Below are 102,381 nucleotides of genomic sequence, written 5' to 3'. Positions count from 1 at the left end.
GTAACGATTTTTCTGCCCTTGTTGCAAGAGACCAAAGCCCGTTAAAAGCAAAATAAACTTGCCAAATGGGCGGTTATTTTTATTGACACAAATCTTGCGCGAAAACCGTCAATTCATCGAAAAATTGAACACAATCAATTGCCGAATCGCAAATAGATGATCTTGTATGCGAAACCCTGTCGCTAACTGCTGTTGATCTGCTGCGCACGCCACCCCCCCAGATCACGGCATGACTCGAATATTAAGTCTCAAAAACCGGCAAAAAAAGCCCGCCCCCTTAGTTTGCGGGGCGGGCTTTTGAATCATGTAATGCGAATCGCTGGTTCGGCGATTGGCAGATTACGCTGCGAGGGCTTTGACGCGCGCCGCAAGGCGTGAAATTTTGCGTGAAACGGTGTTTTTATGAAGAATGCCGCGTGACACGCCGCGCTGCATTTCCGGCTGCGCCTGGCGAAGTGCTTCACGTGCCACACCCGCATCGCCTTCAGCGATTGCCGTTTCGACTTTTTTCACAAAAGTGCGGATCCGGCTCATACGAGCGCCATTGATTAAGGCGCGGTTGGCGTTGCGGATGATCCGCTTTTTAGAAGACTTGTGGTTTGCCATCAGGTTTCAACGTCCCTGTCATTCGATAAATACTTAACTGAGGCAGGTGTATAGGCTTTTTTTGCCATCATCGTCAAGCGCTTTTGACAACTTGCCGTGATGTGACTTTTTAACGCCAGCCCTAGCTTTAGCGCCCGATACAGTCTTTGGCAGTGCCTAGCGCGGTTGCAACATCAGCCGCCAAAGCGCGCCGCGTGCCGTTTGCACCTCGCCAATCACCAGCTTTTCCGCGTCGCGAACCCAATTTCCAGCACCACCCGTCCAGCCGAGCTGGGCCAAGGTCTGACCATAAAATGCCATGATCTCATCTTGATCTGCCGATGTTGACGCAAAAATCATAACGATGCGGCCATTCGGCGAATCAAACGCAAAGCCTAATTCAGGCTCGATTTTCCAGCCCTGCATGATCGGCACATCGCCTGCCCAACGATGCTGCTGCGTTTCGGCTCTGGCAGGCTGGCCAATCAGAAACTGGCCACCAATCAGCGTCAGCATCATCAAAGCAATAACGAAACCGCGGGTTAACGCTGATGCTTTTTTATGACTGAACAGATTCATGTGAATTTACCGCTGTTGTTTGGTTGCGTGCTAGCTATAAACCTAGCGGTGAAACCTAGCCTTGGCAACGAGAACAGTAAAAACTGGATCGGCCAGACTGGATCAGGGTTTTAATCGGTGTGGCACAAACTGGGCAAGGCTTACCGGCGCGGCCATAAACGGCAAGACGCTGGACGAAATAACCAATCTCACCGCCGGGTTGAACGTGATCGCGAAGCGATGTGCCACCGTCTTCAATCGCGGCTCGCAGAACCGTCACAATCGAATTGGCAAGCCGCGCGGCACGTTGACCGCGAATTGCGCCCGCCTTGCGCCGCGGTGAAATTCGCGCATAGAACAAAGCCTCACTCGCATAGATATTGCCAATCCCGGCCACCAGCTGCTGGTTTAACAGCGCGTTCTTGACCGAGCCGGTTCGGCCTTTGAAAACGGCTTGAAGATGCGCGCCAGAAAATTCATTACCAAGCGGTTCTGGCCCCATGCCAGCCAGTAATTTATGCTCAGCCATCACCGATTCGGCAAAAAGATCAATCCAGCCAAAACGGCGCGGGTCATTTAACACAACATAGGATACCCCGCCCTGATCATCTGCCGGTGCCATTTCCAGCATGAAATGATCATGTTTGCCAAGCGTTGGCTTGTCTTTATGGATGCGTATCGAGCCCGACATGCCAAGATGAAGCAGAAGCACCTCGCCATTATCAAGCATCATCATCACATATTTGCCACGACGTGCAAGACGGGTAAATTGGCGTCCGGTCAGGCGTTCAGCCAGATTTTCAGGCAAAGGCCAGCGCAAATCCTTGCGACCAACAAAGGCCGATAACACAGCTCGACCCTGCAAAGCAGGCATCAAAGCCAGCTTGACGGTTTCCACCTCAGGCAATTCAGGCATTAGGCGATCTCAGCTGCAAATGGCGATGAAATGGTAAAAACCGCATGCTGACAGACCAAAGCGTTAAATGAATTGGTGAAGATCATTTCGAAATTGGCTCCAGACTGATATAGATAGGCTTGCGTTTCGCAATATTAGGATTTCGATCATGACAGACCCTGCTTTTGACAAAGCGGATCAGCCCATATCACCCCCGCGCAATGCGGATCGTGATGACGATACCATAGATTTTGGCTTTCGCACCATTCAGCGTGCCGACAAAGCGCGCATGGTGCGCGGCGTGTTTGATTCGGTTGCTGATCGTTATGACATTATGAATGATGTGATGAGTGGTGGCATTCACCGGCTGTGGAAAGCGGCGATGATTGACTGGATGGCACCGCAACCGCATCAAAAGCTGATTGATCTTGCTGGCGGCACTGGCGATATTAGTTTGCGGTTTTTGCGCGGCGGCGGCGGCGAGGCCTGTATCAGTGACATCAATCACGCCATGCTTGAGGCAGGGCGTGGGCGGCGTGATTTGCAGCGTCTGGCGCATCGGCTTAGCTGGTGTGTTGCCAATGCCGAATCACTTCCATTTGATAATCATAGCGCTGATTTTGTGACCATTGCCTTTGGGTTGCGTAATGTCACTGACCGGCAGACCGCCTTGCATGAGGCTTATCGGATTCTCAAGCCGGGCGGACGGTTTTTATGTCTTGAATTTTCGCATGTGCAAAGCCGCCCTTTGGCAAAATTATATGACAGTTTTTCGTTCAATATTTTGCCGGTCATGGGACAGGTCATCGCTGGTGATGCAGATAGCTATCGCTATCTTGCCGAATCGATCCGCACCTTCCCAAGCAAGGAAATGCTTGCCGATATGTTTGCCGAAGCTGGTTTTGCGCAAATCCGGGTGCGCAGCCTGTCTGCGGGAATCGCCTGTATCCATTCTGGCTGGAAGCTTGATTAATGGCAAAGCGCAGCCTGTCCATGACTCGCGCGCTCATGCGGTTGCCGCATATTGCGTGGCATCTTGGGCGTGCAGGGGTTTTGGGGCATGTTGCCCAGATTACGCTTTTGCCAAGCTGGTTGCGGCATTGCTGCCAGCTTCTTGATAAGGCGGTAAGATCGAAAAGCGCGGTCAATGATGCTGGTGGTGCCTTATGTCAGGCTTTGGTCCGGCTCGGGCCAGGCTTTATCAAATTTGGTCAGGCTTTATCAACACGCGCCGATCTGATTGGCCCCGAGCTTGGCCAGTCACTGACCATGCTTCAAGACCGTTTACCTCCTTTTGCCGCGGCAAAGGCGCGCCAGATGGTCGCGCAACAGATTGGCCAACCCATCGACACATTATTCGGCCAGTTTGACGATTCGGCGGTTGCCGCCGCGTCGATTGCACAGGTGCATCGGGCCACGCTTTGCGACGGGCGTGAAGTGGCAGTGAAACTGCTTCGCCCCGATATTGAAAAACATATGCTGGCAGACACGGCACTTTTCTATTCATTGGCGCAAATTCTGCAATGGCTGGCACCCGGCCTTCGGCGCCTGCATCTGGTGACAGCGGTGAAGCAGTTCAAGCAGCTTTCAGAGATGGAGCTTGATCTGCGCCTCGAAGCGGCGGCAGCAGGACGGCTTGCTGATAATATGCGCGATGATGAGGGGATTTATGTGCCATGGGTGGATTTGGAAAACAGCACCAAAGGCATGTTGATCATTGAATGGATCGATGGCATCCGAATTGATGATCTCGACCGTCTGACCAAGGCTGGTCATGATATTGGAAAAATTACCGAATTTGCGGCGCGCAGCTTTTTCAATCAGGTGTTTCGCGACGGCTATTTCCATGCCGATATGCATCCTGGCAATATTTTCGTTCGCGCCGATGGCACGCTGGTGCCAATTGATTTTGGCATTATGGGCTATCTTGATTTCCAAGACCGTCTGTTTTTGGCGCGATTGCTCAGCGCAATGCTTGACCGCGATTATGATATGGTCGCCAAATTACATAAAGACGCTGGGATGCTTGGCGAGGGGGTTTCAGTTCATCAATTTTCACAATCGGTTCGCGCAGTTGCTGATCCGGTGATGGGCAAACCGCTTGGCGACGTCTCGCTTGGCGTTGTTCTGGGACAGATTTTCCAGCTGGCAACCCGCTTTGAAATCGAGGTGCAGCCACAATATAATCTTTTGCAGAAAACCATGATGATGGCCGAAGGGGTTGCCCGCCAGCTAAACCCCAAAGCCGACATGTGGCAATTAGCACGGCCAATGGCCGAATCATGGATGCAGCATGAGGCCGGAGTGAAAAAACGCGCCGAACAGCTTGTTGATGAGATAATGCAAATCATGGTACGCGTGCCAAAATTACTCAGCGCTTTCGAAGCCGCACAGCAAAGACCAATCGCGCCACCACCACAAACATGGCCCGGGCGGGTTGCTCTGCTTGCGCTTTTGCTTGCCATTGCAAGCTTTTTCACAAATATTCATTAAATTTTGCTATAAATGGAAATTATATGAATTTTTGTGATAATTTCATCATTATTTAATTATAAACAACGGAAGTGGTAATTTTTGTGAATTTATCGGCAATCATCACCGCATTGGGCGGCCGCCATGCTATCCAGCAGCTTTTGAATGTGGGGCCAAGCGCGATCAGCAATTATCTGACCCGTGGTCATTTACCTGAGCGTGCCAAACCCATTATCTATGCTGCGCTGACCAAGAAAGGTTATCAGATCCGCGCTGATGATCTTGAAATTCTGGCTTGCCCCCCTGCCACATCATCACAGCCACTGCATCATGACACCCATTCCGGCAAGCGAATTTTGCTGATCGTTGCTGGCGGGATCGCTGCCTATAAGGCCTTGGAAACCGCCCGCCAATTGCAACAGCTTGGCGCGCATGTCACCGGCGTGATGACCGATGGTGCCAAACAATTTATCACCCCTCTTAGCCTTGCCGCGCTGACTGGTGAGAAATGTTATGACAGTTTGTTTTCACTAACGGACGAAGCCGAAATGGGGCATATCAGGCTGGCGCGATCGGCCGATCTTGTTCTTGTCGTTCCGGCAACGGCCAATTTTATGGCGCGGGCAAATGCCGGCATTGCAGATGATCTGGCAACAACGATTCTTCTTGCAACCACGGCCAAGGTGGCAATGGCACCAGCGATGAATCCGGCAATGTGGGCGCATGCGGCAACCAAACATAATTTCGCCACCCTGCGCCAGCGCGGTGTTCATATGATTGGTCCGGTAAGCGGCGACACAGCCTGCGGCGAAGAGGGCGAAGGCCGGATGTGCGAACCGGCGGATATTGCCGCAGCCGCAATGCAGCTTATCACCCCGCAAAATATGACCAATGCCCAAGATATAACCAATGGCAGAAACCATAATAAAAGCCCGCTTGCTGGCAAACGAATCATTGTCACATCAGGCCCGACAATCGAGCCAATTGACAAGGTGCGCTTTATCGCCAACCGGTCATCGGGCAAGCAAGGCCATGCCATTGCCGCAACCCTTGCCAAGCGCGGCGCAGATGTGATTTTGATTAGCGGGCCAGTCAACGAACCAACGCCGGATCAAGTAACCATGGTTCAGGTCACAACTGCCAGTGAAATGCTGGCCGCTTGCAAAGCGGCCTTGCCTGCCGAAATCGCCATTTGCGCCGCCGCGGTTGCAGATTGGCGCGTACAGTCAATATCTGATCAGAAACTGAAAAAACCAGAAGACCCCGAAGCTGGCATGACCTTAGCGCTATGCCAGAACCCCGATATTCTGGCGCATATTTCATCCGCGTCAAACCGGCCAAAATTGGTCATTGGCTTTGCCGCGGAAACCAAAAATCTATTGCAAAATGCCACCAAAAAACGCCAGCGCAAAGGGTGCGACTGGATCATTGCCAATCAGGTTGGCGGTGATGCTGATCCAGTTTTTGGAAGCACCTTGAATCAAGCCATGCTGATCAGTGCAAATGGCGTTGACGAATGGCCGCAAATGCAAAAAGCTGATCTTGCCGAAAGACTAGCTGATCATATCGAAGCGGAAGTGACCAGATGAACCAACTTGTAGTTAAATTTCGGCGGCTAGCCCATGCTGATGATCTTGCCTTGCCATCATATGCGACAAGCGGGGCCGCCGGACTTGATCTTGCCGCCGCAATTGACCAGCCAATTTGTCTCAAGCCAAATATGCGTCAGGCCATTCCAACCGGATTTGCCATGGCATTACCAGCAGGTTATGAAGCGCAAATCCGGCCACGATCAGGTCTGGCATTAAAATATGGAATCACCGTTGCCAATGCCCCCGGGACGATTGATAGTGATTATCGGGGTGAAATTGCGGTGATTTTGGTCAATAATGGCACTGATGATTTTACCATCACCCACGGCATGCGGATTGCACAGATGGTGATTGCCGCTGTCACCATTATGACACCCGTCGAAGCCGATGATCTTGACGATACCGCGCGTGCCGCTGGTGGTTTTGGCTCAACAGGTTTGTGAGGAATTATGCTGAGTGATGATGATCTAGAACGCTATGCCCGTCAGGCGATCATGCCTGCAATTGGCGAGGAAGGTCAGGAACAATTATTGGCGGCGCGGGTGCTTGTTGTTGGTGCTGGCGGGCTTGGCGCGCCAGTGATCATGTATCTTGCCGCTGCTGGTATTGGCACGATTACCATTATTGATGATGATCATGTTTCGCGGACCGATTTAAACCGGCAAGTCATTTACAAAGACAGCGATGTTGGCCTGTTGAAATCTCGGCAAGCAGCGATGGCGGCAAGTGCAATCAATCCAGCAATCCATATCTCGCAGCTTGGCCAAAGGCTCCGCAGTGGCAATGTCGAACAATTATTAAAGGCCCATGATGTTGTTGTTGATTGCACCGATAATGCCAAGGCGCGCTATCTTCTCGGTGATACGGCGCATGCGGCAAGCAAGCCGCTTGTCTTTGGCGGGGCGGTGCGCATGGAAGGACAGGTCTCAGTCTTTCAGAGCAGCGTCAAAGGACATCTTGGCAGCCCGTGTTATCGATGCGTATTTCCGGCCATGCCCGATGCAAAACAGGCACCGGGCTGTTCCGAAGCGGGCATTCTTGGGCCTGTTGCCGGATTGGTTGGGACATTGCAGGCGCTTGAAACCATCAAGATTATTCTTGGCGAGCCACGCACCTTAACCGGACGGCTTTTGCTGATTGAAGCGGCGGGAAGCGATTTTATGGAAATTCAAACCGTTGCACGGACCGATTGCAGCTGTTGCGGCACATCATCCGGCGCTGCGGGTTAAAATCGGCGCAAAAACAAGTGACTCATAATTGGCAAGTCCAGCAGGGCAATGCCACAAGCCAGATATGGCTATAGCATGGCCTCAATCACCCGATCTGGCGGGGTATGACCATCCCAGAATGTCTGCACATTGATGATCACCTTGTCACCCATTTGCAAACGCCCTTCAATGGTCGCCGATCCAATATGGGGCAGTAAAACAACATTCGGCAATGCACGAAGCCCAGCCGGGATTTCCGGCTCACTGCTATAAACATCAAGTCCGGCACCCGCGATATGACGCCGCGCCAAAAGATCGGCAAGCGCAATCTCATCAACCACTTCGCCGCGTGATGTATTCACCAGATAGGCCGAGCGCTGCATCAGCGACAGTCTTTCACGCGATAATAGATGATTTGTCGCCGATGTATGTGGGCAATTTACCGACACAATATCAACACGTGCCAACATCTGTTCAAGCGATTCCCAATAGGTTGCCTCAAGTTCGGCTTCAGTCTCGGGGTGAACCGGTTTCCGGTTATGATAATGAACCGACAGGCCAAATCCACGCGCCCGCCGCGCAACCGCTTCACCAATCCGGCCCATACCAACAATGCCAAGCCGTTTTCCATTAATGCGATGACCAAGCATGCCTGTTGGCGACCAGCCCTGCCATTGGCCTGATCGTGCCAGCGCATCGCCTTCGGCAATCCGCCGCGGCACCGCGAGAATCAACGCCATTGTGACATCAGCCGTATCTTCGGTTAAAACGCCAGGGGTATTGGTAACGGTAATGCCGCGCGCCTTTGCCGCACCAAGATCGATATGATCAACGCCAGTTCCAAATGAGGCAATCAGACGAAGCTGGCTTCCTGCCTTGGCAATCAAATCAGCGTCAATTTTATCAGTAACGGTTGGCACGAGAACATCCGCTGTCTTTACCGCCATTTCCAGCTCGTCACGGCTCAACGCCTTGTCAATATCATTCAAAGTTGTGTCAAAAAGCTCACGCATCCGGGTTTCGATTGTCTCCGGAAGCTTGCGTGTCAAAATCACTTTTGGTTTGCTTTGACTCATTGATGGCTCTCTTAAATTGAAAACAAATACCGAACTCTGGCTGGCAATTAGCCTGAAAAAACCCTATGCTTGCGGCGCCGAGCAAAGAGTCTATTGAATTAATTCTTTAGCCCGCATCAATCTGCACCAAATACCGCCAAAACTCTACCAGAACAACGAGCAGCATGACAAAAAAATTTATTGTGATATTTCAAAAACCGCTGTTCATGGCGATAGTTTTTGGCCTTTTCTGGCTATTGCCAACGGTGATTTCGCCAATTGGCTTGCCATCCGGAAATGGCATGGCGTACGCACAAGAGGCCAAATTGACCGTTCGCGGCAGTGGCTTGCCCGTACCGCGCTATGTGACATTGAAATTTAACGAGGCTAATTTGCGGGCTGGCCCCGGGCGGGAATATCCGGTTTTATGGCAATATCGAAAAGCTGGTCTGCCGCTTCTGGTTGATGCTGAATTCGGCATCTGGCGCAAGGTGATTGACCATGATGGCACCGCAGGATGGATGCATGGATCGGTTCTGTCGCTTCGGCGCATGGCGCTGGTGCAAAAGAATATGGCGAAAATCCATGCTAACCCCGATGAAACATCAAATGTCATTGCCCTTGCCGAACGGTTGGCACTGATGGAATTGCAATCCTGTCCAAAAGCATGGTGCCGTGTGGCAAATAATGATGTTCGCGGCTGGATCAAACGGCAAGCCGTCTGGGGACTTCTCGAAACCGAAAGCCTCGATTAAGGTTTATATTTTTAATAGAAACGGCACCCCATTTTACTGGGATGCCGCGATTATTTACGCCGGTAAAAGATAGGCCGTTTTAGGCGAGATCAAACCGGTCAGCATTCATTACCTTGGTCCAGGCTGCCACGAAATCGGCCACAAACTTATCATGTGACTGGTTGGTCGCATAAACCTCGGCAAGCGCACGAAGCTGGGAATTTGATCCAAAGACAAGATCGACCCGCGTACCGCTACGAACCACTTTGCCAGTGGCACGATCACGCGCTTCGTAAGAATTGCTTCCCGTTGGCTTCCATTCAACACCCATATCAAGCAAAGTGACAAAGAAGTCATTGGTCAATTTGCCCGGTGTTTTGGTAAAGACACCATGGTTTTTTTCACTGATGCCCAAGGCTCGCATACCACCAACAAGAACGGTCATTTCCGGTGCTGTAAGACCCAATAGCTGGGCTTTATCAAGCAGCATTTCTTCCGGACTGACTGTAAAGTCGGTTTTCTGGAAATTACGGAAACCATCAGCCACCGGCTCAAGAACCTCAAATGATTCAATGTCGGTTTGTGCCTGTGTTGCATCGCCACGACCAGGTGTAAATGGAACCTTCACGCCTGATGCCTGTTCAATACCAACATTACCTGCAAGCACAATCACATCGGCAATCGATGCGCCTGTGTCGGCCGCGACTGGCTCAAGAACCGACAAAACCCGCGCCAATTGATCCGGCTTGTTTGCCGCCCAATCTTTTTGGGGTGCAAGCCGAATACGCGCACCATTGGCACCGCCACGCATGTCTGAGCCGCGATAGGTTGATGCGCTTGCCCATGCGGTTTCGACCATCTCTTGAACGCTGAGGCCGCTGGCTGCGATACGGGCTTTGACCGCATCAACATCATAATTGGCATTGCCAGCCGGGATCGGGTCTTGCCAGATCAATTCTTCATCTGGCACTTCTGGACCCACATAACGGCTTTTTGGCCCCATATCACGATGCAGCAATTTGAACCAAGCACGTGCAAACGCATCGGCAAACTGATCGGGATTTTTATGGAAGCGCTCGGAAATCTCGCGGTAAATCGGATCTTCGCGCATCGCCATATCGGCTGTTGTCATCATGGTTGGAACGCGGATTGACGCATCTTCGGCATCAGGTGCTAGATCGCTTTCCTTTGGATTAACCGCATGCCAGATATGCGCACCGGCCGGGCTTTTGGTCAATTCCCATTCATAGCCAAGGAGGAGATCAAAATAGCCATTATCCCATTTTGTCGGATCCGCTGTCCACGCACCTTCGATACCGCTTGTAATGGTATCGCTTCCCTTGCCCGATCCATAGCTGCTGATCCAGCCAAAACCCATTTCTTCGATAGCGGCGCCTTCCGGTTCGGCACCAACAAGACCGGCATCACCCGCACCATGCGCCTTACCGAAGGTATGACCACCGGCAACAAGGGCAACGGTTTCTTCGTCATTCATTGCCATCCGGCCAAAAGTTTCACGAACATCTCTTGCACTGGCAAGTGGATCTGGGTTGCCGTCTGGACCTTCAGGATTGACATAGATCAAACCCATCTGCACAGCGGCAAGCGGGTTGGCCAACTCGCGGTCGCCTGAATAGCGGTTATTCGCAAGCCATTCACTTTCAACGCCCCAATAGATATCTTCTTCAGGTGCCCAAATATCTTCACGGCCACCACTAAATCCAAACGTTTTGCCACCCATTGATTCAATCGCGACATTGCCGGTCAGGATCAGCAAATCAGCCCAGCTGATTTTATTGCCATATTTCTGTTTGATCGGCCATAGCAGGCGGCGCGCTTTATCAAGATTACCATTATCCGGCCAGCTATTGAGGGGCGCAAAACGCTGCGCACCTGTGCCGCCGCCGCCACGACCATCGCCGCTGCGATAGGTGCCAGCTGCGTGCCATGTCATGCGGATAAAGAACGGGCCATAATGACCATAATCGGCTGGCCACCAATCCTGCGAATCAGTCATCAAATCATGAAGGTCTTTTTTCAGGGCCTTGTAATCAATCGACTTGAATTCTTCGCGATAATTAAAATTCGCGCCCATCGGATTTGACTTTTGATCATGCTGGTGAAGAATGCCAACATTCAATTGGTTCGGCCACCATTCACGATTTGAGGTGCCGCTAGCGCTGTTGGTTGTAACAGCTCCGTGCATTACTGGGCATTTGCCCGCATTATTTCCGTCCATCTGTCTCTCCGATTAGATCTTGTGCGTATGGTCACATCACCTTTGGTTTCCGGCAATTACAACGGGCTTCTACGCAAGGTTTGTCTTCGTCAGAAGATAGGTATGAAGCCTGGTTGGGTCAAGGCTCTTTAGAATGATTTTAAACTAGATAAAGGCAGATCTAACGCCAAATCGGCGATTAGGAATTTTTGCTTTGAATATGGATTACCACATCAACCACTTTGATTTCATGCCCATCAGGCGCGGCAGGCAATTGTGCCAGAATCACATCATCATGGGGAATATCGACAAGTTGGTCATTTTCGGCTTCATAGAAATGATGGTGATGATCGGTGTTGGTATCAAACAGGCTATAATCATTATGAACCATCACCCGACGAAGCAAACCAGCCTCGGTAAATTGATTCAATGTATTATAAACCGTCCCGCCCGAAACATGCAGACCAGCAGTGGTGATCTCTTCGGTCAGGCTATCGGCTGTTACATGGCGATGGCGGCCATCAAGAAGCAGCGCGGCAATCGCCACCCGCTGGCGCGTTGGCCGCAAACCGGCGAAGCGCAGTTTTTCGGCAAATTGCGCCGTTGGCGTCATTCTGTCCGTTTGGGTCATATTTTTGTGACTCATCTTTCCCATCGCAGGGTCAAAATGGGCGGTCACCGGCCAAATGTCAATAATGCCTTGGCTTGGAGGGGTATTTCGTGCTTTCTATAGGGCGTTAAAAGCTGCGCTTTATGTCGTAGCAAAAGACAGGAAACCACGTGATTTTTCCCTGTTAGCCTTGCCTATATTCGGTGTTTTCACCGAATATAGGCATAGCAGGAAAATCAAAACCGGCAGGCCTGCAAGGTCATTTTGACCTAAGACGCGCGCCCGTTTGTAACAAGGAAGTTAAGATGTCGCCCAAAGATCAAAGCTCGTTTGCCTATGATGAATTAATCAGCTGCGCCAAAGGCCAGATGTTCGGGCCAGGAAACCCGCAATTGCCATTGCCGCCAATGCTGATGTGTGATCGCATTACCCGCATTGATGATAATGGTGGTGAATTTGGTAAAGGACAGATTGATGCTGAATTTGATTTGAACCCCGATCTTTGGTTCTTTCCTTGTCATTTTGAAGGCGATCCGGTTATGCCGGGCTGTCTTGGCATGGATGCGCTATGGCAGCTTGTTGGCTTTTTTCTGGGCTGGTCAGGCGGGCTTGGACGGGGGCGCGCCCTGTCGGTTGGTGAGGTGAAATTCACTGGTCAGATTCTGCCAAGCAACAAGCTTGTGACGTTTCGTCTTGATATGAAGCGGGTCATCATGCGCCGCCTTGTGATGGGCATTGCTGATGGCAAAGTGCTTTGCGATGGCGAAGTTGTTTTTGAAGCCAATGATATCCGCGTTGGCCTGTTTACCCCCGAAGGAGCTTAAAGATCATGCGCCGTGTTGCCATTACCGGAATCGGAATCGTTTCCTCGATTGGAAATAATGTCAGCGAAGTCACCAATTCGTTGCGTAACGGAACCTCGGGCATTGTTGCCGCACCGGAATATACCGAACTTGGATTCCGCAGTCAGGTGCATGGCACCGTCAAGCTTGATGTTGCCGATCATGTTGATCGCAAACAGCTTCGCTTTATGGGTGAAGGGGCTGCCTATGCGGTTCTGGCTATGGAACAGGCCATTGTTGATGCTGGGCTTGAAGATCATCAAGTGTCAAATGAACGAAGCGGTCTTGTCGCCGGTTCGGGTGGCCCATCAACGGCTAACCTTCTTGCCGCCTTTGATATCACCCGCGAAAAAGGCCCAAAACGTATTGGACCTTACATGGTGCCGCGTTGCATGTCGTCGACCGTTTCGGCCTGTATCGCCACTTTTTTCAAAATTCGCGGCATCAATTATTCAATTTCCTCGGCTTGTTCAACCTCGGCACATTGTATTACCGCTGGTGCTGATGCCATTCGTAGTGGCAGCCAAGATATTGTCTTTGCCGGCGGCGGCGAAGAACTGCATTGGACCTTATCCGTTCTGTTTGACGCGATGGGGGCAATGTCTTCGAAATATAACGAAACGCCAGAACTGGCCTCACGCCCCTATGATGCCGACCGCGATGGATTTGTGATTGCTGGCGGCGGCGGCATGGTTGTTCTTGAAGATATGGATCATGCGGTGGCACGCGGGGCAAAAATCTATGCTGAACTGGTTGGCTATGGTGCCAATTCAGATGGCGCGGACATGGTTGCACCATCTGGCGAAGGCGCAGTGCGCTGCATGGAACTGGCACTTGCTGGTTTTGATGGTAACAAGCTTACCGATAAGGTGGATTACATCAATGCGCATGGCACCTCAACGCCAGTTGGCGATGTCAAGGAACTTGATGCGGTTCGCACTGTCTTTGGCCCGCGTGGTCATCTTCCAGTTGTTACTTCGACCAAATCATTGACCGGCCATTCGCTTGGTGCGACAGGGGTTCAAGAAGCCATATATACGATTATCATGATGCAGAATAAATTCATTGCCGCATCCGCCAATATCCACACGCCCGATCCGGCCATTGGCGATATTCCAGTGGCGCAAAGCCGCATGGATGATTTTTCAATCAATCTGGCATTGTCCAACTCATTTGGCTTTGGCGGCACCAACGCCACATTGGCCTTACGAAGGGTATAATATGCAGCCCGGAACTTTACTGGCTGGCAAACGCGGCCTTGTGATGGGTGTTGCGAATGACAAATCCATCGCATGGGGCATTGCCGAAGCCGCCGCCAAACAAGGTGCCAAAATTGCTTTTTCCTATCAAATGGAAGGGTTTGGCAAAAGGCTGGTACCCTTGGCCGAATCAATTGGGTCAAACATCATGATCGAATGTGATGTTGCCAAGGAAGGCGCGGTTGACCGCTGTTTTGCCGAATTGGCAACACGTTGGCCAACAATCGATTTTGTCGTCCATGCCTTGGCATTTTCCGACAAGAACGAATTAAAAGGCGCCTATATGGATACGAGCCGTGAAAATTTCGAAAATACCATGATGGTATCGGCCTATTCCTTTACCGAAGTCGCGCGCGCCGCCCGTGACATGATGCCCGATGGCGGTGCATTGGTAACGCTTAGCTTTCTTGGCGCGCAACGAAGCACACCAAATTACAATGTCATGGGGGTTGCCAAAGCTGCCCTAGAAGCCTCAGTTCGCTATCTTGCGGTTGATCTTGGTGGTCAGAATATTCGGGTCAATGCATTATCGGCCGGACCGATGCGCACACTTGCTGGCGCGGCGATTACCGGGGCGCGGCACATTTTCCGCCATGCCGAACATCATGCGCCACTTAAACGCAATCCCGGGCTTGATGAGGTTGGGCGTACCGGTCTTTATCTGGTTTCAGATTTATCGTCAGGCGTAACCGGTGAAGTGCATTTTGTTGATGGTGGTTATAATAGCGTCGGCATTCCAGGCGAATTCTAAGCTGTAATAATCTTAGATAAGCAAAAGGCGGTGCCAATGACACCGCCTTTTTTCGTCCTGTTCGATTCTTGTTGCGGCCTATTCAGCAGTTTCAGCAGCAGCAGCCTCAAGATCGGCACCGGTTTCCTGATCAACGCGCTTCATTGACAGCTTTACCTTACCACGATCATCAAAGCCGATGACCTTGACCTTAACCGCATCACCATCTTTACAGATGTCGGTGGTTTTTTCGGTACGGCCATTTTGCAGCTCGGAAATATGAACCAGCCCGTCTTTTGCCCCAAGGAAATTGACGAACGCCCCGAAATCAACCGTTTTGACTACAGTGCCGTTATAGATCACGCCAAGCTCTGGCTCGGCAACAATATCACGAATCCGCGCAACAGCGGCTTCACCTGATGAGCCTGAAACGGCTGCAACCTTGACGGTGCCATCATCTTCGATATCAATCTTGGCACCTGTTTCTTCACAGATTTCACGGATGATTTTGCCGCCCGGGCCAATGATGTCGCGGATTTTGTCAACCGGAATTTTCAAGGTGGTGATCTTTGGCGCGCTATCGGCCAAATCATCACGCGCCGAGGTCAATGCCTTGGCCATTTCATCGAGAATATGAATTCGGCCATCGCGTGCCTGATCAAGTGCAATTTGCATAATCTCAGGTGTGATTGATGTGATTTTGATATCCATCTGCAATGAGGTCACACCATTTTGTGAACCGGCAACTTTAAAATCCATATCGCCAAGATGATCTTCATCACCAAGAATATCGGATAGAACGGCAAAATCATCGCCTTCTTTGATCAATCCCATCGCAATACCAGCAACCGGACGTTTCAATGGCACGCCAGCATCCATCATCGCCAATGAACCACCACAAACGGTCGCCATTGAAGATGATCCGTTTGATTCGGTGATTTCAGAAACAAGCCGGATCGTGTAGGGAAATTCATCTTTGCTTGGCAGCAACGGACGAAGCGCACGCCATGCCAATTTTCCATGACCAATTTCACGACGACCAGGCGAACCAACACGGCCAGCCTCGCCAACTGAATATGGTGGAAAATTATAATGAAGCATGAAGCTAGACCGACTTTCACCAACCAACGCATCAATAATTTGCTCGTCCTGACCCGTGCCAAGCGTGGCAACAACCATCGCCTGTGTTTCACCGCGGGTGAACAAAGATGATCCATGCGCCCGCGGCAGGAATCCAGCCTCGGCAACAATCTGGCGAACGGTCTTTGTGTCACGACCATCAATCCGAACGCCGGTTTTCAAGATCGCACCACGAACAACATCGGCTTCCATGCCTTTGATTAGGCCACCAACAAGAACGGCATCATAATCATCGCCAATTGCGACTTTTGCTTCGGCGCGAACCTCATTCAAAGCTGCCTGACGATCGGTTTTATCGGCAATTTTATAAGCGGCTTCAAAACCCTTGGCAAAACCCTTTAGAGCCCTGTTGATATCAGCAATTTCTGCTGGCTCTTCGGGAAGCGCGCGGGGCTCTTTAGCACATGATTCGGCTAGTTCGATAATGGCATCAATCACCGGCTTGACGGACTGGTGACCAAAATTCACCGCGCCAAGCATGATTTCTTCTGACAGTTCCTTGGCTTCTGATTCAACCATCAAAACGCCTTCATGCGTTCCCGCCATGATCAGATCAAGTTCGCTTTCATCCATCTGATCGACGGTTGGGTTCAAAACATAGGCTCCATCAATCCAGCCAATGCGCGCAGCGGCAATCGGGCCAAAGAACGGCACACCGGATAAGGTCAAAGCTGCCGAAGCACCAATCATCGCGGCGATATCAGGATTATTTTCCATATCATGCGCCAGAACGGTACAGATAACCTGAGTTTCACATTTGAATGATTTCGGGAATAACGGACGGATCGGGCGATCAATCAGACGGCAAACAAGGGTTTCATTTTCCGAAGGACGGCCTTCACGCTTGAAAAAGCCGCCGGGGATTTTACCCGCTGCAAAGGCTTTTTCCTGATAATTGACGGTCAATGGGAAAAAATCCTGACCAGGCTTTGGGCTTTGCGCCGCAACAGCTGTACATAGTACTTTTGTCTCACCAAGGCTGACCATAACGGCGCCATCGGCTTGACGGGCAACTTTACCGGTTTCAAGAACCAGCTTTGTACCGCCCCATTCCAATTCTTTGCGGAATAACTTGAACATCTATTTCATCTCTTTCATTTCATCTCAGCGCCAGCAATCCAGCAAGAGAACAGCAAAAATACAACGCACATCCTCATGATGAACATTGCTGTGACAAAGGAATTAAAATGTATTGAAGGTTATCTCGTCGTGCCAGCGCTCTGTCTGCATCTGGTTGTCGGGGGCACCCTCAATCGGCCTTGTTCGTGCCCTGTTAATTTCTAATCCCTTTGATCCCGGCTGTTCTCGCACGCAATTTTGAAAAAAGCAAATAAAATGCGCCACATGCAGAAACCGCCCTACCAATGGCAGGACGGTTTTTTTAGGCTTTCTGTGAAGAAGGCTTAGCGGCGCAAGCCTAACTTCTCAATCAACGCCTTATAAGTCGCAACATTGCCCGACTTGATATAGTCAAGAAGACTGCGACGCTGGCCAACCATGGCCAAAAGGCCGCGGCGTGACCCGAAATCTTTTTTATGGTCTTTTAGATGCTCGGTCAGGTTGCGAATGCGCTCAGACAAAATAGCCACCTGAACTGATGCAGATCCTGAATCCTTGTCGTTTTTGCCAAACTCAGCAATTAGCTCGGCTTTACGTTCCTGCGTAATCGACATCGAAACCTCCTATATGGGTTTAAGTTAAATATTCAGCACACGAACAGGACAAACCGCGCCAGCTTTGACCACTACCAAAGCCACCGGACGGTCTCCCTCCATGGCGATTGCGGTTGCACCGGTCAAAAGCGCCTGAAAACGATCCTGTGCTGATGCACTGATCACAGGAATTGTCTGACCATGGCGAAGCTTCGTTGCCTCATTCCCTGAAATGGGTAGCGCCGGGATGTCGTCCAGCGCACTCACCACAGGATGCAAATGCTCTAAAGCGGCGGCACTATGCGGCAGCTTCTCTAAAAAATCCAGTGAAATCGCATGATCGGCATGAAATTGTCCGACTGACAGCCGCCGAAGCGCGGTGACATGCGCTGCCGTACCAAGATCGCGCCCAAGGTCGCGTGCCAATGCCCGAATATAGGCGCCTTTACCACAAGCAACATAGAATCGGGCATGGTTCTGATCTGACGCAATTCGACGAAAGGATTCAATGTAAATCTCTCGCGAGTCCAGCGTGATCGCCGCCTCATCATCGCCTGCCTTTCGTGCCAAATCATAGGCGCGCTTGCCATCAACCTTAATTGCCGAATAGAACGGCGGTACTTGTTGGATATGGCCTTGATAATGCGCTAGCGCCGCATCAATCACGGCCGCATCCGGGCGGTGATCCGACTGGCGAGTCACACTGCCTTCGCCATCATCGGTGCTGGTTTCGCTTCCCCAGGCCAATTCAAATTCATAGGATTTCTGCTGGCTCATCGCAAAAGATACGGTTTTAGTAGCTTCGCCAAGGGCAATAGGAAGAACACCGCTTGCCAGCGGGTCAAGCGTGCCACCATGACCGGCCTTTGCAGCGTCAAAAACCCGCCTGACAATCGCCACTGCCTTGGCCGAGCTTATACCTTTTGGTTTATCAAGATTAACCCAGCCATGAATTAGCTGTCCGCGTTTGCGTGCCATCGCACAATCAGCCTTGACGGATGGCGGCAAAAAGCTCGTTCATCCGCGCTGCATTTTCAAAGCTTTCATCAAGCAGAAACCGCAGGCGTGGGGTGCGCCGCAAATGCACTTTTTTGGCAACAAACGACTGGATCAGAGGTGCCAACCGATTCAAGGCTGGCAAAACAACTTCAATATTGACCCCACCAAGCGGCATTGTATAGACCCGCGCATTGGCCAGGTCTGGGCTGACGGTAATTTCCGAAATGGTGATCGACACGTTGGCAAGATCAGGATCAAAGAAATCTTCGCGCATCAAAATTTCCGACAAAGCATGGCGCAATGTTTCACCAACGCGTAATTGACGCTGGCTTGGCCCTTTTGCAGATTGCGGACGACGCGATTTTGACGGCATAACCCTCATCCCTTTAACCAAGTGTCAGGACAGGCCAAACCAGCACATCCTGTCACCAACTTAGCCGTTGTTAATCGAGTGTTCGTGCAACTTCACGAAGTTCGAAACATTCGATCATATCTTTTTCCTGAAGGTCGGAATAATTTTCGAATCCCATTCCGCATTCAAAACCTTCGCGCACTTCTTTGACTTCATCTTTAAAGCGTTTCAGGGTTTTGAGCGAGCCTTCATGAATCACCACATTATCCCGCAGCAAACGAACCTTGCAGCCACGTTTGATGACGCCTTCGGTCACCATACAACCGGCAATCTTGCCAATTTTTGACACACCAAAGACCTGACGAATTTCGGCATAACCAATGAAATCTTCTTGCGTGTCGGGGCTAAGAAGGCCGCCCATTGCCGCTTTGACTTCATCGATCAGTTCATAAATGATCGAGTGATAACGTATTTCAACACCGTCGCGTTTTGCCAGATCACGCGCCTGCGGAATCGCCCGAACGTTAAAGCCAATTACGATGGCATTTGAGGCGGCGGCAAGGCTGATGTCAGACTCGCTAAGCGCACCAACACCGGCCGATAACAGACGCACCTTCACCTGTTCGGTTCCCAGCTTTTCTAGCGCAACACGAATGGCCTCAAGCGAGCCATGAACATCGGTCTTGATAACAACCGGTAATTCTTCGGCTTCACCAGCAGCAATTGCCGATAACATCTGCTCGACCGATCCACGCGCACCGCGCGCGGCCTCGTGATCACGGTTGCGGCGTGTCCGATATTCGGCAATTTCACGCGCACGCGCTTCGCTTTCAACAACAACACAACTATCGCCCGCCATCGGCGTGCCGTTCAGACCCAGAATTTCAACAGGTTGACCCGGGCCTGCTGATTTCAGGGTTTTGCCTCGATCGTCAAGCAACGCGCGAACACGGCCGCTTTCCGCACCAATGACAAAAATATCGCCTTGCTTCAAGGTACCGCGCTGAACCAGCAAAGTGGCAACCGATCCCTTGCCGCGCTCAACCTTTGATTCAACAACAACACCCTCGGCCGGACGATCAGGGTTGGCCTTCAATTCGAGAAGTTCGGCCTGCAACATGATGGCTTCTTCCAGCTTGTCGAGACCCATCCCTGTATGTGCCGACACATCAACACATAAAACATCACCACCAAAATCTTCGGTGATGATTTCATGCTGCAACAAATCGCTTCGTACGCGCGCCGGATCGGCGGCGGGCTTGTCACATTTATTGACGGCAACAATCGTTGGGCAACCTGCCGCCTTGGCATGGTTAATCGCTTCGATGGTTTGCATCATAACCGAATCATCAGCCGCCACAACCAGAACGACAATATCAGTGATATTGGCCCCGCGTGACCGCATTTCGGTAAAGGCCTCATGGCCCGGCGTATCAATGAATGTAATGACATTATCGGCCACTGTTTTGATCTGATAAGCACCGATATGCTGGGTGATTCCCCCGGATTCACCCGCCGCAACATCAGTGCGGCGAATGGCATCAAGAAGGCTGGTTTTACCATGGTCAACGTGACCCATAATGGTCACAACAGGCGGGCGTGGTTGCAGGCTTTCCGCCGGATCATCATCACCACCAAGGCCAATTTCGATATCCGATTCCGATACACGCTGAATCCGGTGCCCAAATTCGCCAGCGACCAATTCAGCGGTTTCACCATCAATGGCCTGTGTCGCTGTTGCCATGATGTTCAGCTTCATCAGCTCTTTCACCACATCGGCGGTACGCTCGGCCATACGGTTTGCCAATTCACCAACCGTAATACTGTCAGGAATAATCACATCACGAAGCTGTTTGACCTGTGGCTGTTCTTCGCGCATCCGCGCCCGCTCACGCTGGCGCTTGACCGATGCAAGCGAACGCTGGCGACGGCTGTCATCACCCGACAAAGCCTGCGTAATGGTCATTTTACCTGATTGGCGACGACCCGCAGCTTCGCGGCGTGGTGCTGGGCGGCGTGGTGCCATTTCTTCAGCTTCACGGCGACGGCGATTTTGCATTTCGGTTGGCGTTGGACCAAATTTATTGGCCGCTGTTGCCGCATCGCTTGGCGCACCTTCAGTAACCTGACGGCGGGCAGCATGGGCATCGGTATGTTTTTTATTCTCTTCACTACGGCGACGCTCTTCACCAGCCTCGATTTCCTGCAATTCAGCAAGTTCGGCAGCGCGGCGCGCGGCAATCGGATCAAGCGGCATTTCGGGTTCGAGTGCGGCTTCGGGTGCAGCGGCTTCAATCGGTGTTTCAACCGAAATTTCAGCAGATGTTTCAGCAGGCGCTTTTGTCTCGCCGGATGGTGCATCAGCCTTGGCAAGCCCTTCTTGCAGGGCGCGAACCCGCGCGGCGCGTTCTTGCGCGGTTAACCGATCATCAGCAGCAGGTGCCGATGGAGCTGGCGCGGCAGGTGCGGCGGCGGTTTGTACAGGTTCAGTTACAACTGGTTCAGGCGCTGGTGCCCCACCGCGCTGCGGTGCCGCCGGAGCGCGTTTGCGCCGGACTTCAACTTGAACCGTTTTGCGCGCACCTCCAACTGAGGGCCCGGCACGCAGCTTGCTGGCATCAATATTGCCAAGCGTCAATTTGCTACCTGAGAGACTCAGTTTTTTTGGTTTACTGCTATCGTCAGTCATTTCGAACCTTTCTTGGTATTCACCACCGCATAATCTCACATACGCTGGTCAAACCGTTACGCCTAGGTGATACACCGGTCAGGCAGGTCATTACAACCCGCTGTTGTGTAAAACCCCTCTAAACGCATGATATCTTCATGAACCGTGCGTACTAATTTTCCTGAACCATTGCCAGTCGATGCCCGCAACCCAACAAAAGCTAAACTGTCACGACCACATATGCGGCCAAGTTCGGTTGCGCTGAATGACTGGCTAACCCAATCTACATCAAGCTTGGATTTCATTTTTGCAAGTTCGCGCGGCGAAGCATCCGCCGCCGCAAGCAAGCCTTCAAAATGGCCTTCAGATAATAATTTGCCACCACCACCAAGAAGCATACCAGCACGGCGTGCCATTGATGCTGTGGCAATGATGCGCGCCCGTAACCCAACAGCAATGGCGGCAATATCAGCATCAACCGATTTTAATCCCACGCCAAGAGCGCGCTTCAAATGACCTTTTTGATCGGCTTTGCGAATGATAGACTCTTCGGCTGTCACCCACGCGCCACGGCCGGGCAGACGTCCTGCAAGATCGGCAACAGCATAGCCATCCGGTGCCGCAACAAAGCGAATTAGCTTGTGCGGGGAAAGCGTTTGCCCAGTTGCGATACAGGTGCGCTCAGCCATGACAGATAGCCCCTCATGGCCTAGCTGTCAGACGAACCCGACGCATTGTCGGTGTCTGTGCTGTCAGCGGTTTCATCTGTGAACCAATGCGCCCGTGCAGCCATGATAATATCACCAGCTTCGCCATCATCGCTAAGACCATGCTGACCTAAAAGCTCGACAAGCTCTTCATTATCAAGACCGGCAAGATCATCAAGCGTGCGGATTTCATTTTCGGCAAGGGTCAACAACATGGCAAGGCTGATATATTCAAAGGCGCGAAGATCGTCAGCGACCTTCATCTCATCAAGCGCTGCATTGATCCGGTCTGACTCACGCTCGACAAATTCGATGGCGCGATTCTGCAATTCGCCAGCAATATCTTCGTCAAAGCCCTGAATCGCGGCCAGCTCTTCCAATGTGCTTTCGGCAATTTCTTCAGGGAAGACAAAACCTTCAGCAACAAGAAGATGCGCAATCACATCATCAATATTCAACGCATCAATAAAGCGTGTTGAACGTGTTTTAAACTCTTCTTGGCGGCGTTCGGATTCTTCGGCCTCAGTCAGAACATCAATATACCAACCCGACAATTGCGACGCTAAACGCACATTCTGGCCACGACGCCCAATCGCAAGGCTCAATTGATCGTCCGGAACAACAACTTCCATCCGGCCAGCAACCTCATCCATCACCACCTTGGCGACTTCGGCAGGTGCCAACGCATTCACCACAAAAGCGGCTGGGTCTTCGATATAAGGAATGATTTCAACTTTTTCACCCTGTAATTCGCCAACAACGGCCTGAACACGGCTACCGCGCATACCAACACAAGCACCAACCGGATCAATGCCCGGATCATTTGACAGAACGGCAATTTTGGCACGGCTGCCAGGCTCGCGGGCAACGCCCTTGATTTCGATAATGCCATCATAGATTTCAGGCACTTCTTGGGTAAACAGCTTAGCCATAAATTCATTACAAGCCCGCGACAGGAAAATCTGGGGGCCGCGCGGCTCTTCACGAACATCGATGATATAGGCACGAACACGATCGCCTTGGCGCAGGTTTTCACGCGGGATCATTTCCTCGCGGCGAATCACCGCTTCGGCGCGGCCAAGATCAACCGTGATTGAATAGCTTTCAGCCCGCTTGACTGTACCAACAACAATTTCGCCAATACGGTGCTTATATTCTTCAAACTGGCGTGCGCGTTCGGCATCACGCACTTTTTGTGAAATAACCTGTTTTGCAGTTTGCGCGGCAATCCGGCCAAATTCAATTGGCGGCAAAGATTGGCGCCAAAACTCACCCGCAGCCAATGGCGGATTTTGCTTGGCACCTTCAGCAAGACTCATCTGCATCGATTCATCTTCAACTTCTTCGACAACTTCGATCCAACGCTCAAGACGAATGGCACCGGTTTTGCGATCAATCATCGCCCGGATATCACGGTCTAGCCCATATTTCGCCCGACCGGCCTTTTGGATGGCTTCTTCCATCGCCAGCATGACTTCTTCGCGCTCAATTGATTTTTCACGCGCCACCACATCGGCAACTTGAATTAGCTCGAGGCCTGGAATTGATGATGTATCCATAGTCGTCTCACCTTTGGTTTGTCTTTGCACCATATGTGGCGCGCCATTTATTACGAAAATTCTTTGTTGTTTTGACCTTCATTCACCGCCGCTTCGGTCCTAGCTGCGCCGTTCAAAAATTTCACTTGGATCGATCCGTGCCGATTCAATGTCATCAAAGGCAAATTCAAATCTGCCAAAGCTTGTTTCAAGGCCAATCTTGCCATCATCTGTCAGGCCAGTGAGCCGGCCTTGAAACCGCCGCCGTCCATCAAGCATCATGCGCAATGTTATTTTCGCCAATTCACCATTGAACCGCTCAAAATGTTCAATCCGTGTCAATGGTCGATCAATGCCAGGCGAACTCACTTCAAGAACATAGGCAGCGGCAATGGGGTCATCAACATCAAGCAATGTCGAAATATGCCGACTTAACATCTGGCAATCTTCGACCGTCATTTCACGATCTTCTTTCGGCTCGGCCATGATCTGCAACTGGTTGCGACCCGTTTGCCCACCCGAAAACTGCACCCGCACAAGGCCAAAGCCAAGCTCGGTAACTACATCTTCGATAATCTGGCTTATCTTGGCTTCGACCAAAATGCCTCCTAAAAACCCTGACTATTGGCGTACCCATAGGGGGCAATTGCCGTAACGCTAACCTAAAGCTGTATCGCTTTTTTAAAACCGGCCAAAACCCCTTAGAAAGAACAATAAACCTCTCAAAAAAGGCAATAAAAAAGTGGGCCAGCGGCCCACCGTCTGACTGCGACAGCTTTATTTCGTCTTGTTATAAGCGGTGATAGGCAAAAAAGCAAGGGGCAAGAGGCAGCAAGCCTGTGATGCCAATTTGTCACTCATCCGGTTACAAAATCATCAAGTCAGCCCGCACCGCCGCGACACTGAAACAGAAACCAAGATGATTGGCGTTCGGCGCGATCAGCCTTTTTCATATAGCGCGTTTCGGGCAATTCGGCGGGGCGTTGACGCCAATCTTGGGGGCCGCGGGCTGTCCACATAAAATCAGCATGCGCGGTGGCAGCCTGCAAAAGCCAGCTTTTTGCAGCAGGGTGATCACTTGCCAGAACCAGCCTTCCACCTGGCCGGATCATCACCGCAAGCTGGTCAAGAAGGGTGTTTTGCAGAATGCGCCGCGCCGCATGGCGTTTTTTCGGCCATGGATCGGGAAACATGATAAAGGCACCAGCAAAGCTTGCCGCCCCAAAACTAGGCATGATCAGTCGAACATCATCTGGCCAGATGCGAATATTGCCAAGCTGTTGTTCATTAATATGGCGAAGCAGACTGGCAACACCATTGATGAAAGGTTCGGCGCCGATGAAATCGCAATCAGGCATCGCCGCGGCAAGGCCAGCCAGATGCTCACCACCGCCAAAACCGATTTCAAGATAGCGATCAGCCTTGCGGCCAAATTGATCATCAATCGGCCGCGCCGGATCAAAGGCAAATTGCGTTAAAGCTTCATCAAGAAGCCGCTTCATCGAGGCGCGAAGCGGGCGGCCTTTGCGCCGGCCATAAAAACGTGGTCCCAGCGGCGCCCCATAATTTAAAACCCCGTTCTTTGTAACAGCGTTACGATCGGCCATTGCAAAATCTGCCTTATATTTCAACATGTAGTCGATTGGCTATGTGCGCAAGCAATATCCTAACGTGCCGCAGCGCGAAGCGCATCAACAAGATCGGTTACTTCCCAGCTAAATGTGCCCGCTCCTGCTTCATCGGCAATTCGGCCAAAATGCCCATAGGCGGCAGTTGGCGCATAGATCGGCGCATTCATGCCAAGATGCTGACGAATACCGCGCGGCGTCAAATCCATGCAGTCACGAAGCGCTTGTTGCAGTTTTTGATCGTCAATTGTGCCCGTGCCATGTGTGTTCGCATAGAGCGACACTGGCTCGGCAACGCCAATCGCATAGGCGATCTGAATTGTGCAACGCGATGCCAAGCCCGCTGCAACAACATTTTTTGCTAAATAGCGGCTAGCATAGGCAGCCGACCGGTCAACCTTTGTCGGATCTTTTCCCGAAAAGGCACCGCCACCATGCGGCGCCGCCCCACCGTATGTATCAACAATGATTTTGCGGCCAGTAAGACCCGTATCGCCATCCGGTCCACCAATCACAAATTGTCCGGTTGGGTTTACCAGCAGATCATCACCTGACACCATCCAACCATCGGGAAGAACATTGGCGATCACCGGCGTCACCAGCGCCAGAATTTCAGCCTGTGTCGCTTCTGCAGAATGTTGCGTTGATAAAACCACCTTATGCACACCCGTTGGACGGCCGGCATCATCATAAAAAAGGCTGATCTGGCTTTTTGAATCGGGACCAAGGATCAAATCGGCATCCTGTTTACGAATCGTTGCAAGGTCTTTTAGAATCTGATGCGAATAATGGATTGCCGCAGGCATCAAAACATCGGTTTCATCACAGGCATAACCAAACATAAGCCCCTGATCGCCAGCGCCTTCATCTTTATTATCGCCTGAATCAACACCCATCGCGATATCGGTCGATTGTTCATGAAGGTAATTTTGAAATTCGAAATTGGCGTGATGAAACTTGTCTTGTTCATAGCCGATATCTTTGACCGCCGCCCGCACTGCCGGCTCGATCTCGGCCATGATCTGGGCCACTTTACCCTTGCTGGCCCGCACTTCACCAGCCAGCACAACAAGGTTTGTCGTTGCCAAAGTTTCACAAGCAACACGCGCTTCTGGTTCATATTTCAAAAACAGATCAAGAACCGTATCCGAAACACGATCACATAATTTATCGGGATGGCCTTCTGAAACAGATTCAGATGTAAAGATATAGCTCATGGGTGGAATCCTGAATTTTTCGTTAAAGGTATCTAGTGCCTGATGTAACGAGAGAGGTCAAGCCATGTGGCACTGCCAATAATCAAAAAAATAAGCGCAAAAAATCCCAAATTACCGAAACGGGCAAATAGCGTTGGCGGTAGAGCCGGCGGCACCGGCAGATCAAGAACACCCTGCCTGCCAAGCCCCATCTGTCCAAGGACACGGCCAAAGGAATCAAACCCGGCAGTGATGCCCGTATTGGCGACCCGCATCAGCGGCAAGCCTTCTTCGACCGCGCGCATCTGAGCTTGAACAAGATGCTGCCACGGCCCTGCGCTTTGGCCAAACCAAGCATCATTGGTGATATTGATCATCATATCTGGGCGCATCTCTTGACCAATGACCGCGCCGGCAAAAATCACTTCATAGCAAATCAACATTTGCATACTGCCATAACCATCAAGACGCATCAGGCGATTATTTTCGCCAGGCACAAAATCAATCGGGCCAACAATTGGCTCAAGGAAGGGAAGCCATTTCCGAAATGGCATATATTCGCCAAAAGGCACAAGATGGCGTTTGTCATAGACAGCTTTAATGGCACCATCATGGTCAATCATAATGGCCGAATTCAGCAAAGTGCGGCCACCGCCAAATCGCGGAATACCGGTAATCACCACACCATCATTTTGCGTGGCATTGCGAATGGTTGTGTTGAGCAATGATTGACTGCGGCTAGCAAATCCGGCAAAAGCGGTTTCCGGCCAGATCACCAATTTTGGCACCACATCACCTTGGCGCGACAAGCTGACAAGCCTGTCTAGATGGCGCTGGCGTTTGCTTCGATCCCATTTGTCGGCTTGTGGTATCGCCGGTTGCACAAGCCGGATCATTGATGTCGATGATGCCGAGCTACCATCCGATACATTGGCAAGCCGCAGTGCCCCAAAAGCGGCAAGCACCAGAGGCAACATCAAAAATATCGCGGCAAAACGCCGATGCCCCAAAACCCAGAATGCCGGTACCAATGCAAAAAATAACGCAATCACGCATAGCCCATAAGCGCCAATCACGCTTGCCGCTTGCAAGCTGGCAAGATCAACAGCAAACAAACTGCCGGTCAGACTCCACGGAAATCCAGTTGCCACAAAGCCACGTGCCCATTCGCCAAGGCTGAAAAAGGCAACAAACCAGAACAGGCGCGCCACCGGTCGCCGCCCGAATGACCATGAAACCATTGCCGCGCTAGCCCAAAAAACCGCCAGGATAAGCGCAAGTGCCAGCGCCATAAATGGTGCCAAAACCCAGAGTAATGGTGATGGCGATTCAACAATCAGCGAATGCGACACCCAATAGGTTGATGCCAGAAACCATCCGGCACCCGCTGCACCAAAAATCATCGAAGCCTGCATTCGGCTTTCAGCCTTTAAATAGGCAAAAAGCGGAATCGATAAGGCAAAAATTGCCGGTAATAAAAACAATGGCGGCAAGGACAGGCTGGCAAATGCACCGGCAAGCAAATGCCAGAAAAGCATAAGGGCGTGGTTCTTAGTCCGGTTTGTTAGGGCTGGTTTTGGCACGCGGCAATCCACGAAGTTTTAACAAAGTGACACGGCGCGGGTCACCTTCAAGAATTTCAATTTGTAACCCGCCGCGATGACGCACAACCTCGCCGCGGCCGGGTACCCGCCCAGCAAGCGCACAAACCAATCCGCCAAGCGTATCAATCTCGTCACGTTCATCATCATCAAGCAACGGGCCGGTAATCGGTTCAAGAGCTTCAACTTCAAGCCGGGCATCGGCAATGGCCGTGCCATCGCCCTTTTGCTCAAACCGCAATTGCGCTGTGGTGTCATGCTCATCTTCAATTTCACCAACAATTTCTTCAACCAGATCTTCGATCGTGATCAAACCATCAACCCCGCCAAATTCATCAACAACCAGCGCCAAATGGCGGCGACGCAAACGCATTTCATGAAGCAGATCAAGAAGCCGGATTGTTGGCGATATAAACAAGGCAGGCCGCAAAAGACTCTCAACTTTTGGCGTGTGGCCATTGCGAAGATGAGCAAATAAATCCTTGATATGAATAATGCCAACAACATCATCAAGCGTGTTGCGATAAACCGGCACGCGGCTGTGATTGGCGTCGCTCATTTGCTGGATAATATCATCAAAACCATCGGCAAGCGCAACCGAGACAATATCGGCACGCGGAATCATCACATCGGCAGCGGTGATATCGCGAAGCCCCAGAAAATTCTGCAATAACGTACCTTCATGGCTGTCAAAGCTGGTTTTGTCATCAAGCGATTCCTGAAGCAATTCGGTCAGTTCATCACGGCGCGATGACGGACGGGAAAATGAGGGAAAAAACCTCCCAAGAAGCGGCATCATTATCCGGCCTCCCGCGTGCCAAGCGCAAGCTCATCATCAAGATAGGGGTTGGCAATCTTCATCTGGCCAAGAAGCGCAATTTCCAGCGCTTCCATTTCATCTGCCATCTGATCATCAATATGATCATAGCCAAGCAAATGCAAAACACCGTGGGTAAAAAGATGCAATAGATGGTCACCCGCTGCAATGCCCGCCTCGGCGGCTTCGCGCATCACCGTTTCACCAGCAATGGCAATATCGCCGCTGACGCCATCCATTTCCGGCCTATCATCATCCAGATACAAATCATCGCCTGCCGGAAATGACAAAACATTGGTTGATTTATCAAAGCCACGATGCTGCAAATTCATCGACCGCATATCAACATCATTACACAGCAAAAGACTGACCATCTGCGGATCAAGCGATAGCCGCGATGCGATATGATCAAGCATCACTGGCCCGCGTTTTTTCAAATCTGCAATCAGGGGGCTATGCCAGCTAGATGGGTCAATGCTGACCTCAATCACGGCGCCAGCCTCAGACGTCCATTCATCGCTTAAAAATTGATTATCCTCTGGACTGTCAGGTTCCAGAGCGCTACCGCCATTATTCATTTCACTCGTCATGAGCTATTTTCATTCCCCGTTGCAAAAAGCGACCGCGATAATGCGCATCTGTTTCTTGCTCTATTTGGACGTATTCTGCTGCTTTTGTCCAGCTTCATACGCTTGCAAAATGCGCGCCACGACCGGATGACGAACCACGTCTTGGCCAGACAGATGAATAATGCCAACGCCTTTAATATTGTCTAAAAGCGAAACCGCCTCAGCAAGGCCGGACGGTTGACCCGCTGGCAAATCAACCTGACTTAAATCACCCGTAATGACCATATGTGAATCCTGCCCAAGCCGGGTAAGAACCATTTTCATTTGGACAGGCGTGGTGTTTTGCGCCTCGTCAATAATCACATGCGCCGCGGTCAAGGTGCGGCCACGCATAAAGGCAAGCGGTGCAATTTCAATCTCGCCACTGGCTAGCATACGGTCAACTTTATCAGCTGGCATCATATCATAAAGCGCATCATAAAGCGGCCGTAGATAGGGATCGACCTTTTCTTTCATATCGCCTGGTAAAAAGCCAAGACGTTCACCCGCTTCAACAGCAGGACGCGACAAAATAATGCGTTCGACCTCGCGCTTTTTCAACGCTTCGACAGCGCGGGCAACAGCCATATAGGTTTTGCCAGTACCAGCAGGCCCAAGGCCAAACACCACTTCATTGCTACGCAGTAATTTCAGATAATCATTCTGGCCTTTGGTTTTGGCGACAATTTTCTTTTTCCATGTGTCAAAAGATTCGCCAGCGGTTACCGCATCGGCCTGATGACCATTCACCGCCCATCGCAATGCATCCTCGACCATTGATTTATCGATATCATCACACTTGCCACCGGCAATTCGGCGATACAGATCCTCAATCACGGTTCGGGCGGTTTTCGTGGCCTTGCCAGCACCTGAAATTTTGATGCTATTACCAAAAGAATCTAGCGTGACATCTAAGGATTTTTCGATATGCGCCAGATGCTGGTTATGTTCACCTGATAATAGCGCTAAAACGCCATTATCTTCGAATTCCATACGGATGCTATTGGCTTTTGCCGCGTTCACGCCGCCCCCTTCAAATTGACAATATCGCCAGTCATGCTGTTCTGGCGGGCTTCGGACAGACGACAAGGCACAATCTGGCCAATCTGATCAGGATTGCCGATGAAATTCACCGCCTGCATATAGGGGCTTCGACCGGCCATTTGACCATCGCGGCCACCGGCACGTTCGACAAGAATATCGACAATCTTGCCTTCGGTTCCTTTGTTAAAGGCAAATTGCTGGGCGTTCAGCAGTTGCTGAAGGCTCTCAAGCCGTTCGGATTTTACCGATTCTGGAACCTGTATTTCGGCCGTTGCCGCGGGTGTTCCAGGGCGCGGGCTATATTTAAATGAATAGGCCGATGCGTAACCAACCTTGCTGACAAGTGCCAAGGTTTCGGCAAAATCAGCGTCGCTTTCTCCCGGGAAACCAACAATGAAATCACCCGACATGGCAATATCTGGGCGGATGGCGCGAAGCTTGTCAATCACCGCCAGATAGACATCGCTTGTGTGACGACGGTTCATTTCTTGCAGAACATGATTTGACCCAGACTGGATTGGCAAATGCAGATACGGCATTAATTGCGGCACGTCACCGTGAACGGCGATCAATTCATCATCCATATCCAGCGGATGCGATGTCGTGTAGCGAATACGCTCAAGCCCATCAACCTCGGCAAGCGAACGAATCAACCGGCCAAGCGTCCAGTCTTTGCCGGAATCATGCGCGCCATGATAGGCATTCACATTCTGCCCGAGAAGCGTCAATTCACGCGTTCCGCTTGCCACCAGCCTTTTGGCTTCTTCCAAAACAGTTTTGACCGGACGCGAAAATTCGGCGCCGCGTGTATAAGGCACAACGCAAAAGGCGCAAAATTTATCACAGCCTTCTTGAACGCTCAAAAATGCGGCTGGGCCACGCGGTGCATGCTCGCCCGGCAGGAAATCAAATTTCACTTCTTCAGGAAAATCTGTATCAATAATCCGGTTGCGGCTTGCCGGATCAATCTTGCCAACCAATTCGGGAAGCCGGTGATAGGTTTGCGGCCCAACAACAATATCAACCCATGGTGCGCGGCGGATAATTTCTTCGCCTTCGGCCTGTGCCACACATCCGGCAACGGCAATCGTAACCTGACGCCCCTGCTGATCGGCAGCGCGTTCCTTGAGTTGGCGCAATCGGCCAAGTTCGGAAAACACCTTCTCCGACGCTTTTTCACGAATATGGCAAGTGTTCAAAATCACCATATCGGCACCATCAGCAATATCGGTTGGTGCATAGCCAAGCGGCGCTAGAACATCGGTCATACGGTCAGAATCATAAACATTCATCTGACAGCCGTAGGTTTTGATAAAGAGTTTTTTGGTCAAGAGCGCTATGTCACATTTCAGCAGTGCAAATCCAAGTCCCCTTGTACCGCCTAGAAGCAAAGATGGTCAAGGAAAAGCCTCAGCACGGCACCACTTCATCATGATTGCGTCGATTTTCCGATTACCTTGTTTGTAATAGCCTTTGCGGCGGCCAAATTCGACAAAACCAAAATCGCGATAAAGCCCAAGTGCTGACACATTATCTTCTGCGACTTCAAGCACGACCCTAGTCATATTCTGGCTGGCACCATGCTCGAAAAAATACTGCAAAAGCCGTTTGCCAACACCCTGTCTTTGCCGGTCAGGCGTAACGCCAATTGACAGGATTTCAGCTTCACCATCAATCATCATGGCAAGAAGATACCCGCCAATATATGACGCAAAATCATCAGCCGGTGTGGATTTTGTTTGATGTTGATCAGGCACCAGATCAACAAAACCGCAAAAAACAGGGTTGGTCTGCAATGCCATCAGGCGCGCCTGATCAAGCGCGGTTGCAAATAAGCTGGCCTCAAGCGCAGCAATGGCATCACAATCAGCCGGAGTGATGCGCCGGATCATCAAGCTGATGCTTTCTTTTTCGGCCCAAGGCGCGGATCGGCAAGATAAAGCGGCGTCAACGGCGAAATCTTGCCACATGCAAGATGATGCGCGGCAAGATTGGCAACCATGCCAGCATCAACCGAAATATCATCAATCCCTTGATCAGCCGCATCAGCTGATATTATTTTGCCGCCCGCCACGCGAACTTGCCAGCCAGCGCCAAGAAAGGCCGTGCCAACAGCTTGCCCCCTATATCCTGCCAGCAAAATCGTCTCTTTGCCAAAGGCTAGCGGCACAAGCAATGGCAATTGTTCGATCTGCGCTTCAAAAATATCACCTTGCGGTGTCATATTGGCGGTAAAAAACTGCGCATAGACATTGCCACGCCGCGTATCGGCAAGACATAAGATTGGTAAATCACCACCGTCATCGCCGCAAGAATAGGCAAGTGCCTCAAGACCGGAAATGCCAAGCCCGGGCAAATCATGTGCCAGACAAACGCCTTTGGCCGCGGCCAGTGAAACACGAAGGCCGGTAAATGATCCAGGGCCACGTCCCGCAGCAACATGGCTGATCATGGCAAAATCAACATCTGCCTCAGCCAAAGCCGAAACCGCCAATGGCACCAATGATGCGGCCTGCCCAAAGGCGGCCTCGGCCGTTTTCATGGCGCGGATCACCCCATCAGCATAGACGGCAACTGACAGTTGATTGGTGCTGGCTTCAAAGGCTAATATCACCGGCAAGGCATCGTGGCGTTTAGGCGTTTTCAATTGGTTTATCCTTTATCCAATTTGGGTTATCGGGTTGCATCATCTTACCAAGATGCGCTAAATAAGATCGCTCAAACATTGAAGGCGGCGCTGGTAAAGTCAGGGTTGTATCATTTTTTAAGTGGAAAATCTGCTATGAACATAAGTCATTATCAACATGCTTGTCATTGGCTTGCCTATCTTGGCAGCAGATTTGTGGCAATGTCGGTTCTGCTGCTGTCGTTTCTGGGGTCGGCCTTTGCCGCCGATCATGCGGTGATTTTGATGTATCACCGTTTTGGTGAAGATCGGCTTCCAAGCACGAATATCCGCCTTGATCAATTTGATGCACATCTCGAAAAACTATCGAGTGGCAATTATTCGGTCTGGCCTCTGGCAAAGATTGTCGATCATTTGCAAAAAGACATGCCGCTTCCCGACCGCACAGTCGCGATCACGATTGATGATGCCTATCTATCGGTTTTCACCGAAGCATGGCCACGGCTAAAGGCAAAAGGATTTCCCTTTACTGTTTTTGTCGCCACCGATCCGGTTGATCGTAAAAATCGCGGCTATATGAGCTGGGATCAGCTTCGGCAATTACAGGCTGATGGAGTTGGCATTGGCAGCCAGACAGCCAGTCATCCGCATATGCATCTATCCAGCCTTGCCGATGTTGACGCCGAATTGGAAAAGTCAAATCAGCGATTTCTCGCCGAACTTGGCCTTCGTCCAAATCTGTTTGCCTATCCCTATGGCGAATATAACCTGGCTGTTATCGAACGCGTTAAGGCGGCTGATTTCATTGCCGGTTTCGGCCAAAATTCGGGAATTGCGCATGGCTATGATGGCTATTTTGAACTGCCACGTTTTGCCATGAACGAGAAATATGGCACGATGGATCGTTTGACATTGGCGATTGACGGCCTGCCGCTGAAAGCCAACCAAATTCTGCCTGCTGATGCTGTGATTGCGAAAAACCCGCCTGACTTTGGGTTTACGCTGGCACCAGAAATTGCCACAAAAAACCAATTGCGCTGTTTCAACGCCACTTATGACCAACTGCAAATCAGCCGATTGGGGCCGCGCGCCGAAGTGCGGTTTCCAGGTCCCCTGCCGTCGGGTCGTGCCCGTGTCAATTGCACCATGCCCGGCCCGGATGGACGCTGGCGCTGGTTTGGCAAACAGTTTCTGGTACCGTAAGGCAGTGGGGAATCTAGCTTAGGTACGCCAGGGCAAAACGGCTAAAATCATTGCTGCGGATCAAGACTTCCAGCTTTTGCACATAAGCCTGGCCAATTTCGGCATAGCGATCAAGATATTTGGCCAGTATTCTGGCTTCGCCGGCTTTTGGGCGGTTGCGTAATGCCGCGCGCGCCTCGCGAAATTTCTGATAATGCGAATGCGTATTCAAATTATGCATATAGGCACGAACCGAGCCAAGCAACGATCCAAAACTGCGCACAACAGCGCGGTCATTACTGGCATCAAGTGGCCTGATGCCAGCTCGATCACGCCATGCCCATTGGCCAAATAACGCATTGCCCTGAATGGCAAATCGCGATGTTCCCCAGCCGGACTCAACCGCCGCCTGCGCCAATGCCAACGCCACCGGAATTGTATCAGCTCGCTCAAGCAATCGCGTCATCAATGCTTTGTTATCCCGATCAGTCACGTCGATTTTATAAAGTTTCGCCCATTTTTCCAAGGTCGCCCGATCGCCATTTTCAAAGGCGCGTTTAATCGCTTCACGGCGTTTGCTGATTTCCTCATTGCCCGCCAAAATAAGCGGCAGCACAATTTTAATGAAGGATTCCTTCTGTGCTGTTCCTGATATAGCCAAATGCGAGTCAGGAATATGGGTGAAAAAATCGCGCGGTACCAAAAGGGGTTCTGGCGCCGGCACCCACTTTGTGGATTCAATTTCAATATGGCTTGTACTCGGCCCTTTTAGCGTTTTTGGTGCCTTTGCCAGCAGAGATTTCTCAAGCACTTGTTCAGGCGCATCACGCATGAGCCCATCCGTGGCGTCTGTGGCATCTGCAGCGTCACGGTCAGTTTCAGGCGCTGCCATGATTGCCGGTGATGCGTCTGGCTGCGCGACTTGTGGGGACATATCGGAAGCCGAATGGTTTCCGGGCGGCAATTCATCTGTCTTTGCCTGTTCGGTAACCGCGTCATGGCTTTGAAAAAATTGTGGTGGTGACAGGCCAAAAAGACCGGGGCCGGTAAAGCCCAAAAACGCAAGAGCCGCAGCGATCCAGACGATCCGCCGGTTAGTCAGCCAGTTAGAAATCGACGATATCACGACCTAAGCCTTAAATCTGAACATCTATAATTGGCGCAGTTGTGACTGTCTTACAGCTCGGCCGCACGAACCTCACGCACTTCAGGGATATAATGACGAAGCATATTTTCGATGCCCATTTTCAAGGTTGCTGTCGAGCTAGGGCAACCCTGACAGGCACCACGCATCTGCAAAGTGACAATCCCATCATCAAAGCCTTGAAACACGATATCGCCGCCATCCATAGCCACTGCCGGACGAACGCGCGAATCCAAAAGCTGTTTGATCTGCTGGACCGTATCGCTATCACCATCTTCGGCATGCGGATCGGCAAGCTCGGCGTCTTTTTCAATGACCGGCATGCCTGATGCGTAATGTTCCATAATGCCAGCAAGAATCCCCGGTTTGAGCGCAAACCAGTCAAGCCCTTCAGCTTTGGTCACGGCAACAAAATCGGCACCCAGAAAAACCGCTGTTACGCCATCAACTTGGAAAAGGCGGCGTGCCAATGGTGATTGATTGGCGCTATCAGAATCGGCAAAATCAGCAGTTCCCTGCGCCATCACCGGAACACCGGGGATGAATTTCAATGTTGCCGGATTCGGCGTATCCTGTGTTTGAATAAACATCTAATCATTCCTTTTCGATGCGATAAATTTGCTATCAGCAAGGCCCAATTCAAGGCAACAACAGATTAATCTTTTGTCAGTTAAATTAAATTCACAATTTTGGCGCAGACAAATAAATCATCGCCTCAAAATCATTTCCGGCCAACGCATAATTTGCAACAACGCTACCTATGTCATATGGGGATTACCATTAAAACTACAACCCAAAGCAAGCCTAATATCGCATATCTGCACCGATCTGGCTAGTGAACAGCGCATCTGACGATCACTAACCCATTAATAGAGCCATCTAGCGATCGGTGCTTGATCCTAAAAACCCAACAATATCACGCACCTCAGCAAGAATCGGCCGCGCGATGGCCGCGGCACGTTCGGCACCATCAGCAAGAATGGCGTCAATATCGGCAGGATTTTCAAGAAGCCGGCGCATTTCAGCACCGATAGGCGATAATTTCGCCACCGCCAAATCGCCAAGCGCTGGTTTGAAATCACCAAATCCGCGCCCGCCAAATTCGGCAAGAACATCATCGGTGCTGCATTCGGCAAGCGCTGCATAAATGCCAACAAGATTGCTGGCTTCAGGCCGATCGGCAAGACCAGCCATTTCAGATGGCAAAGCATCAGGATCGGTTTTAGCCTTACGGATTTTCTGCATGATCATATCGGCATCATCGGTCATATTGATCCGTGAATTATCCGACGGGTCAGATTTGCTCATTTTGGCGCGGCCATCGCGAAAGCTCATGACGCGTGTTGCGCTGCCAAAAATTTGTGGTTCGGGAAGCGGAAACACATCTTTGTCATAGATCGAATTAAACGCCTGCGCGATGTCGCGGGTTAATTCAAGATGCTGTTTTTGATCTTCACCAACCGGGACATGCGTTGCGCGATAGGTCAAGATATCAGCTGCCATCAAGGTCGGATAAGCATATAGACCAACCGATGCATTTTCACGATTTTTACCTGCCTTTTCTTTAAATTGAGTCATCCGGTTCAACCAGCCAAGACGGGTTACACAATTGAAAATCCACGCCAACTCGGCATGTTGTGGCACGCAAGATTGATTAAACAAGATTGATTGTTCGGTTGAAATGCCCGCGGCAATCAAGCTTGCCGCCACTTCACGCGTACTTTTTCGCAAATCAGCCGGATCTTGATGAACGGTGATGGCATGCAAATCGACAACACAATAGATCGATTCAAAATCATGCTGCAAAGCAACCCAATTGCGAATGGCACCAAGATAATTGCCAAGATGCAAATTGCCAGTTGGCTGGATGCCGGAAAAGATGCGGCCTTTTCCTGCGGATGTCTGCATTGTTGAATCGGTCATTTGGTTTATCCATCACGCCTAATCAGATGCGCGCAGGCCAGTGCCAAATCATCACATCTGCAATTGAAATTATATGGCAGCGTTATCCCCACTTGTGCGGCCGCGGTCAAGTCTTTCGGTTGCCCAATCGGTGGACAAATCCAGCTGGAATTGCTCGAAAACACCATGCGGCGAACAGAAACCCGCCGCCACCAACAGCAACCAAACAGGCAAGCCAGCCTGCCGCGGGCAGAAATTGTCTTATCCCACCGGCAAGCCAAACCATCGCCAAAAGCAAAATCGCCATGATCAAACTGGCAAGAAAAATCCGGCCAATCATGCCAAGCCAACCACCGCCAAGACGGCCGCGGCGGTGCAATAAAATCGCCATGGTGATTGCCGCAAACAATCCCGATAATGACGTTGCCAGCGCCAGCCCGACATGCCCAAAAATGGGCATCATCACCAATGATGCTGTTATATTGATCACCACGGTCATGATCGATATTTTCAAAACCGTGCCTGGCTGGCCTGCCGCATAAAAGGCGGGTTGCAAAATTTTCACCATGACAAATCCGGGAAGACCAAGCGCATAGGCCGATAATGCCATTGCCGCCATTGCCGCATCATCAATCGAAAAAGCACCATAGGCAAATAGTCCCTCAATGATCGGACCTGCAAGAAGGATTAGCGCAATGACCGCTGGCACGACAAAGAATCCGCCAAAGATAATCGCCTCATCAAGCGTTTTGGTGATTTCGTCTTTTTGACCAGATGCCTCGGCAGCGGATAATCTGGGCAGCAATGCCGTACCAAGTGCAATGCCAACAATGCCAAGCGGCAATTGCGCCACACGATCAGCATAATAGAGCCATGAAATCGCACCAACCGGTAGCATGGATGCCAAAATCAAATCGACCAGAAGATTAAGCTGCATGCCGCCAGCGCCCAGCGCTGCTGGCAGGAATTTGCGCCACATCGTTTTGCCCGCATTCGATAGGCGCGGCCATTGCAGTTTTGGCACTGCCGACAGGCGGCGCAGAACAAAAAACAAAAATAACAATTGGCAAAACCCGGCAACCAGGAGGCCAATGGCAATTGGCAAGGCTTTGAACACGCCCAAATCAGCCGCCAAAATCGGGATCGAAATCGCCCCGGCGATGAAACAGAGATTCGCCAAAATCGGCGCGGCGGCAGCAGCCATAAACCGGTCATGCGCGTTGGCGATTGCCCCCCAAAGCGCAACCACGGAAATCATTGGCAGATAGGGCATCGTCACCCGCGCCAGATCAACCGCTGCAGCCAGACGATCAGGCGTCGCGGCAAAACCCGGGGCAAGAAGCGCAATAACTTCGGGCATGAAAATTTCGGCAAGCACAACAATCGCAAAAAGCGCAACGATCAGAAAAATCTGCGCTTCAGATGCAAGCCGAACCGCCGCATCACGCCCGTCTGTCTCGCGTATTTTGGCAAAGCTGGGAAGAAAGGCATTGGTCATCGCGCCTTCGGCGCTGAGGCGGCGAAACATATTTGGCAATTTCAACGCCACCAAAAACGCATCGGCGGCTGGCCCTGCACCCAGACAACTGGCAAAGGCGATATCCCGCATGAAACCAACAATACGGCTAATTGCCGTTAGGCTGCCAATCTGTTGAAAGGCGCGGCCAAGCGAGGCGGGTTTTGCAGGATTTGACGCATTTGGTTGATCGGTCATACCGCTTCCTCATCGGCATCATCAAAAACCGCCAACAGCTGATTGCGGATGGTTTGCTGGCGCGTTTCGCTTTGAATTTGCAGACCGAAAATATCTTTAACATAAAACACATCAACAACGCGCTCGCCATAGGTCGAAACGGTGGCCGTCTGAATTTGCAATCCAAGACCGGCAAGGCAAAGCGTGATTTTATGGAGCAAGCCCGGAAAATCGCGTCCATTTACTTCAATCACACTATGGGTATTGCTGATCTTGTTCGACAAAAGAACGCGCGACGGAACCGGCATTTGCCGCACCCGAAGCGGGGTTTGCTGCCAGCGCGCCAAAAGCGCTTTTTCCAATTTCAATGAACCTGTTAGCGACCGTTCAAGCGTTGCGCGAATCCGCGCCAATTCATCCTCATCTTCAATCGCCTGATTCTTCATATCCTGTAAAAAGAAAACATCAAGAACTGTGCCATCATGACAGGTCGTAATGCGCGCACCAACAATATTCGCACCCGCCGCTGCCACTGCACCGGCAATTCGCGCAAACAGACCCGGATCATCAATGGTTAAAATCGTCAATTCGGTTATGCGCCGCACCGGATCGGGCTTGAAATCAATCAATAACAGCGCATCTTGATTGGCGAACTCATCACAAAGCCGCGCATGACGAACCTGACTTTCGGAATCAAACCCTGTCCAATAGGTCAGCGGCATATTCGCCGCATGCGCGGCAAAACGCGCCGCGTCCCAATCGGTTAGTTTCGCCGCCGCCTCCTGGCGCGCCTCTTCGGCATTGCCAAGCGCGATGACCGCTGGATCAGCACCGCGCAAAACCGCATCGCAGCGGTAATAAAGATCGCGCATCAACGCCGCTTTCCAGCCATTCCAGATATTTGGCCCAACCGCCCGAATATCGGCAACGGTCAAAACCAAAAGCAGTTTCAACCGCTCGGGTGATTGCACAATACTGGCAAAATCCTCGATCGTTTGCGGATCATTCAGATCATAGCGAAACGCAATTTTGCTCATCAGCAAATGATGCAGGATCAGCCAGCTAACGGTTTCGGTTTCTTCATGGCTTAGCCCCAGACGTGGGCAAACCGCCACTGCCACCTCGGCGCCCAAAACCGAATGATCGCCGCCACGCCCTTTGGCAATATCGTGAAGAAGCATAGCAACATAAAGCGCGCGCCGCGATCCGATTTCCGGCATCACCTCGGTCGCAACTGGCGCGGCTTGGCGCAGCGCGCCAGTCTCAATCCCGTGAAGAATACCAATCGCCTTCAAGGTATGTTCGTCAACCGTATAGCTGTGATACATATCGAATTGCATCATCGCGACGATCCGCCCGAAATCGGGCAAGAAGCGGCCAAAAACGCCACTTTCATTCATCAGACGAAGCACCCGTTCAGGGTTTTTGCGCGATGTCAGAATATCCAGAAATAATTGGTTTGCCTGCGCATCATCACGCGTTTTTGAATCAAGCGCCGATAATGCCCGGGTGACACGTTGAAGCGTGCTTGGATGAACATCAGCATCATGTTTTTGCGCAATGGCAAATAATTCGATCAGCCGAACCGGAGCGTCCCGGAACCAGGCCTCATCAACAAGCCGTACACGCCCGCTTTCAATATGAAACGGATCAAGCTCATGGGTACGCAGAAAATCAGGCCGCCAATTGATCAGACTTTTGCGGAAATCCGTTTCCATCGCCGCGCAGAAAATACGCGTCAAATTGCCAACATTCCGCGCTGCCAGATAATAGCGTTTCATAAAGCGTTCAACACCACGAAGCCCGCTCCGATCGGCAAAGCCAAGACGCGGTGCAATGATCATTTGCGCTTCGAAATCGAGCCGTTCTTCGGGTCGGTCAGCATGAAAATGAAGATGGCAGCGAACCGTCCATAAAAACCGCTGCGCCAAAGCAAATTTCCGCGCCTCGCCATCACGAAGAACACCTTTTTTGACAATGTCGATAATGCTGTTGGCACGATAGGCATATTTGGCAATCCAGAACAGGCTGTGAAGATCACGAAGCCCGCCTTTACCATCTTTGACGTTGGGTTCAACAACATAGCGCGTATCGCCAAATCTCTTATGGCGAAGGTCACGCTCGCCAAGCTTTTCTTCAACATAGGCAAGCGGTTTCTGTTTGGTAATTTTACGCTGAACCGCCCGATTTAATTTCCCCCACATCGAATCATCACCAGCCACATGACGCATTTCAAGAAGGCTTGTCAGCACTGTCTGATCGTCATTTGCCGCGTCAATCGATTCGACGATGCTGCGGGTTGAATGGCCAATTTTCAAGCCAAGATCCCATAAAATATACAGCATGAATTCGATAAATTTCGTATGGGTTTCTGTTGCTTTTTTCGGCATCAGAAACATGATATCAATATCGGAAAATGGTGCCATTTCACCACGCCCGTAACCGCCAACGGCAATCAGCGCCAGCTCGTCACCTCCAGCGCATTGTTTTTGCGTTTGCGCGTAAAGGCTTTGCAACAAAATATCAATGACCCATGCATGCATGCCAACATAAACAGCGCCATCATTGCTGTGGTAAAACAACTCACGAAGGCTGGCTTTTGCCTGATCAAGATGGGTTCGCAAACAGCTCAACAGCTTGGTACGGTCTACTGGTGTTTTGCCAGTGGCGTATGACTCGAGTTCGGCCTCGATCGCCTGCCGATCAAGCGGTGGCTGATTGACAGCCATCGCGCCTTGCAACGGCAATAGCCAACGATGCCATGCAATGCTATCAGGCATGTTGGCTGACATGGCGGCTAGGCTGGCACTTGGGCTGAGTTTGGCCGATTGCGATTTTGACGATGCTAGATCTATAATTTTCGTCATTCTTTATCACCTGGTCGCGGCGGCGGCGAAGCTGGGTCATGGCGCAATGCCTTAAGCCGGTAAAGCATATCCAACGCCTCACGCGGTGTAAGGCTATCGGGTTGCATGTCATCAAGCACCGCGCCAATTTCATCTGGCGCTACTGGCGTTGCCAGCGCTGTGCTTTGATAATCAAATAGCGGCAGATTATCGGCCATCATACCAGTATCAACCGCGCCATGTTGGCCGGTTTCAAGTTCGCCTAAAATGGTTTCAGCTCGGCCAAGAACCGCGGCTGGCAATCCGGCAAGCCGTGCCACATGAACGCCATAAGACCGATCCGCCGAACCGGCAACAACCTGATGCAAAAACACAATTGAGCCCTGCCATTCACGAACCTGCATCGCATGACAGCGAAGCTGGCCAAGGGTTTTTTTAAGATGCGTCAATTCATGATAATGCGTTGCAAACAGCGTTCGGCAAGCGCTGGCATCATGCAGATATTCAAGCGTTGACCAAGCAATCGCCAAGCCATCATAAGTGGCTGTGCCACGACCAATTTCGTCAAGAATAACCAATGACCGATTGGTGGCCCGATTCAAAATTGCCGCGGTTTCAACCATCTCAACCATGAAGGTCGAACGGCCACGCGCCAGATCATCGGCCGCACCAACGCGGCTGAACAAACGATCAACAAGCCCAATCACCGCCGTTTCGGCAGGAACATAAAGCCCCACCTGCGCCATAATCGCAATATGCGCATTCTGTCGCAAAAAAGTGGATTTTCCGGCCATATTAGGGCCAGTCAAAAGCCATAACCGCCCATCATCCAGATTGCAATCATTGGCAATAAAGGGGGTTTGCGAATCAAGCATTGGCTCGATCACCGGATGACGACCCTTGGTAATGTTCAATACCGGTTCGGCAACCAATTGCGGGCGGCAATAATGATTCGCTATAGCCAGCTGCGCTGCGGCGGTTGCAACATCAATTTCGGCAAGCGCGCGCGCCGCATTGCCAAGGTCATGTGCCGCCTGCAGAACCAGTGACCGCAATCGGTCAAATATTTCCAATTCAAGCGCCAGCGCACGATCGGCCGCGCTGGCCATATCGCGTTCCATTTGTGCCAGCTCGGTTGTGGTAAACCGCATCGCCTGCGCGGTGGTTTGACGATGGATAAAGATTTCATGGTCCATCAATTTGCCAGCATGATTGCTTCGCACGTCAATATGATAGCCAAGAACATTATTATGTTTGATCTTTAACGAGGCTATACCAGTTTCATCAGCATAGCGGCTTTGTAAGGCAACAATTAACCGGCGGCTTTCATCACGAAGCCCGCGCAAATCATCAAGCGCAAGATCATAGCCTTGACGGATAAAGCCACCATCACGCGCCAAAAGTGGTAATTCATCTGCCAGCGCTGGGGTCACTTCGTCGCTTAGCCCCCGCGGACACAACATCATATCAAGACAATCCGGCAATCCATCGGGCAGGGCAAGCCCACCCATACCCTTTGCCGCAACCACCTTTATCTGCGCGGCTATCTCGCCAGCACCATCAAGCCCATTGGAAATATTCGCCAAATCACGCGGGCCACCATGACCAAGTGATAAGCGCGATAAAGCCCGTTCAATATCGGGCTGAATCCGAAGCTGTGATCGCACCTTATCGCCACAAGCCGCCTCGGCCAGAAACCAGCTCACCAGATCAAGCCGTGACTCGATCGCCGCAACATCAAATAGTGGCGCAGCAAGCCGTTCGCCAAGAAGCCGCCCACCGGCAGCGGTCAAGGTGCGATCAACCGCATGCAGCAAGCTGCCGCGCCGTTCACCGGTCAAAGTGCGCGATAATTCCAAAGACCGCCTTGTTGCCGGATCAATTTCCATAAAGCCAGCATCACTGACCGCGGTCAGTGGCAAAAGCCGGGGCATATTGCCAACCTGTGTTGCCTCAAGATAGCCAAGAAGCGCCCCGCTGGCCGACAGCATGGCACGGCTGAAATGCCCCATGCCATCTAGGCTTGCAACCTGATAAAACCGTTCAAGTGCCTGTCTGGCGCGCGTCGAATCAAACAAAGATGCCGCCTGTTCGGTTGCACAGATTTGGCCGGCCTGAAACCAGTCGGGAAGATCAAATCCTTGCGGATAAATCAATTCAGCCGGATCAAGGCGCGCAAGCAAGGTTTCAAGACCATCATCGGCCATTTCTTGAACCAAAAAATCGCCTGTCGACATATCAGCCCATGCCAAAGCCAGCTGGGTTTCTGCCCGGCCAAGCGCAACAAGATAATTATGCGCCCGCGCTGGCAACAATTCATCTTCGGTCAGCGTGCCAGGGGTTAGCACCCGCACCACATCACGTTTTAGCGGGCCCTTGCCGCCGCGCTGTTTTTGTTCTTGTGGATCTTCGGTTTGCTCGCAAACCGCCACCCGATGACCAGCGCGGATCAATTTTGCCAGATAGCCATCAACCGAATGAACCGGAACGCCGCACATTGGTACATCAAGGCCATCTTTGCTGCCGCGTTTTGTTAGCGTAATGCCAAGCTGTTTGGCGGCAATTTCGGCATCGTCAAAAAACATCTCATAGAAATCGCCCATCCGGTAAAAAAGCAAAGAATCAGGATGCGATTCCTTGACGCGCAAATATTGCGCCATCATCGGGGTCGGCGCTTTCACTTTTGGCGCATTTGCTGTAGAAGATTGAGATGTCATAGCGTTTTGACATTGCCCCAACTTGATCTTTAGAACAAGATCGAACCGGCTCTGGTCGAACGTTATCGATAATTATTCTTGTGTTGGTTTGTATCAGACTGAAATTTTAACCCACCTGGCTGTTTTTGAACGCCGTGATAAAGTATTTGATTCATGACAGATAAAGATAAACTCCTTGATGCCGAAGCCCTTGCCTTTCACGCCAATGGCCGCCCCGGAAAATTCCAAATTGCCGCGACCAAGCCGCTGACAAGCCAGCATGATTTATCGCTTGCCTATTCGCCAGGTGTGGCTGCGCCATGTCTTGAAATCGCTGCTGATATCAATACGGCGTATGATTACACCAATAAGGGCAATCAGATTGCCGTTATCTCGAACGGCACTGCGGTTCTTGGTCTTGGCGATATCGGCGCAGCGGCGGCGAAACCCGTCATGGAAGGCAAAGCTGTTCTATTCAAGAAATTTGCCGATATTGACGGTATTGATCTGGAATTAAACACAACCGACACCGACGCTTTTGTCAACGCGGTCGAGTTGATGACGCCAACCTTTGGTGGGATTAATCTTGAAGATATCAAGGCACCTGAATGTTTTGTGATTGAACAGCAGCTTCGTGACAAGCTAGATATACCGGTTTTCCATGATGATCAGCATGGCACCGCGATTATTGTCGCTGCAGGCCTGATCAATGCGTTTCACCTGACCGGTCGTGACATGAAAAGCGTCAAGATTGTTGGCAATGGTGCTGGTGCGGCCTCGATTGCCTGTGTTGAATTGCTGAAAATCATGGGGGTTCCAGCCGATAACATCATCATCTGTGACCGCTCTGGCCCGATTTACAAAGGCCGCGAAGGATCGATGAACCAATGGAAATCAGCGCATGCAGCCAATACTGGTGCCCGTAGTCTTGAAGATGCACTTGTCGGGGCGGATGTTTTCCTTGGCCTGTCATCAGGCGGTGCCTTAACCAAAAGCATGGTTGAAAAAATGGCACCACGGCCGATCATCTTTGCAATGGCCAATCCAGTTCCCGAAATCTGGCCAGCCGAAGCCAAAGAGGTACGCCCCGATGCGGTTATCGCAACCGGACGGTCAGATTTTCCAAATCAGGTGAATAACGTTCTTGGCTTTCCTTATATTTTCCGTGGTGCGCTTGATGTTCGCGCCAGCAAAATTACCGAAAATATGAAAATCGCGGCGGCAAATGCGTTGGCGATGCTAGCGCGTGAAGATGTGCCCGATGCGGTGGCTGATGCCTATGGCGGCCAGTCGCTTACCTATGGTGAAGATTACATCATCCCGACACCTTTTGATCCGCGCCTGATTGTGGCCGTATCATCAGCCGTTGCCGAAGCCGCAATGAATGATGGTGTTGCGCGTCGGCCAATTGATGATCTTGATGAATATCGCCGGTCATTATCGGCGCGTCTTGATCCAACCGCAGGTACCTTGCAATCTATTTTCGAACGCGTCAGTGCCAATAAAAAGCGCATCGTCTTTGCCGAGGGTGAAGAAGAGCGGGTGATCCGTGCTGCGCTGGCATTCCGCAATGCCGGTTATGGCCATCCAATTCTTCTTGGCCGCGAACATCGGGTCAAGGAAACCATCCAGCGCCTTGGTCTTGATGGTGCCGAAGATTTGCCAATCACCAATGCCAAGATATCCGAGCATCTGACCGAGTATACTGATTTGCTTTATAGCAAGCTTCAACGCCGCGGATCGCTTTACCGCGATTGCCAGCGCATGGTGAATCTTGATCGCAATGTCTTTGCGGCCTGTATGGTTAGCTGTGGCCATGCCGATGCACTTGTGACCGGGGTAACCCGCGCTTTTCAGCCAAGCCTAGAGCATATACGCCGGGTCATTGATGTCGCCGAAGGCAGCAAATTCATGACCACCTCGATGATTATTTCGAGAGGCCGGACGGTTTTTGTTGGTGATATTGCCGTAACCGAACGTCCTGATGCCGAAGAAATGGCTAATATTGCCGTTGCTTTGGCCGCCAAGGCGCGTCAAATGGGCCATACGCCGCGTGTTGCCATTTTGTCATTCACCAATTTTGGCAATCCAGAATCACGCACTAGTGTCGAGGCGCGCCGCGCGGTTGAAATTTTGCAAAGCCGTGATGTCGGGTTTGAATTTGACGGTGAAATGACCGGAGATATCGCGCTTGATTATGATTTGATGAAGTCGCGCTATCCGTTCTGTAATCTAACCGGGCCTGCAAATATTCTGGTGATGCCCGGGCTGCATTCAGCCAATATTTCTTTCAAATTGGTGCATCAGCTAGGCAATGTTTCGGTGATTGGGCCAATTATGATTGGTGGCGCCCATCCGTTCCAGATTGTGCAGATGGGCGCATCGGTTAGCGATATCGTGCAAACCGCCGTGCTTGCCGCGCATGATGCCATTCGCTAGCGTGGGAACAAGAACAGGCCGCTAAAAACTGGCCGCAAGCTGTTTTAAATCGGTTTGCGGCCGCGCACCGATGTGCGAAATAACCTCACCTGCGGCAAGGCTGGCAAGCCGGCCTGACTGCAAAAAATCAAATCCATTCGTGCGGCCAAACAAATAGCCAGCGGCAAATAAATCACCAGCGCCGGTTGTGTCAATCACCGGCCCTTGCGGCATGGCGGGGATTTCGTGATGGTCAGCACCTGCGCCAATAAAGGCACCGGCTGGCCCGCGCGTAACCACCAACTCGTCAATCTTGCCAGCTAAGGCAGCAATGGCATCTTGGCTGCTTGATTGATAGAGGCTGGCAACCTCGTCTTCATTCCCAAACAAGATCGAGATATGATCGGCAATAAAGCTGGATAGCGCCGCGCGGTGACGTTCGGCGCACCATGGATCCGACAGTGATAGCGCCAGCCTGACATCATGCTTTTCGGCAAGACGCGCCGCCTCGGCAAAAATGGCAGGGCCATTTGGCGCATCAAAAAGATAGCCTTCAAGATAAATTATTCTTGCCGATGCGGCATCAGCAAGCGCAAGATCGCCAGCTTCAAATTCGATGCTGGCACCAAGAAACGTATTCATTGATCGCGCCGCATCGGGGGTCACAAGAATGATTGATGATGCGGTTGGTGATCCGCTGCTGGCTGGCGGTTGATCAAAACCGACACCAGCTGCCTTGATATCATGCCGGAACGCTGCGCCAAGATCATCATCATGGACGCGGCCAATGAAATTTGCCGATCCGCCAAAAGCGGCAACGCCAACCGCCGTATTGGCCGCCGATCCCCCCGAAATCAATTGCGGCGAGCCGATCTTGTCAAGCGCGGCGTAAAGCCTTGCTGATCCAGCCGCATCAAGAAGCGTCATCACCCCTTTTTCAATGCCATTCGTCTGCAAAAAACCATCGTCACATTGCCCAAAAATATCAACAATGGCATTGCCAACCGCCAACACATCAAGAGATTTTACCCGCATCACCGCATCCTCATTCCAAATTCTGCGACGCGACATTAGGCCGGACATGATAGAAGAACAAGGACAATGGCAATCAAAATCCAAAAGAGTTCGTGCAAAGACCGACTTTTTCAGCTAGACCCTAGGCCGTCAACATTGCTAACGCGGTGCGAAATATGCGTCACTTACATTTTTATCTGTTTGGATTTGCCGCGCTTGTTGCAGCGTGCCAGCCGGTGACGCCAACCACGGTCAACAGCAAAGCAGCCCCCACGATTACCGTTGCCCCTGAAGGTCAAACCGACATTGACCTTGTCGTTAGCACCGTCACGAAAACTGCCGATGGCACGGCTGGTTCGGGTTCTGGCACTGAAGCTGGTTCTGGCACCAATAACAGCAGCGAAGAAACAGCCATTGCCGCCATTCCGGGAACACCGCCCGTCCAGCCAACACCCGTTCAGCCAGTGAAAGTTCAGCCGCCATTTCGTCCAAAAGCGATGATCGGCTCGGCATCAATCTTTTTGGTTCGCGATCTTGGCATCGCCACGATGATCCGGCAGGAAGGCCCGATTGAAATCTGGCAATATCGTTTTGCCGCATGTGTTGTTGATTTCTTTTTCTATCCAGTAAACCAAGGATCATCGCAATTGGTCATTAAAGATTGGGATATGCGAAGCGCGGTGATTGGTGGCAGAGTTAATGAAGGCAAATGCCTTGCGGCGATGGATCAGCATCATCAAAAGCTAGTTGCCGGATCATAAATAGCGCCCCACACCACATCAAATGCGCCAGATTTAAAATGCCAAATCAAAATGCTGACCTATAAAGTCTTGGCTTTGAAAAGGCATAAATCGGCAATCACACAATCGGCACAATCAGGTTTGCGCGCCTTGCAGACATAACGCCCATGGAGAATCATCCAGTGATGCGCGCCTTTTTTCCAGCGGTCAGGCACACGGCGAAGCAATTCCTTTTCAACCGCATCAGGGGTTTTTCCGGGTGCCATGCCGGTGCGATTGCCAAAGCGAAAAATATGCGTATCAACGGCGATTGTTGGCTCGCCAAATGCTTCATTCAAAACCACATTTGCCGTTTTCCGCCCAACCCCGGGCAATGCCTCAAGCGCGGCACGATCCTGCGGTACCTCGCAATCATGCTTATCAAGCAGAATTTGCGATAATTTAAATACATTCTTGGCCTTGGTATTAAACAGGCCAATCGTGCGGATATGATGACTGATCCCGTCACTGCCGAGCGCCACCATTGCCGCTGGTGTATTGGCGGCGGCAAACAGGCCTTTGGTTGCTTTATTCACTCCAACATCGGTTGCCTGCGCTGAGAGAACAACCGCCACAAGAAGCGTAAAAGCATCGGTAAAATCAAGTTCGGTTTGTGGATCAGGTTGGCGTTGCGACAAGCGTTCAAAGCAAATATCAATTGCCGCAAGTTTCATTTTTACCGGCATGATCAGCCTTTCAGCACATCCGTCATATCGTAAAATCCAGATGGGGCCGTTGCCGCAAACCGCGCGGCGCGAATGGCACCACGGGCAAAAATAGCGCGGTCGGTTGCCCGATGCGAGATTTCCACACGTTCGGCATCACCATAGAAAATCACCGAATGTTCACCCGCTACATCACCGCCGCGCAAAACAGCAAAACCGATATCGCCCGGTTTGCGCGCACCCGTCTGGCCTTTTCGAACCATATCAGCAACATCATCAAGCGCAACACCACGCCCCTTTGCCGCCGCTTTGCCAAGCGCGAGCGCAGTTCCTGATGGCGCATCAACCTTATGGTGATGATGCGTTTCCAAAATTTCGATATCCCATCCGTCAGTTAGCTTGGCCGCCACTTCTTCAACAAGCTGGGTTAGCAAAGTGACGCCAACCGATGTATTGGCGCAATAGATAATCCTATTGTCCTTTGCCAGTGCCTTCAGCGCCGCTTCTTCTTCAGCGTCAAGACCCGTTGTGCCAATCACCATGGCGGTGCTTTTCGCTGCGGCAAGGCTGGCATGGTGAAGGCTTGCTGCAGGGCTGGTAAAATCAATCACAACATCGGCAACGCTAAATAACGATTCAGGATCACTGCCAATCACCACCCCATTTGCGCCAATTTGCGCCACCTCACCAGCATCACGCCCAATAAAGGGGCTGTCAGGCAGGTCAGTCGCGGCAACAAGATCAAGATCAGGCGCGGCAGTAATCGCGCGAATCAACATCCCGCCCATGCGCCCAGCACTTCCCGGAATTGCAATTTTAATCATGATCCTGCCTCGATTCCTGATGGCGGCGCCTTATCGATCGCACCCCATCTTTGCCTGCTATCGGTTGTCTTTGTTGTTGGCGATATTATAGGCGGCTTCACCCGCACGTCGCCAGCATATAAATAGCAGGCATGTTTGGGCAAGCCCTCAAATCACATCAGTGCGAAAACAGCATCCGATCAAAAAGCATGATTGCGGGATTAGCGGCGCACTAATCAGGCAGAATTAGCTATCTGCCCAGATGCGTTTGACGCGTTCCAAAAAGCTTGATGATTCAGGGCTGGTATTGCCTGAATTTGAAAAGGCTTCAAGAAGCTCTTTTTGCTTTTTGTTGAGATTGGTTGGTGTTTCCACCTGAACCTCGATGATCTGATCACCCGGATTGCCGCGCCGCAAGGCTGGCATGCCTTTGCCCCGCATGCGGAATTTGCGTCCCGATTGCGTGCCAGCCTCGATCGTTAACCGCGCCATTTTGCCTTCAAGCGTTGGTACATCAATGCTGCCACCAAGCGCGGCAACGGTCATCGGCAAGGGGATTCGCGCATGCAGATTGCCGCCATCACGGGCAAAGATCGGATGGGGGTCAACATTGACGAAAATATAGAGATCACCTGCCGGCCCGCCACGAAGCCCAGCTTCGCCCTTGCCCGAAAGCCTGATCCGGGTTCCGGTATCAACACCGGCCGGAATCGAAACCGCCAATGTTTTGGCGCGTTGAACACGGCCTTCACCGCCACAAGTCCGGCACGGGTCGGAAATAACCTGCCCCATGCCCTGACAGGCATGACAGGTGCGTTCAACAGCGAAAAAGCCCTGCTGCGCCCGAACCCGGCCAGCACCGCCACATGTTCCACATGTACTTGGCTTGCTGCTATCAGCCGCGCCACTACCTGAACAGCCATCACATTCAGATGGTACCGTGATTGAAATATCCTGCTGCAATCCGGTAAAGGCATCTTCAAGCGAGATTGACATATCATAGCGAAGATCATTGCCGCCCTGATTGCGCTGCCGCCCGCCACTGCCACCAGAAAATTCGGAAAACATCTGATCGAAAATATCGGAAAAGCCGCCGCCACCAAAGCCGCCGCCACCAAAGCCGCCGCCGCCGCCACCAGCGGATTGGTCAAAAGCGGCATGACCCATCCGGTCATAGGCTGCACGTTTTTGCGGATCTTTTAAAATATCATAAGCTTCGTTGGCTTCGCGAAACCGGTCTTCGGCCGCATTATCTCCCTGATTACGATCAGGGTGGTTGGCCATCGCAAGCTTGCGAAATGCCGCCTTAATAGCTTTGTCGTCAGCGTTTTTTTCAACACCCAATACGTCATAGTAATCGCGTTTGCTCATGCCTGCCACTTCTGCCGTGAAGATTCAAAAACCGGAGCCAATCACAGCTTCGACTTTTTTATTTTGGCTTATTTGCTTTTCTTTTTGCCGTCATCTGAATCGGCGTCAACCTCTTCAAATTCGGCATCAACAACCGATTCATCATCACTGGCCTCACCAGCATTGACATCGGCATCAGCTTCGGCCTGATAGGCAGCTTCGCCCATCTTCATCATCACTTTTGACAATTCGGCTGATTTCGATGAAATCGCTTCCATATCGTCACCATCAAGCGCTTCACGAAGCGCCTCAATTCCAGCTTCGACTTCGGTTTTTGCCTGTGGGTCGGCCTTGTCGCCAAGATCATCAATGGCTTTTTCAGCACCATGAACCAAGGCTTCACCCTGATTGCGGGTTTCAACTTCAGCACGGCGTTCTTTATCAGATTCGGCATTGGCCTCGGCTTCAGCAACCATCCGTTCGATTTCGCCATCGTCCAATCCGCCCGATGCCTGAATCCGAATTTCCTGTTCTTTGCCAGTGGCCTTGTCTTTCGCGCTGACCTTTACGATGCCGTTGGCATCAATATCAAACGTCACCTCAATCTGCGGCACACCGCGCGGGGCAGGTGAAATGCCTTCAAGATTGAACTGGCCGAGCGCCTTGTTATCAGCAGCCATTTCGCGCTCACCCTGACAAACCGAAATGGTCACCGCTGATTGATTGTCATCAGCCGTTGAAAAGACCTGGCTTTTCTTTGTTGGGATGGTTGTATTGCGATCGATCAGGCGGGTAAATACGCCGCCAAGCGTTTCGATGCCAAGCGACAAAGGCGTAACGTCAAGCAACAGCACATCTTTTACATCACCTGTCAGAACGCCGGCCTGAATCGCCGCACCGGATGCAACAACTTCATCCGGGTTGACGCCGCGATGCGGCTCGGTACCAAAAAAGTCTTTGACCTGTTCGATGATTTTCGGCATGCGGGTCATGCCACCAACAAGAATCACTTCGTCAATTTCTGACGCTTTGATTCCAGCATCTTTCAATGCCGCTTTACATGGCTCCATCGTGCGGGCAACCAAACCGCTAACAAGCTGTTCAAGCTTGGCACGGGTCAATTTGACATTCAAATGTTTCGGGCCGGTCGCATCGGCGGTGATGAATGGCAAATTCACATCAGTCTGAATCGAAGATGACAATTCAATCTTGGCTTTTTCAGCCGCCTCTTTGAGACGCTGCAAAGCCAATTTATCACCGCGAAGATCGATACCATCACTCGATTTGAATGAGTCAGCCAGAAATTCAATGATGGCATGGTCAAAATCTTCACCACCAAGGAAGGTATCACCATTGGTTGATTTCACCTCGAAAACACCATCGCCAACCTCAAGGATCGACACGTCAAACGTACCACCACCAAGGTCATAAACCGCAACAATGCCTGATTCCTTGCGGTCAAGGCCATAAGCAAGCGCGGCGGCTGTTGGCTCATTGATAATCCGCAACACTTCAAGACCGGCAATTTTGCCAGCATCTTTGGTGGCCTGACGCTGGGCGTCATTGAAATAGGCCGGAACCGTGATCACCGCTTGTGTAACCGTCTCGCCAAGATAGGCCTCAGCATCTTCTTTCAGCTTACGAAGCACAAAGCTAGAAATCTGGCTTGGCGAGTATTCTTCACCCTCAACCTTTACCCAAGCATCACCGTTTTTGGCGCCAACAAGTTCAAATGGCACCAGGTCGGTAAATGCCTTTGTGGATTTATCCTTGAACCGGCGGCCAATTAAACGTTTAATCGCAAAAAGTGTATTTTCCGCGTTTGTGACGCCTTGGCGTTTTGCGGCCTGACCTACCAGACGCTCACCATTTGCAAAGGCCACCATTGATGGTGTGGTTCGTGCGCCTTCGGCGTTTTCAATCACCCGAGGCTCGGATCCGTCCATAACGGCAACACAGGAATTTGTTGTTCCCAAATCAATACCAATAACCTTCGCCATATCTAAAGCTCCTTTCCCTGACCACTCACTGTCTTACCTATTGGGGTGACGTTGATTGAGTAGCCCTTTAAGACATTCCGCTCCCGTAAGGCGGAGCGTAACCGGCCTTTGGCTTGCCGGTTTTATCATTGCTGTTCAACTATCTATCGTTCATATAGGACTTATTATTTCGGTTACAAGAGGGGGGTCATCAAACAGTAAACACTGTCAAAATGGATCATTGCCACGATTGCAGCTAATCCCTATCCACCCCCATTTGTTCGTCTTTAGTTTCGTCTTTCTTCACCAAAATCATGCGTTAATTCTGGGTCTTATTTTCTATCTATTCATCGGTTTTCGATTGGTCATTGCTGGTCGCACCAGCCGCATCAGCTGTTTTTGAAACCCCAACCATGGCCGGACGCAACAGCCGGTCATGAAGAACATAGCCATGCTGGACAACCTCAAGAACCATGCCGCTTGGCTGGTCATTGGTTGGCACTTCAAACATTGCCTGATGCAAATTATAGTCAAATTTTTCGCCAAGCGGTTCAACGCGCTTAATACCATGTTTTTCAATAACTGATTGCAGCTCGGTCCAGCTAAGCTGGATACCGGTGATCAGCGATTTCACGGTTTCATCGGCTTGATCAAGATTTTCTGGCGCTGATTCGACAACACGCGCCAGATTATCAATGGCACCAACAAGATCACGCGCAAATGGTGTATGGCCATATTTCCGAACATTGGCGGCTTCGCGCTCGCTTCGGCGGCGCATATTTTCCGTATCGGCTAAGGCCCGCAATAGCTGGTCTTTCAATTGATCGCGTTCAGTAATCATGGCTGTTAACGGGTCTTGCGCTTCAGCATCACCCTTGATTTCGGCGCCAGCAGTTTCGGCACAAGCGGCGGCAAGCACGTCATTCAGAATATCATCCATAGCGCCATCAGTGGCAGCCTTGTCTGATCCGGCCAGATCCTGCGCGCCAGTTTCGGCGATCGGGTCTTGGGCCGCTTCATCATTGGTGGTATTTTGGTCAGTCATCTTTGTTTCCTTTTCGCTTCCATTACGGAACGCCAGCTTTATCTAGTGATCCTTGGCGGCTTCGCCAAGAGTAAAAAGCAAAAATATATCTTTTTGCCATGATCCGATATTGAATCACGTCAAAGCCATAGATAGCGATAACGAGATTTGATGGATCCTGACAAGATATTGTTTCTTTTGCTGACTTATGAGACATTAAATCCTCGTTATTAGAATCACGTCAGCATAACCATCAGGCGTGAAACGAGTATGGTAACCACTTTGGCCAAATAATGGTTGGACACGCCCGCTATGCAAAATGCACAAATCTGGAAATCAATCGAAGCGCTGTGCGACGAAGCCGAGGCCGTTATCAAAAATGGCACGCCAATGATGGCGGTGATCAAATCAACCGCCCCACCAGCAATGGCGCGCGAACAAAAACCTGATCAGGCTGCTGATGCCCAAACCGAAAAACCAGCATTAACGGTCTTGCCAAGTCAGGCACCACCACCAGCGGTCAATATTGTTGGTAAGACCGACCCATCGGAAAATGCCGATGATGCATCGCTTTCCAACGCCACAATGGCCGAAATTGCCGCCGCCATTGATCGGGCTGGCAAAGCTCCGAAAACCCAAATTATCAATCAACAGCCGCAAATCATGTCAGACCAGCTTCGCCATGATTTAATCACCGAGGTTGGCAGTGCGGTTCGCAATGTTCTAGCAAATGAATTGCCGCAAATGGTTCGTCACGCTGTCTCTGAATCGCTGTATGAATTGCTGACAACGACACCGCCAAAGGGTCCTGCCAAGGCCGACTCGTTAAGAAGCCAAGTCATCGAAGCCAAACCAGCAACGCGAAAAGCAGCCGCAAAAAAGCCAGCCACAAAAAAAACTACAGCAAAAAAGGCGGCTTCGAGAAAGACCCTAGCAAAAAAAGCTGCCACCAAAAAAGCTGTCACCAAAAAACCTGCCGCCAAAAAAGCAGCGCGCAAAACCACAAGCCGGACATAACCGACCAATCACCGGCGCGTTTTTGCCGTTGCAAGCCCGATTCAATAATGCCATGTCAGAAAACCGGTTTCGAAAATATCCCAGCCCAAAAATAATCCTGCCCAAAAATAATCTAGATTGGCGGTCTTCGCCATCGCGCTAAGGTTTTATTAGCCATACCAAACTATCCTGTCATGAAACGGCCATTTCATCCTCGCGACCATGATGGAGATCACGCGCATGAACCAAACCTGCGCGCCTTTGCGCTTTATCTGCCCAAATTGCACATCACCCTTGCCAACCCGCCCTTGGCGGCGGTTACCCGGCTGGCGCGGCATTCTTCTGGCCGTTTGCATCAGGCTTTTCATCGACGCGGTCGGGTTTCAATTGGAACCCGCCTCTTTGGTGACGCTGAAAGTGGCCTTGATGACCACACAGACAATATTGATCGATTTTTTGACGGCATCCAAAGATGGGTCAGATCGCTCTATACCGCGCTATAAATCATCGCGCTGGGAATAGATCATTAACGACCCAAAACGCGGTCAATCGCCTTGCTTGTATAATCAACCATCGGGATAATCCGCGCGTAATTCATATGGCGTGGGCCAAGAACGCCAATCGCCCCAATGATCGACCGGTCATTATTCCGATAAGGCGCAATCACCAATGAACAGCCAGTGCTGGCAAAAAGATTGTTTTCAGCGCCAATAAAAATTTTCACCCCATCGCCATCGCGTGTTGCATCTAAAAGCCGAAGAGCATTTTCGCGCGCATCCAACGCATCAAAAAGTCCACGAATTTCAGCAAGGCCTTCCGCCGCCTGAATATCATCAAGAAGATTGGCCTGCCCACGCAAAATAAGCGCCGCATCATCACCGCCGATACCATCTGACCAGATGCCAAGCCCCTGTTCGACAAGCGCGGTGGTCAGCTCGTCAAGTTCGGCCTTATGGTGGGCAATTTCACTGCGGATCAGGCTTGCTGCATAGATCATGCTGTTATTTTTCAATTTGGCATTCATGTAATTCGCCGCGCGCGTCATCGCTAACGCTGGCACGCCGGCAGGTAAATCAATCAACCGGTTTTCAACCTGCCCGTCCGACCGCACCAAAACCGCCAAGGCCCGATCAACGCCGATTGGGACAAATTCAAAATGCTGTAACTCGGCTTCGCTGCTTGGCGACAAAACCAGACTGGCACAATTCGACAGCCCTGACAGGGTTTTGCTGGTTTTATCAAGAAGCTGGTTAAGGCTGATTCCACGCGCTGCACATTCGCTGTCAATCGACTGGCGCTGCTCTGCCGGAATATCGCGGTTAAATTCCATCAGCCCATCAACAAAAAGCCGAAGGCCGGTTTCGGTTGGCACACGACCAGCCGATGTATGCGGCGCAAATAAAAGTCCTGCATCTTCAAGATCGCTCATCTTGCTTCGAATCGAGGCGGGCGAAAAGTCAAATTTGCCTGATCGGGCAAGCCGGCTTGACCCAACCGGCAAGCCATCTTCCAAATAGGCCGAGACCAGCTCATGGAAAATTTCCATGCTGCGCGGTTTTAAATCCTTTACACTGGCATCTGTCATGAAGAAAATTTAGGATAGCCCAAGCCATTTGGTCAATCGAAGAAACAGAGATGCGGCAAATTACCTTATCCCTTTACTTCACTGGCATATCGCTTTAACCAGCTCGAACGCTGCAACAAAGGATATTTATCATGACACGCCCTTCCGGCCGCGCCCTTGACGCGCTTCGCTCTGTTTCACTTGAACCATCGGTTTCGCTTCATGCCGAAGGATCATGCTTTGCCAAATTTGGCAATACGCATGTTCTCTGCACAGCATCAATTGACGAGCGCGTCCCCGGATTTTTACGCAATAGCGGCAAGGGCTGGGTAACCGCTGAATATGGTATGTTGCCACGTTCAACCCATAGCCGCATCGACCGTGAAGCTGCACGCGGCAAACAAGGTGGCCGCACGCTCGAAATCCAACGTCTAATCGGACGATCGCTTCGCGCTGTTACCAATCTTGGCGCGCTTGGCGAACGCCAGATCAAAATTGACTGTGATGTGATTCAAGCAGATGGCGGCACGCGGACAGCCGCCATCACTGGCGCATGGGTTGCGCTGCGGATTGCCTGCGAAAGATTGCTTTTGGCAGGCGCGATCACGCAATCACCGCTGACCGGTCAGGTGGCCGCTATTTCATGCGGCATCTATCAAGGCCAAGCTGTTCTGGATCTTGATTATGACGAAGATAGCGCCGCCGAAATTGACGCAAATTTCGTTCTGACCGCCGATGGCCAGCTTGTTGAAATTCAGGCGACCGGCGAAGAACATCCATTTTCGCGGGCAAGCCTGAATGAAATGCTGGATTTAGCCGAAACCGGCTGCAACAGCCTGTTTGATCTGCAACGCCGTGCGGTTCAAGATGCCGGCCTTTAAAAAGCCCTAACCAAGATGAAAGATCCGATCATGGCCGATCGCCAATTTACCGAAGATACGCTTGTCATTGCCACGCATAATGCTGGCAAGATGCGCGAAATTGGTACGCTATTTGCCGGTTTTGATATTGATATTTTATCGGCTGCCGATCTTGGTCTTGCTGAACCTGATGAAACCGAAACCAGCTTTACCGGCAATGCGCTTTTAAAGGCGCGCGAAGCGGCCATGGCGTCGGGCAAGCCAGCACTTGCCGATGATTCGGGTTTGGCGGTGATGGCCCTTGATGGCGCCCCGGGGATCTATTCGGCACGCTGGGCCGGACCGGATCGTGATTTCACCCTTGCCATGGATGCTGTCGAGGCAGCGCTTGCAAAAACCGGCAGCGGCGATCACAGCGCCGAATTTATTTGTGCGCTTGCGATTATCTGGCCAGATGGGGATGAGGTTTGCGTCGAAGGCAAAGTGAAAGGCCGGCTTATATTTCCGGCGCGCGGCACAATGGGATTTGGCTATGATCCGATTTTTCAACCCGATGGTCACACGATCAGCTTTGGCGAAATGAACCCTGATGCCAAACATGCCATTAGCCATCGCGCCGATGCATTTGCGCAATTGCTGGCACGCTGTTTTGGCAAAGCCGATGGCCGGTAACAGAAAATCAATGGTTTTTGATCAGGCCAGCCGGCCTTTTGCGCTTTATCTTCATTGGCCTTTCTGCCGCGCCAAATGCCCCTATTGCGATTTCAATTCGCATGTCAGCAATGATGTCGATAGCAAGATTTTTGGCGATGCCTTATGCACCGAAATGGCGCATATGGCGTCCCTGATGCCATCACGCCCGCCGCTATCAAGCCTGTTTTTTGGCGGCGGCACGCCATCATTAATGCCGCCTATATTGGTTGAAAGATTGATCCGCCATGCCGAAGATTTATTTGGCTTTACCAATGATATCGAAATCACCGCCGAGGCCAACCCAACCTCAGTTGAAGCAGACGCCATGCTGGGATTTCAAAAAGCCGGCGTAAACCGGGTTTCAATGGGAGTGCAATCGCTTGATGATGCCAGTTTAAAATTTCTCGGCCGTGAACATTCGGCGGCCGATGCGCTACACGCGCTTGATAAGGTCAAAAAGGCCTTTGACCGCGTCTCGATTGATTTAATTTATGCGCTTCCCGATCAAAGCCCGAAAGCATGGCAAGCCATGCTTGGACAGGCCTTGTCGCTTGGGCTTGGGCATTTATCTTTATATCAATTGACGATCGAAGCTGGAACCGTTTTTCACACAAGACAGCGGCGCGGTGAGGTGATGGCGCTTGATAATGACCGCGCTGCCGATCTTTATGAAATGACGCAGCAAATGACCCATGCCGCTGGCTTGCCAGCCTATGAAATTTCCAATCATGCAGCGCCCGGTCAGGAATGCCAGCATAATCTAACCTATTGGCGGGCGGGTGACTGGCTTGGTGTCGGGCCCGGTGCGCATGGCCGGTTTGCATTATTTGATCCAGCCGAAAACCTTGCGACCCGCAACGCAACGGTGACAAGACGCAGTCCGGCAGGATGGTTAGATGCGGTGGCGGCAAAAGGCCATGGCATCGACGAGACGCAAATTGACTCGCCGGCTGATTGGGCAAGCGAAATAGTGATGATGGGGCTTCGCCTGACAAACGGTATTGACCTTGGCGTGATCAAAAATCTTTGTGGACCATGTGATGACTGGCTTGATGGTGATGGCGTTGAACAGGCGATTGCGGCTGGCTGGCTTCGGCGCATGCCAAATCAATACAGATTAATCGCCAGTGATGATGGGCGGCTGCGGTTAAATCATATTTTATCGACAATTCTGCGCTAGCCAAACCAGCAATACGGTTCCCTAACTAAGCCAGCAGCAATTTTGACGATTAAATTTTGTTTGGTGCCGGACGAATGATCTTGGCCTCGCCCTTATTGATTTTGCGCAATTCAAAACTACGGATATTGCGGCCATTTGGCAGCAGGCGAAACGCCCCGCTATAGCCTTGAAACCCGCTATTGCTCACAAGCTGTTTTGACCAATCGCTATGATTTGATTGTGCCAAAGCCGCGACAAGCGCCATCGCATCAAACCCCACCCGCGCCAACTGGCCGGCCGGTTCTGCCCAGATTTCAGTCCAGTCAGCATCAAAACGCGCATCAAGATTGCTTGGCCGTGTTGAAAATACCCCGCCTTGAAGCGATGGTTCAACCAAAAGCTGACGCTGATTCCATAAGGCGTTGCCAAGATAAAGCGCTCGATCCGGCCCAACATCATAAAAGGCAAGGACCGGCGCAGTGCGAAGCGCAAAAGCCGGATCACCAGCAAAAATCACCGCATCAAACGGGCTGTCAGCAAGTGGCGTTTCATCAATTGGCGCGGTATAGCGGGTAAAAGTTCGAATGGCATTTTTCAGATTGGTTTCATCGGCAAGTTCATCATCACTTAGCACGCGAACCGCTTCAGGCGTTAACCCAAAATCGGCCAAACGTTGGCTTGCATGTGTCAATAGACGTTGCCCAAAAAGCGAATCTTGCGCAATCAGGGCAAAGCGGCGTTTGCCCGCGCTGACTGCATGACCAAGCAAACCATCAAGCTGCTGTTCAGGAAGATAACCCATCAACCAGCGATCGGCACCGGCAACATCGACATTATTTGACAGCAATAGCATTGGTGGCCGCGCGCGACCATCGCGAAGCTGATCGGTGACAGCGCGCGCTTGCGTCACCGCATCGGTGAAAAGCGGGCCAATGAAAATATCAACATCACCATTCAAGCCAGTTATTGCCGCGTTGCCAGCAGTTTCACCACCCTTTGTGTCGAGAAATAAAATCTCGATCTTGGGATTGTTGATTTTGAATAAGGCCATTTCAACGCTTCGCCGGATTTCCATACCAAGCGCTGCATATTCACCACTTAACGGCACCAAAAGCCCAACACGAATAACCCCATCACCTTTTGGCGGCATCTCAAAAACCGGCTCAAAGCTTTGCGGCCGAATCCGGCTTGATAAAAGCGCAAAGGCCGCATCAAGCGCATCATCACTTAGCGATGGATCAGCGCCAATTGGTATCGCTGGTTCAGTGGTTTCAATCACTTTATCATCGGTCTGAAATTGCCAGATGATCGAATCCATAATCGCATTTGCCGCGGCAAGATCGGTTGTGCTGTCCTGATCAGGTTTTTTGACATCTAGAGATTTTTCTGTCGACGATATATCTGGTGCGGTTCGATTGATGTTTGATCTGGCCTGGTTTGATGACCCAGATGATGCGGGAAGTTTTGGTATGGATGAGCTTTGTTGCGTTTGTGATGACAAGGCTGTTTTTGATATGGCCCGAATCGATGATGACGGCGTGGTGGCCGGTTGGCAGCCAGCAAGTGCAATCATCGTGACAGCCGCAATCAACCCTCTGGTCTGCCGCCAGCAAAAATAACAATCCTTAATCAAGCTTTGGCCTGATTGGTTTGACCGTTTATTTTCAAACATATTTCGCATATTCATAATATCCTACCAAATTTTGGCATTTTTTTGTTCAGCTTTCATAGAAATTTCAGCCGCAATTCCTCAAAATATGCCCCGGGCTTGGACACATTTTACCATGACAGCTCTAACCAAGCTTGTCATTGTTGCAAATTTCGACCCAGCATCATTCCCAATCAAACCATGATCGCCTTGCATTATGCACTTGTGAGGTATCTTGCCATCACCCTATACTGACGGTCTTATCCATGCAATTCAGGCGGCCAAAATCATGACGCAAAGCGCGGGACAATTGGTGGTCATCGCAACACCGATTGGCAATCTTGGTGATTTATCGCCGCGCGCGGCAGAATGGCTGCAAAAAGCCGATATTCTGGCCTGTGAAGATACCAGAATGACACGCAAATTATTGACGCTAACCGGTTTGCGTACAGCGGCAAAATTCATGCCCTATCATGATCACAATGGCAAAACCATGCGGCCAAAGCTGCTTGACGCCTTGCAAAACGGCAAGATGGTTGCACTAGTGAGCGATGCTGGCACGCCGCTTGTTTCCGACCCGGGATACAAGCTTGTTGCCGCTTGCCATGATGCGGGGATTTCGGTCACGGCAATCCCCGGACCAAGCGCAGTTCTGGCTGGTCTGGCTGCCGCAGGCCTGCCAAGCGATCGGTTTATATTTGCCGGATTTGTGCCACATAGTCAGAAAGCCGCAAAAACGGCCTTTCGTGAATTTGCCAATCTTAGCGTCACAAGCATCTGGTTTGACTCACCGCGCCGTCTTGGTGCCAGCTTACAAATGATGCATGAAATATTTGGTGATCGGCTGGCCGTCATTGCCCGCGAATTAACCAAATTGCATGAATCCTATCACCGCGACACGCTGGCGCTGCTTGCCGAATTTTATCAACAAGCCGCACCACCCAAAGGCGAAATTGTCATTCTGGTTAGCGGCATGACGGCAAGCGATGATACATTTGACACCGCCAAATTAACCGCAATGCTGCGCGAAGAAATGCAGGCCACAAGCCTTCGTGATGCGGTGCAGACGGTTAGCCAGATTTCCGGCCAATCGCGGAAAATCATCTATTCACTGGCCATTGATCTTGACAAGGAAAGTTGATCGCTAGCCAAATAGCGTGATGACAGCAACAGCGCATCACCAAAGTGGCATCATTATTCCTTGCCAAGAATCCGACATTCACAACTTTTGATTGCCAATTTGATTTCATCATCATTCAAGCTGGACAAAACTTTAGGACTGGCAAGATTACCCATATTCATAATGCAGGGTGATTTGCTGCAAATGACCTTGACCGATGATTCGCAAAGCGTCACATTAGGGACATCAAAACTCAAGCGATTAGGAATGCACATATGCCAGCTGTTCGTCGGGCGCGTTTCGTGCCAAACGTCATTTTTCTCTTGCTTGCAAGCGTTGGCCTTTCAGGATGCGCCAGCGCCGTTATTGGCGTTGGAACGGTTGCCGTTGCTGCCTCGACAACCGAAAAAGGGTTTTCCACATCGGTCGCTGATACCCAAATCCGTGCCAAGCTGACCGAAAGATTTTTCAAAAGCAACTTTTCGCTTGTAACCGCAGTTGATGTTTCAGTGAATGATGGGGCGGTTCTATTAACCGGCAAGGTAAAAACACCTGAAGAAAAAATATTGGCAACAAAATTGACATGGGAAGTTCGCGGGGTTCGCGAGGTGGTCAATGAATTGCAGGTTACTGATTCATCCTCGATCAAGGATATTGCCAAAGATCTTGCCGCAAGCGCGACCTTGCGCACCAAGCTCATCACCGACAGCAATATTTCGTCACTGAATTTCAGCATTGATGTTGTCAATGGCACAATCTATCTGTCAGGTGTTGCAGCAAATGCTGATGAAATGAACCGTGTGGTCGCGCATGCGCGTGATGTTCGCTTTACCCAGCAGGTAATTAATTACATCATCCTGCAAACCGACCAGCGGCTGTAATTCATTCGATGAGTCTTTCAATTGCCATTCAGATGGATCCGGTCGAAACGCTTGAGATCGGCGGAGACACAACTTTTGCACTTGGGCTTGAAGCGCAAAAACGCGGCCATAGCCTTTGGTATTATACAGCTGACAAGCTAAGCCTGAATGAGGGTAGCATTACCGCCCGCGGGCAGGATGTCGTCTTTTATGATCAGGCTGGCGCGCATTTTAAAACCGGCGCAATCGAAACACGGCCATTGCAGGAATTTGACGTTATTTTGATGCGCCAAGATCCGCCATTCGATATGGCCTATATCACCGCAACACATTTGCTGGAAATGCTTGGCCCGCAAACCATGGTTGTCAATAATCCGGCCGAAGTCCGAAACGCACCGGAAAAGCTGCTTGTCACGCTTTATCCCGATTTGATGCCAGCAACATTGATCAGCCGTGATCCGGAAACAATTATGGCATTTCGCCGGAAGCATAAAGACATCATCATTAAGCCGCTGTTTGGCAATGGTGGTGCTGGCGTTTTCCGATTGCAGCCAAATGATCAGAATTTAAGCTCGCTTCTGGAAATGTTTTTTGGTGCCAGCCGCGAACTAGTCATGGTTCAGGCCTACCTTCCTTCAGTTCGTGATGGTGATAAGCGCGTCATTCTGGTTGATGGTGAAGCTGTTGGCGCCGTCAACCGGATTCCCAATGAAGGCGAGGCTCGGTCAAATTTCCATGTTGGTGGCAGCGCGGCCAAAACCGAATTGACCAATCGTGATCTGGCAATCTGCGCCGCCATTGGCCCCGAATTACGCCGTCGGGGCTTATTGTTTGTCGGCATTGATATCATTGGCGATTACATGACTGAAATCAATGTAACCTCGCCAACCGGCATTCGCGAAATCCAGCATCTATCGGGCATTGATATTGCGGCACTAACATGGGATGCGATTGAACGCAAACACCCAACCTATGCAAGCAACGGCATCGCCCGATAAGCCAAGGCTTCGGCAAGCGCGGCGCGGCCAACCCTGTCATCACCAGCAAGATCGGCAATCGTGCGCGAAACCCGCATGATTTTATGATAGGCGCGCGCGGATAGATTCGCCTGATCCATTGCTGTTCGAAGCAGATCTTGCGCCGCAGGCTGGTGCCCCACTACAGGCACGCGCTGGATCGCCAAAATAGCCATAGCGACAGGGATCCATTGCCGCAACAAGCTGAAACCGCGCCGGATAGGTGACATGATGGTTGGCGCGGGCAACGACAATTGAGTCGATTTCAAGCGGTTGGCGAAGCGAATCGAGAACAACGCGCGGAAATCCAGCCAGTTCATCAAGAAATAAAACCCCATGATTTAGCCATCGCCTAGAGCTAGGATTTTGCCAAAACCAATGGCCCAACAGGCGCACCGCCAAGAACATGCATATGCAGATGTGGCACTTCTTGATGACTGTCCAAACCGGTATTGGAAATCACTCGATAGCCGGTTTTGCTGATGCCGGTTAATTCGGCAACACGATGAATGGCTTTGGTAAAGGCGGCCATTTCAACGGCGCTGGCAGTCGCCGCAAAATCGGCCCAGTCACAATAAGCACCTTTTGGAATCACCAGAATATGAACAGGTGCCTGCGGGTTGATATCAGCAAAGCTAAGGGTATGTTCATCTTCGTCGATTTTCTTGCACGGAATTTCGCCGCGCAGGATTTTGGCGAAAATATTATTGCTGTCATAGGTCATGGTTACAGCTCTTTATGATAATAATATCCCGGAACATAGGCACCATCGACCTTGGCGTAATGATCATTTGTCGCATAGCGTTTGAAATTGCGTGCCTCAAATGACTGAATGGCGCGATCCTGCGTTGCGCGGACATCAAGATTGATCATCAAAAACCCTTCAGATTTTGCCAGCGCTTCTGCCTCGGCAACAATCATTTGTGCAAGGCCATGACCACGCGCCCAAGGCGCAACAAAAAATGTTGTCAGTTGGCAGGCAAATTTCTGGGCTTCGTTGTTTTTTGGCGGGCGCACAATCTGACAGCTGCCAGCAATCACCTTATCGAGACGTGCCAAGATCAAATGCCGGTCGGGGATCATCTGCACCCCACGCCAGTAATCTTCCATCACCGATTTTGGTGGCGGCAACAACCAGCCAAAACCACCACCGGCAAGAATTGCCACTTCGGCCGCATCACTCAATTCATGAATATCGCGTTCGGTTAACTGATCCACCGTTTCGACAGACAATTTGGCAATATGATCACGAAGAATCTCGGGTGTCATTTGTCTTTCCTTTTTAGCAAGCCAACGAGGCGCAGCACAGGCACGGTCGCTTTGGGCTATGAAATACCGCCGACGGCAATAGGGGAAAATAGGCACAAAATTCATAAGGTCAACTACGTTGTTCTAGCACAAAAAAGATTTTTCACCAATTGACGCCTATTCACAGTTTTGTGAGCCATCACAAAATCGAACTAGGATGCGGTGAGCCGTTCAATTTCATCAATGAATCGCTGGCATTCACTTGCTGACAGCCGGTTGATATTCTGCGCCAAAAGATTGGCAAGATACACCGCCTCGGCGGTTTGATTGCGAACATCAATTGATGGTTTTGGGTGCGACAGGTTGGCCAGCCGTTTCAATTCTTCAGCATCGTCCCAGATCAGCCCAAGCCAAACACATATCTGATCGACAACAACTGGCGATGGCTGACCACGCGCACCAGTTTCAAGCGCTGATATATAGGCTTTAGAAACGCCTAAAAATTCGGCTTGCTGTTGCTGGGTCAGGTTTTTCTGGCGTCGCCATTCGCGCATTTTCAAGCCAAAGGGCGTCATCGCTATCGGTTCCGTTGGCGGCGCAATAACACATATAGCGCACCGCTGCCGCCATCATGCGGACGTGCCTCGGCCAAGGCCAGAACATGCGGCGATAAAGGCTGGCGTTTTAACCAATCGGGAACATGACCGCGAAGAATACCCGCCCCTTTGCCAGTGATGACAAGAACGCAGCGGCATCCATCGCGCGCTGCCGTTTCGATAAATTGCGCTAACCGGCTCTCAGCGCGTGCCGCAGTTAGGCCATGCAGATCAAGCCGTCGGTCAACTGGCACATCACCCCGAAAAAGCCGCCGCTGGGTACGGCCATCAATACCGGCCCGTTCGCCTTGACGCAAATCAACCGGATTGGCTTTTTTGGCTGGTGCTAATGATGGTGCAGCAATCGGCGGTCGTGCAGGTTTGGCTGGCAGTTTCTGCGGTCGACCAGAGGGTTTTACCAAAGGTTGTGCCAAATGATCGGATTGCGCAAAAATCGCGGCAAATTCAGCCAATTCAATGGTCGATTTTAGCGGTGTAACCTCGGTGATCACCCGTTGCCATAAAACCGTATCATCGTTTGATTTGATAATGCGTTTCTTGGGCATGTTGGGCCTCAATCAGTCTTCGGCGGACTCGGACTCTGTCTCGACCAGTTTCCAGTTTGGATCAGACAAGGTCAAATCGCGTTCAAATGTCCAAATATCGGTAAATTCACGCGCGCCTGATTCATCTGCCTCAATCACCTCATCATTTTCATCCTTGGCAATGCGTGTTTGCACCGAATGAAAATGCACAGTGATGCTGGCAAGCTGATCAATAATTGAAATATTTAAGATGCTGGCTTCGCGAATGTCATCCAAAGTAATGACAAGGCTTTCTTTAGCCTTTGCCCGCGCTTGGATCGATGCGGTAAAGCTTTGCAAAAGATTATAGGCCAGTAGCCGTTTCAGCGTGGTGAGATCGCCTTCGGCATAGGCGGTCAAAATCATTTCAAAAGCGGCGTTGGCACCTTCAAGAAACTGCTTTTCATTAAAGCTGCGATCAATCTTGCGCATCGCATCAAGCCCGTGAAGCGCAACCGGTGCTTTGTCCGCAGCCTTGGGATGCAGTGGAATAGGTTCATTATCATTTTCGGTGTCTTCAAACCGATTTGCGCGGCTTTCATCCTGCGGCTGTTCATAGCCTGTGCGCTGGCCAAGCACCGACCGAAGGCGCAGCACCAAAAGAACAGCGATAACGGCAAAAATGATAATATCTATGAATTGCAACTGAGCCCCCATCTAAGGTTTTATATTGGCATTATTTAACACCATTGAGTCTTTTGCCAATGCCGTCATAATATAAATGGCATATGTAGGGTATTAAATCCAGATGCAGCCGGAAATTGTCGTCAAAAATTACCAAAAACCACCTAAGGGATCGGTAAAATGGGACTAATCATTATTCTTGGCCTGCTAATATGGGGATGGGCCGAAATGTCCGCCTTTATTTATATTGGCAGCGAAATTGGCGGTTTGTTAACGCTTTTGGGAGTTTTTGTAACGGCAATTTTTGGCATTGCACTTCTCAAACGTCAGGGGCTATCGGTTTTAAGCCGGATTCAAGCTGATCTCGCCAAGGGACGTGCCCCGGTCACCTCAATCGCTGATAGTATTTCTATGGTTGTTGGCGGTGCATTAATGCTGATCCCAGGCTATGTCACCGATGGAATCGGGCTTTTGTTGTTTATACCCGGGGTTCGCACGCTTACTGGTGTCTATTTGCTACAATGGATGGCCAAAAACAAACGCTTTACCGGCTTCACCAATTTTGGCGGTGCATCTTTTGGCAATGCTGCATCAGGCAATCCGGCATCAGGTGCCGCTGGCTACCGGCATAACCCCTTTACCAAGCAACAGCATAAAACAAGGGGTGATGATGATATCATCGAAGGTGAATTTGAAGAACGACCGGATCGAGATCACCAGATTGGTGACAAAAAAGGCCGCAAGCCCTAAACCTTAAATCCTGAAACAAATGTCCACGCCCATTTATCTTGCAATGATATGGCAAGATAGGGGTTTGCGCGTCCTTTTTGTCGTGGTTGTTTTAAAGCGGTTATCTATGCTAGTAGCTGAGTTGAATTTAATACGCGCAATTTGATCATAGATTTGGTCAATATGTGCAAAGCCAATCCGGAGTTAATTATGGCCAAAGATACCAAAAAATCCAAAAAACCCGCCGCCGCCGATAGTGGCAGCACACAGCCGTCCGGTGATGACGCAAATACCGCCCGCCAGATTGTTGTTCACGCGCAATATATCAAGGATTTGTCTTTTGAAAATCCGAACGCGCCGCGCGTTCTCATCGAAGGCGCAAACCAGCCTGATGTTGAAATCACCGTTAATGTTGGTGCCCAGCTTCTTGGCGATAATCAATATGAAGTGACATTGAATCTGGCGGCCAAAGCCACCGCAAATGACACCGCCTTATTTTTGGTCGATCTGACTTATGCTGGTCTGGTCTCGCCACAAGGCACACCAAATGATGAAATCAACGCTTTGATCATGATTGAAGCCCCGCGCCTGTTATTCCCCTTCGCGCGCGCCATTATTTCAGATTGCACCCGCGATGGCGGCTTTATGCCTTTGAATATCCAGCCGGTCGATTTTGTTGCTGTTTATCAGCATAATCTGGCGCAGCAGGCAGCCGCGCAAACCAATAATTAAAATTATGTCCCGATTGGGCTAAGCATCGCCAATCAAGCTAAGCGTCATTTTGCCAGATCGGGTTTTTTAACTCTTCCAAAAATTTTGCGTGCGCCTTCAACTCTTCAGCAGTTGGCGCATGCGCCCGAATGGGCCGGATTGGTTTGGCATCAAGATGAAAGCTTGGATCGGGATCAGTGCTGTTTGGCGCACCCTGATCGCCAGCTTGGGTCTGACTATCTGAATCCAGCGACAAACCCGGTTGCCGCCCCCCTAGCAATTCAATATAGACCGCTGCCAACAGATCGGCATCAACCAATGCACCGTGAAGGTCACGATGGCTATTGTCAATTTCGAATCGGCGACATAGCGCATTCAGATTGGCCTGCGCGCCGGGAAATTTCTTGCGTGCCATCAACAATGTATCAATTGATTGCGCCATTGGCAGAACTGGCCGGTCAAGCCGTTTCAGTTCAGCATTGAGAAAACCCATATCAAAGCTGGCATTATGGATGACCATCGGATCATCACCAACAAAGGCCAAAAATTCATCAACAATATCGACAAAAACGGGTTTATCCGCCAGAAAATCGTTGGTAATGCCATGAACCGCAACCGCGCCATCATCAATTTCGCGTTCAGGATTGATATAAAGATGCAATTTACGGCCTGTTGGCAAATGATGCATCAATTCCAAAGCGCCAATTTCAATAATACGATGCCCGTCACGCGGGCTAATGCCGGTGGTTTCGGTATCAAGAGCAATTTCACGCATAATTTATCACTTTCTGCGGGCTAGGATTGGGCCTGGTCACTGCCGATCATAGGCACATGCATCGCGGCAAGCCATTTGATTAAGCCTTGCCGAGTCGCTTCGGGTTGAAGATCTGAATCAAGACAGAGATCAGCCCGCTTTTTTTTCGCATCGACGGGCATTTGTGACGCCAAAATCGCCGCAAACTTGGCTGGCGTCATACCGGCGCGGGCCAAAGCGCGTTTGGCCGTTGTTGCCGCACTGGCATAAACCACGATGATATGATCACAAATAGCATCGCTGCCAGTTTCAAACAACAAAGGCACATCCAAAACAACCGCTGGTGCGGCAATGGCACGATGCTTGTCCAAAAACGCATCACGGTGCTGGCGCACAAGCGGATGCAAAATCGATTCAAGCTGTTTTCGTGCCTGCGGCCTAGCAAAAACATAATTGCCAAGTGCTTGCCGGTTAATACCTTTTTCCAAATTGCCAATATCATGGCCAACTAAATCAGTTTCGAATTCAGCCAAAATCGCAGCAACCGCGGCCCCATGCGGCAACAACAATTCATGAACCGCCGCATCAGCATCGTGAATGGCAATGCCAAGATCGCTAATCCAGCCAGTAACTGTTGATTTCCCTGCGGCAATCGAGCCTGTTAGACCAATGATCTTCATCGGCGGCTTGTCGCTGGTTTCAGGCCATGTTCGCGCAAAATGCCAAGCAATTCGAGAAGCGGAAGCCCAAGAATGGAAAAATGACAGCCATCGATCCGCGATAATAAGTGCGCGCCAAGACTTTCAATTTGATAGCTTGCTGGTGAGGTGAAAGCGGCTGCACCAAGCCGATCGAGATAGGATTCAATAAAATCCTCATCAAGCCGGCGCATGGTGTTTTTGGCAATCGCCAGATGATGCCAAATCCGGGCGCCGTTGCGATACAGCACAGCAGCACTGAATAATTGATGTGTTTTGCCTGACAAAGCCATTAGCTGCGCCTTGGCCATGGCGCGATCATGCGGTTTGCTGTAAATCACCTCATCGCAAGCCAATATCTGGTCACAGCCCAAGACAAAAGCTGGCGATGGGTCGGTTTCAAACGCCAGACGCTGCACCGCAGCGGCGGCCTTCATTTCGGCAAGCATAATGGCGATATCGCCAACCGGAACTGCCTCGGCAAGTGCCGAGGCGCGAACCGACTCTTCATCAATCGCAACCGGATAGCAACGATAGCCAAGACCCGCATCATGCAGAATTTTGGCGCGAATGCTGCTGGCCGATGCCAGCACCAGATCACCAGCCGGTAATTGCGTAAAAGCAGCAAGTGTCATGATCGGGCCTCGGTCCATTTTGTATAATATTGCAAAATTGCCGCGGCAGTTTCTTCGACCGATCGTCGGGTGACATCAATCACCGGCCAGCCATTACTGGCAAAAAGCCGCCTTGCATTGCGCACTTCGTCAGTGATTTGGTCAATATCGGCGTAATCTTCATTGGCGTTGTCCTGCATCGCTGCCTGCCGTGTGCGGCGAATCTGGCTAAGCCGTTTTGGGTCATTTGTCAGCCCAACAACAAATAGATCCAACCCATCAACATAATGCTTTGGAAACGGTACTTTTGGGACAAGCGCGTAATTGGCAACCTTATAGCCACGATGTGCGAGATACATTGACGTTGGTGTTTTCGAGGTGCGCGAAATGCCAACAATCAGCATATCGGCTTTTTTTAAATTTCCCATATTCATGCCATCATCATGGCTGACGGCAAAATCAACAGCTGCCATGCGCGCAAAATAGGCCGTATCGAGACGGCGCTGGCCACCGGGCAGATTGGTCATCGCCTGTCCAAGAACAGTGGTCAGCATATTCACCACCGGATCAAGAACCGAAACGGCGGGAACGCCCGTGCTGCGGCAGGTTTTTTCAATATTGGAACGTAGATTCTGATCAATGATACTCATCAGCAAAATGCCCGGATTACGATTCAGACCTTCGAAAAGCGCCTCTAGATGCGCTGGCGTGCGCACCAAGGTCCAGACATGTTCGATTGTTTTGACATCGGCAAATTGTGCAAGACAAGCACGCGCCACCTGATGAACCGTTTCGCCGGTTGAATCTGAAACAAGATGAATATGCAGCGTTTGTTCTGGCATTACCTTACAAGATGTAGCCAGAAATCATCAATTTGTCATCACTTACATTGCTGTAGGGCTGGTAATCTTGCGATTATGCAGGAGGCTATTTTAACGTTCAAAACCGGTTAATAAGATTGTGCGTAAGTGGTAGCTCACTGGGGATTGTTTTTAAAAAATTACCAACCAATCGCGGTAACGCACAATTCCACAGGATTCATACATATCGGGATAAATTTACCTATGCCACTTGATTATTGAGTGGATAAACGGCCAAACCATTGAAAGACTGCGCAATAAAGCCAAAAATGATCGGGATAAAACTGTGGATAACAATTGAATAACAGCGAAGATGTAGTTACACACAGGCACTACTAAAACAACAACCTTTTTTTAATATATATATAATGTTAGAGAACAGAATGACCAATCAGTTATTCCTTTCGACCCTTAAAGGCGCAAAATCACGCACAACACCTATCTGGATGATGCGTCAAGCTGGCCGCTATCTCGAAGAATATCGAAAGATACGCGCAAGCCAGAAAGATTTTATTTCGTTTTGTCTTAATCCTGAACAGGCATCAGCTGTCACCCTACAGCCTATTGCTCGTTATGGGTTCGATGCAGCGATTATATTTTCAGATATTCTGATGATTCCATGGGCGATGAATCGTAATGTCAGATTCAAAACCGGTGTTGGACCTTTGCTTGACGCAATGGAAATGCCTGATGATATTGATGCATCTTGCCTTGATGGCCTGAGCCAGAAATTGGCGCCTGTTGGACAAGCATTGACTTTGACACGTGCAGCTTTACCGCCTGAGACAACATTAATTGGTTTCGCTGGGGCACCCTGGACACTAATCACCTATATGTCCGAAGGTGGCACATCGCGTGATTTTTCTAAAGCGCGGCAATGGGCATGGCAAAATGCGAAAGCTTTGGATGGTCTATTAGAGATTTTGGTCGAAGCCACGATTTCATTTTTATCGCTTCAGGCGCAATCAGGCGCGCAAACACTGATGCTTTTCGACAGTTGGGCAAGTGCGGTTCCAGCAGCGCAGCGTGATTGGCTTGTCACTAAACCGGCGCGTGTTATTGTTGAGGGCGTTCGTAAAAATGGACATAACCAGCCGGTCCTCGGCTTTGCAAAGGGTATTGGGGAAGGTTTGATACGCTATGCAGCTGAAAGCGGCGTTGACGGGATTGGTCTTGACCACGGGGTTGATCCAGTATGGGCAGGGCAAAATTTGCCCGCAAAAATGCCGGTTCAAGGCAACCTTGATCCATTAAGCTTGCTGAATGCCGGCAACGAAATGTTTCGGGATATTGATCACATCCTTGACGCGTTCCATGATCGCCCTCATATCTTCAATCTCGGACATGGCATTACCCCACCAACGCCGGTGGAAAATGTACAAAAGATGATCGACCATATTCGCAACCGGTAGGACAGATCCATGAGCTACGAAATTATCAAATCACTTCACATCATTTCAGTCATTTCATGGATGGTTGGATTGTTATATCTGCCAAGATTGTTTGTTTATCATGCGGATGCGCCAACCGGATCAGTTCAGGCTGAAACGTTCAAAGTAATGGAGCGCCGGTTGCTCAAAGCCATTATGACGCCAGCGATGATTGCTAGTTTTATTTTTGGTCTTTGGATGCTGGCGTTAAATCCGGAATTATTCAGCGAGCCTTGGTTCCATGTGAAATTCGCTGCAGTGTTTCTGCTAGCTGGAGTTCAAGGGAAATTTTCAAAAATGCGGCGTTTGTTGGAAAATGATGAAAAACCTCTATCTTCAAAAGCCTATCGGATTTGGAATGAGGTACCGACCGTTTTAATGATTATTATTGTCGTTATGGCTGTTGCCAAACCAATCTGAATGTGACAAAAGGCGTGTAATTCAATACGACTAAAAGCTTCACTATCTTAGTTTCATTGACATTTCTGGTTAACACCCCCAAGATGACAATATCTGCAGCGTATTCGATCGCGTCTTTGTCAGCTTAATTTCCCCTTCAGAGTAAAATCATGCATTTACAGGAACTCAAAGCGAAGTCTCCAGCCGATCTTTTGGCCTATGCTGAAGAATTGGAAATTGAAAATGCCAGTACGCTTCGCAAACAGGATATGATGTTTGCAATTTTGAAGCAGCTCGCTGATAATGAAGTTGCGATTTACGGTAGCGGCGTTTTGGAAGTTCTGTCAGATGGCTTTGGATTTCTTCGCGCGCCTGAATCAAACTATTTGCCCGGTCCTGACGATATTTATGTCTCGCCCAGTCAGGTGCGTCGGTTCAGCCTTCGTACTGGCGACACGGTTGAAGGTGAAATTCGCGCACCAAAAGACGGTGAGCGCTATTTTGCGCTGTTGAAAGTTGAAACCATCAATTTTGAAGAGCCAAATGCGGTTCGCCACCGGATTAATTTCGATAATCTGACACCGCTGTACCCTGAAGAGAAGCTAACCCTCGAATTACCGTTTAACCCAGATAAAAAAGATAATACCCCGCGCGTGATTGATTTGATTGCGCCAATGGGAAAAGGTCAGCGTGGTTTGATCGTTGCGCCGCCGCGTACTGGTAAAACAATGATGCTTCAAAGCATCGCGCATGCGATTTCTGAAAATCATCCCGAAGTCTATCTGATCGTTCTATTGATTGATGAGCGGCCCGAAGAAGTAACCGATATGCAGCGTTCGGTTCGCGGTGAGGTGATTTCGTCAACCTTTGATGAGCCAGCATCTCGACATGTGCAAGTCACTGAAATGGTTATTGAAAAAGCCAAACGCCTTGTCGAACATAAGCGTGATGTGGTTATTTTGCTTGATTCAATCACCCGTTTGGCGCGGGCTTATAACACGGTTGTGCCATCATCAGGTAAAGTTCTAACCGGTGGTGTTGATGCAAACGCATTGCAGCGGCCAAAACGCTTTTTTGGTGCTGCGCGTAATATTGAAGAAGGCGGGTCGTTGACCATCATTGCCACCGCCTTGATCGAAACCGGATCGCGGATGGATGAAGTGATCTTTGAAGAATTTAAAGGCACTGGAAACAGCGAAGTGATTCTGGATCGTAAGCTATCCGACAAGCGCACCTTCCCAGCGATCGATATCACCAAGTCGGGAACACGCAAAGAAGAGCTTCTTGTCGATAAGGGGACGCTTGCGAAAATGTGGGTGCTTCGCCGTATTCTGATGCAGATGGGGCCAGTTGACGCGATGGAATTCCTTGTTGATAAGCTAAAGAATTCAAAGAGTAACGATGAATTCTTTGATCATATGAACAGCTAGTCATAGGCAGCATGCGGGGCACTATTTGCCTCTAATCTCAATAAATCACTTTTGCGCGCCAGATTATCTGGATGGGTTGGGTGTTGGTCACTTCCTCCGCCATAATTGCCAAGGCTGCCATCCGCGCGAACAACGCGGTGACAAGGATAGATAATCGGGATTGGATTGCTGGCACAGGCGGAACCGGCAGCGCGTGCCGCCTTTGGTTTGCCTGCGATAGTGGCAAATTCGCCATAGGTCATCACCGTTCCATAGGGAATTTGTGTCATTACGTCGAGCCATCTTTTGCCCGCGGCACTTTTGCCAATGGGGGCAAGTGGGAGGTTAAATTGGTGAAGATGGCCAGCGAAAAACGCTTTAAGTTGGCTTTTTGTTTCACGTGAAACATTGTCTGGATGATCGATATTGTTCCAACCGGTTTGGTTCCAATCAAGCCGGATTAGGCTTTGGCCGTTGCTGATTGGCCGAATCCAACCAAAATCAATTTTGAAACTAGTGAAATAAAGCGTTTCAAGATGTTCAGTGAGTTGGGGCATAATCTCTCCTTTGGTTACTGTTGAGACCAAACGCCAGTAACGAACATGAAAAAGAGACTTGTTGTCGGCCGTCTTTCGCTCTAGGAAAACCCTATCAGAGAATGGAATTATTGAAAAGATTATGAGCCAAGCCGGATATAAAACGATTTTTGCCATTGCGACCCCGCCTGGCCGGTCAGCTATTGCGATAATGCGGATTAGTGGTCCTTTGGCGGGGGATGCACCGGCGTTGTTTGGTGCGGCTTGTCCGTCAGATGGACAATTTTCGGTGGCGCGGCTGTTTTTGGATCAACGGGTGATCGATCAGGTGATCCTGCTTTTTATGAAAGCGCCATTTTCAAGCACTGGCGAGGACGTTTGCGAAATCCATTGTCATGGCAGTCGCGCGGTTATTGACGCGCTACTGGCGCGCCTCGGCGCTCAAGAAGGCTTTGCAATGGCAAAGCAGGGCGAATTCACGCGCCGCAGCTTTATGAATGGGAAAATGGATTTATCCGGCGTTGAAGGGCTTGCCGATCTGATCGAGGCCGAAACCGCGACGCAGTTGCAGCAAGCTTGGGCGCAGATCGATGGGGCATTGCGCGCGCCCGTAATGGCATGGCGCGGTGAATTGGTGGGGATCGCTGCCCAGCTCGAAGCGTTGATTGATTTTGCTGATGAGGATTTGCCAGCTTCGGTCGAAGGTGCTTTGCGAACAAGCACTAGTGATTTGCAGTCGGCTTTGGCAAGTCATCTTGATGATGGTGGAGCTGGAGAATTGGTTCGTGATGGGGTTACTATTGCCCTGATTGGGCCAGTAAATGCCGGAAAATCAACAATTTTGAACGCTTTGGCTGGACGCCCGGCGGCGATTGTTTCAGATGAGGCTGGGACAACACGCGATATCATCCAGATACGGCTTGATTTAGGCGGCGTCCCTGCCACGATCTTGGACACGGCTGGTATTCGTGATGAAAGCGGCAAAATCGAAGCCGAAGGCATCCGGCGATCTGTCGAGGCTGCTGGATTTGCCAATCTGGTTTTGGTGATCTTGGAGGGCAGTGATCCAGCGTGGCCAGCGGCACGCGATAAGATTGATCAGCTAACCAGCCAGCCAAAATTCTATATTCTGAATAAGGCTGATAAGGGTCTGTCTGCGCCAAATGCCGCGGCATCTGGTGACATGATGTCGATATCGGCCAAAGACCCTGCTGATATTGAAACATTGATTGCAAGATTGGCGAAATTGCTGGTGCCGTTAAACCATTCGGATGCGAGCGTGATTATTACGCGGCAACGACACCGCCACGCCTTGCAGGAAGCGCATGAAGCATTGGGCCGCGCACTGGGCCATGATTTCCAGCATGTGCCGGAAATGGCAGCTGAAGATTTTCGCGTTGCGGCAGTGGCGCTTGGTCGGATTACCGGCGAAATTGATGTTGAAGAGCTTTTAGGAAGCATCTTTTCGGCCTTTTGTATTGGAAAATAGGCAAAAACGCGGCATAACAGCGTTTATGAACGGCAATCTTTTGAAAATAGGCAAAGCATGACAATCAATTTTGATGTCATTGTTGTTGGCGGCGGCCATGCAGGCTGTGAAGCAGCGGCGGCAGCGGCGCGGATGGGTGCGTCGGTTGCGCTGATCACCATGCGAGCTGACCGGATTGGCGAAATGTCATGCAATCCGGCGATCGGTGGGCTTGGCAAAGGTCACCTTGTTCGTGAGATTGATGCGCTTGATGGCATTATGGGTCGGGCGATTGATCGCGCCGGTATCCAGTTCAGAATGTTGAATAAATCACGCGGGCCTGCGGTTCATGGCCCCCGCGCCCAAGCTGACCGTAAGCTGTATCGCATGGCGATTCAGGATTTGTTGGCGGAGACGCCTAATATTCAGATTATCGAGGCGGCTGTTGGTGATATTTCGGTAACGGGTTCAGGTGAAGATTGCAAGGCAACGGGCATCATAACCGAGGATGGCCGTAAATTTTTCTGTGGTGCTGTTGTTCTGACCACTGGCACGTTTCTTGGCGGCCTGATCCATCTTGGCTGCGAGCGCACACCAGCTGGTCGGGTTGGCGAAGCGCCATCAAACCAATTAGCGGCACGTCTTGCCGCGCTTGATTTGCCGCTTGGAAGGCTGAAAACCGGTACGCCGGCACGGCTTGATGGTACAAGCATCGACTGGGCAAGTCTTGATATGCAGTCAGCCGATGATCCGCCAATCCCCTTTTCGACCCTGACCGACAAAATCACCGTTCCGCAAATTTCATGCGGCATTACGCGCACATCGGCTGAAACCCATCGAATTATTGCTGAATCGATTCATTTATCGGCGGTTTATAGTGGCCAGATTTCGGGAACTGGGCCGCGCTATTGTCCTTCAATTGAGGATAAAATTCACCGCTTTGCAGATAAAAGCTCGCATCAGATATTTCTAGAACCTGAAGGGCTTGATGATCCAACGGTTTACCCCAACGGGATTTCGACAAGCCTGCCGCGTGATGTGCAAAGCGCGATGATTGCGTCAATTCCTGGGCTGGAATCGGCAAAAATTCTGCAATTTGGCTATGCAATCGAATATGATTTTGTCGATCCGCGGGCATTGCGGCGCTCTTTGGCGTTAAAAGCGCTTCCCGGATTATATCTTGCTGGCCAGATCAATGGCACAACCGGCTATGAAGAAGCCGCGGCACAGGGGCTTGTTGCTGGCATCAATGCGGCGTTGCGAGCGGCCAATGGTGCGGATTACACGCCGTTTGTTCTTGATCGTGCAGATGCCTATATCGGGGTTATGATTGATGATTTAATCACCAAGGGTGCGCCCGAGCCTTACCGCATGTTTACCTCACGCGCCGAATACCGGCTATTGCTTCGGGCTGATAATGCCGATCAGCGTTTGACCGATCGCGGTTTGACAATTGGCTGCGTTGGGTCGGTTCGCGAAACCGCATGGCAGGCAAAATCGGCTGATTTGCAGGCAGCACGATTAATGCTTGAGACAAGCATTCAACCTGCGAAGGCGGTCGCTGCCGCTGGCTTGCCATCGCCGCGTGATGGGGCGGCGCGAAGTGCGGCTGATTTACTGACGCTTGAGTCAATTGGCATTGCCGAGATTTTGCCACTTTGGCCCGCGCTTGAGGCAATTTCGCCGCGTTTACATAGCCAGCTTGAGGCTGATTATCGCTATGCCGGCTATGTAAATCGCCAGCAGGCCGATGTTGACGCGCTTCGCCGTGATGAGGCCGTGACAATTCCGGCGCAAATTGATTTTGCCGCTGTTGGTGGGCTATCCGCTGAATCAAAAGATATTTTGCGGCGGTTTCAGCCGGAAACGATTGGCCATGCCAACCGCCTTCCTGGTTTGACACCGGCGGCAGTTGTTGCCGTGCTTCGTCATATCAAGCGCCAGCAGAAACAGGCCAAAGTAAGAGCCGTATCGTGACCCCAGATCAGATTGGCCAACTGCTGAATGTTTCACGTGAAACAATTGAGAAATTTCAACTCTATTTAACCTTGCTGGAAAAATGGCAACGCCGGATCAATCTTGTCTCTAACAGCACACTCGCTGATGCGTGGCAGCGTCATATTCTGGATTCGGGGCAATTGGCGGCCTATTACCCACCCCAGACACGACAAATTCTTGATGTTGGCAGTGGGGCTGGCTTTCCGGGGCTTGTGCTGGCCATTATGGGCGGTGTTACGGTTGATCTGGTCGAGTCTGATCAACGCAAAGCGGTGTTTTTATCAGCCGTAATCCGCGAACTGGGCCTGCCAGCCAAGGTTCATAATCAACGTATCGAAACAATGCCTAATCTTTGCCCTGATGTGATTACCGCGCGTGCTTTGGCTCCTGTTCCTAAGTTATTGAATTTAATTGAAACACAGCTTCACTCTGACGGTGTCTGTTTGTTTTTAAAAGGTGCATCGGTCGAAGATGAATTGACCAATTTACAATCTTATTCCACTATGGTTGCCACAACATATCCAAGTCTTTCCAGCGCAAATGGCGTTGTTTTAGAACTGAAAAACCCGCGCTAATTTGCGGCAAATGATAACAGGCTTTTTAAAGTCTCAAATGGGCGAGGTTTCCTGAGATGACGTCTTCATTGCGGATTATTGCGATTGCCAATCAAAAAGGCGGTGTTGGAAAAACCACCACTTCGGTGAATCTGGCGACCGCTTTGGCAGCGTGTGGGCGGCGGGTTCTGCTTGTTGATTTCGATCCGCAAGGCAATGCCAGTACAGGCCTTGGCGTTGATGAAGATGATCGCGCGGCGAATAGCTATCGTCTTGTTACGGGTGAAGTGACGGCAAAGGCGGCGATTCAGCAAAGCAAAGTTGCTGGTCTTGATATTATTGCGGCGGTGGTTGATTTATCGGCGGCCGAAATTGAACTGACCACGATTGACCGGCGCGAATTACGGTTGGCGGATGCGCTTCAACCCATTGCGGCGGGTTATGATTATATCATTATCGATTGTCCGCCCTCATTGGGCTTGTTAACGGTGAATGCGCTTTGCGCCGCCCATAGCGTTCTGGTGCCGCTTCAATGCGAATTTTATGCGCTTGAAGGCTTGTCACAATTGATGCGGACAATCGCATCGGTTCAAGGCGGCTTAAACCGACAATTGACAATGCAGGGCATCGTTCTGACCATGTATGATGGCCGGAATAAATTGTCTGAACAGGTTGCAAATGATGTTCGCACCCATCTTGGTAATCTTGTCTATAATACTGTTATCCCTAGAAATGTTCGCGTATCTGAGGCACCATCCTTTGGCCAGCCTGTCTTGATTTATGATTTGAATTGTGTTGGGTCAAAGGCCTATATCGCGCTTGCCGCCGAATTGCTTGAGCAAGAAAAGGAAGCTGCCTAATGTCGTCAAAAACGCCGCCAGCTGTGTCATCATCGAAAAAAACCGCCTCGCGGGGGCTTGGCCGTGGCCTCTCATCGCTTCTTGGCGATCGCGGTATTGCAACCGCTACCGGCGCAACCACACCATCATCTGATGTTGCTGGCGCGCCAGCGGCGACCGGGTTTCAGGATATCCCAATTGAATGGATTAATGTTGGGCCTTGGCAGCCCCGACGCCGGTTTGATAAGGCTGGTCTGGATGAGCTTGCTTCGTCAATTCGGCAAAAGGGCATTGTTCAGCCGATTTTGCTGCGTCCAACCCCGGATAAGCCATCGCGTTATCAGCTTGTCGCTGGTGAACGGCGCTGGCGGGCAGCACAATTGGCTAAAATCCATCAGGTGCCAGCGATTATTCGTGAATTAACTGATGCTGAATGTTATGAAATAGCCCTGATTGAAAATATTCAGCGAAGTGACCTTAGCGTGATTGAAGAGTCGCAAGGCTATCAAAAACTGCTTGAAACCAATCGCTACACACAAGAGCAACTATCTGATATAATTGGGAAATCACGAAGTCATATTGCCAATCTTCTGCGGCTTTTGCTGCTGCCGCCCTCGGTTCAAAGCCTGTTGCTTGAGCGGAAAATTACCATGGGGCAAGCGCGGCCATTAATTGGCCATGATCAGGCCGAAGCTTTGGCCAAGATGGTTGTGGCAAAGGGCCTGTCGGCGCGGCAAGCTGAAGCTTTGGCGAAACAGCCTGCAAGCAAAGCTGGTCAAAAATCCAGACCGCTGGAAAAATCAGCCGATATCAAAGCGCTGGAAAAACAGGCAGCGGAAAAGCTGGGGCTGGTGTTTCATATTAATTGGAACGAGGCAAAAGACCGCGGCAAGGTCACCATTGATTGCCAATCGCTTGATCAGATTACCAATTTACTGGCGCAGCTTGGCATCCGCTAGCGCGGGGCGCGAAGACAGATCCCAAGAAGGCTTTGCGCGGTACAAAGCTGATCATTAATCCCGCCAGACTTTAATTGCAATTCAATATCTTGTAGCCGATTCACCACATCCATTGCCAAATCGGGTCGCCAGCGCCGAAGATGCGCTTGCAACCGGTCTTGAAGCTTGAAATGCGGTGGTGGGCGCAGGCTACGAAGTGCATTTTGCGCTGATTGGCCTGCCGCCATGGCGTGACTGGCAAGGCCCAATTGCCGAAAATAGGTTTGGCACCCCCGGATAATCATCACCGCATTGGCATCTTCATACCATGCTTTTTGCAATGCCTGTTGCAAGCGGTCAACCGCACCGCTGGCAAGGGCGTCGGCAATATCATCAATCGCCAAAAGCGCACTGTCGCCAAGCGCGATGCGTACATCATCAGCGTCAAGCTTGCCACCCGGCCCTGCCATTAATGCAAGTTTTGCAATCTCGCTTCGCGATGAGGCGCGGTCACTGCCGAGTCTTTCAGCAATGATATCAAGCGCATCACGGCTTGCACTTACCTGATCAGCGGCAAATATGCTTGTCGCCAATGCGCGGATATCGCCAATATTGTCAGCATAGCAACCAATTGATGCGGCGGTCTTGCTGGTTTCAAACAATTTGACAATCGCATGTTTGGTCGTTGTATCGCTTGCTTCGACAATGATGATTGTATTGGCAAGCGGCTTGGCCAGCGCCAATTTACAAGCTTCAAACAATTCTGTGCCGCGGCCTTTGACCAAAACAAGACGGCGATCCCCAAAAGCCGGGATCGCAGCGGCTGAATCAGCAATTAATCCCGCCTCGCCTGATAACATATCACCGGTCAGGCGGGTCACCGAAAACACATCATCAAGATTGTCGCTGAAAAGCTGGGCAAATTGTTTGGCGCGTTCGCTAATCATACCTAAATCATTGCCATGAAACAGAACTGCGATAATTTCGGCTGGCGGTTTGGCTAGAAAGCTGGCGATTTGGCGCGGCGCGATTTTCATCCTATGGCCATAGGGGTTATTGGCCTTGGTTCAGGAAATAAAGCTGTAGCCGCCGCACAACACGCTGTGCCAGCAAGATGGCAAGCCGTTCGCGGGCATGGGTTTCAGATTTATCCTGACCATAAAGTGACGTCACGGTACCAAGCGTGGCATCAGCGGTGATGCTATCGGCAATCAGTCTTTCACCCGAGGTAAGATCGCTAAGGTCAAACCGGGCGGTCATCGTCATTTTTTTCAATGTCGAGCTTGCGCCCTGAACCGACAATGTGCTTGACGCGCTAACCGAGATTGATGAAATCAGGTTATAGTTTTCAACCCCTTTCCCGCCAATATGCAGCAATTTGCGCAATTCGCGGCCATAAAGCTGGCCTTCGCGCCCGGATGCGTCTTGAACCGCGATCTGTTGCAGATTTTGCAGGTTTTCGGTACCGAGCTGGCGAATCGTTACATCACCACAATTGGTTAAAATCAGGCCGCATAGGATGATGCTGCCAAGCCGGAATGACCGCCAAGAAGTTATAGTTCCAAATAGGCTAGATAACCACATTGATAATCCTGTTTTTCACCACAATCACTTTTCTCGGCGCCTTGCCATCAAGATAGCGGATAATCGCTGGCGATGCCAGCGCGCGTGCTTCGGCATCATCGGCCTCGCAATCGCGCGGCAGCATGATGGTATCACGAAGCTTGCCATTCACCTGAATGCCAATTTCGATTTCATTATCAGCGGCGAGGCTTGCATCGGCTTGTGGCCAATCAGATTGTGCCAAAAGCGTGCTATGGCCAAGATTTTGCCAGATTTCTTCGGCAACATGCGGCGATAACGGCGCCAATAGCTGGGTTAATGTTTCAATGCCAAACCGTTTGGCTTCAGCGGCGCCCTTGTCATTGGCTTTCACATCAGCAATCGCATTGGCTAGCATATGAAGCTGGGCCACGGCGCGGTTAAAGCGGAAATTTTCAATATCAGCGGACAGGCCAATGATCGATTTATGCGCCATCCGTGTAAGCGCAAGCGCGCTGGCCTCGCTATCAGCCAAAGGAGCCGTACCAAGCGGTGCGAGATCGGGATCTTGTGACATGCGCCAGACCCGCTTTAAAAAGCGCGACGCGCCTTCAACGCCCGATTCAGTCCATTCCATATCGCGCTCAGGTGGCGAGTCTGACAGCATGAACAGCCGCGCCGTATCAGCACCATAATGCTGAATGATCAATTCAGGATCAACGACATTGCGCTTTGACTTGCTCATTTTCTCGATGCGACCTGCCGTGACCTTTGTACCATCACTGGTTTGCACCCATGCATCGCCCTGTTTGACAACATCTGTTGGGAACAGCCATTTGCCGGCTTCATCTTGAAATGTCTGATGGCAAACCATGCCTTGGGTCATAAGGCCGGCAAAAGGCTCGCCAAGGTCTAAATAGCCAACTTGTGACAATGCACGGGTGAAAAAGCGCGAATAAAGCAAATGCAGAACCGCATGTTCAACCCCGCCAATATATTGATCAACTGGCAGCCAATATGCCGCAGCCTCGCCATTGACGCCATCATTAGATGTTGGATCGGCATAGCGCAGAAAATACCATGAGCTTTCAAAAAATGTGTCAAACGTATCTTGTTCGCGTTCCGCATCTTTACCACATTTCGGACAGCTTGTATGTTTCCAGCTTGGATGGTGGGACAGTGGATTGCCGCTACCGCCAAAATCAACGTCGTCAGGCAGGATAACCGGAAGGTCTTTTTCCGGAACCGGGATAGCGCCACAGTCATCGCAATGGATGACCGGGATCGGACAGCCCCAATAGCGCTGGCGCGATACGCCCCAGTCACGAAGCCGGTAAGTTGTCTCGTCAGTACCAGCTTCGGCGGCGGTAATTGCGGCAATGGCGGCGGCTTTGCCAGCCTCGATATCAAGACCATCCCAAGCCCGCGAATTAAACAGCTTTCCGGGGCCGGTATAGGCCGTGTCGGTTACCGTAAAATTGGCGGTGTCTTCGCCATCAGGCAACACCACCGGTAAAATTTGAAGCCCATAAGCATTGGCAAAATCAAGATCACGCTGGTCATGGGCAGGACAGCCAAAAATCGCCCCAGTGCCGTAATCCATCAGCACGAAATTAGCGATATGGACCGGCAGTTTGATGGCCGGATCTAGCGGATGGCTAACCTGTAATCCGGTATCAAAGCCTTTTTTCTCGGCTGTTTCGACAGCGGCTTCAGATGTGCCAAGCTTGGCGCATTCGGTGATGAAATCAGCTGCAGCTGGCATATTTTCGCCAATCGCAAGCGCCAAGGGGTGATTGGCAGCGATGGCCAGAAATGACGCGCCGAATAATGTATCGGGGCGTGTGGTAAAGACTTCAATATGATCAGCATCAATCGGGCTCTCGCCATCAATTGAAAACCGGACACGCGCACCTTCGGATTTTCCAATCCAGTTTTGTTGCATCAGCCTTACGCGGTCGGGCCAGCGGTCAAGATCGCCAATCGCGGCCAAAAGCTCTTCGGCAAAATTAGTGATTTTTAGAAACCATTGAGACAAAAGACGGCGCTCAACTGGCGCGCCTGAGCGCCAGCCACAGCCATCAACAACCTGTTCATTAGCTAGAACGGTATTCTCAACCGGATCCCAATTGACCCAGCTTTCTTTGCGATAGGCAAGCCCAGCTTCGAGGAACTTTAAAAACATCTTTTGTTCATGTTGGTAATAATCAGGTGAACAGGTGGCAAACTCCCTCGACCAATCATAGGACAGCCCCATACTTTTCAGTTGGGTACGCATGGCGGCGATATTTTCAATCGTCCATTTGCCTGGATGCACACCACGCTCCATAGCTGCATTTTCAGCTGGTAGGCCAAAAGCATCCCATCCCATCGGATGCAAAACATTGAATCCTTTGGCGCGCCGGTAACGCGCAACAACATCTCCAAGCGTGTAATTGCGCACATGTCCCATATGAATCCGCCCTGACGGATAGGGAAACATCTCAAGGACATAATATTTTGGTTTAGTGTGGTCCATGCTGGCGGTAAAACAATCAGCCTGTTCCCATTTATCTTGCCATTTTTGCTCAATGGCGGCGGCGTCATAGTGGTTCATTCCGAAACTTCCTTTGATCACCCTTCAATTGTTTATCATTAGTTGTTCACGAGTTTGAAAGGTGACAAGCTGATAATGCCAGATGAGTGATCACTGTATAAATGAGTTTGTTCAGGCTAACGAATGGAGGTAATGGTTTTATCACCAAAACTCAATTGGAGCCTTTGCTATTGCGTTGTTTCAGATACCGACGCAGCGCGTAATTCACGTGCTCGTGTGAGGATTAAATCTTCTAACTTACGAGCCAGCGCTTCGTCTCGGCCGTTATCAACCCAGTCATTGCCAGACTTTTTCTGGGTATAGGTTTGAACCTTGACTGCGTCAGACCGTAATTCAAGCCCAGAGATGAAGATGGTTAATTTTAAGCGTTGATCGGAATTATCCGCAGATTGGTGCCATTCGGTAATGATGCTACCACCAAATGTATCAACATCATCAAGCGGCACAAATGACGCAATATCCAGCGCTGCACGCCATAAAAGCGCATTGACCGGTAAGCCGTTGCCAGATTGATCTTTTTTGCTAAAGTCAGAGAGTTTTGTGCCCCCGGGTTTACCGGTAATTACTGATATAGGTTTGCCAGGTTGTTCGACTGGTGTGCTGCTTAAGCCTGAGCAAGACGACAACAACAAAATTGTTCCCAAGCTGAATGACAATATCCGGCCAAAGTGGGCAAATTTGCAATTCCGGTAAAACGTCACCATTGAAGCCTCCTATAATTTTGTTTCTTGCGCAACAATGCAAATAGGTGGGAAATTTGTAAAGCAAAAAGGGAGGGGTAAGCCCCTCCCTTCGGTAAGTTTCTGTCAGTTAAAATTAGAAAGCAACTTTCAGATTAACCCAAGTGGCGTCTGTTTTGACTGCAGCAACTTCTTTGTTACCGTTCTCAGCCATCAAAGTTACACCAGGAGCAACTGTGTAAGTAGCACCGAAGCTAGTGTGCTTGTCAGTACGAGTGCCCTTTGAGCCTTTTCCAGTTCCGCCGTACAGAGTGAAATCACCCATTGTGTATGCCGCACCAAAATCGGTTGACTTTACTTTTGCTTCGCCGCCTGTGATTGCATCATGTACTGATGAACCCATCATTACAGTAACACCACCAACTGAAACGCTTGCACCAACGAATGTTGCGTCTGTTAAACCAGCTAGTTCATCTTCACGGTTGTATTTTGTGGCAGCTTCTGCAGAGGCTTTTGAAACGTTAGATGCTTTTTGAGCAGTCACCGTTACTGGGCCAGCTGAGTAGGTTACTCCGGCACCTGAATAACCACCGTTTGCTGTGACGTCTGCATAGACAGTTACACCGTTGAAAGATGGTGACTGGAAAGAAATCACGGTGTCATTGCCACCGATTGCAGTGTAGGCCATGTTGGCTTTATCTAAAGCGCCACGTCCGGCCTTGCCTTCATGATAGTTTGTGTAGGCTACGGCGTCATTGCGATCAAGCGCTCCGTCTGTGTTACCCATGCGGATTGTACCAAAATCACCACTAACCGCGATGAAGGCATCGTCAATTGAGCTGCCTTCTGATGTAGTTTGCTGCTCAGCTGTAAAAGTGAGACCGCTGTCTGTAGTAGTAGTGCCTTGGATGACAATGTCACCATCAACGTTGAATGACTCAACGTTATCACTCTCATTCATCACGTCGAATGAGATGTTACCTGAGATTGAAACGTCAGCTTGTGCAGCTGTTACGCTCATTGCTACAAGAGCAGTGGTCGCAAGAAGAACCTTACGCATAATTAAATCTCCCTTAGAGAAGTCATTGCCACCATTGGCAACGACCCCAACATATTAGCATCCACCAAATTAACAAGAACCGATGAATGCGATGTGACAAGTTTTTTCAAGCGTGTGATATTTTTGCAACAGTCTTGTCGATGAAGGGCTAAAGCGTTACAAAAGTTGGAAATATTTTTGCAACAGACAGCCATGGCCGAAGGGCAGCACAAATCATGTCAGACGAAATTTCAAAGACGCATTCTGTCATTGCCGATAATCTTGCTGCCATCCATGACAAAATCGCCGCCGCCGAAGCGGCCTATAAAACGCAAACGGGGCTTGATCGGCCAGTTACCTTGGTAGCGGTAAGCAAACGCCAGCCTGATGACCGGATTGATGCGGCGCTTGGCGCTGGCCAGCGTGTATTTGGCGAAAACCGCGTTCAAGAAGCCCAAGGCCGATGGGTACCACGCCGCGATCGGCATGCCGATTTGACATTGCATTTGATTGGCCCGCTGCAAACCAATAAGACGGCTGATGCGGTGGCGCTATTTGATGTTATCGAGGTGGTTGACCGGCCCAAGCTGGCAAAGGCGCTTGGTGATGAGATGATTCGTCAAAATCGCCAGCTGGACTGCTATATTCAGGTCAATACTGGCAAAGAAGCGCAAAAATCCGGCATTCCGCCTGAAGATGCGGATGATTTTATTGCCTATTGCCGTGATGAGGCGGGGCTTAATATTACTGGCCTGATGTGTATTCCGCCAAATGATGAAGAGGCAGCGATGCATTTTGCGCTGTTGCAAACCATTGCCAAACGCAATCATCTTTCCATCTTGTCAATGGGAATGAGTGATGATTTCGAAGAGGCAGTTGCCTTTGGCGCAACCGCGGTTCGCATAGGATCAGCCATTTTCGGCGCACGTGATAGCTAGGGGTTTTTTAGCCTTTATCCTTACCCGCAATCATATGGCCAGTCCGATGCTTTTTTGTCGCCAGATAATCTTCATTATGCGGATTGCTGGCAAGCTGTAGCGGCACGCGTTCTTCAACCTTGATTCCGCATTGTTCTAGCTGGCTGATCTTGTCAGGATTATTGGTGATCAGCCGCAAACGCGCAATGCTAAGCGCATCAAGAATACGCGCTGCCGGCAAAAACACCCGTTCATCCGTGTCAAAACCAAGCGCGTGATTGGCATCAACTGTATCAAGGCCATTATCCTGCAAAGCATAGGCGCGCATTTTATTCAACAGGCCAATATCACGCCCTTCTTGCGCCAGATAGATCAGCACCCCGCCGCCATTTTCGGCCATAAGCCGCATGGCTGCCTGCAGCTGATCGCCGCAATCACATTTCAGACTGCCAAGTACATCGCCAGTAATACATTGTGAATGAAGCCGTACAAGTGGTGCGTCAAGTTCAGTGCCCTTGCCGATTAAAACGGCAAAATGATCTTCGCCGCCAATTTCGGCACGAAACATTACCACTTCGGCATCTTCGGCAACGGCCAACGGCACCCGCGCCCGTGCCGCAATGCGCATCATCGCACCCGCTTGGTGATGATAGGAGTCCAGATCACGTGCTTCGAGAACCAATATATTATGTTCCTGCGCAAACCGGTCTTGTGCGGCAATATCGCGAAATGGCAACCGCGCCATCAAGGCGGCGGGAAGCAATTTGGCATTGCGTAACAATCTTGTTGCGTGATCGGCAAGTGACCCGCTTCGTTCGGCAACAAGGCTGAAACCATCATCATCACCCAAACGGGTCTGGCCGAAAGCAAGATCAAATATTTGTTCGTAATGGCGGGTGGCAAACGCGATTGTCGCTGCGGGCCAGCCTTGACGAAGTGATCGTTGAAGGCTTTTTACCCGATTTGCCGTTAGCACCAGAAGCGGGCCAGAACCGGCAAGACGGCTGAGAAAATTGATGTCTTCACCATCGGCAAATTCGGCGCCGCGAAACAGCGCTGCCTCGCCATTATTCAGCCGCAGCATGACATGGCCACCGCGCCGCAATTCCGCACTGGCACGTTCGGCTTTCATATAAGCATTTTTTGCACGCGTATCGTGCATCGTGGCGGCTCCGGTTTGTTTAAGACATATACAAGCAACGATAGAATAAGCTACGCTCGCTTGGTTTATCTGGTTAATTCCCGTATTAAGAATATGCCATTGATGTATTGAGTTGTGATAAAAAATGCAAGTGTTGTCCCCAAGCGACGGTAAAGAAGTCGTCTCTTCGTCGCGTCTGTTAATTGTTGTTGATGATGCCTATCTCCGTGCGACATTGCGGCAACAGCTTGCGGTCGAGGGGTTTAATGATGTTTTTGAGGTGGGTGTTGTTGCTGATCTCGACAAGGTACTTAGCCACGCCAACCCGGATTTGATCCTTCTTGATATCCAGATGCCTGATGGTAATGGCATTGATATTTGTCAGCGTTTGCGCCGCAACGGCTTTGCCAAACCCATTGTCATGCTTACCGCCAAAGGAGCTGAGGGTGATATTGTTCTTGGGCTTGAAGCTGGTGCCAATGACTATATTACCAAGCCGCTTCGGCTTGGCGAGTTGATTGCCCGCATTCGCACCCAATTGCGCCAGTTTCGTGCGTCGGATGATGCGCGGTTTGAAATTGGCAATCTTAGCTTTGTGCCAGCCAATAAAATGCTTCACGAAATTGGCAGTGAGCGGATGCAGCCCCTAACCGAAAAAGAAGCGACAATTCTGAAATTTCTATATCGGGCATTTCCCAATGATGTGACCAAAGACGAGCTTCTTGCCGAGGTTTGGGGCTTTCAAAACGGCGTGAGTACCCACACATTGGAAACGCATATTTACCGGCTACGACAGAAAATAAGCCGCTTAACCAAAAAGCAATTGGTTCTGACCATTGAAAAAGGCTATCGGCTTGCTGATTAGGCCTGTTCTTATTTAAGCTTGCCATCCATCAGTGACGATAGCGCCAAGGTTACCGCCTTGGTGCCCATATCGCCGCCAAATTCCATCGGGCGCAAACGGTTTAATGCAAAACCGGTTTCAATGGCCGCATCGAGAATCATCGCGGCATCCTCATAAGCAGGCTGATCCAGCTTTTCGGCAAGATAATCAAGCATCAGCCCAGCACTAAGGATTGCGGCAAGCGGATTGGCTTTATCTTGACCCATAATATCAGGCGCGCTGCCATGGGCGGGCTGGAATAATCCGATCTGATCGCCGATTTCGCCGCAAGCGGCCATGCCCATCCCGCCAACAAGCCCGCCTGCCAGATCTGATAGAATATCGCCAAACATGTTTTCCATTACCATGACATCGGCCGACCAGGGGCTGCGAATGAGATCAAGCGCCGCCGCATCAACATAATTATAGGCTTTGTTGATATCAGGATAATTGGCACCGACTTCATCAAAAATCTGCCGGAAAAAGACCATTGAGGTAAACACATTGGCCTTATCGACGCAGGTGAGCTGTCCCTTATGGCCTTTGTCTTTGCGTTTTGTGGCAAAGCGAAAGGCGAAATCATGTAGTTTTTCACTTGTCGCTCTTGTGATCCGGAGGGTTTCATCACAAACCGCATTATCAATGATTTTGCTGCGGCCATGCACCGCGGCTGAATAAAATAATCCCTCGGTGGATTCGCGGATAATGACAAGATCGATTTTGCCAGCGCGTAGGTCGGCAAGTGGCATTGGCGCATTTGGATAGGCCTTGACCGGCCGCACACCGGCATAAAGCTGATATCGATCGCGAAGCCGTAGATGCGGCGAAATTTCGGTTCCATCTTCATGCCGAATTTCAGGAAGACCAATAGCGCCAAGGAAAATAGCGTCAGCCGCACCCGCCGCCGCTTCACCATCTGGTTGAATATCCTGACCGGTTTCGGCAAAATAGCTGGCACCAGCCGCAATCTCAACAATCTGTGGTGCGGGAATTCCGGCCTTGGCCATGGCCTTTTCGGCAAGGAAGATTGCCGCTTCGCTGACATCAACACCGATGCCATCGCCTTTGATCAAGCTGATTGTCGCTTTCATGTCATCGCTCCAACTGGGGTGCAGATGCCGTGACCTGCAAATTGACCATTAGCGCAAACGCGCCATTTGCGCTGCGGCTCACAATTGACACTTTACGGGAAAACGGATGGCTGGGGCGGTAGGATTCGAACCTACGATACACGATACCAAAAACCGATGCCTTACCACTTGGCTACGCCCCAATCCGTTGGACGCTGCAATTTAGCGACCAAGTTCCAAGCAATCAAGCCCGTTCTTTGCCGAATGGGTGTTAAAAACACAACAAACCGCATGATTGTCCAACTCCAGCCGGTTTGCGCCGGTTAATCGGGCTGATAAATCATGCTGGCGCGCGCCCAATATCCGGTATTTTCAAATTCTGTCGCGGCAATTTCGGCATTGTCGATATGATCAAACAGGGCAAAACAGCTTGCTCCGCTTCCCGACATGGCCGTTGCAATGGCCCCTTTTGATCGCGCCAGACGATCAAGACAGCTATTGATCGCAGGTGCCAATTCAATGGCGGTTGCTGTCAAATCATTGCCAAGCCCGACCATGCCGGCCGCATCAAGATTTGATACTGAACCGGCAAACCCGCTGATTGGGCAGGTGAAACGGGTAAAGACTTCTTTTGTCGATAACGGAATTCGCGGATTGACCAATAAAATTGCTCCCGAAAAATCCAGATCAATCGGCGTCATCGTCTCGCCAATTCCGGCAATGCGCTGGCAGCCACCAGCAAGACAAACCGGCACATCGGCACCAAGGCTGGCAGCAAGGTGATATAGCGCGTCCTTGCCAAGTGGCATTGATGACAAGGCATTGACAGCACGAAGAAACGCCGCGGCATCGGCTGAGCCACCGCCAAGCCCCGCCCCAACCGGAATGTTTTTTTCAAGCGTGATCGAAAGCCCGCCAATCACACCGCCAGCGGCGCGAAACCCGTTTAATGCCGTCATCACTAGATTGTCATCTGCGCTTTCAAGCCCGCCAGCAAATTCACCAATGATGGTAAGCTGGTCGTCATGTGCCGATTCAATCGTCAGATGATCGCCAAAATGGGTAAAGGCAATGGCCGAATCAAGACGATGATAGCCAGCATCAGTTTTGCCGCAAATGCGCAAAAACAGATTGATTTTGGCAGGCGCAAGAACCGTTATCATTGATTTAATTTGGTGGTAAATTCGGCTTTGAGTTCGTCTTCGGCGGCAATTGTCAGCGCATATTGCCATTTGAAACGCGCCTCGGCATGGCGGCCAATTTCCCAATAAGCATCACCAAGATGGCCGGTTATGACCGCATCCATTGGTTCAAGAATGGTTGCCTTTTCCAGAAAGGCAACGGCAAGATCATAATTGCCAAGCTTGTAATGCACCCATCCAAGCGAATCGACAAAATAGCCGCTTCGAGGGCGCAGCCGCACCGCCTGTTCAATCAGCTTGATGGCGTCATCAAGATTGCGCCCATCATCGGCCCACCAATAGCCAAGATAATTCAGCGTATAAGGGTCATTTGGGTTTTTTTCCAATGCGGCTTTGAAACTATCTTCGGCAAGCTGGTCTTGTTCAAGCTGTTCATAGGCAATGCCAAGATTGCGATCAAGATCACCCGAAGCAAAGCCAAGATCAATTGCGGCAAGATAGGCATCACGCGCTTTTTCAAATTGATCCGACATACGATAAAGATCGCCAAGCTCTTTTCGCAAAAGCGCGTTACCATTGTCTTTATCGACGGCGGTTTGCAGCAGGGCAATGGCGCCGGTCATATTATCTTTGCGTTCAAGATCGATTCGTAACAGCAATTGTGGTTGACCCCACGCCCCCGCAACATCAATGGCATCAAGCTTGACAATGGCGGCTTGATATTGCTCCATTTCATAGAGCGCTTGTGCCAGCAGAAAGTGGGCACTGTCGATTTGCGGATCAAGATATAATGCCAGACCAAGCCTTGCATTCAACATGCCGGAGGTTTGTGATTGGCTGTTGATCATGCTTGTATCAATAATGCCAGCGGCAATATGGCTTGCAATTTTTGGTGGTTCAGTTTGGTTTAAAAGCTGGTTTTGCACCGCCTTTTTGTTAAAGCCAGTGGGAAGCCGGTCGATCAATTGCGCCATTTTTGCGGTGTCACCATGGCGGGCATAAAGGCCGGCAAGCTGAAGCAGAATTTGAGATGGCAAATTTTGCCGGTTAAACAGCCCATCGGCAAAACCACGCAGTTCGGTATCATTGCCAAGATGGGCGGATAAGCGTGCTGCCTGCATGGCAAAAACCGAAGGCATCTCCTGTCCGTCTATTGTGTTTGCCTCGCCGATTTTCAGCAGATGCGATAATCCGGCCGCGCCCTGCCCTTTGGCGGCTAACGCCCATGCCTTAATCACGGCGGCAACCGGTTGGGCATCAAGATTTTCGGCAATATGATCGGCCAGAACCAAAACCGCATCCCAATCTTCAAGTACAATCGCCTTGGCCGTTGCCGGCTCGCTGGCATAGCTGGTGGCAAGATTCAGCACTTCCATATTGCGCGCAATCGCAGCGGCCGCATCAATATGGCCAAGCTGATATTGCGTATAAAATGCTTGTTGCAACAGGCTTGCATTATTGCGATCAAAATTCAGCGCGGTCAGGTAAAATTCAGCTGATGCGCTAACATCACGGAGATACAACGCCTGGCGTGCGGCCAGAAAATTCGCCGCAATCGTGCCTTGGGCGGGTTCAAATTTTGTTGACGCAATCGATTTTGGCGATGGCATGGTGCTACAGCTTGCCGTAAGAACCATGCCAACAAACAACAGCCAATGCCGGTTTTTCACCGGCCGCCGTGACGTAGTTTCTGGCTTTGTTTTTTTATCTAGATTGCCCAAAGTCACCCTCACATATTGGGGTAATTTGGCCCGCCTCCACCCTCGGGGCTGACCCACACAATATTTTGTGATGGGTCTTTGATATCACAAGTTTTGCAATGAACACAATTTTGCGCGTTAATTTGCAATCTTGGATCACCACCATCGTCATTTTTGACAATTTCATAAACACCAGCCGGACAATAGCGTTGCTCAGGTGAATCATATAGCGCCAGATTATGGCTAATCGGGACAGAGGCATCCTTTAGGGTAAGATGGGCAGGCTGATTTTCTTCATGATTGGTGCCCGATAAAAAGACCGATGAATTGCGGTCAAAACTGACAATGCCATCAGGCTTGGGATAGTCGATTTTTGGCGCGTCGCTTGCCAGCTCTAAATTTTCATGGTCGGCATGATGCCGCAATGTCCATGGCGCTTTGCCGAAAAACAAATAGGTGTCAAGTGCTGCATGGGCAAGGCCAAGCCAAAGACCCTTGGCAAAACCGGGACGAATATTACGAACCTTGTAAAGTTCGGCCCATAGCCAGCTATCTTCCAACCGGCTTGCATAGCTTGCTGGCTCATCACCGGCCTGCAATGTTTCCAGCGATTCAAAAATCGCTTCGGCGGCAAGCATGCCCGATTTCATTGCCGTATGGGTGCCTTTGATTTTTGGAACATTCAAAAAGCCTGCCGTACAGCCAACAAGACAGCCGCCCGGGAAGGTTAATTTTGGTACCGATTGGAAACCGCCTTCATTCAGCGCCCGCGCGCCATAGGAAACACGCCGTCCACCAACAAATGTATCGCGAACCGCCGGATGATTCTTGAAACGCTGAAATTCTTCAAAAGGCGAAAGATGCGGGTTGCTGTAATCAAGCCCGACAACATAGCCAACCGCAACCTGATTGCCATTGAGATGATAAAGGAACGATCCGCCATAAGTGTCGCTTGCCAATGGCCAGCCAACCGAATGCCAAGCAAGGCCAGCTTTGGCTTTTTCCGGATCAATATCCCATAATTCCTTAATGCCAATGGCAAAGGTTTGCGGGTCTTTGCCTTCACGAAGGTCAAATTTTTCAAAAAGATTTTTGGTTAGATGGCCGCGACAGCCCTCGGCAAAAATTGTCTGTTTGGCGTGCAATTCCATTCCGCGCATATAATTGTCAGTTGGATTGCCATCCTTGCCAATGCCCATATCACCTGTTGCCACGCCTTTGACGTGGCCTTGATCATCATACAGAATTTCGGCTGCGGGAAAGCCGGGATAGATTTCAACGCCAAGCGCCTCAGCCTGTTCACCAAGCCAGCGACAAAAATTACCAAGCGAAATAATGTAATTGCCATGGTTATTCATGCTTGGCGGTGTTGGCATGCGAAAGCTGCCCGTTTCGGTCAAAAACATGAATTTATCGGCGGTGACTGGCGTATCGAGCGGCGCGCCGCGTTCTTGCCAATCGGGAATAAGCTCATTCAGGCTTCGCGGTTCAAGAACGGCACCTGACAAAATATGAGCGCCAATCTCGCTTCCCTTTTCGATCAGACACACTTCGATGTTTTTGCCAGCTTCATTGGCCAGCTGTTTCAGCCGGATTGCCGCTGACAGACCCGATGGCCCGCCACCAACGATCACAACGTCAAATTCCATCACTTCGCGTTCCATCTTTATTCCCACCTATGTCTACATAGTTTTAAATTGCAGCCGGCTTTATGTTACCATAAGAAGCCTTGAAACCGGCTTCAAGCTAATTGATCTCATTGGCCAATTGATCTAGTTGGATGTCCATGCAAGATTGATATTGCGCATTTTTGCCTTGATGAAACAACCAAAATTCGACGGATTTTTATATGTTGGCACAAAATGATGACCGAAATGAACTGATTGCGATGCTGGCATGGCAATTGGATATGGGCATCGACGAGGCTTTGCTTGATCACCCCCAAGCTGATGCGGTGCCATTGCGGCTTGATCAGCTTTTGGCCGTTGCCGCACCGGCTGGTGATACAGGCGTCACTCAAACCGTCATGGGCGGTGCTGCGCCGCACCCGTCAGACGCGGTAAAAATGCCCAATCCAGCTTCGGTTAATTCGGGCTTGGTCAATCCAGCTGCAAACCCAGCTTTGGCTAATTCTGGAGCCGTCCCCCCCGAAGGCAAAATCAATGCCGATGGCGCGGCGCTTGCTGGCATCACCAGCCTTGCCGATCTGCAATCAGGTCTGGCCAAGCTTGATGATTGCCCGTTGAAACATACCGCCAGTAATCTGTGTTTTGCCGATGGAAATCCGGGCGCGCGCCTGATGATTATTGGCGAGGCACCGGGCCGTGATGAAGACCGGATGGGGGTGCCGTTTGTCGGCGCTGATGGCCAGCTTCTTGATAAGATGATTGCCTCGATTGGTCTTGATCGGGCGTCGGTCTATCTAACCAATCTTTTGCCATGGCGCCCACCTGGCAATCGCAGCCCAACCGATGAAGAAACGGCAATGCTGTTGCCATGGCTGTTTCGCCATGTGCAGCTTACCAAGCCTGAATTTGTTCTGCTTTTGGGCGGGGCAGCGGCCAAATTGGTGTTGGGCAGTCATGATGGAATTATGAAATTGCGCGGTCGTTGGCGTGATGTTGATTTTGGCGATGGCGTAGCGCGGCCGGTTCTGGCCAGCCTTCATCCGGCTTATCTTTTGCGGTCGCCGGCGCAAAAACGACTTGCCTTTGAAGATTTGCTTTTGCTGACAAAACGGCTTGGCGCGGTACAGTCAAATGACGAAACAGGTTGATCCGCCAGCGGCTGCAAGGTAGGACATAAAGGTGGGTTTAATTGATGATGATGACTACCAGCCAACGCCATAACGCAAGGGCCTTTCCATGAGTTTCAATTTACCCGCCGATTTCACCAAAAAGATGCTTTGGGGTCTCTTGCCCTTCATGACAGGTTTTATGATGCAAAGCCAACGCGCAAATCTGGACCGTTCAAATATAGCTGGTCGTTATTATATGCGGCTGGTTTTGCCAGTGATGGCCTTACTTGTTTTCATGGGGTCTGCGGGTGCCCAATCACTGCCAGAACCATTGGGCGCGGCTGATGTTATTCAATATAAGCGTCTTATTGAATTGCAGAAAAACGGCAAAATGAAACAGGCCATTCGCGAAATGAGCCGATTGAAAGATCCGGTCTTAAAAGGCCATTTGCTGGCGCAGCGATATCTTCACCCAACCGCATGGCGCTCAAGCTTTAAAGAATTATCCAGCTGGCTTGCCGCCTATAATGATCATCCGGATGCAAGCCGTCTTTACTGGCTTGCCAAACGGCGCAAACCGAAAAATGCGCGCAGCCCAAAAGCGCCAAAACCCGGTTATTTGAATGGCTATGGTCAAGCTGGCGCGCATGGCTATCGGCCGCGTATTCCGGCAAGCAATGCTGGTCGTGCCTCGCCAACGCGCACCGCTTCGATTGCGCGTTCGATCCGGCGAGCAATCCGTCGTGGCTGGCCATCAGGCGCGCTTGATATTGTGAATGACCCGCAGAATAAACGCTATTTGACGGCTGCCGAAGAAGGCCAGCTTCGTGGTGAGATTGCCCATGCCTATTTTATTTTTGGTGTTGATTCAAAGGCCATTCGGCAAGCGCGCTATGCGATTGGCATTGGGCGGGAATATGCGCAATTGGCCTATTGGGCAGGCGGCCTTGCATCATGGCGAAGTGGCCAGATTGACGTTGCCGGCCAGTTTTTCCGGACGCTTGCCAATCTTGCCGAAGCCAATCCGGGTGAACGAAGCGCGGCTGCCTATTGGGCGCACCGTGTTGAAATGCGCCAAGGACGCCCGCTTGAGTCGATCCGTTATCTTGAAGTTTCGGCGCGTGAAATTGACAGTTTTTATGGTGTCGTATCGCGTCATGCGCTTGGCCAGCAGATCAATATTTCGTTTGACCTGCCTGAAATTGATGCCGGTTTTTATAGCTGGCTTAGCGCCCGCCCGGGTGGGAAACGAATTTTCGCGCTGTTACAGCTTGGCGAAACCCATTCGGCCGAGCGTGAATTGCGCTATCTCTGGATGGAAATGCCCGAACAATACCGCCTTGGGGTGATGCGCTTTGCGTCCGAAAACGGCATGGCGGGATTGTCATTTCGGGTTGCTGAAATCATTCGCAAAGACACAGGTGTCAGCTGGTATGGCGCGCTTTATCCGCATCCGCAATTCAAGGTTGATTATGATATTGACGAAGCGCTTGTTTGGGCGATTTCGCGACAGGAATCAGGCTTTAATCCCCGCGCCAAAAGCAGCGCCAAGGCTGCTGGCCTGATGCAGCTTATGCCCGCTACCGCCTCATTCATCGCGCGGGATCGGGGCTATCGTGGCCGCAAAAGACATCAGCTTTTTGAACCTGAAGTCAACCTCAAGCTTGGCCAGACCTATATACAGCATCTGCTTGATGAACCACTTGTCGAAAGCTCGCTAATTCGGCTTTTGGCAGCGTATAATGGTGGGCCGGGGAATTTGCGAAAATGGCTTGGCAAGGTTGACCATCAGGATGATCCATTTTTGCTGGTCGAATCAATGCCAGCGCGTGAAACGCGATATTATGTGAAAAATGTCATTTCCAATCTTGGCATTTACCGGCAACGTTTTGGCGAGACAACGCCTGCCTTGTCAGGTCTTGCCGCTGGCAATGGTGGTAAATTCGTCCCAAGTGAGGCGACTGATAAGGGTTTGGCAAATTAGCTGGCAGATAAACCGAACATGCTGGCAAGGCCGGGGGCGTCCGCCGCTAGATAATGGCGGGCTGATGAGCAAATGATAAGAGGCAAAATAAATGGATCATGATAAGCGGATTGATAAATCAATTACATTTGTGCCGGTAAATATCGCCATTTTAACCGTGTCGGATTCGCGTAAAGCCGATGATGATCGTTCAGGTGATCTGCTAGTTGGGCGGGTGCAGGAAGATGGGCATAATCTGGCCGGACGCGCCATTGTTACCGATGATTTTGACGCCATCACCAAACAGCTTGCTAGCTGGGTTGAGGATAAAGCTGTTGATGTGATTGTGGCCACTGGCGGTACGGGTCTGACGGGGCGTGATGGCACGCCCGAGGCGTTTCGGGCGATTTTCGAAAAAGAAATCGAAGGGTTTGGCGAGTTGTTTCGCTATATTTCCTTTGCCAAAATTGGTACATCAACGGTGCAGTCACGCGCCGTGGCTGGCGTTGCTGGTGGCACCTATCTATTTTCGCTTCCGGGTTCACCATCGGCCTGCCGCGATGGGTGGGATGAGATTTTGCGCTATCAGCTGGATATTCGTCACCGGCCGTGTAATTTTGTTGAAATCATGCCGCGGCTTGCTGAATCGCCAACCCAGCGCCGTGGTGGCTAATGCCTGATCTTGACCATGAACGGCAATTCAACGCGCCGGTCATTGGCATTGACGAGGCCGGACGGGGACCGTGGGCGGGGCCGGTTACGGTAACGGCAATCTGGCTTTGCCCATCTGCCTATGATGCGCTTCCTGCCGGCATTGATGATTCCAAAAAAATAAAGCCGCCGCGCCGCGCCGCGCTTGCCGCAGCTTTGATGGCACCGCCGCATCTTTCGCAAACGGTCTCGATCGAGGTTGCGCAGATTGACCAGATGGGCATTTTGAAGGCCACGTTTGCCGGCATGGTGATGGCGGCATCGGAACTGGCCGATAAACTGGTCAAGGCCGGATGGGGCGCGCCGGTTCATGCGCTTGTTGATGGTAATTTACTGCCCCCCGACATGCCGTTACCAGCAACTGCGCTGATTAAAGGGGACAGCCGGTCATTATCAATTGCGGCAGCGTCACTCATTGCCAAAACAGCGCGCGACCAAATTATGCAGGATCTTGCTTTGGTCTATCCTGATTATGGCTGGGCAAGCAATATGGGTTATGGCACCAAGGCGCATCAGGCTGGCCTTGACCAATTTGGTCTAACACCGCATCACCGGCACAGCTTTAAGCCGATACGCCGCTATCTGGATGTTGGCGACTAACACACCGACACAGCAGTCACCTTTGATCATTTTTCACGCCAAGACCGGTTTGGCGGCGGTTAAGCAGGATGCCCTCATCACAAGATAGGCATGTTCATAGGCAGTTCAGCCACAATATATTGATATAGCTTTAAGAAAGCCTGATAAGCTGTTGACTTATATTGATTCTGTGATTCTTTTAGACAGACAGCGCTGGCGTTTGGCTGGCGAAAGATGAATGAAATGGGCTTTGTCTGGTGAAAGTAAATCAAATTCTACAAGGCGATTGCATCGCCAAATTGTGCCAAATTGCCGACCAGTCGATTGATCTGGTTTTTGCTGATCCGCCATATAATCTGCAATTGGCTGGTGATTTGTCGCGTCCCGATCAAACGCATGTCGATGCGGTCACTGATGCGTGGGATAAATTTGACTCGTTTGCGGCCTATGATGCCTTTACAGCCGCTTGGTTAACCGAGGCGCGCCGTGTGTTAAAGCCGGATGGCGCTATTTGGGTGATTGGCAGCTATCACAATATTTTCCGCGTTGGTACGATTTTGCAGAATCTTGATTTCTGGGTTTTGAATGATGTGATTTGGCGCAAAACCAACCCAATGCCAAATTTTCGCGGGCGACGTTTTACCAATGCGCATGAAACGCTGATCTGGGCGGCAAAGTCACAAAAATCACGCCATGTGTTTAATTATGAAGCGATGAAGGCATTGAATGATGATGTCCAGATGCGCTCTGACTGGGAATTGCCGCTTTGCACCGGCAATGAACGGATCAAGGAAGATGGTAAAAAAGCCCATCCAACGCAAAAGCCTGAAAGCTTGTTAGCGCGGGTTATTTTGGCTTCAACTCGGCGTGGTGATGTGATTTTGGATCCGTTTTTTGGCACCGGCACAACCGGTGCGGTTGCCAAAAGGTTGAACCGGAACTTCATCGGTATCGAGCAAAATTCTGGCTATGTCAAAATTGCCAAAACAAGATTGGCCGCTGTTACGCCTATTGCCTCGGATGATCTGTTGGAAACAACCCCGCGGCGTGCCTTGCCAAAGGTGCCGTTTGGCAATTTGATCGAACATGGATTATTAAAGCCGGGCGACCGTCTGTTTGATGCCAAAAAACGCTTTCAGGCCAAGGTGCGCGCCGATGGCTCGCTCTTGACCGACCAGAAACAAACAGGGTCGATTCACGCCCTTGGCGCACAGCTTCAAGGCCTGCCATCTTGTAATGGCTGGAGTTTCTGGCATGTCGAGCGTGATGGTAAACCGGTTTTGATCGACCAGCTTCGTGAAAAGCTGCGCGAAGAAATCTACCCGTCAAACCCGCAATATTAACCGGTTTTTACCGGACATGAAAAAGGCTGTGAAGCGTTGCCGCGTCACAGCCTGTTTCGCGTTTTATCAGATGCTTTAGGCGGCTTTGGCTTGGGCCTTTTTTTCCAGCCTGCGCGCGTGCAAAACCGGCTCGGTATAGCCTGATGGCTGTTCAATGCCTTTAAAGACAAGATCAAGCGCTGCTTGAAAGGCAATTGACTGGTCAAAATGCCCAGCCATTGGTTCATAAGATGCGTCACCGGCATTTTGCGCATCGACGACAGCGGCCATTTCCTTCATCACATCCATAACAAGATCGGCATCACAGATTTTATGTTGAAGCCAATTGGCAATATGCTGTGATGAAATCCGCAAAGTGGCGCGGTCTTCCATCAAACCGACATTGTGAATATCGGGCACTTTCGAACAGCCAACACCCTGATCAATCCAGCGAACGACATAGCCAAGAATCCCTTGGGCATTATTGCGCAATTCAGCGCGGATATCTTCATCTGACCAATTTGGCCGGCTGGCGACGGGGATCGACAGAATATCTGACCGGCTGGCGCGTGCCTTTCCGGTCAATTCGGCCTGACGTTTGGCAACATCAACCTCATGATAATGC

General features: G+C 50.7%; 97 protein-coding genes and 1 tRNA gene (1 of these 98 cut by a window edge). 37 read left to right on the top strand and 61 right to left on the bottom strand.

The window, feature by feature from the left end:
- Positions 1-339 precede the first annotated feature (339 nt).
- The 3 genes from rpsT to mutM all read right to left on the bottom strand — a co-directional run bounded on the left by rpsT (position 340) and on the right by mutM (position 2,059).
- The gene (gene rpsT / locus ABXT40_RS11785; RefSeq protein ID WP_443645795.1) at positions 340-606 is read right to left on the bottom strand and encodes a 30S ribosomal protein S20; all 267 of its coding nucleotides are present in this window, start codon (positions 604-606) and stop codon (positions 340-342) included.
- Between the two features lie 156 nt (positions 607-762).
- Positions 763-1,164 (bottom strand): hypothetical protein, encoded by a 402-nt coding sequence (locus tag ABXT40_RS11780; RefSeq protein ID WP_443645794.1) that lies wholly within the window; start codon positions 1,162-1,164, stop codon positions 763-765.
- Between the two features lie 55 nt (positions 1,165-1,219).
- Positions 1,220-2,059, bottom strand: coding sequence for a bifunctional DNA-formamidopyrimidine glycosylase/DNA-(apurinic or apyrimidinic site) lyase (gene mutM / locus ABXT40_RS11775; protein WP_443645793.1), 840 nt, complete (start codon positions 2,057-2,059; stop codon positions 1,220-1,222).
- Positions 2,060-2,207: 148 nt separating this feature from the next.
- Here mutM and ubiE point away from each other — a divergent pair, with 148 nt between their 5' ends.
- The 5 genes from ubiE (at position 2,208) to ABXT40_RS11750 (ending at position 7,331) form a co-directional block, all read left to right on the top strand.
- Positions 2,208-3,011 (top strand): bifunctional demethylmenaquinone methyltransferase/2-methoxy-6-polyprenyl-1,4-benzoquinol methylase UbiE, encoded by an 804-nt coding sequence (gene ubiE / locus ABXT40_RS11770; protein ID WP_443645792.1) that lies wholly within the window; start codon positions 2,208-2,210, stop codon positions 3,009-3,011.
- A 20-nt stretch (positions 3,012-3,031) separates the two neighbouring features.
- Positions 3,032-4,531, top strand: a complete 1,500-nt coding sequence (ubiB, locus tag ABXT40_RS11765; protein WP_443645791.1) for a 2-polyprenylphenol 6-hydroxylase — start codon at positions 3,032-3,034, stop codon at positions 4,529-4,531.
- Between the two features lie 83 nt (positions 4,532-4,614).
- Positions 4,615-6,099, top strand: coding sequence for a bifunctional phosphopantothenoylcysteine decarboxylase/phosphopantothenate--cysteine ligase CoaBC (gene coaBC / locus ABXT40_RS11760; protein ID WP_443645790.1), 1,485 nt, complete (start codon positions 4,615-4,617; stop codon positions 6,097-6,099).
- Entirely contained in the window at positions 6,096-6,545 is a 450-nt protein-coding gene (dut, locus tag ABXT40_RS11755; protein ID WP_443645789.1) for a dUTP diphosphatase, read from the top strand. The genes coaBC and dut overlap by 4 nt, the downstream gene beginning before the upstream one ends.
- A gap of 6 nt (positions 6,546-6,551) precedes the next feature.
- Entirely contained in the window at positions 6,552-7,331 is a 780-nt protein-coding gene (locus tag ABXT40_RS11750; protein ID WP_443645788.1) for a HesA/MoeB/ThiF family protein, read from the top strand.
- A gap of 68 nt (positions 7,332-7,399) precedes the next feature.
- Here the strand turns inward: ABXT40_RS11750 and ABXT40_RS11745 are convergent, their stop codons facing one another.
- Entirely contained in the window at positions 7,400-8,386 is a 987-nt protein-coding gene (locus tag ABXT40_RS11745) for a 2-hydroxyacid dehydrogenase (protein WP_443645787.1), read from the bottom strand.
- Between the two features lie 164 nt (positions 8,387-8,550).
- On the opposite strand from ABXT40_RS11745, the gene ABXT40_RS11740 reads away from it, so the two are divergent.
- The gene (locus tag ABXT40_RS11740) at positions 8,551-9,120 is read left to right on the top strand and encodes an SH3 domain-containing protein (RefSeq protein WP_443645786.1); all 570 of its coding nucleotides are present in this window, start codon (positions 8,551-8,553) and stop codon (positions 9,118-9,120) included.
- Between the two features lie 79 nt (positions 9,121-9,199).
- Here the strand turns inward: ABXT40_RS11740 and katG are convergent, their stop codons facing one another.
- Positions 9,200-11,338, bottom strand: a complete 2,139-nt coding sequence (gene katG / locus ABXT40_RS11735; RefSeq protein WP_443645785.1) for a catalase/peroxidase HPI — start codon at positions 11,336-11,338, stop codon at positions 9,200-9,202.
- Positions 11,339-11,516: 178 nt separating this feature from the next.
- Positions 11,517-11,948, bottom strand: a complete 432-nt coding sequence (gene irrA / locus ABXT40_RS11730; RefSeq protein WP_443645784.1) for an iron response transcriptional regulator IrrA — start codon at positions 11,946-11,948, stop codon at positions 11,517-11,519.
- A 284-nt stretch (positions 11,949-12,232) separates the two neighbouring features.
- On the opposite strand from irrA, the gene fabA reads away from it, so the two are divergent.
- From fabA to ABXT40_RS11715, 3 genes are read left to right on the top strand one after another with little or no spacing between them, the layout of a single operon-like run.
- Complete coding sequence (gene fabA, locus ABXT40_RS11725) at positions 12,233-12,751, top strand: 3-hydroxyacyl-[acyl-carrier-protein] dehydratase FabA (RefSeq protein WP_443645783.1); 519 nt, start codon at positions 12,233-12,235, stop codon at positions 12,749-12,751.
- Positions 12,752-12,756: 5 nt separating this feature from the next.
- The gene (fabB, locus tag ABXT40_RS11720; protein WP_443645782.1) at positions 12,757-13,989 is read left to right on the top strand and encodes a beta-ketoacyl-ACP synthase I; all 1,233 of its coding nucleotides are present in this window, start codon (positions 12,757-12,759) and stop codon (positions 13,987-13,989) included.
- A gap of 1 nt (position 13,990) precedes the next feature.
- On the top strand, positions 13,991-14,779 hold the full coding sequence (locus ABXT40_RS11715; protein WP_443645781.1) for an enoyl-ACP reductase FabI: 789 nt from the start codon (positions 13,991-13,993) through the stop codon (positions 14,777-14,779).
- 78 nt (positions 14,780-14,857) lie between these two features.
- On the opposite strand, the gene pnp is transcribed toward ABXT40_RS11715, so the two are convergent.
- The 17 genes from pnp to tsaB all read right to left on the bottom strand — a co-directional run bounded on the left by pnp (position 14,858) and on the right by tsaB (position 33,355).
- Positions 14,858-16,978, bottom strand: coding sequence for a polyribonucleotide nucleotidyltransferase (gene pnp / locus ABXT40_RS11710; RefSeq protein WP_443645780.1), 2,121 nt, complete (start codon positions 16,976-16,978; stop codon positions 14,858-14,860).
- A gap of 323 nt (positions 16,979-17,301) precedes the next feature.
- On the bottom strand, positions 17,302-17,571 hold the full coding sequence (gene rpsO, locus ABXT40_RS11705) for a 30S ribosomal protein S15 (RefSeq protein WP_443645779.1): 270 nt from the start codon (positions 17,569-17,571) through the stop codon (positions 17,302-17,304).
- 24 nt (positions 17,572-17,595) lie between these two features.
- Positions 17,596-18,528 carry a tRNA pseudouridine(55) synthase TruB gene (gene truB, locus ABXT40_RS11700; protein WP_443645778.1) on the bottom strand — a complete coding sequence of 311 codons (933 nt, stop codon included), beginning with the start codon at positions 18,526-18,528 and terminating at the stop codon, positions 17,596-17,598.
- Between the two features lie 7 nt (positions 18,529-18,535).
- On the bottom strand, positions 18,536-18,922 hold the full coding sequence (rbfA, locus tag ABXT40_RS11695; protein ID WP_443645777.1) for a 30S ribosome-binding factor RbfA: 387 nt from the start codon (positions 18,920-18,922) through the stop codon (positions 18,536-18,538).
- A 70-nt stretch (positions 18,923-18,992) separates the two neighbouring features.
- A complete protein-coding gene (infB, locus tag ABXT40_RS11690; protein WP_443645776.1) occupies positions 18,993-21,590 on the bottom strand; it encodes a translation initiation factor IF-2 in 2,598 nt (865 codons plus the stop codon).
- A gap of 62 nt (positions 21,591-21,652) precedes the next feature.
- Complete coding sequence (locus ABXT40_RS11685) at positions 21,653-22,258, bottom strand: DUF448 domain-containing protein (protein WP_443645775.1); 606 nt, start codon at positions 22,256-22,258, stop codon at positions 21,653-21,655.
- Between the two features lie 20 nt (positions 22,259-22,278).
- Entirely contained in the window at positions 22,279-23,835 is a 1,557-nt protein-coding gene (gene nusA, locus ABXT40_RS11680; protein WP_443645774.1) for a transcription termination factor NusA, read from the bottom strand.
- Positions 23,836-23,934: 99 nt separating this feature from the next.
- The gene (gene rimP, locus ABXT40_RS11675; protein ID WP_443645773.1) at positions 23,935-24,414 is read right to left on the bottom strand and encodes a ribosome maturation factor RimP; all 480 of its coding nucleotides are present in this window, start codon (positions 24,412-24,414) and stop codon (positions 23,935-23,937) included.
- A gap of 281 nt (positions 24,415-24,695) precedes the next feature.
- Complete coding sequence (gene trmB / locus ABXT40_RS11670; protein ID WP_443645772.1) at positions 24,696-25,421, bottom strand: tRNA (guanine(46)-N(7))-methyltransferase TrmB; 726 nt, start codon at positions 25,419-25,421, stop codon at positions 24,696-24,698.
- A 59-nt stretch (positions 25,422-25,480) separates the two neighbouring features.
- A complete protein-coding gene (metK, locus tag ABXT40_RS11665) occupies positions 25,481-26,659 on the bottom strand; it encodes a methionine adenosyltransferase (protein ID WP_443645771.1) in 1,179 nt (392 codons plus the stop codon).
- 32 nt (positions 26,660-26,691) lie between these two features.
- Positions 26,692-28,221: an apolipoprotein N-acyltransferase gene (gene lnt, locus ABXT40_RS11660; protein ID WP_443645770.1), complete on the bottom strand. Its 1,530-nt coding sequence runs from the start codon at positions 28,219-28,221 to the stop codon at positions 26,692-26,694.
- Positions 28,190-29,038 (bottom strand): hemolysin family protein, encoded by an 849-nt coding sequence (locus ABXT40_RS11655; protein WP_443645769.1) that lies wholly within the window; start codon positions 29,036-29,038, stop codon positions 28,190-28,192. Before ABXT40_RS11655 ends, lnt begins: the two co-directional genes overlap by 32 nt.
- Positions 29,038-29,646 (bottom strand): rRNA maturation RNase YbeY, encoded by a 609-nt coding sequence (gene ybeY, locus ABXT40_RS11650; RefSeq protein WP_443645768.1) that lies wholly within the window; start codon positions 29,644-29,646, stop codon positions 29,038-29,040. The genes ABXT40_RS11655 and ybeY overlap by 1 nt, the downstream gene beginning before the upstream one ends.
- A gap of 60 nt (positions 29,647-29,706) precedes the next feature.
- The gene (locus ABXT40_RS11645) at positions 29,707-30,687 is read right to left on the bottom strand and encodes a PhoH family protein (RefSeq protein ID WP_443645767.1); all 981 of its coding nucleotides are present in this window, start codon (positions 30,685-30,687) and stop codon (positions 29,707-29,709) included.
- Complete coding sequence (gene miaB / locus ABXT40_RS11640; protein ID WP_443645766.1) at positions 30,684-32,039, bottom strand: tRNA (N6-isopentenyl adenosine(37)-C2)-methylthiotransferase MiaB; 1,356 nt, start codon at positions 32,037-32,039, stop codon at positions 30,684-30,686. Before miaB ends, ABXT40_RS11645 begins: the two co-directional genes overlap by 4 nt.
- A gap of 66 nt (positions 32,040-32,105) precedes the next feature.
- Positions 32,106-32,600, bottom strand: a complete 495-nt coding sequence (locus ABXT40_RS11635; protein ID WP_443645765.1) for a GNAT family N-acetyltransferase — start codon at positions 32,598-32,600, stop codon at positions 32,106-32,108.
- On the bottom strand, positions 32,600-33,355 hold the full coding sequence (tsaB, locus tag ABXT40_RS11630; RefSeq protein ID WP_443645764.1) for a tRNA (adenosine(37)-N6)-threonylcarbamoyltransferase complex dimerization subunit type 1 TsaB: 756 nt from the start codon (positions 33,353-33,355) through the stop codon (positions 32,600-32,602). Before tsaB ends, ABXT40_RS11635 begins: the two co-directional genes overlap by 1 nt.
- Before the next feature lie 135 nt (positions 33,356-33,490).
- Here tsaB and ABXT40_RS11625 point away from each other — a divergent pair, with 135 nt between their 5' ends.
- Positions 33,491-34,537 (top strand): polysaccharide deacetylase family protein, encoded by a 1,047-nt coding sequence (locus tag ABXT40_RS11625; protein ID WP_443645763.1) that lies wholly within the window; start codon positions 33,491-33,493, stop codon positions 34,535-34,537.
- 13 nt (positions 34,538-34,550) lie between these two features.
- On the opposite strand, the gene ABXT40_RS11620 is transcribed toward ABXT40_RS11625, so the two are convergent.
- From ABXT40_RS11620 to mutS, 6 genes are all read right to left on the bottom strand, one after another.
- Positions 34,551-35,642: a glucosaminidase domain-containing protein gene (locus ABXT40_RS11620; RefSeq protein ID WP_443645762.1), complete on the bottom strand. Its 1,092-nt coding sequence runs from the start codon at positions 35,640-35,642 to the stop codon at positions 34,551-34,553.
- Between the two features lie 50 nt (positions 35,643-35,692).
- Positions 35,693-36,250: a NifU family protein gene (locus ABXT40_RS11615; RefSeq protein ID WP_443645761.1), complete on the bottom strand. Its 558-nt coding sequence runs from the start codon at positions 36,248-36,250 to the stop codon at positions 35,693-35,695.
- Positions 36,251-36,539: 289 nt separating this feature from the next.
- The gene (gene trpS / locus ABXT40_RS11610; protein ID WP_443645760.1) at positions 36,540-37,583 is read right to left on the bottom strand and encodes a tryptophan--tRNA ligase; all 1,044 of its coding nucleotides are present in this window, start codon (positions 37,581-37,583) and stop codon (positions 36,540-36,542) included.
- A 106-nt stretch (positions 37,584-37,689) separates the two neighbouring features.
- Positions 37,690-39,276, bottom strand: coding sequence for a murein biosynthesis integral membrane protein MurJ (gene murJ / locus ABXT40_RS11605; protein WP_443645759.1), 1,587 nt, complete (start codon positions 39,274-39,276; stop codon positions 37,690-37,692).
- The gene (locus ABXT40_RS11600; RefSeq protein WP_443645758.1) at positions 39,273-42,122 is read right to left on the bottom strand and encodes a [protein-PII] uridylyltransferase; all 2,850 of its coding nucleotides are present in this window, start codon (positions 42,120-42,122) and stop codon (positions 39,273-39,275) included. The genes murJ and ABXT40_RS11600 overlap by 4 nt, the downstream gene beginning before the upstream one ends.
- Complete coding sequence (gene mutS, locus ABXT40_RS11595; protein ID WP_443645757.1) at positions 42,119-44,782, bottom strand: DNA mismatch repair protein MutS; 2,664 nt, start codon at positions 44,780-44,782, stop codon at positions 42,119-42,121. The genes ABXT40_RS11600 and mutS overlap by 4 nt, the downstream gene beginning before the upstream one ends.
- Before the next feature lie 189 nt (positions 44,783-44,971).
- Here mutS and ABXT40_RS11590 point away from each other — a divergent pair, with 189 nt between their 5' ends.
- The gene (locus ABXT40_RS11590; RefSeq protein WP_443645756.1) at positions 44,972-47,236 is read left to right on the top strand and encodes an NADP-dependent malic enzyme; all 2,265 of its coding nucleotides are present in this window, start codon (positions 44,972-44,974) and stop codon (positions 47,234-47,236) included.
- A gap of 21 nt (positions 47,237-47,257) precedes the next feature.
- Here the strand turns inward: ABXT40_RS11590 and ABXT40_RS11585 are convergent, their stop codons facing one another.
- Complete coding sequence (locus tag ABXT40_RS11585; protein WP_443645755.1) at positions 47,258-48,250, bottom strand: adenosine kinase; 993 nt, start codon at positions 48,248-48,250, stop codon at positions 47,258-47,260.
- Between the two features lie 155 nt (positions 48,251-48,405).
- On the opposite strand from ABXT40_RS11585, the gene ABXT40_RS11580 reads away from it, so the two are divergent.
- Positions 48,406-48,990 (top strand): hypothetical protein, encoded by a 585-nt coding sequence (locus ABXT40_RS11580; protein WP_443645754.1) that lies wholly within the window; start codon positions 48,406-48,408, stop codon positions 48,988-48,990.
- Positions 48,991-49,049: 59 nt separating this feature from the next.
- Here ABXT40_RS11580 and nth read toward each other — a convergent pair whose 3' ends face one another.
- The 5 genes from nth to ABXT40_RS11555 form a co-directional block, all read right to left on the bottom strand.
- The gene (nth, locus tag ABXT40_RS11575) at positions 49,050-49,694 is read right to left on the bottom strand and encodes an endonuclease III (protein WP_443645753.1); all 645 of its coding nucleotides are present in this window, start codon (positions 49,692-49,694) and stop codon (positions 49,050-49,052) included.
- 2 nt (positions 49,695-49,696) lie between these two features.
- On the bottom strand, positions 49,697-50,497 hold the full coding sequence (gene dapB / locus ABXT40_RS11570) for a 4-hydroxy-tetrahydrodipicolinate reductase (protein ID WP_443645752.1): 801 nt from the start codon (positions 50,495-50,497) through the stop codon (positions 49,697-49,699).
- A 225-nt stretch (positions 50,498-50,722) separates the two neighbouring features.
- Entirely contained in the window at positions 50,723-51,847 is a 1,125-nt protein-coding gene (dnaJ, locus tag ABXT40_RS11565) for a molecular chaperone DnaJ (protein ID WP_443645751.1), read from the bottom strand.
- Positions 51,848-51,915: 68 nt separating this feature from the next.
- Positions 51,916-53,826 carry a molecular chaperone DnaK gene (dnaK, locus tag ABXT40_RS11560; protein ID WP_443645750.1) on the bottom strand — a complete coding sequence of 637 codons (1,911 nt, stop codon included), beginning with the start codon at positions 53,824-53,826 and terminating at the stop codon, positions 51,916-51,918.
- Positions 53,827-54,148: 322 nt separating this feature from the next.
- Positions 54,149-54,850: a nucleotide exchange factor GrpE gene (locus ABXT40_RS11555; RefSeq protein ID WP_443645749.1), complete on the bottom strand. Its 702-nt coding sequence runs from the start codon at positions 54,848-54,850 to the stop codon at positions 54,149-54,151.
- 291 nt (positions 54,851-55,141) lie between these two features.
- Between ABXT40_RS11555 and ABXT40_RS11550 the strand changes: the two genes are divergently transcribed.
- Positions 55,142-55,846 (top strand): hypothetical protein, encoded by a 705-nt coding sequence (locus tag ABXT40_RS11550; RefSeq protein ID WP_443645748.1) that lies wholly within the window; start codon positions 55,142-55,144, stop codon positions 55,844-55,846.
- Between the two features lie 219 nt (positions 55,847-56,065).
- Entirely contained in the window at positions 56,066-56,347 is a 282-nt protein-coding gene (locus ABXT40_RS11545) for a hypothetical protein (RefSeq protein ID WP_443645747.1), read from the top strand.
- Positions 56,348-56,351: 4 nt separating this feature from the next.
- Here the strand turns inward: ABXT40_RS11545 and hrcA are convergent, their stop codons facing one another.
- Positions 56,352-57,371: a heat-inducible transcriptional repressor HrcA gene (hrcA, locus tag ABXT40_RS11540; RefSeq protein ID WP_443645746.1), complete on the bottom strand. Its 1,020-nt coding sequence runs from the start codon at positions 57,369-57,371 to the stop codon at positions 56,352-56,354.
- Positions 57,372-57,541: 170 nt separating this feature from the next.
- On the opposite strand from hrcA, the gene rph reads away from it, so the two are divergent.
- Genes rph through hemW form a run of 3 tightly spaced genes read left to right on the top strand, consistent with a single transcriptional unit; the run spans position 57,542 to position 60,122 of the window.
- Positions 57,542-58,270, top strand: a complete 729-nt coding sequence (rph, locus tag ABXT40_RS11535; RefSeq protein ID WP_443645745.1) for a ribonuclease PH — start codon at positions 57,542-57,544, stop codon at positions 58,268-58,270.
- 30 nt (positions 58,271-58,300) lie between these two features.
- Positions 58,301-58,921, top strand: a complete 621-nt coding sequence (gene rdgB, locus ABXT40_RS11530; protein WP_443645744.1) for an RdgB/HAM1 family non-canonical purine NTP pyrophosphatase — start codon at positions 58,301-58,303, stop codon at positions 58,919-58,921.
- Positions 58,839-60,122 carry a radical SAM family heme chaperone HemW gene (gene hemW, locus ABXT40_RS11525; protein WP_443645743.1) on the top strand — a complete coding sequence of 428 codons (1,284 nt, stop codon included), beginning with the start codon at positions 58,839-58,841 and terminating at the stop codon, positions 60,120-60,122. Before rdgB ends, hemW begins: the two co-directional genes overlap by 83 nt.
- 49 nt (positions 60,123-60,171) lie before the next feature.
- Here hemW and ABXT40_RS11520 read toward each other — a convergent pair whose 3' ends face one another.
- Positions 60,172-61,782 (bottom strand): penicillin-binding protein activator, encoded by a 1,611-nt coding sequence (locus ABXT40_RS11520; protein ID WP_443645742.1) that lies wholly within the window; start codon positions 61,780-61,782, stop codon positions 60,172-60,174.
- 256 nt (positions 61,783-62,038) lie between these two features.
- Between ABXT40_RS11520 and rsmI the strand changes: the two genes are divergently transcribed.
- The 3 genes from rsmI to gshB all read left to right on the top strand — a co-directional run bounded on the left by rsmI (position 62,039) and on the right by gshB (position 64,727).
- Positions 62,039-62,890 (top strand): 16S rRNA (cytidine(1402)-2'-O)-methyltransferase, encoded by an 852-nt coding sequence (gene rsmI, locus ABXT40_RS11515; protein WP_443645741.1) that lies wholly within the window; start codon positions 62,039-62,041, stop codon positions 62,888-62,890.
- A gap of 254 nt (positions 62,891-63,144) precedes the next feature.
- Positions 63,145-63,750, top strand: a complete 606-nt coding sequence (locus ABXT40_RS11510) for a BON domain-containing protein (RefSeq protein WP_443645740.1) — start codon at positions 63,145-63,147, stop codon at positions 63,748-63,750.
- An 8-nt stretch (positions 63,751-63,758) separates the two neighbouring features.
- Positions 63,759-64,727: a glutathione synthase gene (gshB, locus tag ABXT40_RS11505; protein WP_443645739.1), complete on the top strand. Its 969-nt coding sequence runs from the start codon at positions 63,759-63,761 to the stop codon at positions 64,725-64,727.
- Here gshB and ABXT40_RS11500 read toward each other — a convergent pair.
- The 7 genes from ABXT40_RS11500 to ABXT40_RS11470 all read right to left on the bottom strand — a co-directional run bounded on the left by ABXT40_RS11500 (position 64,700) and on the right by ABXT40_RS11470 (position 67,818).
- Complete coding sequence (locus ABXT40_RS11500; RefSeq protein ID WP_443645738.1) at positions 64,700-64,846, bottom strand: hypothetical protein; 147 nt, start codon at positions 64,844-64,846, stop codon at positions 64,700-64,702. The two genes, gshB and ABXT40_RS11500, sit on opposite strands and share 28 nt — an antisense overlap.
- Positions 64,809-65,153 (bottom strand): ATP-binding protein, encoded by a 345-nt coding sequence (locus ABXT40_RS11495; protein WP_443645737.1) that lies wholly within the window; start codon positions 65,151-65,153, stop codon positions 64,809-64,811. Before ABXT40_RS11495 ends, ABXT40_RS11500 begins: the two co-directional genes overlap by 38 nt.
- Positions 65,104-65,469: a histidine triad nucleotide-binding protein gene (locus tag ABXT40_RS11490; RefSeq protein ID WP_443645736.1), complete on the bottom strand. Its 366-nt coding sequence runs from the start codon at positions 65,467-65,469 to the stop codon at positions 65,104-65,106. Before ABXT40_RS11490 ends, ABXT40_RS11495 begins: the two co-directional genes overlap by 50 nt.
- A gap of 2 nt (positions 65,470-65,471) precedes the next feature.
- Positions 65,472-66,014, bottom strand: coding sequence for a GNAT family N-acetyltransferase (locus ABXT40_RS11485; protein WP_443645735.1), 543 nt, complete (start codon positions 66,012-66,014; stop codon positions 65,472-65,474).
- A 191-nt stretch (positions 66,015-66,205) separates the two neighbouring features.
- On the bottom strand, positions 66,206-66,568 hold the full coding sequence (locus tag ABXT40_RS11480; protein WP_443645734.1) for a helix-turn-helix domain-containing protein: 363 nt from the start codon (positions 66,566-66,568) through the stop codon (positions 66,206-66,208).
- Between the two features lie 2 nt (positions 66,569-66,570).
- A complete protein-coding gene (locus tag ABXT40_RS11475) occupies positions 66,571-67,155 on the bottom strand; it encodes a Smr/MutS family protein (protein ID WP_443645733.1) in 585 nt (194 codons plus the stop codon).
- Positions 67,156-67,167: 12 nt separating this feature from the next.
- Positions 67,168-67,818: a Tim44/TimA family putative adaptor protein gene (locus ABXT40_RS11470; RefSeq protein WP_443645732.1), complete on the bottom strand. Its 651-nt coding sequence runs from the start codon at positions 67,816-67,818 to the stop codon at positions 67,168-67,170.
- A 159-nt stretch (positions 67,819-67,977) separates the two neighbouring features.
- Here ABXT40_RS11470 and ABXT40_RS11465 point away from each other — a divergent pair, with 159 nt between their 5' ends.
- Both ABXT40_RS11465 and secB read left to right on the top strand, forming a co-directional pair.
- The gene (locus ABXT40_RS11465; protein ID WP_443645731.1) at positions 67,978-68,547 is read left to right on the top strand and encodes an FxsA family protein; all 570 of its coding nucleotides are present in this window, start codon (positions 67,978-67,980) and stop codon (positions 68,545-68,547) included.
- Positions 68,548-68,736: 189 nt separating this feature from the next.
- Positions 68,737-69,258, top strand: a complete 522-nt coding sequence (gene secB / locus ABXT40_RS11460; RefSeq protein WP_443645730.1) for a protein-export chaperone SecB — start codon at positions 68,737-68,739, stop codon at positions 69,256-69,258.
- A 37-nt stretch (positions 69,259-69,295) separates the two neighbouring features.
- Here the strand turns inward: secB and dnaQ are convergent, their stop codons facing one another.
- Genes dnaQ through ABXT40_RS11440 form a run of 4 tightly spaced genes read right to left on the bottom strand, consistent with a single transcriptional unit; the run spans position 69,296 to position 72,145 of the window.
- A complete protein-coding gene (gene dnaQ, locus ABXT40_RS11455; RefSeq protein ID WP_443645729.1) occupies positions 69,296-70,012 on the bottom strand; it encodes a DNA polymerase III subunit epsilon in 717 nt (238 codons plus the stop codon).
- Between the two features lie 20 nt (positions 70,013-70,032).
- Positions 70,033-70,671, bottom strand: coding sequence for a dephospho-CoA kinase (gene coaE, locus ABXT40_RS11450; protein ID WP_443645728.1), 639 nt, complete (start codon positions 70,669-70,671; stop codon positions 70,033-70,035).
- The gene (locus tag ABXT40_RS11445; protein WP_443645727.1) at positions 70,668-71,324 is read right to left on the bottom strand and encodes a Maf family protein; all 657 of its coding nucleotides are present in this window, start codon (positions 71,322-71,324) and stop codon (positions 70,668-70,670) included. Before ABXT40_RS11445 ends, coaE begins: the two co-directional genes overlap by 4 nt.
- On the bottom strand, positions 71,321-72,145 hold the full coding sequence (locus ABXT40_RS11440; protein WP_443645726.1) for a pyruvate, water dikinase regulatory protein: 825 nt from the start codon (positions 72,143-72,145) through the stop codon (positions 71,321-71,323). Before ABXT40_RS11440 ends, ABXT40_RS11445 begins: the two co-directional genes overlap by 4 nt.
- Before the next feature lie 401 nt (positions 72,146-72,546).
- On the opposite strand from ABXT40_RS11440, the gene hemE reads away from it, so the two are divergent.
- From hemE to rho, 3 genes are all read left to right on the top strand, one after another.
- Positions 72,547-73,575, top strand: a complete 1,029-nt coding sequence (gene hemE / locus ABXT40_RS11435; RefSeq protein WP_443645725.1) for a uroporphyrinogen decarboxylase — start codon at positions 72,547-72,549, stop codon at positions 73,573-73,575.
- A gap of 9 nt (positions 73,576-73,584) precedes the next feature.
- Positions 73,585-74,013, top strand: a complete 429-nt coding sequence (gene hemJ, locus ABXT40_RS11430; RefSeq protein ID WP_443645724.1) for a protoporphyrinogen oxidase HemJ — start codon at positions 73,585-73,587, stop codon at positions 74,011-74,013.
- Between the two features lie 149 nt (positions 74,014-74,162).
- Positions 74,163-75,422 carry a transcription termination factor Rho gene (rho, locus tag ABXT40_RS11425; protein WP_443645723.1) on the top strand — a complete coding sequence of 420 codons (1,260 nt, stop codon included), beginning with the start codon at positions 74,163-74,165 and terminating at the stop codon, positions 75,420-75,422.
- Here rho and ABXT40_RS11420 read toward each other — a convergent pair.
- The gene (locus tag ABXT40_RS11420; protein WP_443645722.1) at positions 75,419-75,958 is read right to left on the bottom strand and encodes a methylated-DNA--[protein]-cysteine S-methyltransferase; all 540 of its coding nucleotides are present in this window, start codon (positions 75,956-75,958) and stop codon (positions 75,419-75,421) included. The two genes, rho and ABXT40_RS11420, sit on opposite strands and share 4 nt — an antisense overlap.
- Before the next feature lie 121 nt (positions 75,959-76,079).
- On the opposite strand from ABXT40_RS11420, the gene mnmE reads away from it, so the two are divergent.
- Genes mnmE through ABXT40_RS11395 form a run of 5 tightly spaced genes read left to right on the top strand, consistent with a single transcriptional unit; the run spans position 76,080 to position 81,755 of the window.
- Positions 76,080-77,426, top strand: a complete 1,347-nt coding sequence (gene mnmE / locus ABXT40_RS11415; protein WP_443645721.1) for a tRNA uridine-5-carboxymethylaminomethyl(34) synthesis GTPase MnmE — start codon at positions 76,080-76,082, stop codon at positions 77,424-77,426.
- A gap of 57 nt (positions 77,427-77,483) precedes the next feature.
- The gene (gene mnmG, locus ABXT40_RS11410) at positions 77,484-79,382 is read left to right on the top strand and encodes a tRNA uridine-5-carboxymethylaminomethyl(34) synthesis enzyme MnmG (protein WP_443645720.1); all 1,899 of its coding nucleotides are present in this window, start codon (positions 77,484-77,486) and stop codon (positions 79,380-79,382) included.
- Positions 79,379-79,978, top strand: a complete 600-nt coding sequence (rsmG, locus tag ABXT40_RS11405; RefSeq protein ID WP_443645719.1) for a 16S rRNA (guanine(527)-N(7))-methyltransferase RsmG — start codon at positions 79,379-79,381, stop codon at positions 79,976-79,978. The genes mnmG and rsmG overlap by 4 nt, the downstream gene beginning before the upstream one ends.
- Before the next feature lie 56 nt (positions 79,979-80,034).
- Positions 80,035-80,817, top strand: coding sequence for a ParA family protein (locus ABXT40_RS11400; RefSeq protein ID WP_443645718.1), 783 nt, complete (start codon positions 80,035-80,037; stop codon positions 80,815-80,817).
- Complete coding sequence (locus ABXT40_RS11395; RefSeq protein ID WP_443645717.1) at positions 80,817-81,755, top strand: ParB/RepB/Spo0J family partition protein; 939 nt, start codon at positions 80,817-80,819, stop codon at positions 81,753-81,755. Before ABXT40_RS11400 ends, ABXT40_RS11395 begins: the two co-directional genes overlap by 1 nt.
- Here ABXT40_RS11395 and holA read toward each other — a convergent pair.
- The 5 genes from holA to ABXT40_RS11370 all read right to left on the bottom strand — a co-directional run bounded on the left by holA (position 81,752) and on the right by ABXT40_RS11370 (position 87,612).
- A complete protein-coding gene (gene holA / locus ABXT40_RS11390) occupies positions 81,752-82,771 on the bottom strand; it encodes a DNA polymerase III subunit delta (protein ID WP_443645716.1) in 1,020 nt (339 codons plus the stop codon). The genes ABXT40_RS11395 and holA overlap by 4 nt on opposite strands.
- Positions 82,772-82,787: 16 nt before the next feature.
- Positions 82,788-83,318: an LPS assembly lipoprotein LptE gene (gene lptE, locus ABXT40_RS11385; protein ID WP_443645715.1), complete on the bottom strand. Its 531-nt coding sequence runs from the start codon at positions 83,316-83,318 to the stop codon at positions 82,788-82,790.
- Positions 83,305-85,872 (bottom strand): leucine--tRNA ligase, encoded by a 2,568-nt coding sequence (gene leuS / locus ABXT40_RS11380; protein WP_443645714.1) that lies wholly within the window; start codon positions 85,870-85,872, stop codon positions 83,305-83,307. The genes lptE and leuS overlap by 14 nt, the downstream gene beginning before the upstream one ends.
- A gap of 167 nt (positions 85,873-86,039) precedes the next feature.
- Positions 86,040-86,516: a DUF3576 domain-containing protein gene (locus ABXT40_RS11375; protein ID WP_443645713.1), complete on the bottom strand. Its 477-nt coding sequence runs from the start codon at positions 86,514-86,516 to the stop codon at positions 86,040-86,042.
- 172 nt (positions 86,517-86,688) lie between these two features.
- Positions 86,689-87,612, bottom strand: coding sequence for a porin (locus ABXT40_RS11370; RefSeq protein WP_443645712.1), 924 nt, complete (start codon positions 87,610-87,612; stop codon positions 86,689-86,691).
- Between the two features lie 215 nt (positions 87,613-87,827).
- On the opposite strand from ABXT40_RS11370, the gene ABXT40_RS11365 reads away from it, so the two are divergent.
- Complete coding sequence (locus tag ABXT40_RS11365; RefSeq protein WP_443645711.1) at positions 87,828-88,529, top strand: YggS family pyridoxal phosphate-dependent enzyme; 702 nt, start codon at positions 87,828-87,830, stop codon at positions 88,527-88,529.
- A 7-nt stretch (positions 88,530-88,536) separates the two neighbouring features.
- Here the strand turns inward: ABXT40_RS11365 and ribA are convergent, their stop codons facing one another.
- Positions 88,537-89,670: a GTP cyclohydrolase II gene (gene ribA, locus ABXT40_RS11360; protein ID WP_443645710.1), complete on the bottom strand. Its 1,134-nt coding sequence runs from the start codon at positions 89,668-89,670 to the stop codon at positions 88,537-88,539.
- Between the two features lie 124 nt (positions 89,671-89,794).
- Here ribA and ABXT40_RS11355 point away from each other — a divergent pair, with 124 nt between their 5' ends.
- Entirely contained in the window at positions 89,795-90,514 is a 720-nt protein-coding gene (locus ABXT40_RS11355; RefSeq protein WP_443645709.1) for a response regulator transcription factor, read from the top strand.
- 8 nt (positions 90,515-90,522) lie between these two features.
- Here the strand turns inward: ABXT40_RS11355 and ABXT40_RS11350 are convergent, their stop codons facing one another.
- From ABXT40_RS11350 to ABXT40_RS11330, 5 genes are all read right to left on the bottom strand, one after another.
- A complete protein-coding gene (locus ABXT40_RS11350; protein WP_443645708.1) occupies positions 90,523-91,623 on the bottom strand; it encodes an isocitrate/isopropylmalate dehydrogenase family protein in 1,101 nt (366 codons plus the stop codon).
- A 107-nt stretch (positions 91,624-91,730) separates the two neighbouring features.
- Positions 91,731-91,805 (bottom strand) — tRNA-Gln (locus ABXT40_RS11345).
- 120 nt (positions 91,806-91,925) lie between these two features.
- On the bottom strand, positions 91,926-92,765 hold the full coding sequence (locus ABXT40_RS11340; protein WP_443645707.1) for a 4-(cytidine 5'-diphospho)-2-C-methyl-D-erythritol kinase: 840 nt from the start codon (positions 92,763-92,765) through the stop codon (positions 91,926-91,928).
- On the bottom strand, positions 92,762-94,414 hold the full coding sequence (locus tag ABXT40_RS11335; RefSeq protein ID WP_443645706.1) for a tetratricopeptide repeat protein: 1,653 nt from the start codon (positions 94,412-94,414) through the stop codon (positions 92,762-92,764). The genes ABXT40_RS11340 and ABXT40_RS11335 overlap by 4 nt, the downstream gene beginning before the upstream one ends.
- A gap of 59 nt (positions 94,415-94,473) precedes the next feature.
- Positions 94,474-96,108: an electron transfer flavoprotein-ubiquinone oxidoreductase gene (locus tag ABXT40_RS11330; protein ID WP_443645705.1), complete on the bottom strand. Its 1,635-nt coding sequence runs from the start codon at positions 96,106-96,108 to the stop codon at positions 94,474-94,476.
- A 185-nt stretch (positions 96,109-96,293) separates the two neighbouring features.
- On the opposite strand from ABXT40_RS11330, the gene ABXT40_RS11325 reads away from it, so the two are divergent.
- The 5 genes from ABXT40_RS11325 (at position 96,294) to ABXT40_RS11305 (ending at position 101,777) form a co-directional block, all read left to right on the top strand.
- Positions 96,294-97,220 carry a uracil-DNA glycosylase gene (locus tag ABXT40_RS11325; RefSeq protein ID WP_443645704.1) on the top strand — a complete coding sequence of 309 codons (927 nt, stop codon included), beginning with the start codon at positions 96,294-96,296 and terminating at the stop codon, positions 97,218-97,220.
- A gap of 88 nt (positions 97,221-97,308) precedes the next feature.
- The gene (locus ABXT40_RS11320; RefSeq protein WP_443645703.1) at positions 97,309-99,165 is read left to right on the top strand and encodes a lytic transglycosylase domain-containing protein; all 1,857 of its coding nucleotides are present in this window, start codon (positions 97,309-97,311) and stop codon (positions 99,163-99,165) included.
- Between the two features lie 91 nt (positions 99,166-99,256).
- Positions 99,257-99,817 (top strand): molybdenum cofactor biosynthesis protein B, encoded by a 561-nt coding sequence (moaB, locus tag ABXT40_RS11315; RefSeq protein WP_443645702.1) that lies wholly within the window; start codon positions 99,257-99,259, stop codon positions 99,815-99,817.
- On the top strand, positions 99,817-100,455 hold the full coding sequence (locus ABXT40_RS11310) for a ribonuclease HII (RefSeq protein ID WP_443645701.1): 639 nt from the start codon (positions 99,817-99,819) through the stop codon (positions 100,453-100,455). The genes moaB and ABXT40_RS11310 overlap by 1 nt, the downstream gene beginning before the upstream one ends.
- Positions 100,456-100,691: 236 nt before the next feature.
- Positions 100,692-101,777 carry a site-specific DNA-methyltransferase gene (locus tag ABXT40_RS11305; protein ID WP_443645700.1) on the top strand — a complete coding sequence of 362 codons (1,086 nt, stop codon included), beginning with the start codon at positions 100,692-100,694 and terminating at the stop codon, positions 101,775-101,777.
- 75 nt (positions 101,778-101,852) lie between these two features.
- On the opposite strand, the gene ABXT40_RS11300 is transcribed toward ABXT40_RS11305, so the two are convergent.
- Positions 101,853-102,381 carry the final stretch of a malate synthase G gene (locus ABXT40_RS11300; RefSeq protein WP_443645699.1) on the bottom strand. The gene runs 1,640 nt beyond the window's last position, so 529 of the gene's 2,169 nt are visible here — the last part of the coding sequence; its start codon lies off the right edge, out of view; the stop codon is at positions 101,853-101,855.

This window comes from Candidatus Ponderosibacter sp. Uisw_141_02 (assembly GCF_048087665.1).
In the GTDB taxonomy this organism is placed as follows: Bacteria; Pseudomonadota; Alphaproteobacteria; order Puniceispirillales; family Puniceispirillaceae; genus UBA3439.
The sequence above is the reverse complement of the archived record's forward strand: the minus strand, read 5'-3'. Positions and strand labels throughout refer to the sequence as shown.

Excerpts from the sequence above, each read along its gene's own strand:
- dapB (WP_443645752.1), bottom strand. The coding sequence starts at position 50,497 with ATGATTAAAATTGCAATTCCGGGAAGTGCTGGGCGCATGGGCGGGATG.
- rpsO (WP_443645779.1), bottom strand. The coding sequence starts at position 17,571 with ATGTCGATTACGCAGGAACGTAAAGCCGAGCTAATTGCTGAGTTTGGC.
- rsmI (WP_443645741.1), top strand. The coding sequence starts at position 62,039 with ATGACGCAAAGCGCGGGACAATTGGTGGTCATCGCAACACCGATTGGC.
- leuS (WP_443645714.1), bottom strand. The coding sequence starts at position 85,872 with ATGAACCACTATGACGCCGCCGCCATTGAGCAAAAATGGCAAGATAAA.
- pnp (WP_443645780.1), bottom strand. The coding sequence starts at position 16,978 with ATGTTCAAGTTATTCCGCAAAGAATTGGAATGGGGCGGTACAAAGCTG.
- rdgB (WP_443645744.1), top strand. The coding sequence starts at position 58,301 with ATGGCCGATCGCCAATTTACCGAAGATACGCTTGTCATTGCCACGCAT.
- ABXT40_RS11320 (WP_443645703.1), top strand. The coding sequence starts at position 97,309 with ATGAGTTTCAATTTACCCGCCGATTTCACCAAAAAGATGCTTTGGGGT.
- ABXT40_RS11585 (WP_443645755.1), bottom strand. The coding sequence starts at position 48,250 with ATGCGGGTAAAATCTCTTGATGTGTTGGCGGTTGGCAATGCCATTGTT.
- ABXT40_RS11370 (WP_443645712.1), bottom strand. The coding sequence starts at position 87,612 with ATGCGTAAGGTTCTTCTTGCGACCACTGCTCTTGTAGCAATGAGCGTA.
- ABXT40_RS11480 (WP_443645734.1), bottom strand. The coding sequence starts at position 66,568 with ATGACGCCCTTTGGCTTGAAAATGCGCGAATGGCGACGCCAGAAAAAC.
- metK (WP_443645771.1), bottom strand. The coding sequence starts at position 26,659 with ATGAGCTATATCTTTACATCTGAATCTGTTTCAGAAGGCCATCCCGAT.
- ribA (WP_443645710.1), bottom strand. The coding sequence starts at position 89,670 with ATGCACGATACGCGTGCAAAAAATGCTTATATGAAAGCCGAACGTGCC.
- ABXT40_RS11340 (WP_443645707.1), bottom strand. The coding sequence starts at position 92,765 with ATGATAACGGTTCTTGCGCCTGCCAAAATCAATCTGTTTTTGCGCATT.
- fabB (WP_443645782.1), top strand. The coding sequence starts at position 12,757 with ATGCGCCGTGTTGCCATTACCGGAATCGGAATCGTTTCCTCGATTGGA.
- lptE (WP_443645715.1), bottom strand. The coding sequence starts at position 83,318 with ATGTGGTTATCTAGCCTATTTGGAACTATAACTTCTTGGCGGTCATTC.
- hemJ (WP_443645724.1), top strand. The coding sequence starts at position 73,585 with ATGAGCTACGAAATTATCAAATCACTTCACATCATTTCAGTCATTTCA.
- coaE (WP_443645728.1), bottom strand. The coding sequence starts at position 70,671 with ATGAAGATCATTGGTCTAACAGGCTCGATTGCCGCAGGGAAATCAACA.
- ABXT40_RS11495 (WP_443645737.1), bottom strand. The coding sequence starts at position 65,153 with ATGTTCTTGGCGGTGCGCCTGTTGGGCCATTGGTTTTGGCAAAATCCT.
- ABXT40_RS11445 (WP_443645727.1), bottom strand. The coding sequence starts at position 71,324 with ATGACACTTGCTGCTTTTACGCAATTACCGGCTGGTGATCTGGTGCTG.
- ubiB (WP_443645791.1), top strand. The coding sequence starts at position 3,032 with ATGACTCGCGCGCTCATGCGGTTGCCGCATATTGCGTGGCATCTTGGG.
- mutM (WP_443645793.1), bottom strand. The coding sequence starts at position 2,059 with ATGCCTGAATTGCCTGAGGTGGAAACCGTCAAGCTGGCTTTGATGCCT.
- ybeY (WP_443645768.1), bottom strand. The coding sequence starts at position 29,646 with ATGACGAGTGAAATGAATAATGGCGGTAGCGCTCTGGAACCTGACAGT.
- ABXT40_RS11355 (WP_443645709.1), top strand. The coding sequence starts at position 89,795 with ATGCAAGTGTTGTCCCCAAGCGACGGTAAAGAAGTCGTCTCTTCGTCG.
- mnmE (WP_443645721.1), top strand. The coding sequence starts at position 76,080 with ATGAGCCAAGCCGGATATAAAACGATTTTTGCCATTGCGACCCCGCCT.
- ABXT40_RS11325 (WP_443645704.1), top strand. The coding sequence starts at position 96,294 with ATGTTGGCACAAAATGATGACCGAAATGAACTGATTGCGATGCTGGCA.
- ABXT40_RS11550 (WP_443645748.1), top strand. The coding sequence starts at position 55,142 with ATGCAAAATGCACAAATCTGGAAATCAATCGAAGCGCTGTGCGACGAA.
- dnaJ (WP_443645751.1), bottom strand. The coding sequence starts at position 51,847 with ATGAGCAAACGCGATTACTATGACGTATTGGGTGTTGAAAAAAACGCT.
- hrcA (WP_443645746.1), bottom strand. The coding sequence starts at position 57,371 with ATGGAAATTTTCCATGAGCTGGTCTCGGCCTATTTGGAAGATGGCTTG.
- mnmG (WP_443645720.1), top strand. The coding sequence starts at position 77,484 with ATGACAATCAATTTTGATGTCATTGTTGTTGGCGGCGGCCATGCAGGC.
- ABXT40_RS11475 (WP_443645733.1), bottom strand. The coding sequence starts at position 67,155 with ATGCCCAAGAAACGCATTATCAAATCAAACGATGATACGGTTTTATGG.
- ABXT40_RS11485 (WP_443645735.1), bottom strand. The coding sequence starts at position 66,014 with ATGACACCCGAGATTCTTCGTGATCATATTGCCAAATTGTCTGTCGAA.
- rpsT (WP_443645795.1), bottom strand. The coding sequence starts at position 606 with ATGGCAAACCACAAGTCTTCTAAAAAGCGGATCATCCGCAACGCCAAC.
- rho (WP_443645723.1), top strand. The coding sequence starts at position 74,163 with ATGCATTTACAGGAACTCAAAGCGAAGTCTCCAGCCGATCTTTTGGCC.
- trpS (WP_443645760.1), bottom strand. The coding sequence starts at position 37,583 with ATGACCGATTCAACAATGCAGACATCCGCAGGAAAAGGCCGCATCTTT.
- ABXT40_RS11750 (WP_443645788.1), top strand. The coding sequence starts at position 6,552 with ATGCTGAGTGATGATGATCTAGAACGCTATGCCCGTCAGGCGATCATG.
- trmB (WP_443645772.1), bottom strand. The coding sequence starts at position 25,421 with ATGGCCGATCGTAACGCTGTTACAAAGAACGGGGTTTTAAATTATGGG.
- ABXT40_RS11310 (WP_443645701.1), top strand. The coding sequence starts at position 99,817 with ATGCCTGATCTTGACCATGAACGGCAATTCAACGCGCCGGTCATTGGC.
- ABXT40_RS11780 (WP_443645794.1), bottom strand. The coding sequence starts at position 1,164 with ATGAATCTGTTCAGTCATAAAAAAGCATCAGCGTTAACCCGCGGTTTC.
- dnaK (WP_443645750.1), bottom strand. The coding sequence starts at position 53,826 with ATGGCGAAGGTTATTGGTATTGATTTGGGAACAACAAATTCCTGTGTT.
- ubiE (WP_443645792.1), top strand. The coding sequence starts at position 2,208 with ATGACAGACCCTGCTTTTGACAAAGCGGATCAGCCCATATCACCCCCG.
- irrA (WP_443645784.1), bottom strand. The coding sequence starts at position 11,948 with ATGACCCAAACGGACAGAATGACGCCAACGGCGCAATTTGCCGAAAAA.
- holA (WP_443645716.1), bottom strand. The coding sequence starts at position 82,771 with ATGAAAATCGCGCCGCGCCAAATCGCCAGCTTTCTAGCCAAACCGCCA.
- nth (WP_443645753.1), bottom strand. The coding sequence starts at position 49,694 with ATGCCGGTAAAAATGAAACTTGCGGCAATTGATATTTGCTTTGAACGC.
- ABXT40_RS11740 (WP_443645786.1), top strand. The coding sequence starts at position 8,551 with ATGACAAAAAAATTTATTGTGATATTTCAAAAACCGCTGTTCATGGCG.
- secB (WP_443645730.1), top strand. The coding sequence starts at position 68,737 with ATGGCCAAAGATACCAAAAAATCCAAAAAACCCGCCGCCGCCGATAGT.
- dut (WP_443645789.1), top strand. The coding sequence starts at position 6,096 with ATGAACCAACTTGTAGTTAAATTTCGGCGGCTAGCCCATGCTGATGAT.
- moaB (WP_443645702.1), top strand. The coding sequence starts at position 99,257 with ATGGATCATGATAAGCGGATTGATAAATCAATTACATTTGTGCCGGTA.
- ABXT40_RS11615 (WP_443645761.1), bottom strand. The coding sequence starts at position 36,250 with ATGTTTATTCAAACACAGGATACGCCGAATCCGGCAACATTGAAATTC.
- ABXT40_RS11400 (WP_443645718.1), top strand. The coding sequence starts at position 80,035 with ATGACGTCTTCATTGCGGATTATTGCGATTGCCAATCAAAAAGGCGGT.
- ABXT40_RS11500 (WP_443645738.1), bottom strand. The coding sequence starts at position 64,846 with ATGGATCAGGCGAATCTATCCGCGCGCGCCTATCATAAAATCATGCGG.
- hemW (WP_443645743.1), top strand. The coding sequence starts at position 58,839 with ATGCCAAACATGCCATTAGCCATCGCGCCGATGCATTTGCGCAATTGC.
- gshB (WP_443645739.1), top strand. The coding sequence starts at position 63,759 with ATGAGTCTTTCAATTGCCATTCAGATGGATCCGGTCGAAACGCTTGAG.
- ABXT40_RS11625 (WP_443645763.1), top strand. The coding sequence starts at position 33,491 with ATGAACATAAGTCATTATCAACATGCTTGTCATTGGCTTGCCTATCTT.
- ABXT40_RS11465 (WP_443645731.1), top strand. The coding sequence starts at position 67,978 with ATGGGACTAATCATTATTCTTGGCCTGCTAATATGGGGATGGGCCGAA.
- hemE (WP_443645725.1), top strand. The coding sequence starts at position 72,547 with ATGACCAATCAGTTATTCCTTTCGACCCTTAAAGGCGCAAAATCACGC.
- ABXT40_RS11555 (WP_443645749.1), bottom strand. The coding sequence starts at position 54,850 with ATGACTGACCAAAATACCACCAATGATGAAGCGGCCCAAGACCCGATC.
- ABXT40_RS11590 (WP_443645756.1), top strand. The coding sequence starts at position 44,972 with ATGACAGATAAAGATAAACTCCTTGATGCCGAAGCCCTTGCCTTTCAC.
- rbfA (WP_443645777.1), bottom strand. The coding sequence starts at position 18,922 with ATGCCGTCAAAATCGCGTCGTCCGCAATCTGCAAAAGGGCCAAGCCAG.
- ABXT40_RS11510 (WP_443645740.1), top strand. The coding sequence starts at position 63,145 with ATGCCAGCTGTTCGTCGGGCGCGTTTCGTGCCAAACGTCATTTTTCTC.
- ABXT40_RS11420 (WP_443645722.1), bottom strand. The coding sequence starts at position 75,958 with ATGCCCCAACTCACTGAACATCTTGAAACGCTTTATTTCACTAGTTTC.
- infB (WP_443645776.1), bottom strand. The coding sequence starts at position 21,590 with ATGACTGACGATAGCAGTAAACCAAAAAAACTGAGTCTCTCAGGTAGC.
- murJ (WP_443645759.1), bottom strand. The coding sequence starts at position 39,276 with ATGACCGATCAACCAAATGCGTCAAATCCTGCAAAACCCGCCTCGCTT.
- ABXT40_RS11655 (WP_443645769.1), bottom strand. The coding sequence starts at position 29,038 with ATGATGCCGCTTCTTGGGAGGTTTTTTCCCTCATTTTCCCGTCCGTCA.
- ABXT40_RS11600 (WP_443645758.1), bottom strand. The coding sequence starts at position 42,122 with ATGACGAAAATTATAGATCTAGCATCGTCAAAATCGCAATCGGCCAAA.
- dnaQ (WP_443645729.1), bottom strand. The coding sequence starts at position 70,012 with ATGCGTGAAATTGCTCTTGATACCGAAACCACCGGCATTAGCCCGCGT.
- nusA (WP_443645774.1), bottom strand. The coding sequence starts at position 23,835 with ATGGATACATCATCAATTCCAGGCCTCGAGCTAATTCAAGTTGCCGAT.
- ABXT40_RS11685 (WP_443645775.1), bottom strand. The coding sequence starts at position 22,258 with ATGGCTGAGCGCACCTGTATCGCAACTGGGCAAACGCTTTCCCCGCAC.
- ABXT40_RS11490 (WP_443645736.1), bottom strand. The coding sequence starts at position 65,469 with ATGACCTATGACAGCAATAATATTTTCGCCAAAATCCTGCGCGGCGAA.
- ABXT40_RS11440 (WP_443645726.1), bottom strand. The coding sequence starts at position 72,145 with ATGCCAGAACAAACGCTGCATATTCATCTTGTTTCAGATTCAACCGGC.
- rph (WP_443645745.1), top strand. The coding sequence starts at position 57,542 with ATGACACGCCCTTCCGGCCGCGCCCTTGACGCGCTTCGCTCTGTTTCA.
- ABXT40_RS11365 (WP_443645711.1), top strand. The coding sequence starts at position 87,828 with ATGTCAGACGAAATTTCAAAGACGCATTCTGTCATTGCCGATAATCTT.
- ABXT40_RS11330 (WP_443645705.1), bottom strand. The coding sequence starts at position 96,108 with ATGGAACGCGAAGTGATGGAATTTGACGTTGTGATCGTTGGTGGCGGG.
- ABXT40_RS11745 (WP_443645787.1), bottom strand. The coding sequence starts at position 8,386 with ATGAGTCAAAGCAAACCAAAAGTGATTTTGACACGCAAGCTTCCGGAG.
- fabA (WP_443645783.1), top strand. The coding sequence starts at position 12,233 with ATGTCGCCCAAAGATCAAAGCTCGTTTGCCTATGATGAATTAATCAGC.
- ABXT40_RS11395 (WP_443645717.1), top strand. The coding sequence starts at position 80,817 with ATGTCGTCAAAAACGCCGCCAGCTGTGTCATCATCGAAAAAAACCGCC.
- ABXT40_RS11520 (WP_443645742.1), bottom strand. The coding sequence starts at position 61,782 with ATGCGAAATATGTTTGAAAATAAACGGTCAAACCAATCAGGCCAAAGC.
- truB (WP_443645778.1), bottom strand. The coding sequence starts at position 18,528 with ATGGCACGCAAACGCGGACAGCTAATTCATGGCTGGGTTAATCTTGAT.
- ABXT40_RS11350 (WP_443645708.1), bottom strand. The coding sequence starts at position 91,623 with ATGAAAGCGACAATCAGCTTGATCAAAGGCGATGGCATCGGTGTTGAT.
- ABXT40_RS11635 (WP_443645765.1), bottom strand. The coding sequence starts at position 32,600 with ATGATCCGGCGCATCACTCCGGCTGATTGTGATGCCATTGCTGCGCTT.
- katG (WP_443645785.1), bottom strand. The coding sequence starts at position 11,338 with ATGGACGGAAATAATGCGGGCAAATGCCCAGTAATGCACGGAGCTGTT.
- ABXT40_RS11715 (WP_443645781.1), top strand. The coding sequence starts at position 13,991 with ATGCAGCCCGGAACTTTACTGGCTGGCAAACGCGGCCTTGTGATGGGT.
- ABXT40_RS11580 (WP_443645754.1), top strand. The coding sequence starts at position 48,406 with ATGCGTCACTTACATTTTTATCTGTTTGGATTTGCCGCGCTTGTTGCA.
- ABXT40_RS11545 (WP_443645747.1), top strand. The coding sequence starts at position 56,066 with ATGAACCAAACCTGCGCGCCTTTGCGCTTTATCTGCCCAAATTGCACA.